We start from the raw sequence: 115,343 nt of genomic DNA, 5'->3' as shown, positions 1-115,343 counted from the left end.
TGGAAGGGCGCATCTTCGCGCTGCAACTGTTCCTGCTCGCTGCGTTGGGCATCGCGCTGCCGATCAGCGTCACCCAGTCATTGCGCAACCGCCTCGTCGGGCTGCTGCGCGAGGGTGAGCGCCGCTACCGGATCCTGGCGGAGAACGCGACTGACATCGTCATGAGCATGTCGCTCGATGGCCGTCTCACCTATGTTTCGCCACGCGCGAAGGCCGTCATGAAATGGGCGCCCGACGATCTCGTAGGCGTGTATTACCCGGACCTTGTCTTGCCCGAGGATCGCGAGGCGCTGGCCGCCACCATCGGCCGGCTGGCACGTGACGCGACGGAGGCCTCCCAGGTGAGCCGCTTCCCGCGCCCGGATGGCCGGATTCTGTGGATGGAAACCTATCTTCGACCTGTGATCGATCCGTTTTCCGGCGAGCCCGAAGCACTGACAGCGACGGCCCACGACATCACCGAGCGCAAGGTGGCGGATCAGCGCCTTGCGGAAGAACGCAGCGAGCTGCAGGGACTCGCGTTCCGCGACGGCCTGACGGGGCTTTTCAACCGGCGCCACTTCGACCGTGAGCTGGGGTTCCAATGGCAGCAGCAGGCACGCACGGAAAGCGAACGCTCGCTGGCCGTGATCATGGTCGATGTCGACGCTTACAAGAGCTATAACGACCACTATGGACACCAGGGCGGCGACGATTGCCTGCGCACCATCGCGCAGGCAATCGCCAACCTGGCAAGACGGCCCGCCGATGTGATGGCCCGTTATGGCGGCGAAGAATTCGCACTGGTTCTGAAGGAAACCGGCCAGCAGGACGCGTTGCTGGTAGCCGAACGCATCCGGCAGGGCATCGAGGCGCTGCAGCTTCCCCATGCGGCGAGCGGCGCAGGCATCGTCACGATCAGCGTGGGTGTGGCGGCGCGGCGGCCGTGCGAGGGTGGAACCGCAAGCGAACTGGTGGCGGCTGCGGACCGGGCGCTGTATGCGGCAAAGAAACGCGGCCGCAACCGCACCTGTGTGGCGGACACGTATGACGTGGGCGATGTGACAGCGTGAAGGGGCTTCAGGCCGAACCGGATGGAACGGGTCGGGTAGGCGTCGGCAGTGGATATCCACGAGTCGTCTGCAATGGCGTGCAACCGGCCCGTTGTGCGTCAGCCGCACATTTCTCGATCCGGGGACGCCGCGATCTCTGGAATAATGATCCGCTCGTGACATGATGTCCGGATCGAAAGGAGAACCTCGCGATGTCCCTCGCTGAATCCAAAGTGCCCCGCGTGCTGTTGACGAACGACGACGGCATCGATGCGCCCGGTCTTGCGGTGCTCGAAGCCGTCGCGGCCGAGCTTGCAGACGAAGTCTGGGTTGTCGCGCCTGAGCACGATCAGAGCGGCACGTCGCATTCGATCAGTCTGCATTCGCCGCTGCGCGTGACCCAGCAGGGCGAACGGCGCTTCGGCGTCGTGGGTACGCCGGGCGATTGCGTCGTGATGGCCGTGCGTCATCTGATGGTCAATGCGCCGCCAACGGTCGTACTTTCAGGCATCAATCGCGGCGCCAATCTCGGCGTCGAGACGATGTTCTCCGGCACCGTCGGCGCGGCGATGACCGGGTTGCTGCTCGGCCTGCCCGCCATCGCATTGAGCCAGGCCTTCCGCGACCGCGAGAAGGTCCGCTGGGATACGGCGCGCGCGCTCGCGCCCGGCGTGATCCGCCAGTTGCTCGCGGTCTCGCACCATGCACCGACGTGTCTGAACGTGAATTTCCCCGACGTCGACGCCGCGGTTGCCGGGCCGCTCACGGTGACGAGGCAGGGCGTCGGTCTTGTCGAAGGGATCGACGTGGTGCCGCAGGTCGACCCGCGCGGCTTTGCCTATCACTGGCTGCGCTTTCAGCGCGGGCCGCGCGAGAACGCGCCCGATAGCGAAACGGCCGTGGTGGCCTCAGGCCGCGTGTCGGTCACTCCGCTCAACTTCGATCGTACCGACGAACAGACCTTTGCCACGCTGGCAGCCGCATTGCAGAGCGCGGAATGAACTGGTCAGGCCCAGCGCAGGGTGATCGCCGGCGGACCGCGCCGGCTCAGGTCGCAAGAGCCTGACGAATCGCGCCGGCGAGTTCGGCTGCCGCAAACTTCGGGACATAGCCGTTCGCGCCAGCGTTCTTCACGTGCGCTTCATTCGCGGCGCCCGTCAGCGACGAGTGGATGAGGACCGGAATGTCACGCGTGCGCTCGTCGCCCTTGATCTTGCGTGTCAGCATGAAGCCGTCCATTTCCGGCATCTCCAGGTCCGTCAGGACAAGGGCGATGGTGTCCCGTACCCGCCTTCCCTGCGCCTGGGCCTTGTCGGCTAGATTCTGTAGCCTGTTCCAGGCCTCCTCGCCCGTCTTCGCCATCTCGTAGTCTGCCCCGATCGCGCTCAGCGCCTGCTCGATCAGCTTGCGCGCAAAGCCGGAGTCGTCGGCCGCGAGAATCTTCGTGCCGCTCAAGAGGCCGAGCGCCTCGCCGACCGATGTCGGGTCCACGGCCGGATGCTGGGAGGGAAACACATCGCGCAGCACCTGCTCGACGTCGATGACCTGGGCGAGGCGCGAATCGCCCGTGTTGCCGTCGATGCGCGCGATGCTGGTGACGAGATTCCCGCCCGCCGCGCCTTCGGCGGACAGCACCTGGTTCCATTCGAGCCGGACAATGTCGTCGACTTCCTCGACGGCGAACGCCTGCGTCGAGCGGGCAAACTCGGTGACGAGCAGAATGTTCAGACCTCGCGACGGCTCGCAACCCATTAGCCGAGGCAGGTCGATCACCGGAATGATCTGCCCGCGAATGTCCACCGCACCCATCACGTAGGGCGACGAACCGGCGATCGGCGTGACGGGCGGCATCGTGGAGATTTCACGTACCTTGAACACGTTGATCCCGTATAGCTCGTGCGCGTCGCTGCCTGGCACTGAGCCAAGCCGGTACAACAGTAGCTCGAACTTATTGGAACTCGTCAGGCTGCTGCGCTCGTGATTCGGATGTTGATCGGCTGACATGGGAAGGGCTCCGGGTTTCGATGCGAGCGTTGCGCCTTGACCCTGTGCGATCCGGCGTGAACCTCGTGCGTCTATTTGTTATCGGCCCCGTGGGCGGAAAGTTCAGTCGTCCATTCGTCATGGTCGGACGGCAAAGTTCTGGCCGCCGGCGGCGGTGGGCGGCGTTTGTCGCGATTGTGATGTAAACGCAAACAGTGATTTCGAATCTTAGGTATTTACCCCAAGTCTCCATGCTCCTAGACTCTCTTCAACGGGTTCAGACAAGCAGTTTGCCCGACTTTGGAAAACAATCTCTGGAGGTACTGATCATGAAATCGCTCATCAATGCTGTTGCTCTTGCTGCTCTTATCGCCGTTCCGGTCGCTTCGTTCGCGCAATCGAACCAGCCTGTGACCCGCGCTCAGGTGCGTGCCGAACTGGTACAACTCGAGAAGGCCGGCTACAACCCGGGTCTTTCCGATGACACCACGTATCCGGCGAACATTCAGGCTGCCGAAGCTCGCGTCGCTGCTCAAAACAGCGGCTACGGTTCGTCCACGAGCGGTTCGTCGCAGGCAGGCGCTCGTGCAGAGTCTACGGTGAGCAGCTATTCGCCGCGGGTGTACGTCGCTCACTAAGTTGCATCCAGGCCGCAACTGATTTGAGGCGGCTGCAATAACAAACGCGGTCCGCCGCAAACGAACAGGCTCGCCTCTGAACGATCGGGGCGGGCCTGTTTCGCTTTATCGGACGGAGTCGAATGAGCCGGCCCTCCGGCGGCATATCCGGTGCTTTCTACGAAGGCATGAACATCGCCACTGCCGCCGCGCCCATCACCGCGGCCGCGATCCATCCGCGGACGATCAGCGGCCGGCTCGCCGTGAATGTGCCCATCACCGATTTCTTCGACACCAGGATGATGATGACGACCAGCAGCGGCACTGCGACGATCCCGTTGATCACGGCGCTCCAGAACAACGCCTTCATGGGACTGACCGGCGAATACTGGATACCGAGTCCGGCGAGCACGCTGACGGCGATGATGCCGTAGAACCCGCGCGCATCGCTGACCTTCCGCTCGAGTCCTTCCTTCCATCCCATCGCTTCGGAAAGGGCATAGGCGCCGGAACCCGCCAGCACGGGTACGCCGATCAGGCCGACGCCGAGAATGCCAAGCGCGAATAGCAGATAAGCGAAATTGCCGGCAAGGGGCCGTAGTGCGCTGGCTGCCTGCGCCGCCGTGCTGATGTCCGTCACGCCGGCGACGTGAAGGGTGACAGCGGTTGCCAGAATAATGAACCAGGCGGTGATATCGGAGTAGAGCATGCCGCTCCATGTGTCCCACCGGATGCGTCGCAGTTCCGTACGTGCGGCGCGCGGGTCGCGTACGAGCGGCGCACCACCGCGTTGCGCCTGCATGTCTTCGACTTCTTCGGAAGCCTGCCAGAAAAACAGATACGGGCTGATGGTCGTGCCGAAGACGCCGACCACGACCGCGGCGGCCGTGGCGTCTGGCGTGAATCTCGGCCAGACCGTGCGCAGCGCGACCTGCCCCCAGGGAACATGAACCGTAAACAGCACAGCCGCGTAGGCAAGCAGCGATACGGTGAGCCACTTCAAAAAGAACACGTACCGATGATACGGGACGAACATCTGCAGCAACAGCGTCGCGAATACGAAGAACGCCGTCATCAGGTGGCGATTGATACCGGAGACGAGTTCCGCCACTTCCCCCATGGCGGCGACGTCGGCGGCAATGTTGAGGGTGTTGGCGACGAGCAGTAGCAGCACGACGACCTGAAGCACGACCGGCGGGAATGCGCTCTTGATGTTCGCCGCGAGCCCTTTTCCGGTCACCCTGCCGAGGTTTGCACACATCGATTGAACGGCGGCCATCAAGGGGAAGGCCAGCGGCATCGTCCAAAGCATGTTCAGGCCGAATTGTGCGCCCGCCTGCGAGTAGGTGGCGATGCCGCTCGGATCGTCGTCCGCTACGCCGGTGATAAGCCCTGGTCCGATCCGCGCCAGCGGATGTTCTTTCAGACGCTCCCAAAGCACCCTGAAGGCGCTCGCGCGAGCCGTTCCATCAACGTCCATTGATTCACCTCGCGATGGCGAAACCAGCACGGGTTTCGACGACAGAAGAAGGGAGCCGTCTTGCAGACCGTTTCTCCACTCAGGATGAGGGCGGAGGCTTCGTCTGTCTGGCAGCGGGTATCACTGTGCGTAGCGAGCGATCTCGCTTCGCATATTGAACGTGGCGCGTGATCGGTACGCGTTGATGTAGATCAAGGTCTCGCACGACTACAACGTTGCGGACGCTGCAAACAGCCCGTCTTTTTACGGCATTTTTTCTTGCGAGGCGCACACGACGAACCCTAAACTTCAGGCAGCTTGATGAGAGTCGAGGTTGTCATTGTGAAGCAACGTACTGCACTGAAGAAGCCCGTCAAGGTCGCGTATGTTCATCGAGGTATGCCGGGCGTCATCATCCGGCGCTTCGATCCCGGGTGCGATTCGTTCGATGAACTGACTTCGGTGCTGCATCGTGCGTTCGCCCGGCTTGGCGGCATGGGGCTCAATTGCACGTGCGTGGATCAACCGGTCTCTGTCACAAAGACGCGCGCAACGCGCGGCGATTGCTACGTTGCAGTGTGTGACGGCCGTCTTGTTGGGACGATGACGCTCTATGCCCAGGATCACGATTCGCCGTGTGCGCTGTATCGGCATCAGGACATCGCCAGCGTGCGTCAGTTCGGCGTCGATCCGGCGTGGCAGAACAGAGGTGTCGGATGGCTCTTGCTGGCTCTGGCCGAACACCTGGCCGCGACGCGTGGTTATGCCGAGCTCGCGCTCGACACGCCTCAGCCCGCCGCGCATCTGATCGCTTTCTATCGCCGGCAAGGCTTTCGTATCGCAGATTTCGTGAGGTTCGACGGCAAGCGCTACGACAGTGCGATCCTCATAAAATCCGCGACGGCTGCCCGCACCCCTGCGGCATGGTCAGGCCGGCTTGAATTGCCGGGGCGCACCATGGCCCGTGCCGCATGACGTGCCGCGCAGAAGCTTGACGGACAATTCACACACATAGAAGGACATGAAATTCCGATGGTGCGTTTCAGACCAGCCACGATTTTGAGAGGGATGGGCAAGGTCATTGCCATCGCCTTCGTGACCAACCAGATACTAACGAGCGGCTTCACATACGTTGCCCAGCAGATCGACGCTACGCTGCCGCATGAAACGATATGGATGTTCAGTTGCGTGACTTGCGGGCTGGTGACGCTTTGGCTTCAGTCCGATGCACGGCGCGCATTTGGCTTCGCGCGCGAGAACGGCTACATCAAGCCAGCCGACGACACGAAACAGAATGTGCAGGTTGCACAGGATTGTCCGAAACGATGGCTTGTGATTCTGCACATGGAGTTGAATCCGGGGGTGAGCGGCGTAGATTGATTCGTTGTTGCCGCGTCATTGAGCGGCGGCGGGATAGAGATAGAGCAAGCGCACGACCTAGTGCAGCATCGTCACAGGCGTAGAAGTCCGGTGCCACAAACCGGCGAGCATGGCCAGCCTGCGAAAGAACCCAAGATGACTCGCGTCGATCACCACCACATCCGACTGAGTCCTGTCCGCATACGCGGCAATGGCTTTCGTGCCGTGTCCGAATACCCGCTTCCATTTGTACGGAACGCCGGCCTCATCGAGGATCGTGCGGGTTCGAACCAGCGCGCTCAGCATCATCTCCTTCTCGTGGCGACGGAGTGCGCCCCGCGAATGGAAGGCTGCGGCACGCCCTTCGTCGACAGGCTCCAGTACTTCAAGCAACTCGACTTCGGACACGCAATTCTCCAGAAACAGGAACGCAGCGTAGCGCGCGGCCTGCAAGGCGCCTTTTTGATCCACTACGGGTATGAGCAACCGTAACATCGTGCACTCCGAATTCAAACCAGCAAGCCATCCTGATGCTTCCATTTCAGCAAATACGGTGTCAATGCGCCGCAAAACTGCGTACAGGAAGCGTAAAAATCCTGTAGTGAACCCCTTCGTTTTTTCCGCGACCCTGTGCAACGCCACCCGCGAACCCCTGCTCGACTGACGAGCCGGACAGCGGAATCGCGCGGTCAGAGGCGTTACCGAACCTGTCGATTTGATGATAGATCGTGGCGGTCGGCGTGAAGGTCGCGCTATGTGCGATGACGCTCAGATCGCACGAAATGCCGGCGCGTCCCCGTTCGTCGGCTAGCGCGCCCGCCCGATCGCGTCTTGCAGACAGTCGAGCATGAGCGATGCCGCCGGCGTGAGCGGACTGTTCCGACGCGTCACAACGCCAATTGCGATGGGCGGCATCGGATCGACGATCGGCAGCACCGCAAGGCCTTCTCCGACCCACGGATAGTCGAGCAGCGGCGCGGGCAGCGAAGCAATCGCATCCGACTCGCGCAGCAACGCATGCGCGATCACGAAGCTCGGACATTCGACCACTCGCCGGGGCACCGCCAGCCCACGCTCGGAGAAAAAGTCGAGCAGTCTGCGTGTCGAGCTTTCCGGTGATGGATTCAGCAGCCATTCGGCATCGACCAGTTCGGCAAGCGTCGTGCATTGCGCGAGCGGATGACCTTTGCGCGCGACGATCGCCGAGTGGCTCTGGTACAGCTCGAAGTAGTCGAACTCGGGCGCGAGTTGCTCCGCGACCACCACGGCCACCACGAAATCGAGCGAGCCGTCGCGCAGACGCGGCAGCGCGACGCCCGGAAATCCTTCGATCAAGCTCACCTGCGCGTGCGGCATCTGCTTGCGAAATGCCCTGTATGCCTGTGGCAGGAACGACATGGCGGTGGTCGGCGTGATGGCGGCCGCCACGCTTCCCGTGCCGGCGTCCTTCATGTGGGCGATGTCGTCTTCGGCGCGGCGCATTTCGCTCACCACCATCCGCGCGCGAATCTTCAACCGCTGACCGTACTCCGTCAACTGGACACCACGGGCCGTCCGCAATACAAGCGACACGCCGAGATCCTGCTCCAGTTCTTTCAACGACTTGGTCAGCGCAGCCTGCGAAAGATGCAGGCTGCGCGCGGCGGCACGAATGCTGCCTTGCTCCGCCACCGTCAGAAACGCTTTCAACTGATGAAATTTCACGATCGTGATTCGGGTTTATACCGACAACCTGGGGTGGTCATCGCTGGAAATTACTGTCTTTTGGTTTTCTATTTGACTTTATATCCTTGATCGAACGCAGTCAGGTACGAATTCGATAAGGAGTGTATTCATGTTGTCCGTCGACCCCGTCATTCCCGGCATCGCCGCTATTGCCCCGGAGATGATCGCCATCCGGCGTCAGATTCACTCGCATCCGGAACTCGCCTTCCAGGAGGTCGCGACGAGCGACATCGTGGCTGGCCTGCTCACGCAATGGGGCTACGGGGTATCGCGCGGACTCGGCAAGACGGGTGTCGTGGGGGTATTGAAAGAGGGCCGCGGCAGCCGGCGTATCGGTCTGCGTGCCGACATGGACGCACTGCCCATCGAGGAGGCCACCAGCCTGCCGTATGCGAGCACCGTGCCGCAAACCATGCACGCATGCGGCCACGACGGCCACACCGCGATGCTGCTTTGCGCGGCGCGCTATCTCGCCGAGAGCCGGCAGTTTTCCGGCACGCTCAACGTCATTTTCCAGCCCGCGGAAGAAAGCTACGGCGGCGCGCGCGCCATGATCAACGACGGCCTGTTCGAGCAGTTTCCGTGCGATGCGATCTTCGGCCTGCACAACATGCCCGGCTACAAGACCGGCGACATGAATTTCCGTTCCGGACCCGCGATGGCATCCGCCGACCGCGTGACCATCGTGCTGCGCGGCGCGGGCGGACACGGCGCTTTGCCGCATCTGGCGCGCGATCCGATGCCGGCGGTCGGCGCGATCATCCTTGGCCTGCAAAGCATCGTCGGCCGTGAAGTGGATGCGCAGAAGTCGGCGGTAATTTCGGTTGGCAGCGTCAAGGCTGGCGAGACCTTCAACGTGATTCCGCAAACCGCTGAAATGAAGCTGTCGGTGCGGGCCCTGGATCCGACGGTGCGCGCGTTGCTGCATGAACGGATCAAGACGATGATCCATGCCCAGGCGAGCGCCTTCGGCGTCGAGGCCGACATCGACTATGAACTGGGTTATCCGGTGCTGGTGAATTCTGACGAAACAACGGCGTTCGCCACCGAAGTTGCGCAGGCGATGCTGGGCGCGCAGCGTGTCGATGGCGACGCGCGGCCGCTGATGGGCAGCGAGGATTTTGCGTACATGCTGCAAGTCGTGCCGGGCACGTATGCATGGATCGGCAATGGTATCGAGGGCAAGGGGAGCTGCATGGTGCACAACCCGGGCTACGATTTCAACGACGACATTCTTGCTATCGGCGCGAGCTACTGGGTTCGGTTGACCGAGGCCTTTCTCGTCGATTGAGTAGCTGTCAGGTGGCTCGTCAGTGACAACTGCATGGCCACCGACTTATCGGGTTTCATCTGTCATCACATTGCCGTCGCTGGGAACAACCATGGAAACGTCCACACTCTCGTCTGCTGACGCCGCACGCGCTGCGGTTGATCCGGGCAAACGAAACCGCACGAAGCTGGTGATGGCGGCGGCAGTCGGCAATGCGCTCGAGTTCTATGACTTCACCGTCTATGGTTTCTTTGCGCTCCTGATCGGCAAGCTTTTCTTTCCGGTACATGATCCGGTGGGGCAACTGCTGCTGGCGGTCGCGAGCTTCGGCGTTGGTTTCTTTACGCGGCCTGTCGGCGGGCTGGTGATCGGTATATATGCGGATCGCGCAGGCCGCAAGAAGGCGATGTTGCTGACCCTCGCGCTGATGGCGCTTGGTACGGCGATGATCGCGGTGGCGCCCACCTATGGACAGGTCGGCCTCGCCGCACCGCTGATACTCATGGTGGCACGTCTGATTCAGGGGTTTTCCGCGGGTGGCGAAGTGGGCGCGTCCACCACGCTGCTGCTCGAACAGGCGCCGCAAAACCGGCGCGGCCTGTACGCATCGTGGCAGTTCTCGAGCCAGGGGCTCGCGGCGCTTGCGGGTGCGTTGACGGGTGTGGCGCTGACCTCGACGTTGTCCGCTGCGCAACTCGAAAGCTGGGGATGGCGCGTGCCTTTCGTGATCGGCACATTGATCGTTCCGGTCGGCTGGTGGCTGCGTCGTACGCTCGACGAAGAAGTGCCTGCGCGGGCAACTCAACCCAAGGCACCGAAGCTGCCGCTGATCGACGTGCTGCGCGATCACCGGCGCGCATTGCTCATCGGTCTCGGGTTGACGATTGCCGGCACGTCCGCGCATTTCATCATCGTGTTCTACCTGTCGATCTATGCGGTCAGAACGCTTGGGCTGCCGCAGGGTACGGCCATGCTGTCCGGTTGTGTGTCCGGCGCGATTCTCTTTGCGCTCGTGCCCATCGGCGGCTACCTGACCGATCGCTTTGGACGCAACAAACTGGCGCAAGCCACGCGCATCGTGTTGATGCTCGCGATCTATCCCGCGTTCGTCGCGTTGAACCGCTGGCCCACGCCTGCCGTGCTGCTGACCATCGTGAGCCTGCTGTCGGGTGTGCATGCGATCAATATCGGTGGCGTCGGCGCGATGCTGGGGGAACTGTTCCCGCGTCGTGTACGGGCGACCGGTGGCGCGGTGGTCTATAGCGTCGGCGTGGCGATTTTCGGCGGCTTCGCGCAGTTTTTTGTGACGTCGCTGATCGTGACGACCGGTAGCGTGCTGGCGCCGGCCTGGTATGTGATCGGTTGTGGCGTGCTTGGACTGATTGCTGTCGCGTTCATGGACGAGCGGTCTCACCAGACCCTGGACTGAGCGGGACAGCTACGGCTCGAAAGTAGCGGTGCAACGCCGCTCGACCTTTCTTCGTTTTGTCAGACGAAGGCAGCCAGAATTGTCATGAGCCTGCTCTATCATTGATATCAATACGGTAGCAGCCTTGCTTGCGCGTCCATCGAGGCCGCCGATCACATCATGCTCGTCCATTCGTGACGGGTAAGACGAAGTCGCAGGCAGTCACGCCGCGAATGATCGATTTTAGTGAGGCCACGCGTTCGCCGGGCTTGCTTCTACGCTCGATAACTTCATAGTTTCCCCCGCTTTTGCTTATCGAATCCTTAAGGTCGAGACGTCACAAAACCGTCACACGTTGTCCTTAAGGTGCAGCCCACCGAAGCTCACTCGATACACCACAAGGAGTCTGGATATGAAGACCAAGCAATTTGCGATCGCCTTGTTCGCCCTGTGTGCCACTGTTGCGCACGCCGCGGATATCACCGGCGCGGGCAGCACCTTCGCGGCACCGATCTATACGAAATGGGCAGACGCCTATCAGAAGACGGGCGGCGGCAAGGTTAACTACCAGGGTATCGGTTCGTCGGGCGGCATCAAGCAGATCCTCGCGAAGACGGTCGATTTCGCGGGCTCCGATGCGCCGCTGAAAGACGACGACCTTGCCAAGGATGGACTGTTCCAGTTTCCGACGGTTGTGGGCGGTGTTGTGCCGGCTATCAACGTGCCGGGGGTTAAGCCGGGCGAACTGGCGCTGTCGGGTGAAGTGCTCGGCGACATCTACCTGGGCAAGATCAAGAAGTGGAATGACCCGGCAATCGCCGCGCTGAACCCGAAGCTCAAGCTGCCGGATACAGACATCGCCGTGGTGCGCCGTGCAGACGGCTCGGGCACGAGCTTTATCTGGACGAACTATCTGTCGAAGGTGAACCCGGAATGGAAGTCGAAGGTTGGCGAAGGCACGACGGTGAACTGGCCGACGGGTACGGGCGGCAAGGGGAACGATGGCGTCGCGGCGTTCGTGCAGCGTCTGCCGGGCGCAATCGGCTACGTCGAGTGGGCGTACGCGAAGCAGAACCATATGACGTATGCCGCGCTGAAGAATGCATCGGGCGAGGTGGTCCAGCCATCCACGGAAACGTTCAAGGCAGCCGCAGCAGGCGCCGACTGGAAGAAATCGTTCTACCAGATCCTGACGAACGAGCCGGGCAAGGACGCATGGCCGGTAGTCGGCGCGACCTTCGTACTGCTGCACACAGCACAGGAAAAGCCCGAGCAAGGCAAGGAAACCTTGAAGTTCTTCGACTGGGCGTTCAAGAACGGCGGTCAGGCTGCTAACGATCTCGACTACATTTCGCTGCCGGAATCGGTCGTGTCGGAAATCCGCACGCAGTGGAAAGAGAAGGTGAAAGACGCGTCGGGCAAGCCGGTCGCGCAATAAGGGGGAATCCACCAGGCGCGCGCGATGCGTGCGCCTTTTTCTTCGTCGGCACTTCGATATCAACCGGCCTGGCGGCGAGTGTCGGGCTGCATCGCCTTAGCTCGCCGATGTTGGCAACATGTCTGTGCCGGATCAGAGATCCTCGGCCGACAGCGTGATCCGTTCGCCTGTGCCCGGGAGTGCCTTTTTCTCGACCGCCTGGAGAAGTCGTCGCTTGCCGAGTTCGAACGCAAGCATCAACTGCTTCGAGGTCTCGTTCGCGGCGCCGAGCTGTTCGCAAACCACTTCAGAATCCAGTGAGAAGGCGCAATATCCCCAACCGAAGCCGTATGCGGAAAACCATATGGCTGAATCGGCAGAAAGAAATGGCGCAGTGAGGCTGGTACCAGGCTGATCCATGGCGATCACCGTTCCGTGCTGTAGAGGCGAGTATCGATTCTCGCACAGTGACCTGACGAAGACGGGTTCGGGAGCAAATCTATAAAACGAAGCTAACATACTGCCAATCCCCGATATATCGCCAACACTGTGACAGCCACACTCGAACAACTGCGCGCCGGACAACTGGCGGGAATTCAGCGACTGAAACTGTCTTGCCGCCTGACTGAATTTCCGCGAGAGATTTTCGATCTTGCCGATACGCTGGAGATCCTCGATCTTTCGTGCAACGCCCTGTCCTCGCTGCCCGAAGCGCTGCCTCGACTGACCAGGCTGCGTATTCTTTTCTGCTCCGACAACCAGTTCACGGAACTACCGGAAGTGCTGGGGCAATGTCCGCAGCTAAGCATGATTGGCTTCAAGGCAAACCGCATCCGCAAGGTTTCGGGCAGGTCGCTGCCTGCGCAACTTCGCTGGCTGATCCTGACCGACAATCAGATTGACGCGCTTCCTTCGGAAATCGGCAACTGCTCGCAGCTTCAAAAGCTGATGCTGGCCGGCAATCAGTTGCGAACGCTTCCAGCGGAACTGGCCGCATGTTCCCGCCTCGAACTGTTGCGTCTCTCGGCCAACCAGCTAGGCGGGCTGCCTGCATGGCTGCTCTTTCTCCCTCGACTCTCGTGGCTGGCCTATGCGGGCAATCCGTTCAGCGAAGAACTGGAAAACGTCGCGTTGGCAAACGCGCCGATTAGCGGCATTGGCTGGGAGGCGCTGGATGTTCAGCATCGGTTAGGCGAGGGCGCGTCCGGCGTGATTCATTGCGCGGAGCATCGAACCGCGGACGACGATCCCAAACCCGTCGCGGTCAAGTTGTTCAAGGGTGCAGTGACCAGCGATGGCTTGCCTCATTGCGAAATGGCCGCCTGCATCAGTGCCGGCCGACATCCGAATCTGATTCCGGTGCTTGGCAAGGTGAAGGACCATCCAGCCGGCGCCGACGGTCTCGTCATGGAGCTGATTGATCCGCAGTTCGCCAATCTTGCCGGACCTCCGAGTCTGGAGTCCTGCACTCGCGATACTTACCGTTCCGACATCCGCTTCGACGTGAAGTCTGCGCTACGCATTGCACACGGTATCGCTTCGGCAGCCGGTCATTTGCATCGGCAAGGCATCATGCATGGTGACCTGTACGCACACAATATTCTGCATTGTGGCGAGGGGCGGGCGTTGCTCGGCGATTTCGGTGCGGCGTCGTTCTATGCGGCCGATGATCCCGATTTTGCTCACGGGGTGCAGCGCGTCGAAGTCAGGGCGTTTGGCTGCCTGCTGGAAGAGTTGACCGATCGATGTGACGCCCGGGGGTTGGAGCAGGATACCGTGGCGGCGCTCGGGGACCTGAAGGAACGCTGCCTGAGCGAAGATAGTATCGACAGACCTCTGTTCGAAGAGATCGTGCGCGTGCTGTCTGCGCTCACGGGTCCCGATTGGGCTGGAGCAACCGCGCGCCTCATCTGATTCTGGTGTCTGCGCAGCAGAGATGATCTCCTTGCCTCGGGAACGGCGATCCGCCGTCCCCTGCATTGTCATCCATTGCTTCGATAGAGACGCGCCGCGCTTTTCAGGGCGCCTCGGATCAGGGGCGCAACCAGCCGAAGCCGATAGGCCACGCCAGCAGCTTGCGATAAACCACGATCACAGAGCGTGTCACGGGAGCGCCGCCGAGTCGCCAGAGCGGTGTGATCAGCGCGCAGGCTACGCATGCGACGACGACTGCGCCGAGCATGTCGAGCGGGAAATGCACGCCGAGAAACACACGCGCCCACGCTACGGCCGCTCCAATCAGCAGCGTCGATCCGCCAGTCCATAGCAGGCCCTCGAACAGCAGTGTCAGCGCGACACTGGCGAATACGGTGCCGTGATCGCTCGGGAACGACGAGTCCGCCGAATGCGACAGAAACGTATGGCCGAGCCCGATCATGGACGGCCGGGGATGTGGCCATATGAGGCCGATAAGCTGATTGATGCCGAGCGCGAGCAGCGCGACGAAGCATGCCCGGACCGCAGCGCTGCGCTGTTTCTCATCGCCGGAGAGCCATATGCCTGTCAGCAACAGCGGAATCAGGTAGATCAGGTCGTTGCCGATCAGCACCGCTACATCGATCAGCCAGACTGGCGTCGAGGTCGTGCCGTTGATGGTGAGAAAGAGCGCCTGGTTGAACGCTTCGAGGTTATTCATTGCAATGGGGGCGTTGAGCATTACAGGTCGGGGCGGCGCGCTGATCGATGCAGTACAGATCAGGTGACCACCCAGATTGCTACAGAAGGGACAAAGACGTGCGTCCGTCACGATCGGCAGTCTTCACCGTCGATCCGCGCATAAGATGGAACACGCGTGAGCGTTGCGAGGCAATTTTAAGCCCTGGAACCTTATGGGATGCTGAGGCAGGCGTCTGGTGACGCAGCAATTGCGGGTTACAGGCCGTGCCACAGCGATGCTGGCCGACGACATACGGCGAGTTTGATCTGGGAGGTGAGGCAAGTGGACGCGAGAGTATCCCCGGCATTCCCCGCCCTCGTGCAAATCAGGCCGGCGAGCGGCGACAGGAGAGGCCCGCGTGGCAGCGCCACCGGCACGGTCGATGAAGCCGTCCCGACCGTGAAAGGCGCACACGCCTTTGCATTCAGCGAAGACGGCGAGCACTTCCTGCTCGACGGGGAGCCTTTCCAGATCCGCAGTGGGGAGATGCATCCCGCCCGCATTCCGGCCGAATACTGGCAGCATCGCATCCGGATGGCAAAGGCGATGGGGATGAACACTATCTCGCTCTACATCATGTGGAATTACCATGAGACAAGGCGAGGGGTTTTCGATTTCCACACTGAAAACCGCGACATCGAAGCGTTCATCCGGCTGTGCCAGCGCGAGGGAATGTGGGTGATTCTGCGACCTAGCCCATATATCTGCGGTGAATGGGACCTGGGTGGCCTTCCTTCCTACCTGCTGAGTCATCCGGACATCCAGCTTCGGACCGACTCGGCCAACGACCCTCGCTACATGTCGGCGGTCGCCCGCTACATCAGGGAACTGATTCCACGAATCAAGCCGCTGCTGGTCAGCAATGGCGGGCCGATCCTGATGATTCAGATAGAAAATGAATTCGGCTCCTACGCGAGCAACCCTGCTTACATCGAAGAAATCCGGCAGCTTTGGCTCGAGGGCGGGATACAGGGGCCGTTCTATACCGAAGATGGCCTCGCGCAACTGCAACAGAATCTCACGAACGTCGCCGGCGGCGCGATCGCATTGAGCAACGGCGATGCGGCACAGATCGCTGTTGCGCGGCAGGCGTATCCGCAAGTGCCGGTTATGGCCGGCGAAGTGTATCCCGGCTGGCTGACCCATTGGGGCGATACGAATTTGCAGGGTACCGCTGTCGATATCTCCGGCACGCTGGACGCGCTCATGCGGCTCAGGCTTTCGTTCAACCTCTATGTGATTCATGGTGGCACCAGCTTCGGGTTCTATGCGGGCGCTAACGTGGACATCGATTCAGGCGCATACCAACCCGACATTACCAGCTACGACTATGCGGCGCCCATTAGCGAGCAGGGTGTGGCGACATCGAAATACGTGAAGTATCGGGACGTGATTGGTCGCCACTTGTCGACGCCCTTGCCGAGCGTGCCTGAACGGATCGCCACGATCAGGCGCACTGGCAGCGAGGCGTTGATGCCGGTCCTGTATGCGTCCATCTGGGACAACCTGCCCGCTGCGCTCCCAACCGCACAGACCGCCAACCCGCAGCCCTTCGAAATGTATGGCCAGGCATTCGGCTTTGCGCTTTATCGCAAGAATCTGCAGGGTTACCGTGGCGGCGTTCTGGATATCAAGGATGTCCACGATTACGCGACCGTTTTCGTTGACGGGCAATATGCAGGAGGCGTCTCGAGGGCGTTCATGCCAGCGCACTGCGCACACCCGCTGAATGTCACGCATGGCGCTCCACTCGCGCTTTCGTCTGCGCGGCCTGACGGCTCAGCATCGCTGGAGATCCTTGTCGAAGGCATGGGGCGCGTCAACTATGGTCACGCGATGATCGACCGCAAGGGCATTCTCGAATCTGTCACGCTGTGGCATGCAGGAGATTCAGGCACTACGCTCACCGGCTGGGAAGTCTTCCTGCTGCCAATGGATGGGGCGTTTATCGCGAACCTGCGGCCCGTCTGCGCGAATCCGCGCAGGGCTGGCCTGTTTTTCAAGGCGAGCCTGTCGCTGGATACCGTCGGCGATACGTACGTCGACATGCGTCACTGGACCAAAGGAGTAGTCTGGGTCAACGGGCACAACCTTGGGCGTTACTGGAATATTGGCCCGCAAAGGCGCCTGTATTGTCCCGCTCCATCGCTCAGGCAGGGTGCGAACGAGGTCGTCATTTTTGATCTGCACCAGGTCGAAGCGAAGCCCGTCGAACTAAGGCGCACGCTATCCTGAACAAAGCATTCGAAGCAGCACCTGGAGCTTGACGCTCACCTCGATTACCCATCGATACTGGCCGGTAAAAGCTCTAGACCGAACTTTGAGCATGCGGCGCGCGCAGGTCCTTGAATTGCCGCGGTTACGCGTGTCGGGGGGAGTCGGTTACTGGGTACAGACAGGGCTGATGTTCAGCAGGCGGAAGGCCTTTTCCTGAACGGGTGTGGGCCGCGTGATCATCACGATCTTTGCGTCCGGGTTCAGAGATGTGTGGCAGACGTTGTAGGCGAGCGTGGCCAGATCATCGAGCAGCGTGCGGAAGCTATGGACGGGCAAGCCGTCCTCGCCAAGCCGCGTGGCATCCTTTGCTTTTGCCTGGTCCGAACGTCGTGCCTTGGCCACGGGCGAGGGCCGGGTTGCGCGTGCGAGCTCGATGTATTCATCGTCAAACAGCATCGGCTTCAAGGTCTCGCGCATGTGCCATTCGACGTAGTAGGCGAGCATGCACAGGAAGACGTGCGCCCGTACACGCTCGGCGTTCCAGTGGAATATGGGGCGCACGTTCAGATCGACTGTCTTGAGCGACCGGAAGGCACGCTCCACGACCGCCAGGCCCTTGTACGCCGAGACAGCCGCTTCGGCCGGCAGGTCCTGTTCGGGCACGCTGGTGCGCACCACATACAGGCCGTCGAGCGCCGCTTCCTGCCGGATCTGACCGGCCTTGCGCGTCCAGGTGAAGCCCTCGTCGGTGAAGCTCAGCTCGAAGTGCTTGGCCATCTTGTAGTGGTCGATGACGCGGCCCACGCGCAGGGCAATGGCATCGGCGCCCTTGAGGCGGTTGCGGGCACGCGTGGTCGCCTCGGCGATCTTCGTCAGCTCGGCTTCAGTGGCCTGCAGCAAGTCCTCGCGTTTGCGGGTCCGCTGCTCGGCCAGCAGCGGATTGCGGCACACGATGAGCCGCTCACCGGGGAACGCCTCACTGGTCAGCTCCAGCAGGTTGCGCTCGTCAAACAGCGAGGGCTGGAAAGGCCCCTTCTCCTGGGCAAGCGCGCTCACCTGCGGCGCGCGCAGGCTGCTCACCCAGTCCAGCCCCGCCGGGCGCAATACCGTGTCGATGCGCGCCTGCGTGAGCATGCCCCGGTCGCCCACCCAGGCGATCTTGCCGATGCCATAGCGGTCCCGCAGTTTCTCCACCTGCGAGGCCACGGTAGCCGGATCGGCGGTGTTGCCGGCAAACACCTCGACGGCCACCGGACAGCCTTCAGGAGTGCAAACCAGCCCGAACACGATCTGCGGATCGTCGCGCTTGCCATCGCGGCTGTAGCCGCGCGCGGCAAGCTCGCAGCAGTCTCCGGTCACCCACGTGGACGTGAGGTCATAGAGCACCAGCATGCTGCCGGCCAGATGCTTGCGCGCCAGCCGCTTCTCGATGTCTTCCTGGGCCTCGCCCAGCCAGTCGAGCGCGGTATAGACCTGTCCGAGGTCAACCTCGCCCAGCTTCAGCAGCCGCGACAGCGAGTGGGTCGCGGTCTCGTCGCGCAACATGCGATGGGTGGCCAGCTTCGAAGCGGGAGACACCACCCGCGCCACCAGCAGCGCCATGAGCATCGCGCGCAGCGCGGCCGGTGCAGCCGCAAACCACTGCTCGGCGCCGCAGGCACGCGCCGCGCCCAGCACCGCGGCCACATGTCCGTGCGGCAGGCTGCGCTCGATCACGAAGGCCTCTTCAGCCGAGGGCACTGCGACGCCACCGCGCAGCAGCACCTTCAGTCCTTCGATGACCTCGGCGGGCAGCGATGAGAGGTTGGCCAGGGTGCGCTTCTTCACCTTGTTGCCGTCGCGGAAGGACTCGCGCAACAGGATGGCGGGCGGTGAGTTGCGGTTGGGGACGTGTTCGATATACATGAACACTGATTAAAGCAAATAATCACCGAAAGTCAATATAAAAATACTAACTTACATGGCTACATGATAGTCCCAGAAAATAGCCGAAACCCTGCACTGATGCGGATTCCGGCTATTTGAGAAGTCAAAGCTCGGTCTAGAGTGAACACTTCGAATGGCGAGAGCCGGATCGCCTGCAGCCTGTCCGCGTTCATGACCTTAGGCGTATGCGAAGCACGGCCGTGCCACGGGCTGCGCGTGCTGAACCGTGCTGCCGCGGCGGACGGCAGTTCAAGTTGCAGCCGCAGGTCGAGCATGAAGCTCTGCGCCTGGCTGTCGGGATTGCGCAGCGTGACGATCGCCTTCGCCGGCGACCAGGCCGCCCAGCCATACACTTCCAGCTGGTCCGGCGCACCACCGATCCAGTGGCTGTCACGTAGCACACCGGCGTTTGCGCGTGCCCATTTCGCAGACTCGGCGAGGACGTCCCAGTCGCTGTCGCTCAGGAGCGATGGCGTGATGTACATCTCCTGCAACTGGGTGCCGCTGCCGAAGTACGAACGGACTTCGTTGGCAAACGCCTCGCCTCCGTCAGCGTTGAGCCGTGCGTTACCCTGCCCGTAGATGATGCCGTGAAGCATCAGCGAGTTGAGCGGAAAGAGCGGGCTGCCGGTTACGACATTGTGATACGTCTGTGCATCGCGGTAGGTGATCCAGCGCTCGCGATTGCTGCCCACACCGGCCAGGTTGTCATCCTCGCCGCCCCGCCAGATCGAGTCGGCATAGCGCAGCCAGAACGGCGAAGGAAGGGTGCCCGTGGTGAGATTGATGAAGGTATCGGGCCTCGCGTGACGGATGTCCTCGATCAACTGGATCGCCGCGTCCCAGTCGCTGTTGAAGAGGCTACCCGGGAACACCTTGTCTGCGTTGCCTGTACCGTCGAATTTGAACTGATTGATGCCGTGCTGACAAAGCAGTTCGAGGACCACATCATGGAAGCGTTGGTAGTATTTCGGCCCGGACAGAGCGAATCGGCCATCGATGATTTCGTAGCCGGCAGCACGGCCGCGCGTCACGCGTTCCTGCCGGGTCAGGCCGTAGCCTCCCCACGGTGCCAGCCAGATGCCGGGTGCAGCGCCGTAGCGTGCGGCGGCGTCGCGCAACGGCGCGAAACCGCGCGGAAGATCCTGGCCGATACGCCAGCTGCCACTGAGATCGTCCCAGCCGTCATCGAACAGGAACGAATCGAGTTGCACGCCACGCTTTTCGTGCAACTCGCGGCCGATGGTGTCGATGCGTTCGACCGCTTCCTCTTCTGTGTACGGCATGGAGCAGCCAAGATCGTTCCATGAGTTGTAGTGCAGGAACGGGCGGTACGGATGGGCTCGCTCGCGTTCCAGACAGGCTGCGAAATCGCGGCGCAACTGACCGTCGCGAACTACCCCGGCCACCGCCGAATAGACAATGGTCTTGCCTTGTTCCAGCGGCAACGCCCGCGACAGAATGAACCTCACGCAGTTGTCGAGTACCTGACTCTCCGACAAGGGAAGCTCGAAGCCAAGGTAGACGTTGCCTGCTACGACAGGCGCTCCCTTGAACTCGCCGCTTGCGCGGGCGCCCGCCACCTGCGTCTCCAGCAGTGACACCGTGGCGATATCCTCGTTCTGGCTGATCGCGGTAATCGCCACCCGTTCTCGCAGATAGAGCGAGCCATCGCGTTGCTCCACGCTCCATTCCACCCGCAGGCGACCCTGCTCGTCACCGAGGAGGGCACTGATGCGTGTGCCCGCAATCCGTTCGGCCAGTCGAGACGCCTCGCCATCTGCCGTTAGGGCCTCTTCACACAGTGGAGCAAGCAGTTTCAGGCTGGCAATGCCCAGTGTGCGACCGTCGGCCAGCGACAGCGCGAAGGGCGCGCTTACCGATAGCGTGCGTGCATGCGCGCGGTCGGTCAGTGCAAACCCGGCCAGGTGCTGGTTCCTGATGGTCCAGCTCAGGACGATCGCCGCGTTACCGAAGGAATGCCGGGCAGCGCTCGTCTGAAACACGGGCATGCCTGGATGCATGAGCGCAGCTTCTTTCGCTTCTTTGGCGTGCATGGAAGACGACCAGTGCGCATCAGGGTGACCCATAGGGTACCGACAACCGCGGGTCGCGTTCAAGCCACTCCAAACCCGAACAGCCTGCGCGGGGTGTTCCACAGCACGCGTCGACGCGCGTCGGAATCTGGAACCAGCTGTCCGAAGAGCATCAGCAGCGGCCCATAGTCCAGCCGCACGGGCGAGCGCAGAAACGGCCAGTCCGAACCCCATACACACTGGTCGGGTCCGAAAAAGCGGAGGATTTCTCGCGCGAAGATCTGTGCGTCCTCGTAGGGATGATCCAGTCGGGAGAATTTCTGCATCCCGGAAATCTTGACGACGGTGCGACCGGTTTCGGCGAGGCGCAGCAGTGCCCGGAAACCGGGCTGGTTCATGCCAGCCGCGACATCGGGCCGGCCGCAGTGGTCGATGAGTATTTGCGTGACGGTCCGCTCGATCAGCGGCTCCAGCGCAACCAGCTGATCGCCCGTGACCTGGATCTGCGCGAACATGTCGAGGTCGGTCAGCGTGTTGAAGAGCGCGTCGGCATCGCTCATCGCTTCGACGCCCTCCATCGCCGGATTGAAGGCGACGCCGACGACGCCCGCACCTTTCATCTCCGCCAGTTCTGCACGGCTGACGTCGTTGTCCACCACCGCGATTCCCCTGAAACGACCGCCACCTCCCGCGATGGCGTCGAGCATGCAGCGATTGTCGGTGCGATAGCCGCTCGTCGGACCGACGAGCAGCGCATGCCGCACGCCGTACGCGTCCATTACGCGGGCAAACTGCGCAGCCGTGCCGATCTCCTGCATCGATGGCCGGTACGCGGTATCCGCACGATAGGGAAAGCGCGCAGGGTCGAAAATATGGTTGTGACAGTCGATCTTTTCTTCGTCGAAGATGTTCATTGGCGGGTTTCTCCGGCAGGTTCGCGGTTCCGGCACACCCCTTCGACAAGACCGCATGCGCTACGGCAGGCAAGTTCGAGCCGGTCTTCCGCGGGCAGCGATGGCAACGGCATTTCCACGCCCATTACAGTATCGGCAGGCAGCGCGTCCAGCAACTCGCGAAGCGGCAATACACCCGCGCCCGGCGGCCAGCGGCCCGCGCGCTTCGGCCCCACACCCGCGAAGCGTCGTCATGAATGTCCCAGCGATGGAAGTAAAGGCAGGGGCTGACCTGGGGTTGTGTGCTGAACGTTTGTTAGGTGACAGATCAAGATATGGCAGCCCCCACCCCGTCGACGTGTAAACTGCTGACTTTTTGACTCTGGTTCTCTGGTTGTATGTTGCAAGTACCACAGCGCACAGCTTTCAGCGGCCCGGCGCTCATTCGCTTGCTTGCTCGCCTGACGGACGTGGATGTTCCCGAATCCCGGCAATCGCTCTCTGACCGGCTGAGCCAATGGCTCGAGTGGACCGACGCCATCGCGCTGTCCACGGCGCTGAGCGGCAATCCGCCTTCCGTAGCCTCCGGCGCGCGAGCCTTCGGCAGCGCTGAAGAGAACGAGTGCGCCCGTGTGCGCACCTCGTTGGCGAATGCCATCGTCGGCGATAGCGCGTTCGCCGCCGCGAGGCGGCGCGGGCCTGCACAAGCGTCCTCCCGGGAAGTCCCGAAGGATGCGCCGGTCGATTACCCGGTATTTCGTCAGCGCTATCTCGCCATGCAGCAGGCGATGGAGACAGGGATCGGCAATCTACGCGGCCGTCTGCGGGGAATGCTGGCCGCCAGGACACCCGACATGACCCGGCTCGCGGTGGTGGATGCCGTCATGGAGCGAGCGCTGGGCTCGTGCGAACGGACTCTGCTGGCCACCGTGCCTGAGTTGCTCGGCAGGCACTTCGAGCGCTTGCGCCAGGCCGGGCAGGAGACGCTGGCCAACGCCCAGGCCTCGGAAGACGCCGCAGCGGTCACGTCCGGCGCGTGGCTGGATGTGTTCCGCAAGGATATGCAGAGCGTGTTGCTCGCCGAACTGGATGTTCGTTTACAACCGGTCGAGGGGTTGCTCGCTGCCCTTCGCACCAGCTGACTGGGACACTATGTCCAGATATCGTATTGATCTCGTTGTTTTTCTGGCAGGTCTGGCCGCTGTGTGCTGGATCGGCGCCGGCTACCTCGGCTCGAACCCGCTGGCACTGGCTGTCACGATGTTGGTGGGCGCCTGCTACCTCACGGGCGCCTTCGAACTGCAACGCTACAGCCAGGCCACTTTCACCCTGACGCGTGCCGTCGCGGGCCTGTTCGAACCACCGCCAGGCCTGAGTGCCTGGCTTGACCAATTGCATCCCAGCCTGCGCAGTACGGTGCGCCTGCGCATCGAGGGTGAGCGCGTTGCCTTGCCGGGGCCGGCGCTGACACCGTATCTGGTCGGTTTGCTGGTGTTGCTGGGCATGCTGGGCACGCTCCTTGGCATGGTCGCGACCCTGAAGGGAACCGGCATGGCGCTGGAGAGCGCGACGGACTTGCAGGCTATCCGGACTTCGCTGGCAGCACCGGTCAAGGGGCTGGGGTTTGCGTTCGGCACCTCGATTGCGGGCGTGGCCACGTCCGCCATGCTGGGGCTGCTTTCCGCGTTGTGCCGTCGCGAGCGGATTCAGGCGGCGCAGCTTCTCGACGTGAAGATCGCGACGACGTTGCGCATCTACTCGCAGACCCATCAGCGCGAGGAGACCTTCAAGCTCCTGCAGCGGCAGGCGGAGGTGATGCCCACCCTGGTCGATCGGCTGCAGATGATGATGGCGACCATAGAGCAACAGAGCCAGGCATTGAATGAGCGGCAGATCGCCAGCCAGGACGCTTTCCACGGCAAGGCCGAGGCCGCCTATACGCGCCTCGCTGGCTCCGTGGAGCAGTCGTTGAAGGAGAGCGTCGCCGAAAGCGCCCGCGTTGCCGGTGCGGCGCTGCAGCCGGTCATGGAGGCCACGATGGCGGGTCTCGCGCGCGAGACGGCCTCGCTGCACGACACCGTCACGCATGCCGTGCAACGGCATCTGGACGGGTTGTCGAGCGGTTTCGAGGCGACCACCACGACCGTGGCGGACATCTGGAACCAGGCACTGGCGGGGCACCAACGATCGAGCGAGGCGCTTGCCGGGCACCTGCGCACCTCGCTGGATCGATTCACCGAAACCTTCGAACAACGCTCTGCCGGCCTGCTGGACGGCGTCTCCGCGCGGCTGGAAGCCACGGCGGGCAGTGTGTCAGATGCGTGGAACCATGCGCTGTCGCAGCAAGAACATGTCAACGAAAAACTGGCCGACCGCAACCAGCACGCCCTGGCGGCGGCCGCAGCCACCTTCGAACAGCACTCGGCGTCGCTGCTGCGCACCGTAGGCCAGTCGCATGCGGACTTGCAGACGGGACTGGCATCACAGGACCAGCAACGGCTGGCGGCCTGGACCGAGACGCTCGGTTCGATGGCCGCTACGCTCCGCAAGGAGTGGGAAGCGACGAGCGTGCACGCCGCGAGCCGGCAGCAGGAGATTTGCGACACGCTGGCGCGGACCGCGCGCGATATATCGGTCCAGACGCAGGCACACGCCAGCGACACGATTGCGGAGATCTCCCGGCTCGTGCAGGCCGCATCGGAAGCCCCGAGGGCCGCGGCCGAAATCGTCGGCGAACTGCGCCAGAAGCTCTCCGACAGCATGGCCCGCGACACCGCGATGCTGGAGGAGCGTAGTCGCCTGCTGGAAACGCTGGAAACCCTGCTCGATGCAGTGAACCATGCCTCCACCGAGCAGCGCTCAGCCGTCGACGCGCTCGTGGCCACGTCGGCGGATCTGCTGGATCGTGTCGGCACCCGTTTCACCGACAAGGTCGAGGCCGAAACCGGGAAGCTGGGCGCCGTTGCCGCACAGGTCACCGGCAGCGCGATCGAGGTGGCGAGCCTGGGTGAAGCATTCGGGCTATCCGTGCAGTTGTTCGGCGAGTCGAACACCAATCTGGTGGCCCACCTGCAGCGTATCGAAGCCGCGCTGGACAAGTCCCTCGCGCGCAGTGACGAGCAGCTTGCCTATTACGTGGCGCAGGCGAGAGAAGTCATCGACCTGAGCATGATGTCGCAGAAGCAGATCGTCGAAGACCTGCAACAGCTCGCCGGCCAGCGGGCGTCCGCCGGAGCCGAAACGGCATGAGCGAGGAAATCGACGGCGGCGTGGAGCCGACGGCACCGATATGGGCCGTTTTCGGCGACTTGATGTCCGTGCTGGTCGGCGCCTTCGTGCTGATCCTGGTGAGCGTCATCGGCGTGCAGCTGGAACTCTCGACCAGGCTGGAGCAGGAGGTCAAGCAGCGGCAGATGGAAACGCAGCGCCGCAAGACCCTGGAGCAGGCGCTGGCAGGGCCGCTGGCGGCGGGCCGGGTGACGCTGATCAACGGGCGCATCGGCATCAACGGTAGCGTGCTGTTCGCGCCGAACTCCGATCAATTGCAGCCCGACGGCCGGGCAGTATTGAAGAGCCTGGCCGGGCCGTTGTCCGCTTACCTTCAGGCCAATGACGAGATCCTGATGGTGAGCGGCTTCACCGATGACCGACTGCTGCGCGAGGGTAACCGGCGCTTTGCCGACAACTTGGAGCTGTCGGCCCAGCGCGCGTTGACGGTGACGCGTGCGTTGATCGGTGACGGCATCCCCGCGTCCTCGGTATTTGCGGCCGCGTTCGGCTCCGGGCAGCCCGTGAGCTCGAATGCCGACGACGAGGGGCGGGCCAGAAACCGGCGTGTGGAAATAGCCCCTGTCCCGAGGCCGTCGACCGCAACGGTGAAGCCCCATGAGTAGTGGCGGGACACCCGCCCGGACGATGCTCGACGCGTGGCGCGAGCGCGGCGCCGATCGCCTGGATCCCGTCCGCTTTCATTTCATCGAGGCGCTGGATCGGCGGGCGGCCGGCCACAGCGGCGAGACGCGCCGTATCCTGGACGACCGGCTGTCCAGACTGCTTGAGACTTACGCTGGCGATCTCGAGCGCGCCGCAAGCAAGGCTGCCGATGCCGGCAGCGCGGCATCGCCATGCAAGCCTGCGCGCGGAGCGCTCGCTGGACTGATCGATTACATTGCCAGCCATGCATCGGCGGATGGCGACGGTGCCGCGGCGGGTAACCGCGTGACCCGGCCACCCTCCTGGCCAGAACTGGAGGTGCTCGATTACTTCAGGGAGACCTGGTCCAAGGTCAGCACCGAGAGACAGTTGCGGCAGTCGCTCGAACAAGTGCCTGGGAATGCCGGTCCGCTCAACTCGAGTAGCCTCGTGCATCGGTCGCTCTCGCTAATGCGCGAGCTTTCGCCGGGTTATCTCCAGCAGTTCCTGTCGTACGTCGACACCTTGTCGTGGATGGAACAGATGAACGGCGGCGGCGCCTTGGCAGGTAAAGATGCGCCTCGCGCCGGGAGTGCCAGGAAGAGTGTTCGGGGCAAATCACGCTAGTCATAATGGTCGCCGTGGACCCCGCGGGGGGCCCTCGCGCGTATCGTGGGTTGCGCACCGAAGTGTGCCGAGCGCTCACCGGTCATGACTTCCTGAAGCCGATCACACTCTCATGGTTGGCCGTTCAGTGCCGGGTGGGAATACGCACCACGATCCGTCATTGTGTCTGAAGAAAAAAATCGCCAGCAGGCCGGTCGAATGTAACGCTTCGACGCACACATAGCGTCTCTGACTCGTACCCGTGCGACTGAACCGTGTGACGTGAACTGGCATCGCCGCAGTGGGCGCCAGCCACTTTTCGACCAGCAAGCGCAGGGACCTCTGACCAGTGTTCATCGTCTTCTCCTTCGACCTCTTTCCTGTCGCACAATCGTGAGCGCTTTTCTGCTACGAGACCGAGCGCGGAAACAATCTTGCGGCTCGCCTTCGCCCAGTTAAACGCATGGGTCATGCCAGCATCGCCGTTGTGATATCAAGTCGTTGATTTGATGAATATTTTTGTATGCTTTATGGCGCTTGGACGGGTGCCAGTTGCGCAAAGCGTTCGATTTTCGGACGGTGCTGTATTTCGGGCATAGAATTCAGACGGGGCGAACCCTCTGATCGGGTGAGGTACTCGTGCTCACACGGAGACAGCATGAAAGAGACAGGCACGCCGATGGACTGGTTTTCCAGTCCCGACCGGGACGCCAGCGTCATGGCGGCGTGGGAGCGTTTGATTCAAGGTGACAAGCCGCCCTCTGGTGCCCTGCGTGGGGTCGTTGACGATTCCTGGCAGCGCTGCCTCGATGGCCGGGTGGCGCCCGATGCGGCAGGCGCCCCACTACCGCTGGAAGAAGGGGCTCTGTTCGACCTGCGCGTCAGGAACGACCGCCTGATGCATGCCAGCGTGCCGCTTATCCAGCAGACACGCGAGTTTCTTTCGCAGACGGGGACCATTCTGCTGCTCGCGGATCCGGACGGCATGATTCTCGAAATGGCCGGCGACACGCGCATCGTTGAACCCGCCGGCGAGGTCCGGTTGATACCTGGTTGTAACTGGACCGAACTCAGTTGTGGCACCAACGCGATCGGCACCGCCCTCGCTTTGCAGCAACCGGTCCAGATCCATGGTTCGGAACATTTCTGCGCGGGTATCAAGCAGTGGACATGCTCTGCTACGGTGATCCGCGATCCGCTCGACGGCACCGTACTCGGCGTACTCGATGTCTCGGGGCTGGCGCAAACCTACAGCCAGCATAGCCTGGCGTTTATCGTCTCGATGGCCGGGCGTATCGAGAGCCGGCTCGGGAAGTTCGCAATGGAGCGCCGTCTGCGCTTGATGGAGCGTTGCATGGCTTACTGCTCCGGTCGTACGGACGGCGTCGTCGTGGTGGACGAGTCCGGACGTCTCGTCAGAGCCAACCCGCAGGCGTCAGCCGCCTTTGCGCGGCTTGGCGTATCAGGCGCACTGGACAACGCTTTTCCGATCCCGGACATCGCCAGGATTGCCGGTGGCTCCATGTCGCCGCAATCACCGGCATGGTTGCGCCTCGCGCGAATTGAACGCGTCACAGAAGGCGTCGACACGCTCGGCTTCATGCTGATTGCGCCGGCTGCCAGTCGGCGCGCCGCTTCGTTGTCTGACGCGATGCCGGTCGCCGGGCCCACGCCTGCCGCGGCGTTCTCTCGCATTGTCGGCACGAGCCCTGCACTGCGGACGGCTATCCAGAAGGCGCAGCAACTGGCCAAAGCCTCGGTCCCGGTACTGCTCCTCGGCGAAACCGGCGTTGGCAAGGAGTTGTTCGCGCAAGGCATTCACCAGGCCAGCTCGAGGGCAGACGGTCCCTTCGTCGCGCTGAACTGCGGTGGCTTGTCCCGCGATCTGTTGAGCAGTGAGCTGTTTGGTTATGCCGAAGGCGCGTTTACCGGCGCACGCAGGTCAGGCATGACAGGGAAAATCGAAGCGGCGAATCACGGTACGCTGTTCCTCGACGAGATCGGCGAAATGCCACTCGACATCCAGCCGCATTTGCTGCGCGTGCTGGAAGAAGAGGAGATCTACCGGTTGGGCGAGAATGCGCCTCGCAAGGTCAGCTTGCGCCTGATCGCCGCTACGCATCGCGACCTGCGTGCGGACGTCGCTGACGGCAAATTCCGCATGGATCTGTATTACCGGCTGGCCGTCACGAACATCTCGATACCGCCACTGCGCGAACGCAAGACGGATTTGCCCGAGATGATCGAGCACTGGCTGCGTGTCTCGCGCGACCGGTATGGCGTAAGCCATGCCGTCTTCGACGACGTGGCGTATGAATGCCTGCTGAACTACACCTGGCCCGGTAACGTCCGCGAGATGCGAAATGCGATCGAGGGCGCGGTACTCATGGCCCGCGACGGAATCATTACAGTCGCCGAGCTGCCGCCAGAAATCGGCGCCCTGGCCGTTTCCCCCGGGGGCGTTCGAGATACGGCGTCCTCTGGGCTGTCCGCACTGGCGCGCCAAAAGGTCCGGTCGCTGGAAATGGCAGAAGCAGAGTCCATTCGTTTTGCGATCCAGCAAAGTCAGGGCAACCTGACCCAGGCGGCTGCGCAGCTTGGCATAGCGAAAAGCACGCTCTATCAGAAGATCAGGAAGTACGCGCTTGCGCACGACCTTGGGATCACCCGGCGTGTCAGCTAGCAACGTTGAACCTGGTCGATTTCCCGCACGTCACGCCCCCCGCCAGACCTGCGTTCGAATTCCGCTCTCCAAACGGCTGACCGTTCGGGAACCGGTCGTTGCGCGAACCTCCCGTTCACTGTGAGCGCGCCGGTAGTTTCCCGAAAAGCCAATCCATTCAGTAGTTTGCCGGTAAGCCGCCGATTCGGCACTCAGTGGCATATCCCTTGCCTTTAGTTCTTCCGAAGCGAATCGCAACATTCGCTTCGCATCGCGCCTCCCCGTTGAGGCGATGTTCAATCAAGGAGAGCTGGAGACACTAATGGAACAGCAACTTTCACACGTCCAGGTACTGGGCATCGATGCCGGCGGCACGATGACCGATACCTTTTTCGTGCGCTCGGATGGCCGGTTCGTGGTTGGTAAAGCCCAAAGCAATCCCGCAGACGAGTCGTTGGCGATCCTGGAGTCGTCCAAAGATGCGCTGACGCAGTGGGCGCGCGAAGTGGACGAGGTCTATCCGGAACTGGTGACCTGCGTCTATTCCGGAACGGCGATGCTCAATCGCGTCGTTCAGCGCAAGGGCCTGGAGGTGGGACTGATCTGCAATCGAGGCTTCGAACAGATTCACTCGATGGGGCGGGCCATCCAGAGTTATCTCGGCTACGCGCTGGAAGAACGCATCCACCTCAACACCCACCGCTACGACGAACCGCTGGTCCCGCTTTCGCGCACCCGCGGCGTGACGGAACGCACCGATGTTCAGGGTGAGATTGTCATCCCCCTGCGCGAAGATGAAGTGCGCAAGGCAACACGGGAACTCGTGACCGCCGGATCGAAGGCGATTGCCATTTGTCTGCTGCAGTCGCACAAGAATGAGTCGAGTGAAAAACGCGCTCGCGATGTCTGTCGTGACGAACTAAAGAAAATCGGCTCGGACATCCCGGTCTTTGCATCAGTCGACTACTACCCGTCGCGCAAGGAAAGCCATCGCACGAATACGACCATTCTCGAAGCGTACGCGGCTGAACCGTCACGGCAGACGCTGCGGAAGGTCAGCGACCGCTTCAGGAAGCACGGTGCCAGGTTTGATCTGCGGGTGATGGCCACGCACGGTGGGACGATCAGCTGGAAGGCCAAGGAACTCGCACGCACGATTGTCTCCGGTCCGATCGGGGGCGTCATCGGCTCGCGGCTGCTCGGCGAAAGACTAGGCTACGAGAACATCGCATGCAGCGATATTGGCGGCACCAGTTTCGACATGGCGCTGATCACCAAGGGCAACTTTGCGATCGCGTCCGATCCGGACATGGCCCGGCTCGTGCTGTCGCTGCCACTGGTGGCGATGGATTCGGTAGGCGCGGGTGCTGGCAGTTTTGTACGGCTCGATCCCTATAGCGGTTCCATCAAGCTCGGGCCGGACAGCGCGGGCTATCGCGTCGGCACGTGCTGGCCCGAAAGCGGGCTTGATACGGTGTCGGTGTCCGATTGCCATGTGGTGCTGGGTTATCTCAACCCCCACAACTTTCTCGGCGGCGCCATCAAGCTCGACGTCGAACGCGCACGGCAACACATCAAGGCCCAGATCGCCGATCCGCTTGGCCTCTCCGTGGAAGACGCCGCGGCGGGCGTGATCGAACTGCTCGATCTCAGTCTGCACGAGTACCTGCGCGCCAACATCAGTGCGAAGGGCTACAACCCCACAGACTTTGTGTGCTTCTCGTACGGCGGCGCAGGGCCGGTGCATACCTACGGATATACGGAAGGTCTCGGCTTCAAGGACGTGATCGTCCCGGCATGGGCAGCCGGATTTTCCGCGTTCGGTTGCGCCTGCGCCGACTTCGAGTACCGCTACGACAAGAGCGTGGATATCGCGGTCGCACCGGACGCGCCCGACGAACAGAAAGCGGCGGCTTGCTCGGTCATCCAGGAAGCGTGGAAGGAACTGGCCGACAAGGTCGTCGATGAGTTCGTCATCAACGGCTTCAAGCTGGAAGACATCACCCTGCTGCCCGGTTACCGGATGCAGTACATGGGACAACTGAACGACCTCGAGATCACCTCGCCGATCAGCTCCGCGACCACCCCCGCGGACTGGAAAAAGATCACCGACGCGTTCGAGGAAACCTACTCGAGGGTGTATGCGAGTTCTGCCCGCTCACCGGAGCTGGGCTTCAGCGCTACCGGCGCCATCATGCGCGGCCTTGTCGCCACACAGAAGCCGGTGCTGCCGGAGGATCCGGAGGCTGGGGAAACACCTCCCAAATCTGCGTATCTGGGCAAGCGCCCGTTCTATCGGCACAAGACGTGGGTCGAAGCCGACATCTGGCAGATGGAGTCGCTCATGGCGGGTAACCACATCGTGGGGCCGGCCATCATCGAGTCTGCATCCACCACCTTCGTCGTGCCCGATGGCTTCGAAACCACGCTCGACAAGCACCGTCTGTTCCATCTGCAAGAAGTGAAGTAAGGAGACGAAAATGAACCTCATGTCATCCAGGGAAGTGGGGCAGGCCGATCTGCTTGCCGACGGCAAGACCCTGAAAGCGTTCCGCGCCGAGATCATGGAGCGCACCAGCAAAACGGGTCATTACAACGGGCTCGCCCGGCTCGAGTTGCGCGAGAAGGATCCGATCGGCTACGAGAAGCTGTTCTCCAAGATCCGCGGCGGTCTGGTGCACGCTCGCGAAACCGCGAAGAAGATTGCGGCGTCGCCTATCGTCGAGCAGGAAGGGGAACTGTGCTTCACGCTGTATAACGCGGTCGGCGACTGCGTGCTGACCTCGACCGGCATCATCATTCACGTCGGCACGATGGGCGCCGCGATCAAGTACATGATCGAGAACAATTGGGAGGACAATCCGGGCATCAATCCGGGGGACATGTTCACCAATAACGACTGCTCGATCGGCAATGTCCATCCTTGCGACATTGCGACGATCGTGCCGATCTTCTGGGCCGGCAAGCTCATCGGCTGGGTGGGCGGCGTGACGCACGTGATCGACACCGGCGCGGTGACGCCGGGCTCCATGTCGACGGGCCAGGTCCAGCGCTTCGGCGACGGCTACCAGATCACCTGCCGCAAGACTGGCGTGAACGACCAGCCGCTGCGCGACTGGCTGCATGAAAGCCAGCGCTCGGTGCGCACGCCGAAGTACTGGATCCTGGACGAGCGCACGCGGATCGCGGGTTGCCACATGATCCGCGACATGGTGGAAGAGATCATCGCCACCGAGGGCTTTGAAGCCTACGAGAAGTTCAGCTACGAGGTCATCGAAGAGGGCCGTCGCGGGTTGCAAAGCCGCATCAAGGCGATGACGCTGCCCGGCAAGTACCGCAAGGTCGCCTTTGTCGATGTGCCCTATGCGCACGAGGATATCCAGACGCCCTCGGCCTTTGCAAAGATCGACACCATCATGCACTCGCCGGTGGAAATGACGATCCGGCCCGACGCTACATGGCGACTGGATTTCGAAGGCGCGAGCCGCTGGGGATGGCACACCTATAACGCCCACCACGTCGCCTTTACGAGCGGCATCTGGGTCATGATGACCCAGACCCTGGTGCCGACCCAGCGCATCAACGACGGCGCCTACTTCGGCACGGAGTTCCGCTTGCCCAAGGGCACATGGATGAATCCGGACGATCGCCGAACCGGGCACGCCTATGCATGGCACTTTCTGGTATCGGGGTGGAGCGCCATGTGGCGGGGGCTGGGCCAGGCGTACTTCAGCCGCGGCTATCTGGAAGAAGTCAACGCGGGCAATGCCAATACATCGAACTGGTTGCAAGGCGGGGGCATCAACCAGGACGGCGAGGTGCACGCGGTCAACAGCTTCGAGGCCTCGTCCTGCGGCACGGGCGCCGGTGCCATCAAGGACGGTCTCAATCACGCCGCGGCGATCTGGAACCCGGAAGGCGACATGGGCGACATTGAGATCTGGGAGATGGCAGAACCGTTGCTCTATCTCGGGCGCAACGTCAAAGCCAATTCCGGTGGCTATGGCAAGTACCGCGGCGGGTGTGGTTTCGAAACGCTGCGCATGGTCTGGAAGGCCCAGGACTGGACCATGTTCTTCATGGGCAATGGTTACATGAACAGCGACTGGGGGTTCATGGGCGGCTATCCGTCTGCCACCGGCTACCGGTTCGAAGCGCACAAAACGGGCCTGAAAGAGCGCATCGCGCAGGGGCTCTCGCTGCCGCTCGGCGGCGACACGAATCCTGACGCGCCGGACTACGAGCGGCACATCGATGCGACTTCCAGGGTCAAGCGCGACAAGCAATGCATGACGACGGAGGATTGCTACGAAAACCATGACCTGTACCTCAATTACCTGCGCGGAGGTCCGGGCTTTGGTGATCCGCTCGATCGGGAAACAGAAGCCATTGCAAAGGATCTCAACCACGGGTTTCTGCTCCCGGAGTTCGCCGAGAAGGTATATGGCGCGGTGTTGGCGCAGGACACAACGGGGATCTGGACGGTCGATGCGCAACAGACCCTGAAGCGCCGTGGCGAAATCCGCAAGGAGCGGCTTGCCCGCTCATTGCCGACGCGGGAATGGATGAAGGAAGAGCGTGAACGCGTCCTCACCAAACATGCGTCGCGCCCGGTGCGTCACATGTTCGCGACCAGCTTCGGGTTGTCGCAGAAATTCCTCAACGACTTCCGGAAGTTCTGGGATCTGCCTGCCGACTGGAACATGACCGAGGCAGAACTGGACGTGCCGTCCTATGGCTCGAAGTACAGGATGGATCTTTCGTTGCTGCCCGACGTGACCACCGTGGTTCAGGTCGAAGAGTAATCCGTCCCGATATCGATATCGAAGCGAATCAAGGAGTAGCGAAATGTCTGCTTACACGAAAGAACAGGTCGGCAATCTGGTCGATGGACGACTCGACTGGGATACGACCGTACGCATGTTGTCCATGCCGAAGGATCATGAGCGCTTTAGCCAGTATCTCGAAGTGTTGCAAGGGAAAGTCTCGTGGCCCGACAGGATTGTCTTGCCGCTTGGACCGCACCTGCATATCGTGCAGGCCGCGAAAAGCAAACACTGGCTGGTCAAATGCGACTGCGGCCATGAGTTCTGCGACTACCGCGAAAACTGGAAACTGTATGCCAACGTCTATGTGCGCGACACGGAGGAGGCCATGCTCGAGGTCTATCCGAAGCTCATGGCGCCCGACACCCAGTGGCAGGTCTACCGCGAGTATTACTGTCCGAGTTGCGCAACCATGCACGACGTCGAAGCACCGACGCCGTGGTATCCGGTGATTCACGATTTCGAGCCGGACATCGAGGCGTTCTACAAGGACTGGCTGCAGTTGCCGGTTCCCGAGCGCGCTGACTAGCGCATGGCTCAGGGCGCAGTTGTCTCGCGCCCGGTTCTCCCCGCGGGCGGCGCTAATCCATCGATTGACGCCGCCCCAGTGCGGCTTTGTCACAGCCCTGCACGTCGTTTGATGCGCCGCAACGAGCGGGCTGTCCGCGCCGGCGAGCCGTTCATTTGAACCGTTCGAAAATCGAACGCAGCCCGTGCGGCCATCGTCCGAAAATCAAACGTTCGATGGTGCGCTGAGCTTCCTCCTGAGGCGTTCTCGCGGTGGCATCGATCTTGCCCCTCTTCTCCCACGAGCCAGCTGCATCCGCCATGTTGCGGTGCGGTATAAGGCGGCAAGAAGGAGACAGGTAATGGATATGCCGGATGCCACGCAGATGTTCTCGAACCCTGGCGACGAAGCGTTCGTCATGGCTGCCTGGGAACGGTTCCTGACCGGCGGAGAAGCGCCGCACAGTGTCGTGCGGCACCTCGTTGACACATCGTGGCAGCGCTGCCTCGATTGGCAGGTGGATCCCACGCTGGGCCACGCGCCACCGCCGCTGGATGAGCATCTTCTGTATTCGTTGCAACGCAGTCACCGCGATCTGATCGAGGCGAGTGCTCCGGTGATGGCGCATGCACGCGACTTTCTTGCGCAAACCGAAACGGTCATGGCGCTTGCCGAGCCGGCCGGCACCATCCTGAATCTCGAAGGCGATCCCGCTACCATTGCTTCCGCGCACGGGATTCAGCTCCTGCCCGGCGCGTCCTGGAACGAGATGATCTGTGGCACCAATGCGATCGGCACGGCGATCGAGGTCGGCCAGCCCGTGCAGATCCATTCTGCCGAACACTTCTGCGCCGGCATCAAGCGCTGGACCTGCTCGGCCAATGCGATCCGCGACCCGCGCGACGGTACGATTATCGGCGTCATCGACGTGTCCGGCCTGTCCGAATCCTACAATCGACACAGCCTGGCGCTGGTCGTCACGGCAGCCAGCCGGATCGAGAGCCGTCTTGCTGCGCGGACTATGGAGCTTCGCTATCGGCTGCTGGATCGCTGCATGACGCGCCTCGCGATGCTTGCGTCCGACGGCGCCGTGGTGTTCGACCATGGCGGCTATCCGATCAAGGTCAATGAGCATGCCGAAGCCGCGATCGCGGCAGCCGGCGGTGATCTTTCGCTTGCACGGCCTCGTCGGATCCCGGCGCTCGCCACCGATTCTGCGCTCACCAGTGTGACACCTACGGATCTCCCCCACTGGATCCAGCCTGAATGGATCGAGCCGGTGATCGACGATGGCAGGCCCATCGGTAGCTTGCTGATCGTGCCGTTCGCGCAACGTCACAGCTCTGCGCGCAGGGTCAGCAATGCATCTGGTTGCGTCGCCGAAGGTGGATCGACGGCCGGCTTCGAACGCATCCAGGGCGAAGCGCCGGCGTTGCTCGATGCCGTGGACAAGGCCCGGCAGATCGCACGTTCACGTGCGCCAGTTGTGTTGCTCGGCGAGACTGGCGTGGGTAAAGAATTGTTTGCCAAGGGAATCCACCACGCGAGCCAGGCGAAGGAGGGGCCTTTTATTGCGCTCAACTGCGGCGGCCTGTCACGCGAACTACTCGCCAGCGAACTATTCGGCTATGGTGATGGCGCCTTCACCGGTGCACGCCGAGGGGGCGCGCTTGGCAAGATCGAAGCAGCCAATGGCGGGACCTTGTTTCTCGACGAGATCGGCGAAATGCCTGTAGATCTGCAGCCGCATTTCCTGCGCGTGCTGGAACAGGGGGAGATCTATCGGCTCGGCGAAAACGTCCCGAGGAAGGTGACCTTTCGTCTCGTTGCGGCGACCAATCGCGACTTGAGAAAGGAGGTCTCAGAAGGGCGCTTTCGAATGGACTTCTTCTATCGCGTCGCTGTGACCAGTATCCGTATCCCGCCGCTGCGCGACCGGCCGGGGGACATTCGCCGCCTCACGGAATATCTGGTCCAGAAGTTTGCAACGGAGCTTGGCAGGGCAAGCCCGGCGGTGGATGACGAAGTGGTGGCGGCGCTCTGCGCGTATTCATGGCCGGGGAACGTCCGGGAGCTTCATAACGTGGTGGAAAGTATGCTTCTTACGGCAGGCTCAGAGGTCCTTACGCTCGCTGATCTACCACCGGAGTTGCGCGCGGGCGACGAGCCGATTCCCGCCGGATGCGACGATCCTTTTTCCCGCGACGGCCGGGGCATGATGGAAGCGTCGGAGCAGGGAGCGATTCGCAGCGCGATCGCCATCTCTCGCGGGAACCTGACCTCGGCGGCAAGGCACCTGGGTATTGCGAAGAGCACGCTGTACCAGAAGCTCAGGAAATATGGCCTGGATCGAACGCTGGTTGAAATCCGGGACCAGGGACGTTAGGAGGTCCGGCCATTGAACCTGACTATTGGGAGATGTGCGTCTGCTTCCTGGCTTCGTCAACCACGCACACAACGAAACCCCGCATACACATATTGATATCGCGGCTGAAACCAGTTGCGGAACGTCGGCCGCAACATGCATGCCGCAGTACGCGCCGAACCGCCCTTGAGCACGTAATGTTGTCCATCGAAGAAGTTGGCCGAGTAGCCCAGATAAAACGGAAACGCTTCGAAGCCTGGCAGCGCGTCGAACAGGGTTGACGTCCATTCCCAGCCATTGCCGAACTGACCTTCGACGCCGAACGCGCTCACGTTGTCCGGATGACAATCCACAGCCTGTGGATCCCAGCGGCGGAAATCGAAATTGCCTGAACTCGCGTGCGGCGCGCCGTGCGAAGCGCGTTGCCACTGCGCTTCAGTCGGCAGCGACTTGCCTACCCAGCGCGCGTACGCGCTGGCTTCAGCGTGGCTCACATATACCGGCCAGTTGGCTGGCAACGGGATCTCGTCGAACATCGTGCGTAGCATCCACACGCCATCCCGCTGTGACCAACCCGCAGGATGTTCGATGTGTTCGGCTTCCTTCCACGCCCAGTCCTTGTCCGTCCAGAACGAGCGCTCGCGATAGCCGCCCGCGTCGATGAACGCCCGGTACGCGCCGTTGCTCACCATATGCCGGTCGATTTCGAACGCGGGCACGTCCACGCGCTCCTCGCCAAACTCGTTGTCCCAGCCAAACTCGCCATCTTCCCTTGGCATACCGAGCATCGTCGAACCGGCCGGCACATGGACCATCGAGTCGGCGATCACGTGAACCGGATCGGTCGTCGCGTCTGAAATTTCCGGCGCGATTTTCTGTGCAAGCGGCAGTTGATGCAGCATGTACGCAAGCGTCTCCGCATGCATCAGGCGGTGCTCGATTGCGACATGCAGCAGTTGCTCTGCAGACCCTGTCCGCATGCCCTCATGCGCGAGTTCGAATGAAGCGAGGTGTTGATCGATCTGCGCGCGGGCGCGAGCGGCGTAGTCGCGGACGGCGTCGAGCGATGGCCAGTCGCCGGGCTCGTCAGTAGGGAAGCCACCGTCGACAGGATCGATGCCGAATGCAAACAGCTGATCGAGTGGCGGACTGAAGGCGGGCAGATCGAACAACCGCTGATCCAGAAGATTGCGGTCAAAGGCTTCGAGATGTCCGATGTAGAACACGATGCGGTGACGCTCGCGGATCGGCCGTTCGTAGAGGAATTCGGGTTTGACGACGGCGAAGAGTGCATCGCTGACGCGGCGCGCTTCGATAAGGCGATGGACAAGCGGATGCTGGACGGCGGGTTCGCGATTCATTGCGCCGGGTCTCCTTGAGGAGGTCAGTCTGAAACTGTACCTGCGCGCAGAACACATGCCAAGGCGAATCGAGACTCCCTGCGCCGCGGCGAAGCGGCAACGAAGCGGCAACGAAGCGGCAACGAAGCGGCAACGAAGCGGCGCCGGAGCCGACTTACAGGTGCTGAAGACCTTCGAAATCGACGATGCGGATGAACTTGCCCTGGGTGCCGATCAGGCCGCGCTTTTGAAATCTCGACAGCGTCCGGCTGACCGTTTCGAGGGTCAAGCCGAGGTAGCTGCCCATGTCTTCGCGCGTCATCCGCAGGTTGAATTCGTTTGACGAATATCCGCGCTGCGCATTGCGTCCGGACACATCGAGCAGAAACGCGGCGACGCGTTCGTCAGCGCTGAGCGATCCCAGGACCATCATCTGCCCCGCCTCGCGGACGATCTGTTCGCCCATCAGCTTGTGAAACCGGTCCTGCATCGAGCCGATTTCCCGACACATACGCTTGAGCGCACCGTAAGGCACGATGCACACCGAGCTATCCTCCAGCGCAACCGCGCTGCACGCGTGCACCCCTTCGCCGATGCCGTCGAGGCCGAGCGCTTCGCCCGCGATGCGCAGGCCCGTCACCTGTTCGCGCCCGTCCCGATGTGCCATCGACGTCTTCAGCGACCCGGAGCGCACCGCGTAGAGGTTGTCGAACGGATCGCCGCCGCGATAGAGCGCTTCGCCGCGGCGGATCGTGCGCGCCGTGCAGATCAGCGCTTCGAGCTTCGGCACGTCGCTCGCCTCGATGCCCTGCGGCATGCAGAGGTGCCGCATTGCACAGGTCGAACAGTGAGCAGCATCGCGTGCCGCGCGAACCGGACGGGCGGCGCGGCGAGGCCGGTTCGCGGTGGGCGGCGGAAAGGTTGCAGTGAGCATGATCGGAACCGGTCGAGTGATGGTGCCCCTGATTGTCCCACCCGCCCGGCGCGGCCCTTCGCGACAAAACGACGCGTCGATACGCAGCGCGCGACGTTGAGCGGCGTCATGGTTTTCCGCACCCCGCGGGGGTGCATCCCTGGGCGAGGGTGTACGACCGTCTCGCCGTGCAACGCCGGGCCACTGCGGCGGCGGGGCAGGCTAGACGCCGCCGATTTTCTCCGCGGGCCGCTCCCGGCCGGCTGCCGAAGGCACGAGCAGCACCGGCAAGGTCGCCTGCCGTACGACGCGCTCGGCGACACTGCCAAGAATCAGACGCTGGAAGCCACGCCGGCCGTGTGTGCCCATCACGAGCAGATCGGCCTTGAATGCGTCCGCAGCGTTCAGAACCAGAACTGAAACGTCGTCGAGTGAAGAGGCTTCGCCGGTTACCAGATCGCCCTCTATGCCCTTCTCGCGCATCGCCTGGGCCAGCTCGGCGCCCAGTTCCTTGCCCTGCTCGACCAGTCGGTTACGCAGGATCGACGGATCGTAGCCCGGCGCCTCGAAGTACATCGGTGTGTTTTCCACGGCGTAAAACGCCTCCAGCACCGCGCCATTCGACACGGCGAGGTCGAGTGCGGCATTGAAGGCGCGGCGCGACGTTTCGCTGCCGTCGACTGCTACCAGAATACGTGTGTACATGAGACCTCCGCAGCGGATGAACCAGATGGCGCGCGCAGTCCTTCGGGGAAGACAAGACGTCCCGGAGGACCAGTGCGGGATAGATGCATGTGCAGCGCAAGCTTAAATGATCCGTGAAAAGGACGCACTTTCCCATGATGTAAGTCAAGTGGTTAGCCGGCGCGGGGCGTGCCGCCGGGTCCGCCAACTCCCTGTCATATGGGCTTCACAGCCTGTCGGTCGCCTTGCTGGTCAAATATTTCGGTCAGGATCGAGGCCAGTTTGCCTTACAATCATGCTCAATTCAGACAAGCTGCTGCCATCGACGATGAACGAGCGCAAATCATCCGGGTTGCCCGACAGGATCTACGGGGACATCCTGAACCGTATTCTCGAAGGCGAGTACAAGGAAGGTGAGCGGTTGCCTACCGAGCACGCTCTCGCCGAGCGTTTCGAGACGTCGCGCCCGACGGTTCGCGAAGCGCTCGCCCGGCTGCGCGCGGACGGCATCATCATCACCCGGCACGGTTCGGGCACCACGGTCGCGCGTCGGCCCGATCCGGACGTGCGCCGCTTTGCGCCGCTCGAGACACTTTCCGATATTCGCCGTTGCTACGAATTCCGCATCGTGACCGAGGCCGGCGCGGCCGCGCTCGCCGCGCAACAGGCCGAGGCCGACGATATCGCCGCGATCCAGCTGGCCTGGGACGAACTGGAGCGGGTCATTGAAACGCAGGGCATCGGCGCGAAAGATGATTTCGCGTTTCACCTGGCTGTGGCGCGCGCGTCGAAGAACCAGTTTTTCATCACCGTGATGTCGTTTATCGAAGAGCAGATCGTCTTCAGCATGAATCTGTCGCGCAATCTGTCGCTCGTGAAAACGGTCGAACGGCAGCGCCTCGTGCAGGCCGAACATCTGGCCGTGCTCGAAGCGATTCGGCGCAAGGATTCCGCCGCCGCCGGGCAGGCGATGCGCGCTCACCTCGAAAACGCCCTCAACCGCATGTTCGGTTCGTAATTTCCGCTGTTTTCCTGCTCTCTTGCTGGCTGCGCCGGTCGCAGCCAGTTGCCTTTTGATTGCCGTTTTGTCTTTTGCGCGCCGCGAGGCGCCGTTCCGAAGTGAATCGTTCCAGGCCCCTGCCTTTCCGTGACGCGTTGCTGGCCATGCTCGGCATCGCGCTCGTCAACATGCTGGTCGCGCTCGACCAGACCGTCGTGAGTACCGCGCTGCCATCTATCGTGTCCGAGTTGCGCGGCTTCGAGTTCTACGCGTGGATCGCAAGCGCCTATCTGCTGGCCTCGGTGGTGACCGTGCCAGTGTTCGGCCGCCTCGGCGACTACTTCGGGCGCAAGCGCTTCGTGCTTGCCGCTGTGATCGTCTTCACCGTGGCGTCCGCGCTGTGCGGCCTTGCCACGAGCATGCCGTTTCTGGTCGCCGCGCGCGGCTTGCAGGGCGTGGGCGGCGGCATGATGGTGGGCACCGCGTTCGCTTCGATTCCCGATCTGTTTCCCGATCCGCGTGCGCGCGTGCGCTGGCAGGTCATCATGGCCGCGGCGTACGGGATCGGCACGGCGGCGGGGCCGTCGCTCGGCGGCTGGCTGAGCCAGCATTTCGGCTGGCGCTCGACGTTTCTCGTCAATCTGCCGGTTGGTGTCCTCGCGCTGTACTTCATCTGGGCCCACCTGCCGAACTACCGCCGCGAGACGACCGGCGAAGTGCGCATCGACTGGACCGGCGCGGTGCTCGTCGCGCTGGTGCTCGGCGGTTTTCAGATGTTCATCGAGGCGGTGCCGAAAGAAGGGCTGACAGGCGGCAACCTCCTGCTGGGCGGGCTGGTGATGATCGGCGCGGCGGCGCTCCTCGTCTGCGAGCGGCGCGCCACGCACCCGATCGTGCCGCTCGACCTCTTCAAGGACGCACGACTGGTCACGCTCTTCACCCTGTCGACGCTGTCCGGTTTCGTGATGTTTTCGCTGATCTTTTTCGCACCGCTGCTGTTGCAGGGCGGTTTTGGCCTGTCGCCGCAGCAGGCCGGCCTGCTGGCGACGCCGATCGCCGCGTGCATCGCGCTCGGCAGCGTGATCAATACGCGCATCGTGATTCACATGCCGAAACCGACGCTCATCCTGTCGATTGGTTTCTCTCTGCTGGTCGCCGCCTCGGTGGGGCTTGCGCTGGCCACGCCGGTCACGCCGCACGTCTATCTGGAGTTCGCGATGGCCGCGGTCGGTATTGGCCTCGGTTTCATCCTGAACAATCTGAACGTATTCGGGCAGGAGATCGCCGGCCGTGAGCGGTTCGGCATCACGACGGCACTGCTGCAGTCGACCCGAATGGTCGGCGGGATGCTCGGCACCAGCATCGTCGCGACGATCGTCAACCGGCGCTACCTCGCCGGCGTCGAGGATTCGTTGCGGGTGCTGGGCGAGCCGGCGGCTTCGACCTGGCTGCCGCATCTGTCCGATCCGCGGATCCTGATCGATGAGACCTTGCGCGACTCGCTGCTCGCACAGCTTGCCAAGGCAGGGCTGAACGGTGCGGGTCTCGTCGACGCCGCGCGGCATGTGCTGGTGCAGTCGATTCACATCGGCGTGATGCTGACGGGCGGGGCAGCGCTGGTGGCCGCATTCGTGGTGCGCCGGATTGCGCACATCACTTTCCGGCGCAGTGGCAGCTAGCGTCGCCCGGTCCGGGGATCTGTCAACGCCGCGCCATGTTGTAGCGGCCGCTAACAGACCACCGCCGGTCAAGCGTCAGGCTGCAGCTGCCATCGGTCCGAATAGCGCCGTGCGGGTCTGCGGACTCACGGCAATATCCAGTGCGACCGCGTTTTCAACGCCGATTCGCAGCGGCGGCCCAAGACGTTTGAGTTCGATTCCCGTCTTGCGCAGCAGGCGCTCGATTGGCGTCGTGGTGACCGTCACGTAGCGCGTGATGCCCATCCGGTCGGCGAACGTGACGAGTTCGTGGATCGCGTGCATCGTCAGGTCCGCGAAGCCGAATGCCTGCTCTTCACCGTTGGTGTCGACCACAAAACGACTCAATTCCCAGATGTGGCGGCCGATCGGCGCGGCCTCGCCGTGCAGTAGTTGCGGGAACGTATCCTTCAGCATGTTGGGACCTTCTGTTGGCATCAGTCGCCAACATCCGCGAACCTCGCCGCTCTTGTTCTGGATCAGCATGTAGTGCGGGCCGAGCGCGTCGTACCCGTCGATTTCCATTCCGGCGATGGTCGGAATGTCCCATCCGAGCCGGCCGTGAAAGACGCGGGCTCGCAGTCGGTACATTTCGTTGATGTGGTTGTTGTCGAAGTCTTGCCTCAAACCAATCCGGATAGCTGCTTGCATTTCGTTCTCCCATGCGAGTGGTCAACCCAATACGCATGAAAACTTATGCATTCTGGATGGAATTACTACCTACCTACCTGGATAGGTGTAGGGCGCGCACCAGTTCGGGAGAATCGTTGTGGGCAGCGGCAAACAACGGACGGACATCATGGAACAACTCGAAAATTACTGGCAGGCGAGTCATCACACGGACACCCACACCCGTACGCCGGATGTGCTGTCCGCTGTCGATCGCGTTTCGATCATCGCGTACCGGAAAAAGAAGAAGGAAAGCCAGCGGCGGTTCTGGGCACGGTTCGGTGTGACGCAGTCGCGTGGCAGCCGTTTCGAATCCGGTGCGGAAATTCCGGCGCCCGTGTCAATCCTGCTCGGGCTCTATTTCACGAAGACAATTTCCGACGGTGACCTGGGCCGCGCAGAGCGCATCCTGCACGACAGCGGCACCCGGGAACTGGTCAGTCTGGCTCAATGACGCCTAGCTGCGTGGCGATCACCGCCGCCGCGCGTCGCGAGTTCACGCCGAACTTGGTCCGGATGTTCTTCATGTGGAAGTTCACCACGGCTTCCGAGCAGTTCAGGATGTGAGAAATCTCCCAGGTGGACTTGCCTCGCGCGGTCCACCTCAAACATTCGAGCTCACGCGGCGTGAGTTTCGGAATGAACTCTTCCGCGTGTGCGTTCACATGGCGCTGGCTTGTGTCGATCACGACATCGCGCAACAGGACGAGATTCGGCAGGGCTGCATCGACGTGTCGCCAGAAATCCTCAGTCGGCTGGCTATCGTTGACGAAGCACAGCATGCCGGCTTCTTGCCTCGGCCCGTGAATAGGCAGCGACACCCCCGCGCGAAGTCCGTAGGCGCGAGCCTCCTCATACATTGATTGCTGCGGCTCGGTCGTGAAGATTTCGGGCGACCAGACGAGCGGCGAAGCGCGCGTCGCACAATGCGCGACCGTCGGATCGATGTGCATGAGCCCCTGTTCGTCGTAGGTTCTTCGCCAGGAGGGTGAGTAGGTGCTGCGCACGAAAGCGTCCTCCAGCCGGATGCCCGGGCGCGGCAGCATCGCGAGGAGAATCTGGTTGAAGCCCCAGTGATTGGCAAGGCGAGCTAGCGCCTCGAACCACGTCGCTTCATCGCTGGCGTTGAGCAGCGGCGACATCTGCTCAATGAAATTTAACGGCACAAACGGCTCTCCTCAGATCGCGGCCGGCCAGGCTGCCGACATTGCAAAGCGGATTGGTGGCCCGCTGCAATCTACACGTAAATTTATCATCATTTGTATTTGGTAATTAACCCGATTCGTATCGGGTTGAGCGGCTACGTATCCGGCGCTCCGCAAGCCTCTATCCATAACACTCCCACGCGATGGGGCTCATTTCCCGCTTGCCCTGCGTATATCGCTGAATTCCCGAAAAATAGCGAATAAATGTAAGGATTCGAGATGGCTTATTAGAGTGGGTTAAGCATAAATAGATAATCGGGTTGTCACATTGTTTTGAAAGCCCGAATATCAACGGTTTGACAAATCAGGGAGACACTCTCGACAGGTCCGCGATTCTCCGTAGATTCCCTATTGGTTGTCATACGAAATTGTTCTTCGGAGTGGCGAAGTTCTGCCCGCCAGAATCCCATGTTTGCTCTCAAGTCGTTGAAATGGTGATGTTTGTATTGTTATCAGGCGGGCTGCTGGCTATCTGAGGCTGCATCCACGCGACTATATTTGTTTGACAACATTAAACACGCGATGCTACCTTGGGGAACATCCTGACCCCATTCGTCCCTGAGGTGCCATGAACGTTTCACCCATTCTCGAACACGAGTTTGCCGCCAGCGTCATGGCTGTGCCTCCGCTTGCCCGCCGTGCTGACTATTTACTCGATGCTACCGAGAACCTCAAGCTGATCCGGCACATCGAAGCAGGCGGCGTGCGGACGCTGCTGTACGCGGGCAATGCAAATCTCTATCACGTCGCCGTCAGCGAATACCGCGAACTGCTCGATCTGCTCGCCGAAAGTGCGGGCCCGCAAACGCGCGTGATTCCGGCCATCGGTCCGGACTACGGCAAGATGCTCGACCAGGCGCGCATCCTCGCACAGACGAACTACCGTACCGCGATGGTGTTGCCACTTGGGGGATTTACGACTTCCGAAGGCGTCGAAGCCGGTCTTACCCGTATCGTCGATGCAGCCGGCGTGCCGCTCACGCTCTATATCAAGAGCGAGAACTATGTGGATGTCGATACGCTTGCGCGGCTCGTCGACCGGGGCACGCTCATCGCTGTCAAATACGCCATCGTGCGCGATAACCCGGCGGACGATCCCTACCTGCGGCGTCTGCTCGAGAACGTGAGTCCGTCGAAAGTCGTCTCGGGCATGGGCGAGCGGCCCGCGCTCGTGCATCTTCGCGATTTCGGTCTGGCCGCGTGGACGACGGGGTCCGGCTGTATCGCCTCGCACTCGGTGATGGCGCTCCTGCGAGCCGCGAAAGAAAACCGCGCGGCAGAGGCGCAGCGCATTTACGACGCATTCATGCCGCTCGAAACGCTGCGCGACGAAATCTCGCTGATTCGCGTCCTGCATGATGCGGTGACCTTCTCGAAGATCGCCGATATGGGTGCGATCACGCCGCTGCTCAGTTCGACGCCGCAGGAGCATCATGCGAAGATCGACGCCGCGACGCAGGCGCTGCTTGCGTTCGAGCGCGAACTTGCGGAGCGTCCGTGAAAAACTGAGGACGTAGTCCCGCTATCTGGCTTATCCGCTGCCGGGCCGCACGCAAGTCGCGGCCCGTTCGGCGTTTCACAGGAGTTGCAAAATGCAGATTACCGGAAACATGCTGATCGGCGCCTCCGCGGTGCGCGGGACCGAGGGCACGCTGCGCGCGTTCGACCCGGTGCGTAACGCCGACATCGAACCGACCTTCGGCGGCGGCAGTGCAGCCGATGTCGAACGGGCGTGTCAACTGGCCACCCGCGCGTTCGATCCGTACCGCCTGGCACCGCTTGAAACGCGCGCGCGTTTTCTCGAAGCGATTGCGGACAATATCGTCGCGCTTGGCAACGCGTTGATCGACCGCGCACATATCGAATCGGCGCTGCCGAAAGGGCGCATCGAGGGCGAACGTGGCCGCACGGTCGGTCAGTTGAGGCTGTTTGCGTCGTTGGTGCGCGATGGCCGCTGGCTCACCGCAACACTTGATCCGGCGTTGCCGGATCGCAAGCCGTTGCCGCGTTCCGATCTGCGCCTGCAGAAGATACCCGTCGGCCCGGTTGCGGTGTTTGGCGCGAGCAATTTTCCGCTGGCGTTTTCAGTTGCCGGTGGCGATACGGCATCGGCGCTTGCGGCGGGTTGCCCGGTCGTCGTGAAGGCGCATCCGGCGCACCTGGGCACGTCGGAACTCGTCGGTCGGGCCATCCAGAAGGCCGTCGCAGACTGCGGTCTGCCGGAAGGCGTGTTCTCGCTCGTCCTGGGTGCGGGCAATGCGATCGGCGAGGCGCTGGTTGCACATCCCGCGATCAGGTCGGTGGGCTTCACGGGTTCGCGGCGCGGTGGACTTGCGCTCGTCGACATTGCATCGAGGCGTCGCGAGCCGATACCCGTGTTCGCCGAGATGAGCAGCATCAATCCGTTCTTCCTGTTGCCCGGCGCGCTGGCACAGCGCGTCGACGCGATTGCGTCCGGCTTTGTCGATTCAGTGACGCTTGGCGTCGGCCAGTTCTGCACGAACCCGGGTCTCGTGATCGTGCTCGACAGCCCGCATACGCAGCGTTTCATCGATGCCGCCGCGCAGGCGTTCGCGAAGAAAGAAGCGCAGACCATGCTGACCGCCGGCATTGCCAGTACCTACCAGGCAGCCATCGAACGGCGCGCTGAAGCGGACGGCGTGCGCAGCGTCGCACAGGGCGCGCCGACGGACGCGTCGTGCGCCGCATTGCCTGCGCTCTTTACGACGACGGCCGCGCAGTTCCTGGTATCCGCCGAACTCGAGGAAGAAATCTTCGGACCGACTTCGCTGGTCGTGACCTGTAGCGATGTCGACGAGATGATCCGCGTGGCGGAGCGCCTCGAAGGTCAGCTGACCGCGACGCTTCAGCTCGAACCCGACGACTACGAACTCGCTCGACAACTGCTGCCGACGCTCGAACGCAAGGCGGGTCGCATTCTCGCGAACGGCTTTCCTACCGGCGTCGAGGTATCGTATGCGATGGTCCACGGCGGACCGTTTCCGGCGACCTCCGATGCACGCGCGACGTCGGTCGGCGCGACGGCGATCGAGCGCTTCCTGCGCCCGGTCTGCTATCAGGACCTGCCTGCGGCGCTGCTGCCTGAGGCGCTCCTCGACGACAATCCGCTGAAGCTGTGGCGTCTACGGGATGGCAAGCTTGTCCAGGGTTGATCGCAGGATGATCGTTTGAAACAGCTCGCCTCTGCCTGATTTCGGATAGCGGGAGGCCGCCAGGCAGGCGAGCGTTTGCGCTGGGCGTCGCAGGCTTGCAGGAGTCGACGCCAGGCTACGTACACAAGGAACACCATGACAGACAGCAGCCGTCGTTATCCTGATCCCGCCGTTCGCGTTCTCGATCCTCGTTTCGCGGCGCTGCGTCTCGCGTCGGCCTCGGTCGAATGCCTGTATCAGGGGGCGCGCTGGTCCGAAGGGCCGGTGTGGTTCGGCGATGGGCGCTATCTGCTCTGGAGCGACATTCCAAACAACCGCATCCTGCGCTGGGACGAAGAGAGTGGCGTGGTCACGCCGTTTCGCCAGCCGTCGAACAACGCCAATGGCCACACGCGTGACCGCGAAGGACGACTCGTCAGTTGCGAGCATCTGACACGGCGTATCACGCGTACCGAGTACGACGGCTCGATCACCGTCCTCGCCGATCGCTATCACGGCAAGCGCTTCAACTCTCCGAACGACCTGATCGTGAAGTCCGATGGTTCGATCTGGTTCAGTGATCCGACCTTCGGCATCGACGGGTTTTACGAAGGCGAGCAGCTGGAGTCAGAACTGCCGGCGTGTGTCTATCGCGTCGATGGCCAGTCGGGCGAGGTGACGGTCGTCGCGGACGACATCACGGGCCCGAACGGACTGGCGTTTTCGCCGGATGAGTCGTTGCTCTACGTCGTAGCGTCGCGCGAGTCGCCCCGCAAGATCCGCGTGTTCGATGCTCGCGGCGACGGACGCACGCTCGAAAACAACCGGGTGCTGATCGATGCAGGCGAGGGAACGCCGGACGGCTTTCGCGTCGACATCCACGGCAATCTGTGGTGCGGCTGGGGGATGGGCACCGACGAACTCGACGGTGTCCGCGTGTTCACGCCGCAGGGTGAGCCGATCGGCCATATCGCGCTGCCAGAGCGCTGCGCGAACGTCTGCTTCGGCGGCCGCCATCGTAACCGCCTGTTCATGGCGGCGAGTCATGGGTTGTACTCGCTGTATGTGAATACGCAGGGCGTAAAGGGCGGTTGAGACTCGTGCGCAGGCCGGCGTGCGTGACAAGTTGCCAAACAAGTATTGGGGGAAATCCGGGTGGCACCTCCGGCCGCAAACATTGATTTGCAATCAAGCCATTGTAAATAAAGAGATTTAAGTCAATATCATCAAATGGTGTCATATCGTCCGTATCTTGCAATTTGCTTGACATCAGCAACCCTGGTTAGCTATGTTCCACTAAGCGAGACATGTACCGCCAACTACTCAAGATGACCGGCGGACTTCCATACCAAGAAGCGAGGAGATGCAATGACTTTTACTGGCAAGGTGTCAGTCAAGTTGGCGGCTGTGTGTGTAGCGGTCGGGGCCGCGTTTGCGCCGGTGGCGCGTGCTGCCGATCCGGTCACGTTGAACATCGTCGACGTCGCGGGCGATCTGCAACTAACGCAAAAGGGCTTTGAGGCATTCAAGGCGAAATACCCCAATCTCGTTTCGAACATCACGTACACCAACGCGCCCGCGCCGCAATTGCCGGGCAAGATCAAGGCCATGCAGGCGGCAGGCCGGTCGGACATCGATCTGGTCCTGACGGGCACCGACGCGCTCGCCGCCGGCATCGAGCAGAATCTGTGGCAGAAGCTGCTGCCGGATAACGCAGCCGCCTTCCCTGGAGTACTCGACAAGTACGCGCCGGGTCCGCGCAAGATGCAGGACCTGGCCCAAGGCTACGGCCTTGAGGTGGGCTATATGCCTGCAGGTCCGCTGCTCGAATACAACCCCGCCAAGGTCAGCGATCCGCCGAAGACCCCTGACCAACTGCTGCAATGGTGCAAGGCGCATCCGAACAAGCTGATCTACGCGCGCCCCGCCAATTCCGGCCCGGGCCGCACCTTCCTGATGGGTCTGCCTTACGTGCTGGGCGACAAGGATCCTCACGATCCGATTAACGGCTGGGACAAGACCTGGGCATTTCTCAAACAGCTGAACGACTGCATTCCGTACTACCCGGGCGGCACGTCGGCGGTGATGAAGGAACTCGGCGAGGGCACGCGCGACATGACCGTTACCGTGACCGGCTGGGACATCAATCCGCGCGCACTCGGCATCGTGCCGGCGGAATTCCGCGTGCAGGCATTTGACAACATGACGTGGGTGAACGATGCCCACTACATGGTGATCCCGAAGGGCGTGCCGAAGGAAAAGGTCGACGTGCTCTACAAGCTGATCAACTTCATGCTTGAACCGGCACAGCAGGCGTTGACCTATGACGACGGCTACTTCTATCCGGGGCCGGCCATCAAGGGTATGACCGAAGCGCAGGCGCCTGAACACAGCCAGGAAGTGCTGAAGAAATTCGGCCGCCCGGAATACGCGAAGCTGCTGGCCGATCGTCCGCACGCCCTGCCACTGGACGCCGCTGCGATGGTCGCCGCATTCCAGAAGTGGGACCGCGAAGTCGGCGCGGCGAAGGCGAAGTAAGGGAGTACCCGTACCCAACGCACGTAACAGCACGTTCACACGATCCGCGCGGCGGCATTGCAGGTCACTTGCAATGCCGCAGCCAGCGTCAGGAAACCGCCATGAAGCATCACTTTGAGCAGCTACGTCTCGACTCGGTCTCCCGCAGCTTCACGAATGCGGAAGGCCACGCAGTTGCGGCCTTGCAGGGTCTTGATCTCAACATCCAGCGCGGCGAATTTATCGCGTTGCTGGGGCCTTCAGGGTGCGGCAAGTCGACCGCGCTCAATTGCATCGCCGGTCTGCAGCCGCTCACGGGCGGCGGCATCTGGCTCGACGACAAGCGCATCGACGTGCTGCCGCCGGAAAAGCGCGGCTTCGGTATGGTGTTCCAGAACTACGCGCTGTTTCCTCATATGTCGGTGCTCGATAACGTCGGCTTCGGGCTCAAGATGCGCGGTGTGGCAAAAAGCGAAGCGGCCCGGCGCGCGCGCGAAGCGCTGCAGCTCGTGCAGCTCGTTGGCCATGAGCGCAAGCTGCCGGGGCAACTGTCGGGTGGACAGCAGCAACGCGTCGCGATTGCGCGGGCGATTGTGATCGAACCGCCGCTCGTGCTGATGGATGAGCCGTTATCCAATCTGGACACGAAACTGCGTATCGAAATGCGCGCGGAGATCCGCCGCATCCATAGCCAGCTCGAACGCGCGACGATTTACGTCACGCACGATCAGGACGAAGCGCTGTCGATGGCCGACCGCATCGTCGTGATGAAGGAAGGCGTCGTGCAACAGGTTGCCGCGCCAAAGGAAGTCTACGGCCGGCCGAAGAACCTGCATGTCGCGCGCTTCATGGGCTATCGCAACGTCGTGGCGTTCACGCTCGAAGGGATGCAAGGCGAAGGCGTGGCGGTAACGGCGAACGGCGTGCGCCTCGTCGGCACGCCGATGGAAGGTTTCAACAGCAAGCGCGTGAGCGTCGCGCTGCGTCCGGAGGATATGGAACTGGCCGCTCCCGGCATGGAGAACGCATTCGACGCAGACGTCACAACCGTCGAATACGGCGGCCGCGATTCGCTGATTCGCGTGAAGACGGAATTCGGCGAGCTGTGGGCAAGGCTTGCCGGCGAATTCGCCGAAGGCGAGCGTGTCAGCCTGCGCGTGCCGTCGTCGCGCACGCTGGTGTATGACGGAGAAGCGTCATGAGCGCCGCGCTGCTTGCGCCGCGTGCGCCGCGCGATACCAAGGCGTGGCTCGTCTCGCCCGCACTGATCTTCATTCTCGCGCTGTTCATCTACCCGTTCCTCTACGGTCTCGCGCTGTCGTTCCAGCCGACGAATGGCGGCAGCATCTGGGGCAACTACACGACGTTCTTCACGGACACGTCGATGTGGCCGACGATCATCGTCACACTGAAGCTTGCTGTGCCCGCGACGCTGATAAACGTCGGCGTGTCGATTCCAGTGGCGTTTGCGTTGCGCCGCAATTCGCCGTACCAGAAGCTGGTCACGACGCTGCTGGTGATTCCCGTCACGCTCGGCACAGTGCTGATCGCCGACGGCATGCTGACGTACTTCGGCCCGAATGGCTGGTTTCCGCAGGCGTTGCAGGGGCTGCATCTGTACACGGATGAAGTGCGGCTGACGCATAACTACTGGGGCGTGCTGATCTCGCTGATCGTGTCGGGCTTCCCGTTCGCGTTCCTGTTGACGCTGTCGTATGTGACTGGCATCGATCCGACGCTCGCGAGCGCCGCGGCCACACTCGGGGCGGGCTCCTGGCAGCAGTTCCGGCAGATCTATCTGCCGCTTCTCGTGCCCGGTTTGACGATGGCCGCCTGTCTGTCATTCGTGCAGGCGTTTTCGGTGTTTCCGTCCGCGGTGCTGCTTGGCGCGCCCGCCGGGCCGACGCGCGTGATGTCGATTGCCGCGGCGGAAGCGGCATTCGAAAACTATGATTATTCGCTCGCCTCGGCCATTGCGATGGTGATGGGCTTTGTGCAACTGCTGGTCGTCGCGGCAATGCTCGGCGCGCGCCGGTTCTTTTATAGCGGACCGGTTACTGGAGGGAAGGGCTGATGGCATCCGATCACCACGCCGCGCATCCGTGGCCGGCGTCCACGCCGAAGGCCAACGGAAACCGCGAAGGGCGCAACGACGGCGCACAGCCGTCGCGGGCCGAAAGGCAGCGCACGAGTCTGCCCGATCGTTTGTGGAAAGCGCTCGTCTGGGGCGCAATGGGCTTCTTCCTGCTCAACGTCGTGTTGCTGATTGCGACGGTCGCGGTCAATTCGGTCGCGACACGCTGGTTCGGGACGTTGCTGCCGCAGGGATTCACGCTGCACTGGTACGCCCAGGCCTGGAGCGACTTCCAGCTTGCCAGCGTGCTGTGGGTCACCGTCGAAGTAGTGGGCGCCGTCGTGCTGCTGTCGGTTGTGCTTGGGGTGCCGGCCGCCTATGCGCTCGCCCGCGTGCAGTTTCCCGGCAAGCGCTTCGTGATGCTCATATTCCTGTTGCCGTTGATGGTGCCGCCTGTCACTTACGGCATTCCGATGGCCACCGTGATGTACAAGGTCGGTCTGGCCGGGACGCTGCCCGGCGTGATCCTCGCGAACCTCGTGCCGGCGCTGCCGTTCGTAATTCTCGTGATGACGCCTTTCATCGAGCAGATCGATCCGAATCTCGAATCGGCGGCGCGCATTTTCGGCGCGAACACGTTCCGCTATTTTCGCTACGTGTTGCTGCCGTTGCTGGTGCCTGGCATGCTGGCAGCGGGGTTGCTCGTGCTCGTCCGCACGATCGGCATGTTCGAGCTGACGTTCTTCACAGCCGGGCCGGCGACGCAGACGCTGGTCGTCGCGCTGTACTACGCCGTATTTTCAACGGGTGTGCGCGCGCCGCAATCGATCGATGCGATGGCGATGATCTACATGGCGATCACGTTGATCTGGGTGCTGATCGCACTGCAGTTCGTGAGCCCGACGCAGATCGTGTCGCGCGTGAAGCAACAGAAGTCGTGATGTATGCATGTGCATGTGTCGCGTTGCTCTAATCAGACGTAGCTGGAGATAGCGTGACGAAACGAAAGACCCCCGAAGAATTGCGCAGCCATCGCTGGTACGGCGTCAACGATCTGCGTTCGTTCGGCCATCGTTCGCGCACTGCACAGATGGGCTACAGCCGCGAAGAATATGCCGGCAAGCCGGTGATTGCGATCCTGAATACGTGGAGCGAGATGAATCCTTGCCACACGCATTTCAAACAGCGTGTCGAGGAAGTGAACCGCGGCATCTGGCAGGCCGGGGGTTTTCCGATCGAGTTGCCTGTGCAGACGTTGTCGGAGCCGTTCCAGAAGCCGACCACGATGCATCGAAAGCGCGAAAATCTTCAATGACGACGTGATTCGCCGTCGCACTGCGCCGCTGATGCCGGGCAACGGTCTTGCGGTCCTGCGCGGCAATATCGCCCCGGATGGCGCCGTGATGAAGCCAGGCGCTGCAGATCCGAAGCTGCACGTCCATACAGGTCGCGCGGTCGTATTCCGCGACTACAACGACATGGCGGCACGCATCGACGACGACGGGCTCGAGGTCGACGAAAGCAGCGTAATCGTGCTGCAACACGCGGGGCCAGTCGGTGCGCCGGGCATGCCGGAATGGGGCCAACCGCCGATTCCGAAGAAGCTTCTGCAAAAAGGCGTCCGCGACATGCCTCGTATTTCCGACGCGCGCATGAGCGGCACAAGCTATGGCGCGTGCGTGCTGCATATTGCGCCGGAGTCGTTCATCGGTGGGCCGTTCGCGCTGGTGCGGGATGGCGATCTGATCGAACTCGATGTACCACGGCGCAAGCTGAACGTGCTCGTATCGGACGGGGAACTGGCGCGTCGCAAGGCGATGTGGGTTCAGCCGGCGCCGCGTTTCGAACGCGGCTACGGCGCCATGCATCAGGCCCACGTGTTGCAGGCCGACAAGGGCTGCGATTTCGACTTCCTGCAACGCGATGGTGCGAAGACCGAAGGGGAGCCAGAGATCCACTGAGCTTGACGCATCGAATACAGACGGCCGTCGTCCTCCTTTTTGGGAGGACACCCGCCGTTGGACAGGGCTTACGCTGAATTTATCTCAATAATCGGATTTTGCTGATACCCGTGACTACCCGTGGTCCGTACAGTAAGGGCTCCTCTTACTGGGTTGTGTAGCGCGAAAAGGTAACCCTCAGTCCATTGGGTTCCCGGTCCAACTGGTGTCCGCCCGCTGCCGTGCGTTTCAAGCAATGTCATTCTTGCCCGCAGCCCTTTGTTCCGACTGCGAGGTCTTGAAATGATGCTGTTGCCCTATCTACGTCATGTCTGCGCCAACGCTCAGGCCATTGCCCAAAAAGTGGCTCATTCGGTGCATTCCCGATTTCAATCTCCAGCGCGTGCCGTATTGCTGTGCGGCATGGTTGCGATCGCGGGCGCGTCGGCTTGGGTGACGGTATCGGAAATAGTCAGTCGCGTGAACGCATCCTGCGCAACCCAGGCGACCCTTGAGGCGACTGTGCCGGCTGCGCAACGCATTGAATGGGTCGGACAGGTTTCCGGAGGTTCGGCCGGCATTGCCGCTGCGCCGCCCGTCATGCCGCAGACCGGCAGTGGTTCATACGCAGGGCGGATCGAAGGCACGTTGCGCGATACCCTGGTGCGTGCCAGCGTGCCGGTCGAAATACAGAAGCAGATCGCACGTATCTTTGCCGCCCGGCTCGACCTCGCTGCGCCCGCGCAGGAGGGCGACACTTATCATGTTCTCTACGAGCGCGACGACGCAACCACACAGCGCAAGCGTGTAACGGCCGTCGAACTCCGGTCAGGCGGTGGGGTGTACCAGGCTGTGTGGTTTATCGCGCCGGGGCGAGCCGACGGAGCCTACTATTCATTCGACGGACAGCGGCTTGCCGCTGAGCCATTTTCGATGCCGCTCGATCACGTTCGGGTCAGTTCGCCATTCGGTTACCGAATCCATCCGGTCAAGGGCAAGCCTCACATGCACACAGGCGTGGACTTTGCCGCGCCGAAGGGGGCGCCCGTTGGCGCGGCCGCCTCAGGAGCCGTGCAGTTCGTTGGCACCAAATCCGGGTACGGTAATACCGTCGTGCTCAGTCATCCGCAAGGCTATACGACGCACTACGCGCACCTGTCGGCCTTTGCCCGCGATTTGCGCGTCGGCGCGCCGGTGACTGAAGGACAACCGCTCGGCGCGGTAGGCAGCACCGGCACGGCCACGGGGCCCCATCTGCATTTCGAGGTGCGACTGAATAATCGACCGGTCGATCCGCTCACGTTGACGAGCCGAGCCGGCGCGCCGCCGCTTACGACCAGTCAGCGCGTCGCGTTCGACAGGGTGACAGGCGCCATGCGCGAACAACTCGCAGCGCTTCCCGTCGATACTCCAACGGCCAAAATGGCGTCGAATGCTGAAGAAACACTGAATCGCCCTGCAAACCCTGAGGGCTCGTTGGTTTGAGGCTCGAGGCCATGCGTGCCTTGATGAGCCGGTCGTTTCGTGCCCGGTGAGTTTCGAGGCTCTGGCGCAAACAGGTGGTGCGGCCGAGATTTTTCTGGTCAACACTCCAGACGGAGAGCGCTGTGGTGTCCTGTTCAATCGATAAGGTATCCATATCTATAAGAAAAATTTCAGCCACGCCACCTCGCCGAAGCCAGGCGCATCATCGTCAGCCAGCATTGCCGCAAACGAGCTCTCCGTTTGCAGCCCATCAATGATCAGTATCCGACGCGGTACACACGCCCGGTCTGTGCGCCTTCCACGCTGCGGCTATACGCCAGCGCAGCACGCGCTGCGCTGACGGGCTCAAAGCCGCGGAAATACGGCGCGTAAGCTTCCATCGATTCTTCCAGCACGGTGGGGCTGACGAGGTTGATCCGGATGCCGCGCGGCAGTTCGATAGCCGCACCGCGCACGAAACCTTCCAGTGCCAGATTCACACTCGTCGCGCTTGCGCCTTCGCGGATCGGCTCGTCGGCCAGGATCCCGCTCGTCAGCGTAAACGAGCCCCCGTCATTCAGGTAGCGCTGCGCGAGCAGCACCACATTGATCTGCCCCATCAGCTTGTCGCGCAGGCCGACCCAGAACTGGTCGACGGTCATGTCCGGCAACGGGCCGAAGTGAACCTTACCGATTGTGGTCACGATCGCGTCAACTTTGCCGGTTTGGGGAAAGAGCTTCTCGATGCTGGCGGGGTTCGTGCTGTCGACCTGGTATGCACCCCGCGTTGCGCCGACTTCGATCACCTCATGCCGCGTTTTCAATTCTGCAACGACTGCACGTCCGAGCGTACCCGTAGCACCGATCACGACTACCTTTTTCATTTGATACTCCAGATGAGGAATGGCCAAGGGATTGTCACCCGATCGCGCGGAAGGAAAAAGAGGTATCGATGAGCAGGTCCTGCAACCTGCGGTTTCGAATCTGACGCAAACGTTAGCGCGATATCGTTAAATGCACCCCGCAAAACGGAACCGCGTGCCACGAGGGGCACGCGGAAAAATCAAACGCCCGGGCGAAATGCGCGACCGGTACACCGGACCGCGCGCTACGTGGCGCGCTGGAGTTCGATTACGCGCGTTGGCCGCTGATGGTTCAAGGCATAGTGCATCCGGCCGCGATCATGCCGGTTGCCGTAATAGCGGGCTTCATTGAGTTGCTCTTCGATACGCGGCGGTTCTTCGGGCGCGACCATGCCCTTGTCGATCACGCTGTAGCCTGGCTCCAGCGCCAGCAGCAGATGATTGCCGCCCACCCGACTGTCGAAACCCGCGAAGCCGTCACGCGACTCGGGCACGCTGTTGTCGAGCGTCGCGTCGGAGGTGGTCACTTCGTCCGGGCCGATTGGGCTGTGTCCGGCAAGACGTGCCGCTTCGCGATTCTTGCCGTCGGTGTCGACGGTGCTGTCGTGCGTGCGGTCGTTGTGAAGCTCTGCACTAAGCGGACTTTTGGCGACTGGCGTCGCTGCGTCCCTTTGCGGTTTTCTCTCGTTAGCGGTGTCCATTGCGATACCTCCGTTGACCAACGACAAGGTGGAAAGCTCACCTCATCCACCAGCATAAGCTGTACCCAGGTACGCCCGCTCGGGGCTCGCCGGGGCACCGTTTAGCCCATACTCACCTTCCCGAATATTTTGCTTTTTTCCGTGCAACGCTCATTTTCTACAGAGTATGATCTTAGTCCGACGGGTTGGCGCGCATTAATGACGGTCGCTGTCAGTGACCGCTGACGGCTCTGCTGCAACAAGGCACCGCGCCTCTCACACCTTCATACGAGGCAGTCAGGGCGGGTGACTCATGCACTTCGAAGCTGCATTCACACATCGCGGCTACTTGCTGAACTGTGCACCGGCGCGAGCGGGCGACGGCACGTATCAACCCTATGTCGTGATCTCGCGTTCAAGCGACGGCGAACTTGTCGCCAACCGTTTTTTTCCGACCGACCTCCGTTTTTCTGACGAAGCCGCCGCTATCGCGCATGCGCGCGACTGGGCGGTGCGCTGGATCGACGCGAGCAGCGTCACTATCTGACGGCCATCGCTCTCCCGGCTTCGTCCGCAGGCACGGCGCGCGGCCTGCCGCAAAACGCGGTAATCTTTGGGACACTTCACTCTGAGCCGCGCCTCGCGCGCGGCTGCGGTCCTCATCATGTCAAACGTGTCTTCCCACAACTGGGGTCTCGAACAGATCGTCGCCGAGTTGCGTGCGTCGCGTGAACAACTCCATCGCACGCGACATCCGCGTGGCATCCGCGAATTGCCATCGCGGGAAGGCGTGGTCAACATCGTCGCCGGGCTGCGCGCTGCGCTTTTTCCGACTCATTACGGCGCGCCGGATCTGACCGACGAAAGCGTCGACTACTACGTGGGGCATACGCTTGAAAGCACGCTGCGCCTGCTCGCGGAGCAGATTCGCCGGGCGCTGCGCTTCCTGCCCGAACACGCCGACACGCCGGACACCGAACTCAGCGTACGCGCGTTCGATGTCGCGCGCGAATTCGGCAGGCAGTTGCCGGGCATTCGCGCGCTGCTGGTGAGCGATATTCAGGCCGCATTTGCGGGCGATCCCGCCGCGCAACACATTACCGAAATTCTGCTGTGCTATCCCGGTGTATGGGCGATGACCCATCATCGGCTTGCGCACGCGCTCCACCGGCTGGGTGTGCCGCTCCTCGCGCGCTTTATTAACGAGATTGCACATTCGGCGACTGGCATCGACATTCACCCGGGCGCGCAGATCGGGTCGAGCTTCTTCATCGACCACGGCACGGGTGTCGTGATCGGCGAGACGGCGATCATCGGCGAGCGCGTGCGCCTCTATCAGGCCGTGACGCTCGGCGCGAAGAGCTTTGCAGCGGACGTCGACGGCACGCTGGTAAAGGGGAACGCGCGCCATCCGATCGTCGAGGACGACGTCGTGATCTACGCAGGCGCGACGATCCTCGGGCGCGTGACCATCGGGCGCGGTTCGGTGATCGGCGGCAACGTGTGGCTCACGCATAGTGTGCCGCCGGGCAGCAGCGTGTCACAGGGCAAGATTCGCGAAGGCGAGCGCAACGACGAGGGAAAGCGCTAATGGCTGCAAGCCCGCTTTCAGCTTTGAGCGACTGAGGCGGCGATGCAACGCGGCCGCGTGCAGATGCCTCGCTGCGCGATCGACGGAGTCGAAGCGACGATCGCGGAAACCGCGCATGCGTTTCCGCGGCATTCGCATGACGGCTTCGGCATCGGCGTGATTGTGCGTGGCGGGCAGCGCTCGGCGAGCGGGCGCGGGCCGGTGGAAGCACGCGTCGATGACGTCATTACCTGCAATCCCGGCGAAGTGCATGACGGCAGTCCGCTCGACGAGCGAGGCCGTGCGTGGCGGATGCTGTATTTCGCGCCGTCGCTGATGTTCGATGCCGCGGGTGAGCTCACGCTGACGGCGCCACGCGCCGTCGAACTGACGCGGCCTGTCGCGCACGATCCGGTATTGAAGTTGCTGTTCGAGCGGCTGTTCGCTGCTGCCGTGGACGAAGCCGCGCAGGTCGACGATCTGGCACGCGAGGAAGCGCTGCTTGCGTTGCTGGCCCACGTCGGCGCGCGGCATACGACGATGAGGCTGCTTCGTCAGATGACTGCGCCGATTGCACACGCCAGGGCGCGCATCGACGACGATCCTGCCTCGGCGCTCACGCTTGCCGATCTTGCCGCTGAGGCTGGCATGAGCCGCTTCCAGTTGCTGCGCAGCTTCGCGCATGAACTTGGATTGCCGCCGCATGCGTACCGGATGCAGCGGCGCGTTGTGCTGGCGCGCCGGTTGATCGCACACGGCGCGGCACTTGCCGATGCCGCAGCGGCTGCCGGATTCGCAGATCAGAGCCATATGACGCGGGCGTTCGTGCGTCTCCTTGGCGTCACGCCTGCGAGCTACGCGATGGCGATGCGTCGGCGCTAAGCGGCGCCGAGCGATACCACGCGGTGGCGAGCGAGAACGAAACACGCCATCGCCGCGCAGTTAAAAGCCCGGGCTAAACGCCGCTGCAATTTCGTTCAAGACCTTCCTTTCCTGCACGTTCTACGCTGCGTCTTTGTTCCCCAAGCAAAAGGACGCAGCATGAACTCGCGCACGACCGGTTATCTTTTTTGTGGCCTCGCGATGGTGGGTGTCGGCAGCACGGTGGTGGTCAGCAAGATGATCGCGGCGGGGTTGCCACCGTTCACGGCCACCGCGTTGCGGTTCGCCATCGCGTTTCCGGTGTTTGTCGCGGTCATGCGTGTGCGGCGCGCGCGCTGGCCGAGGCTCGATGCGCACGACAGGTGGCTCGTCATCGCGCAAGCCGGCGCAGGAAGTGTTGGCTACACGGTGCTTTTGATCAGCGGCATGAGACTCGCGTCGGCGGCCGACGCCGGTGTCATCACCGGCACGTTGCCCGCGGTGTCAGCGCTCGTCGCGATGATCGCGCTTGGCGAACGCCCCGGTCCTGCGTTGCTCGGTGCAATCGCGCTCGCGACGACTGGCGTGCTCGTCTGTACGGTGCGCCTTGACGAGGTCACCGGATCGAGATCGGCAAGCGCGTTGGTCGGCGGCGCGCTGGTATTCGCGGCGGTCTTTTGTGAGGCGCTGTTCATCCTGTTGAACCGGAAATTGCGGCAGCCTGTACCGGCACTGCAACTGTCGGCGTTGATGACCGGGATCGGCTTCATCGTCGCCCTTGGCCCTGCGCTTTGCTTCGAAAAGCCATGGGCGGGACACGTGAATGCGAGCGCTGTCGCGGGCGTCGTCTACTACGCGCTGGTGCCGACGGTGGGCGGCTTTGTGCTCTGGTATGCGGGCGCCGCGCGGGTGAGCGGCGCGGAAGCGGGCCTGATGACGGCGCTGGTCCCGGTTTCCGCGGTCGCGCTTGCCGCTGGGGTGCTGCGAGAGCCGATCAGCGCAGCGCAACTGGCCGGCATGGCATGCGTGCTTGGGGCTGTGCTGCTCGCGAGCCTGGAGGGCGTCGTTCGCGCGCGCCGCGCAAACGCTTGATCCGGCCCGTCCGGGCTCAGGTATTCGGCACGCTGACCGCGGAGGGGCTCGCGACGATCGCCAGAAACTCGCGCCGGGTCGACGGGTCCGTGCGGAACGAGCCGAGCATCCGCGACGTGACCATCGCGACCCCCGCCTTGTGCACACCGCGCGTCGACATGCATTGATGCGACGCTTCGAGAATCACGCCGACTCCCTTCGGTTGCAGCACTTCGTTTAGCGTATCGGCGATCTGCACCGTCATCTTTTCCTGAATCTGCAGGCGCTTGGCGAACGCGTCGACGAGCCGCGCGAGCTTCGATATGCCTACCACGCGATGCTCCGGCAGATACGCCACATGCGCGCGCCCGATGATCGGCACCATGTGGTGCTCGCAGTAGCTTTCGAAGCGGATGTCCTTCAGCACGATCATCTCGTCGTAGCCGTCGACCTCAGAAAACGTGCGCGCGAGAATCTCGCGCGGATCGACCGAATAGCCTACGAAGAACTCTTCATAGGAACGCACGACGCGCGACGGCGTATCGATCAGGCCTTCGCGCTCGGGATCGTCGCCGGCCCAGCGCAATAGCACCCGAACGGCTGCTTCGGCTTCGGCACGCGTCGGGCGCGCGGGCGGATTGTTGCTCGTGCTCTTCTTCGTTTTTTTAGTAGCGGCGGCCATCCAGTGCTCCTGTCAGGTGACGGTTTTCCGGCCATTGTTCCATGTTTTGGCGCGCTTCGTTACTTGGGCCATTCGTCCATCGCGTCGTTGAACAACTCAGAGACGACACTGCGCAGCCAGCTCCCGCGCGGGTCGTTATGAAACTTGCGATGCCAGTGTTGCCGAAGATCGAAGCGTGGCAGCGGCAAAGGCGGCTCGACGATCGTGATCGACGCGTGTTCGGCGACGTAGGCGAAGCCGATCGCGTGCGGCACGGTGGCGATCAGATCCGTACGCGCGAGGATGAACGGCAGGCTCATGAAGTGCGGCGTCTCCAGCACGGCGCGACGGCGGATGCGTTTTTTCTCCAGAAACTGTTCGAGCACTTCCTGGCTGCGCCCTTCGGCACGGACGACGGCATGTCCGCTATCGATGAACTGCTGCACCGTGAGCGGCGCGCGGGCGAGCGGATGCCCGCTGCGAAGCAGGCAGATGAAGCGATGCGTGAAGAGCCGCTGCTGAAAGAAGTTGTTGCCCGAGAGGTCGGGAAAGTAACCGACTGCCAGGTCCACATCGCCTGACTCGAGCCCGCGTTCGACATGCGCCGGCGGCAACGACACCGATCGCAGATTCGCATGCGGCGCGCGTTCGGCGAAGAGCTGTAGCAGACGCGGCAGGAACACGATCTCGCCGACGTCGGATAGCGCGAGCGAGAACGTATGCGTCGAGGTTGCCGGATCGAAATCCTGCGACTCCAGCATGCCTTTCTCGATGCGTCCGAGCGCCTCGCGCGCGGCCGGGATGAGCGCCAGCGCGCGGGGCGTGGGCTCCATGCCGCGCGACGTGCGGACGAACAGCGGATCGCCGAAATACTCGCGCAGCCGGCCCAGCGCAGTGCTCACGCGCGGCTGGCTGACGCCGAGGCGCTCCGCAGCGCGGCTCACGTTGCGCGTGTCCTCCATCGCGACGAGGTAGGGGATCAGGTTCAGGTCGAGTTCAGGCATGACTGCGGCGGATGACTATCTCAAAGACGGATACAGAATATCCTCAAAATCGCATTGCCGCATATTGAGGGATGCGCCGAGAATCGTTTTCATTATTCGAATCAATGATCAGGAGACGAACATGCGCACCCAGGTCGCCATCGTCGGCGCAGGGCCGGCGGGACTTCTGCTTTCTCATTTGCTGCGGCTTCAGGGCATCGATTCGGTGCTGATCGAAACCCGCTCGCGCGAGCACTGCGAGAACCGCATCCGGGCAGGCGTGCTGGAGCAGGGCACGGTCGATACGCTCAATGAGGCTGGCCTTGGCGAGCGTATGAAGCGCGAAGGTCTGGTGCATCACGGCATCGAACTGCTGTTCGACGGACAGCGCCATCGCATCGACCTCGCTTCACTCACGGGCGGCCGGGCGATCACGGTGTACGGGCAACACGAGGTCGTGTGCGATCTGATCGCGGCTGCGTCGATGAACGGCCAGAAGCTGTATTTCGACGTTGGCGACGTGTCGCTGCATGACGTCGCGAGCGGTTCGCCACAGGTGCACTTCACGCATGGCGGCACCGCGCAGCGAATCGAATGCGATTACGTCGCCGGCTGCGACGGCTTTCACGGCATTTCGCGCACTGCGATTCCCGCGGATGTCCTGCGCACCTATGAGCGCGTTTACCCTTATGCGTGGCTCGGCATTCTCGCCGACGCCCCTCCCACCCTCGATGAACTCGTCTACGCACATCACGAGCGCGGCTTTGCGCTTTTCAGCATGCGCTCGCCGACGGTGACGCGCCTCTATCTGCAATGCCGTCCCGACGAAGACCTCGCGCAATGGTCCGATGAGCGCGTCTGGTCCGAACTCCACACGCGCTTTGCCTGCGAAGATGGCTGGACACCCGGCGAAGGCCCGATCACGCAGAAGAGCGTGACGCCGATGCGCAGCTTCGTGACCGAGCCTATGCAATACGGGCGCCTGTTCCTGGCGGGCGACGCAGCGCACATCGTGCCGCCGACGGGCGCCAAGGGCATGAATCTTGCCGTCGCCGATGTGCGCGTGCTGGCAAAAGCGTTCGCTGAGTGCTATCAGCACGGCCGCCACGATCTGCTGGACGCCTATTCATCGACATGCCTCGGGCGGGTCTGGCGCGCCGAGCACTTTTCGTACTTCATGACGAACTTGCTGCATCCGTCTTTCGACGACGACGCGCCGTTCGCCAACCGTCTGAAGATGTCCGAGCTGAAATACGTGACGACTTCTGAGGCGGCTGCGCGCTCGCTTGCGGAGAACTATGTTGGCTTGCCTTTTGCCGCGTAATGCGGATCATGGGGAAGTCCCCGCCTTGACAAGCCGTTCTGGCACCTTCCATAATGCGCCGGAAACGTTCGCTAAACGAATCTGTGTTCGTATGCAGAACAAATTGCAAGCTGGCCAGGCAGGCGACAAGTAATAGTCAACAGCCATTAGCCGCTAGCGGGCAGATCGCGCGTATCCCGGAACCCGGCGACGCGCAGTCATCACGACGCGGAGACGGTGTCGCGCGGCCTTCCTGGGCGGCGCGGCGCAAGGCGTCCAACTGGGAACTGGCATGATCAACAAGATATTCGATTCTCTTCAGTCGGCGGTGGCCGATATCAATGACGGCGCGACGATCATGATCGGAGGCTTCGGTACGGCGGGCATGCCTTCCGAACTGATCGACGCACTGATCGAGCAGGGCTCGCGCGACCTCACTATCGTGAACAACAACGCCGGCAACGGCGATATCGGCCTCGCGGCGCTGCTGAAAGCGAAGCGCGTGCGCAAGATCATCTGTTCGTTTCCGCGCCAGACCGATTCGTACGTGTTCGACGCGCTGTACCGCGCCGGCGAAATCGAGCTGGAACTCGTGCCGCAGGGCAATCTCGCCGAGCGTATTCGCGCAGCGGGCGCGGGCATCGGCGGCTTTTTCACGCCGACCGGCTATGGCACGAAACTCGCCGAGGGCAAGGAAACGCGCCTCATCGACGGCAAGCATTACGTGCTCGAATCACCGCTTCACGCAGACTTCGCGCTGATCAAGGCGCTCAAGGGTGACCGCTGGGGCAATCTGATCTATCGCAAGACCGCGCGTAACTTTGGCCCGATCATGGCGAGCGCGGCAAAGACCGCGATTGCACAGGTATCGGAAGTGGTGCCGCTCGGTGCACTCGATCCTGAAGTGATCGTGACCCCCGGCATCTTTGTGCAACGCGTGATCGAAGTACCGCAGGCAGCGCATCAAAACGCTGCGGCCTGAAAGGAGACCTGACATGAAACGACTGACCCGCGATGAAATGGCCAAGCGCGTCGCACAGGACATCCCTGAAGGCGCGTATGTCAACCTCGGCATTGGCGTGCCGACGCTGGTGGCGAACCACCTCGATGCAAGCAAGGAAATCTTCCTGCACAGCGAAAACGGTCTCCTGGGCATGGGCCCCGCGCCCGCCAAAGGCGAGGAAGACGACGAACTGATCAACGCCGGCAAGCAGCACGTCACGCTGCTCACGGGCGGCGCCTATTTCCATCACGCGGATTCGTTTGCGATGATGCGCGGCGGCCATCTGGACTTTTGCGTGCTCGGCGCGTTCCAGGTCTCGGCCAAGGGGGACCTCGCGAACTGGCATACGGGTGCGCCCGATGCGATTCCGGCCGTTGGCGGCGCGATGGATCTGGCGATCGGCGCGAAGCAGGTGTACGTGATGATGGAGCATCTGACGAAGCAGGGCGAAAGCAAGATCGCCGCGGAATGCTCGTATCCGGTGACGGGTGTGAACTGCGTCGACCGGATCTACACGGACCTCGCCATGATCGACGTGACGGCTGACGGTCTCGTCGTGCGCGAGATTTTCTCCGATATCGACTTCACCGAATTGCAGAAGCTGACCGGCATTCCGCTCATCGACGCCACGCAGCCTGCCGCAAGCGCAGCGTAGTCCGGCATGACCGTCGCGCGGCGTTCGGCGACAATACCGTCCGGTGCCGCGCTCAACACGTTGCCGGCACATGCGGCCGACATCCCTTCCTTCGATTGTTGACGTCATCATGCTCGAAGCCAGTGCCCGTCTGACGGGCCTCATCTGCGGCACGCAGCCGATGAACGACCTCTGGTCACCCCGCTCGACGCTGCAACGGATGCTCGACGTCGAAGCCGCGCTAGCGCGTGCTTCGGCGGCTCACGGCGTGATTCCGCAAACGGCTGTTGCCGCGATCGAAGCCACCTGCCACGCCGACCAGCTGGACGCCGACGCGCTCGCACGCGATGCCGCGCTCGGCGGCAATCTGGCGATTCCGCTAGTCAAGCAGCTGACTGCCTGCGTGAAAGCCGTGGACGCGGAGGCTTCCAAATACGTCCATTGGGGCGCGACAAGCCAGGACATCATCGATACGGCGACCGTCCTGCAACTGCGCGACACGTTTGATCTGCTCGACACCCAGTTAAAAGGGACCTGCGCAGCGATAGCGGCGCTCGCGCGCACGCATCGCGCGACGCCGATGATCGGTCGCACGTGGCTGCAACAGGCGCTGCCCATTACGCTCGGGCTGAAATTCGCGCAATGGCTCGACGCGCTGCTACGGCATCGCGACCGGCTCGACGCGCTGCGCGCACGTGTGCTGGTGCTGCAGTTCGGCGGCGCGGCGGGCACGCTTGCGAGCCTGCGCGACGCCGCGCCCGCGGTGACACAGGCCCTCGCCAAAGAACTCGAACTCGCCGTTCCCACGCTGCCGTGGCACACGCAACGCGACCGGATCGCGGAGACCGCATCTGTGCTTGGCATGCTGATCGGCACGCTCGGCAAGATCGCGCGCGATATTTCCCTGCAGATGCAGACCGAACTCGGCGAAGTGGCCGAGCCAGCGGCAGCGGGCAAGGGCGGCTCGTCGACGATGCCGCACAAGCGCAACCCGGTCGCCTGCGCGGCGGTCCTGACGGCCGCGACCCGTGCGCCGGGGCTCGTCGCCACGGTGCTGGCCGGCATGGTCCAGGAGCACGAACGTGCGCTCGGCGGCTGGCAGGCTGAGTGGGACGCGCTGCCGGACCTCGCGCGCCTTGCAGGCGGCGCGCTGGCGAATATCGAACAGATTGCCTCCGGTCTCGACGTGAACGTCGAGCGCCTCACCGCCAATCTCGAAGTGACGCACGGTCTGATTCTCGGCGAATCCGTGATGCTTGCGCTTGGCGACAGCATCGGTCGGCTCGACGCACATCATCTCGTCGAACAGGCGTCGAAGTCGGCGGTCCAGACGGGGCGGTCGCTCTTCGAAGTGCTCGCCGCTGATGCGAACGTCACGCAACATCTTCCGGTCGAGCAGTTGAAGCGCCTGCTCGACCCTGCGCAGTATGTCGGCCAGGCTCACGCTTACGTGGACGCCGCGCTGGCCCTTTACACCGCGCGCGAAAACCGCGCTAAAGATCAGGAGTAACGGCAATGACCTACGCCGCAGTGAACGGCACCGATATTCATTATCGGGTGGACGGTGAACAGGACGGCAACGCGCCGTGGATCGTGCTGTCGAATTCGCTTGGCAGCGATCTGTCGATGTGGACGCCGCAGGTGGCCGCGTTTTCGAAGCACTTCCGTGTGCTGCGTTACGACACGCGCGGTCATGGTCACTCGGCAGCGCCGAAAGGACCGTACACGATCGACCAGTTGACGGGCGACGTGCTCGGCCTGATGGATTCGCTCAAGATCGAGCGCGCGCATTTTTGCGGCGTGTCGATGGGCGGCCTGACCGGCGTTGCGCTGGCTGCGCGTCATGCAAACCGTCTGAATCGTGTCGTGCTGTGCAATACGGCGGCGCGCATCGGTTCGCCTGAAGTGTGGGTGCCGCGTGCGGCGCGGGCTCGTACGGAAGGGATGCTGACGCTGTCCGATGCGGTGTTGCCGCGCTGGTTCACCGCAGGCTTCTTCGAACGCGAGCCGCTCGTGCTGGCGCAGATCCGCGACGTGTTCGTGCATACCGATGCCGAAGGCTACGCGTTGAACTGCGAGGCCATCGATGCAACCGATCTGCGTCCGGAAGCACCTGGCATCAACGTGCCCGCGCTTGTGATCAGCGGCACGCACGATCTCGCTGCGACGCCGGCACAAGGTCAGGAACTCGCCGCCGCGATTCCGGGTGCGCGCTATGTCGAACTGGATGCATCGCATATTTCCAACATCGAGATGGCCGACGTATTCACGAAGACCGTACTCGACTTCCTGACGGAGCAGCAATGACCGACGACGAACGCTATGAAGCCGGCATGAACGTGCGCCGTGCAGTGCTGGGCGATGCACACGTCGATCGGTCGCTCGTGAACCGCACTGAACTGACGGAAGAATTCCAGAACCTGATCACCCGTTATGCGTGGGGCGAGATCTGGACGCGTGAGGGCTTGCCGCGTCACACGCGCAGCCTACTGACCATCGCGATGATGGTCGCACTCAATCGCAGTGAAGAGCTGGCGCTACATCTGCGCGCAGCGAAAAACAACGGCGTGACGCGCGAGCAGATCAAGGAAGTGCTGATACAGACGGCGATCTATTGCGGCGTACCGGCAGCGAACTCGGCATTTCATCTGGCCGACAAGCTGTTCCGCGAGGACGATGCCGCGAAGGCGTAACGCGGTAACCTGACCAGGCTTTCAGCGAACCGGCGGCGGCACGGCAGGCGTGTCGCCGTCGACCGGCACGTGCAGCAGCACCGCCCGCAAGACCGTTTCCTTGATGACTTCACACCAGTGCGTGAGCTTCGCCTTGTCCATCAGCGGCTCACCGAGGAAGGCGCCAAGCGTGTACTGGTTGGCGTTATAGAAGTACCCGAGCGACGCGATCATGATGTACACATCACGCGCCTGCACACGCTTGCGAAACACGCCCTTCTCTTTGCCCGCGTCGAGCACTTTTTCGACGACCGAAATCGCATAGCCCGAGATCTCACGCAGCTTCGATGATTTCTTCGAGTGCTTGCCCTGGTGCAGGTTCTCGCTCGACAGCAGCGTGACGAATTCCGGATGGTCGAGGTAGTACTGCCAGACGAATTCGACCATCTGCGCGAGGCCATGCGCCGGGTCGTCAAGATCCAGATCGAGCTTGCTCTCGGCTTCGTTGAACTGCGAGTAGATCGTTTCCAGCACTTCGATGAACAACTGCTCCTTGCTGCCGAAGTAGTAATAGATCATCCTGTCGTGCGACTTCGCGGCCTTCGAAATACTCTCGACGCGCCCGCTCGCATAGCCCTGTTTCGCGAAGACCCGGATAGCGGCTCGCAGGATCTTCGCGCGCGTGTCCTGCGCCTGTTTCGCGCGGATGCCGGGGGTGCCTGGTTTGCGGGCAGCAGTCGTACTCATGGGCAGCCTCGATACGGAGTGTTGATGTGGCATCGCATGGTACACGCTCGCGTATCACGCGATGCCGCCCTGCCGGCCGATGTCAGTCGAACACCGGCGACTCGACGCCGAGTACCTTGTGCAGCTTCGAGCTCGTCGTCGTGTACTGCATGTGAATCTTGCGGTCCGGGAAGATATACGGCGCTGCGCCGAATGCGGCCAGCGCCGCTTCATGAAAGCCCGACAGGATCAGCTTCTTCTTCCCCGGGTACGTGTTGATGTCGCCGACTGCGAAAATGCCGGGCACATTCGTCTCGAACTTCTCTGTATCGACAGAAACCTGCTTGCGTGCAATGTCGAGGCCCCACTGTGCAATCGGGCCAAGTTGCGGCGAGAGTCCGAAGAACACCAGCAGATGATCGAGTTCAAGTGTGCGCGTGACGCCGTCGCCGCCTGCCACCTTGATACGCCGCAGCGCTTCGTGATGGTCCTCGAAGCCGTTGATCTGGCCAATCAGGCATTGCATTCGCATGTCGTCGCACAGCGCGTGCATTTTCGCAACCGATGCCGGAGCGGCGCGGAACTCGTCGCGCCGATGGACGAGCACGACGCTTTGCGCAATGTCAACGAGGTTGAGCGCCCAGTCGAGCGCGGAGTCCCCACCGCCGCAGACAACGATGTCCTTGTCGCGGAACAGTTCAGGATCGCGTATACGGTAGAAGAGTTGACGACCGTGATGTTTGTCGATGCCGCTTACTTTCAGCGTGCGCGGCTGGAACGAACCGACGCCCGCTGCGATGAAAATCGTCTTCGTAAAGAATTCGGTGCCCTTACTCGTGCGCACGAAGAAGCGGCCATCTGTCAGGCGCTCGATGATCTGCACCTCCTGGCCAAGGTGAAATGTCGCGCCGAACGGCTCGATCTGCCTGAGCAGGTTATCGGCGAGTTCCTGTCCGGTACAGATCGGCACTGCCGGAATGTCGTAGATCGGTTTGTCCGGATAAAGCTCGACGCACTGACCACCGACAACGGGCAGCGAATCGATGACATGCGCCTTGATTTCAAGCAGCCCCAGTTCGAACACCTGGAAGAGGCCGACCGGCCCGGCACCGACGATCAATGCGTCGGTTTCGATGGGCGATGGCGGTTCGGCGTGCGTGCGATGCTCGACTGGATGGTCGACAACCTCGTTCATGGGTTTCTCCTGCAATCGGTAGAGTGCGGAACAACGACGGAACGACGTGCAGCGCGCGTCCGCGGCGCGCAACTGCCAGAAAAGGGCGAAGTCGACACAAGCGGCGGCTTAGCGCTCGAGCAGATGCAGCTTGTCCGTGACGTCCTTCCACGTTTCGGCATCGGCGAGCGGCGGTTCGGCTTTCGTGGTCACGGGAAATGCGCCTGCAAGCTCCGCGTTCAGCGCAATGAAAGCTTGCTGCGCAACGGGCACATCCTCTTCGGCGTAAATTGCATTGATCGGGCACTCGGCAACGCAGACCGCACAGTCGATGCATTCATCCGGATCAATCACCAGCATGTTTGGCCCTGCATGAAAGCAGTCGACCGGATAGACCTCGACACAATCGGTATAGCGGCAGCGGATGCACGCTTCTGTCACGACATGAGTCACGGCGAAACTCCTTCTGCACGAGAGTGCGCGGCGAATATTGGCGCGCCGCAGCATGACGGCCGATGGGGAAAAGACGTTGCGCAGTCTATTTTGATCGAGTAGATTTCAATCAAGTTTGGTGTAGCGGATACTACACGAACGGTTAGTGACCGCAACATTTTTCAAAATGAAAAGCGTCGCGTGTCACACGAAAGTGCCTTGAAAAAGGGGCTATTTCGTTAGCCGGGCAGGACCGAATGTAATGTCGTTGCATGGAAACACCACCATGACTGAACATACGAAGGTCGATTTCGGTGCGGAGCGGGTTGATGGCGAAGTGGCCTCGACGCCTGGTCCCACCGTGCTCGAAAAATCGGCGCCGCGCAGCGAGCGGATGGCGTCGAACAAGATCGAATGCAATGCCTGTCCGGTGTTGTGTCAGATATCGGAAGGCCGCACCGGCGCGTGCGACCGCTATGCGAACGCAGGTGGCCGGCTGATTCGCGTCGATCCCGTGGTGTTCGTATCGCGCGCGGTTTCGGCAACGGAAGGGCCCGCGGTCGAATTCGGTGCAGCGGCCGGCGCGCAGGATCCTGTCAAGGAACAGGCACTCTTTGTCACTGGCGTGGGCGCATCGTCCACCTATCCTGACTACAAGCCCGCGCCTTTCATCGTGTCGTCGAAGCTCGACGACGTCGATATGGTCACGGTCGTCACGGAAGGCATCTTTAGCTACTGCAGCTTCAAGGTAAAGATCGACACGGATCGTTTTCTCGGGCCGGAGCAGTCGAACGTGCGTTGTCAGGGCGAAATTGTCGGCCACGTCACGACGGCCGAATATGGTTCGCAGATGCTGAGCCTCGGCGGCGTGCATCATCTGACAGGCGGCAGCAAGAAGGAAGGCCGCGTGACCTGCGACATGATGCAGGCACTTGGGAACAAGGAAGCGGTCGAATTCACCATCGACGGCGGCGCGAGTCTCGTCATTCGCGCGGGCGCGGCGCCCGTCGTGGACGGAGTCGAAGAAAAGCGGATGCGCGTCGGTTGCGGGTCGGCCACGATTGGTATCTTCGCGAAACAATGGTTTGGTCACGTCGATGAAGTCGTGGTGGTCGACGATCACATTACCGGTGTGCTGACCGAGCACCAGGCGGGACGTTGCCTTGGCATGACACGTTCCGGTCTGAAGATTCGCGGACGCAAGTCGACGCCGGGCCGCTATTTTCAGGTGGCCAATCCCGGCATCGGCTGGGGCGGCACGGATATCCAGGACCCGCTTGCGATCATCGAAGGTTTCGATCCTTCAGTTGCGCGCCCCGGCATGCGTCTGTTGATGGTGTCGACAACCGGCGAGCACGCGCAGTGGTATGAACTCGACCAGAATCTCGTACCGCAGCTGGCTTCGATGCCGGACGTGGTGCAAAGAACGGTAGAGCGCATCGGCGAGAACTGCGAGCCGTCGCTTGCCACGGTGCTGTTTATCGGCGGCGCGGGCGGTAGCCTGCGCGCCGGCGCAACCGAAAACCCCGTGCTGCTGACACGCGCGATCAAGCAGCGTCTGGTGAACGTGACATGCGGCGGAGCGCCAGCCTATGTGTGGCCAGGCGGGGGCATTACCGTGATGGTCGACGTGACGCGCATGCCCGACCGTTCGTTCGGCACGGTCCCCACGCCGGCGATCGTCGCGCCGATCGAATTTTCGATGACCGTCGACGCGTATCGCGATCTGGGCGGTCATATGGAAGCGGTCCGCTCGCTGGAAAGCGTGCTGGCGAACGGGCCGGATCACCTGGAAGGCGCACCGCTTGCTCGCCGCACGCTCGCCCGGCATACGGACAACCCATGGCCGCTCGGCGTACCGCCGATGCTCGGATAAGCGCAATGAACGCGACCCGCATGCAACTCCACGACCGGCGCTGGCATTGGCAACACGGTCCGATCGACCTGATCGTCGCGGCGGACGGCGATGCAGCCGCCGTCCGTGCAGCGCATGAAGCAGGCTGGCAGCGGTTTACGACGGTACTCGCGGAGCTGGTGTCGGAACTGCCGCTATTGAAACGCGCGATCGCAGGCGATGCAGCGCAAGCCGACAATCCTTGCCAGGGGGCCGTCGCGCGCAGAATGTGGCGGGCGTGTCATGCACATCGAGCGCACTACATCACACCGATGGCAGCGGTCGCAGGCAGCGTGGCGGACGAACTGATCGAAGCGTTCCAGCGAATTGGCGTGCGGCGTGCGTTCATTAATAACGGCGGCGACATCGCACTTCATCTGGGGCAGAACGAGTCCTACCGCGTCGGTGTGTTCAGCGATCTCGCCGCCTTCGGTGGCACGCCACTCGACGCCGTCGATGCACTGGATGCGAACATCACGCTAGACTACGCCACGCCGGTGCGCGGCGTTGCGACAAGCGGCTGGCGCGGCCGCAGCTTCAGTCTTGGCATCGCTGATAGCGTAACCGTGCTGGCGCCCACGGCGGCGCAGGCCGACGCAGCCGCCACCATGATTGCGAATGCCGTCGATGTCGATCATGCGGGTATCGTGCGACGTCCGGCTTCGTCGCTGAAGGATGAAAGCGATTTGGGCGATATCCCTGTCACTGTCGACGTCCCGGTGCTACGCCAACCGTTGATCGATATCGCGCTCGAGCGCGGCGCGGAGGAAGCGGCGCGTCTCTTCGATCTCGGGTTGATCGAAGGCGCAGCACTGTTTCTGCAACGGCGCACACGCGTCGTCGGCACGACGCACCCAGGCGACACGTTGCGCGCAGCGGGCGCAGGCGGCACGCGTCGGATCAATCAACAGACGGAGGCTCCGTGTTCGAAATACGCCGCGTGCTGACGCACGTCGAAGACATTTTTCACGAGTTCGGGCCCGCGCCCGCGCAACCGCTGCGGCGCGGTGCGATTGCCGCGGTGATGACCAACCCGTTCGCCGGTCGCTACGAACCGGAGATCCAGCATGCCATGGAAGCGCTCAAGCCGATCGGCGTCGATCTCGCGCAACGGCTACTCGCGGCGATGAACGTGCCGCACGCGGCGATCGAAGGCTACGGCAAAGGAGCCATCGTCGGCTCGGCGGGAGAGCTGGAACACGGCGCGCTGTGGCACGTGCCCGGCGGCTATGCGATGCGTGAACTGCTGGAAAAGAATGGGGTACCGACCAACGCGATCGTGCCGTCGACCAAGAAGGTCGGCCCGCCATCCGGCGCGCTCGATGTGCCGCTGACGCATGTCAACGCAAGCTACGTGCGCAGCCATTTCGACGCAATCGAAGTGCGCGTGCCCGGATCTCCGACAGCGAATGAAGTGGTGTATATCCTCGCGATGAGTACGGGGCAGCGCGTGCATGCGCGCGTCGGTGGGCTCGCAAAGGAAGCGATCGTCGGCAAGGACGGTCTGCGTTAAGCGGGCCGGGCGGCTTTGGCGATTCAGACGCACATCGGGACAAATGTGGTGATGACGGAGAGAGAGATGACAGTCAAGCTTCGCAAGCTGGTTGTGCAGGTCGATGAAACGCGCATTGAAATGGGTCAGACAATCGAACCGCCGGTCCGGCGTGCAGTAGCGATTGCCGTGATCGAGAATCCCTATGCGGGACGCTATGAGGCGAAACTCGACGCGCTGATCGAAGCCGGCGAAGAACTCGGCGGCCTCCTTGGCACTAAGTGCGTCGAAGCGCTTGGCATTGCGCCGGGCGATGCCCAGAGTTATGGCAAGGCGGCGATTGTCGGCGAAGCGGGCGAACTCGAGCATGCCGCCGCCATCCTTCATCCGAAGCTCGGCGCGCCGCTGCGGGTCGCCGTCGAAAAGGGCGCGGCGTTGGTGCCGTCAGCGAAAAAGATCGGCACGCTTGGCACCGCAATCGACGTGCCGCTTGGCCACAAGGACGCCGCCTATGTGCGCAGCCATTTCGACGCGATCGAAGCACGCGTCTCCGATGCGCCGCGTGCGAATGAGATCGTCGTGGCCGTTGCGGTCACGGCGTCGGGCCGGCCGCTGCCGCGTATCGGCGGATTGCAGGCCAGCGAGATCAAGGGCGAAGACGGTTTGCGCTGAATTAATTCGCTGATAGCGTGTGAGGGGGCGCAGCTTTTTCGATGCGCCGGATCGCAAGCCGCTGAGGGCAACGATGCTTTCGAATCTGCTGGTACAACTCGTCAACGGACTGGCCGATGCGTCAGCGCTCTTTCTCGTCGCGGCCGGGCTGTCGCTGATTTTCGGTGTGACGCGCATCGTCAACTTCGCGCATGGCTCGCTCTACATGATCGGCACTTACGTTGCGTACAGCATCGCCAGCCGCTTTGGGGCGACGGCGGGGGGCTTCTGGTTTTCCGTGCTTGCGGCCGCGCTGGTAGTGGCGGTGCTGGGCGCCCTTGTCGAGATGATCGTGCTAAGGCGCATCTATCAGGCACCGGAGTTGTTCAATCTCCTCGCGACGTTCGCGCTCGTGCTGATCTTTCGCGACGCGGCGCTATGGATCTGGGGGCCGCAGGATCTGTTCGGCCCGCGCGCGCCGCATCTCGCCGGCGCGGTCGATCTGCTCGGCCATCCACTGCCCACCTACGACATCGTGCTGATGGTCATCGGACCGCTCGTGCTGCTGGTCCTCTGGTATGCGTTGACGCGCACGCGCTGGGGCACGCTCGTGCGCGCCGCCACCCAGGATCGCGAGATACTCGGCGCGCTCGGTATCAATCAGGCGTGGCTGTTCACCGGCGTCTTTTTTGTCGGCGCGTTTCTGGCCGGACTGGGTGGCGCGCTGCAGGTGCCGCGCATGTCGGCGAACCTGTCGCTGGATCTGGAGACGATCGGCAATGCGTTCGTGGTCGTGGTGGTCGGCGGGATGGGTTCGATCCCTGGCGCGTTTGTCGCCGCGTTGCTGATCGCTGAAATCAAGGCGCTTTGTATCGGCATCGGCAACGTGTCGATTGGCGGCATCGATCTTTCGTTGAGCAAGTTCACGCTGGTTGCCGAATTCGTCGTGATGGCCGTGGTGCTCGTCGTGCGGCCCTGGGGACTGCTGGGTCGCGCCACTGCCGCGGTACGCGCGATGGCCGCACCGGAAGCTCCGCTGCGGCCAGCAGGCAAGCGCTTGCGGGTGCTGGCGGTTGTTGCGCTGCTCGTGCTTGCACTTGCACCGCTCGCCGCGAACGCGTTTCCGTATATGCCCGTGCTGCTTGTCGAAATCCTGATCGCGGTGCTGTTTGCGACGAGCCTGCATTTCATCATGGGGCCGGGCGGCATGCATTCGTTCGGGCATGCCGCGTACTTTGGGCTCGGCGCGTATGGCGCTGCGCTCTTTCTTAAGGTCCTTGATCTGCCGATGGAAGCCGCATTGCTGCTCGGACCGCTGCTTGCGGTGGTCGGCGCGCTCGTGTTCGGCTGGTTTTGCGTGCGGCTCTCCGGCGTCTATCTCGCGATGCTGACGCTCGCGTTCGCGCAGATCGTGTGGTCCGTCGTGTTCCAGTGGGATGACGTCACCGGCGGCAGTAACGGCATTCTTGGACTATGGCCATCGACCTGGCTTTCGTCGCCCGTTGCGTATTACTACCTGACGCTGGTGTGTGCTGTGATCGGCGTGTGGCTACTGCGCAAAATGCTGTTCTCGCCGCTGGGTTATGCGATGCGCGCGTCGCGCGATTCGGTGCTGCGGGCCGAGGCGATCGGTATCGACGTCAAGCGGGTGCAATGGGCGGCATTTGTCATTGCCTCGCTGTTTTGCGGGCTCGCTGGCTCGCTGTACGCGTTTTCGAAAGGCACGATTTCGCCTGAGGTGATCAGTGTGAGCCGCTCTGTCGATGGTCTCGTGATGGTGTTGCTCGGCGGTCTGCAGACGCTGACCGGCCCGATTGTCGGCGCTGCGGTGTTCACTTGGCTGCAGGATACGGTCGCGCGTCAGACCGACTACTGGCAGGCGCTGCTCGGCCTGGCGATCCTGCTGCTCGTCATCGCGTTTCCGCAAGGCATCGTCGGGTTTATCCGCGACCGCTTCGGCGATGACGACGTCACCACCAAAAATGGCGATGCCAGCACCCGCGCGCCGGGCGCCGCGGTGAAGGAGGGCCTATGAGCCTGTTGCGCGTGTCCGGGCTGTCGAAGTCGTTTGGCGGCCTCAAGGCCGTCGACGGCGTGTCGTTCGATCTCGAAGCCGGTCAGCTGCTCGCCTTGCTTGGGCCGAACGGCGCGGGCAAGTCGACCTGCTTCAACATGGTCAACGGGCAGTTGCGCCCGTCGTCGGGTTCGATCGTATTCGACGGGCACGAACTCGTCGGACGTCGTCCGCGCGATATCTGGCGGTTGGGCGTTGGCCGCACGTTCCAGATTGCCGCGACGTTCAATTCGATGACCGTGCTGGAAAACGTGCAGATGGCGCTGGTTTCGCGCGAGCGCAAGCTGTTTGGTCTCTGGAAAGCGACCTCGTCCTGGTATGCGGACGAGGCGATGAGTCTGCTCGAACAGGTCGGCATGGCCGCTGACGCGCACCGCGCGTGTGGCGTGCTGGCGTATGGCGACGTCAAACGCATCGAGCTGGCGATTGCGCTGGCCAACCGTCCGAAGCTGCTGCTGATGGATGAGCCGACTGCAGGCATGGCGCCGAAGGAGCGTCACGACCTGATGGCGCTCACCAGACGTCTCGTCACCGAACGGCAGATTGGCGTGCTTTTCACGGAACACAGCATGGATGTCGTATTCGCTTACGCCGACCGCATGATCGTGCTCGCACGCGGCAAGCTGATCGCCGAAGGCAGTGGGGAAGCGATCCGCAACGATGCACGCGTGCAGGAAGTGTATTTCGGCACCGGCAAGACGTTCCAGCCTCGCGCGCCGCTTGCCGGTACGGATTCACAGGGAGCGCTGCAATGAGCGAGCCGATGCTCAAGGTGTCCGGCCTCAACGCGTTCTATGGCCGCGCCCACATCCTGTTCGATGTCGGGCTTGAAGTCGGCCGAGGCGAAGTGGTTGCGCTGATGGGGCGCAACGGCGCGGGCAAGTCGACGACGATGAAAGCCGTCATGGGCCTCTTGCCGCGCAAACAGGGCGAGGTGTGCTTTCGCGGCACGGACATCACTGCGTTACCGCCATACCGTATCGCGCGGATGGGCATGGGCTTCGTGCCGGAAGACCGGCGCGTGTTCGCCGATCTCACCGTGATGGAAAACCTCGATGCCGGTCGCCAGCCGCCGCGCGAGGGTGCGCCGCAATGGACCCCTGACAAGCTGTTCCGCCTCTTTCCCAATCTCGGCGAAATGCCGAAGCGTCCGGGTGGGCAGATGAGCGGCGGCGAGCAGCAGATGTTGACCGTATCGCGCACGTTGATGGGCAATCCACATCTCGTGCTACTCGATGAACCGTCGGAGGGCGTCGCGCCGGTGATCGTCGAACAGATGGCGAACATGATTCTCGAACTGAAGCGCGAGGGGCTGTCGATCCTGCTGTCGGAACAGAACCTGCACTTTGCCGAACTGGTTAGCGATCGTGCGTATGTTCTTGAAAAAGGGCAGATCCGCTTTAGCGGCACGATCGGCGAACTCGCGAAGAACGAAACAGTCAGGCGCGCGTATCTGAGCGTTTGATGCCTGCGGAGCGGAAACTGGCGCACCGCACTGTCATAGCGAACGTGGCGAAAGGAGAAGCAGATGGCAGCAGAGACGTTGACGGGCACTTCGGGGAAGGTCGTGGTCAAGAACATCGGCCTGCTGTTATCGGGCGATATCGACAAGCCGATTCTCGATGCAGACACGATCGTGATCGACGATGGCGTGATCGTCGCGGTGGGCAGGGAGAAGGACTGCGACCCTGAAGGCGCGCGCACGACGATCGATTGCAAGGGCACGACGGTCGCGCCTGGGCTCATCGATTCCCACGTGCATCCCGTATTCGGCGACTGGACGCCGCGTCAGAATCAGATGGGCTGGATTGAATCGAATCTGAACGGCGGCGTGACGACGATGATCTCCGCCGGCGAAGTGCATCTGCCGGGCCGCCCGAAAGACGTGATCGGCGTGAAGGCGCTTGCGATCACCGCACAGCGTTCGTTCGAAGGAATGCGTGGTGCGGGCGTTGGTGGCGGCGTGAAGGTGCTGGCCGGCGCACCGGTGATCGAGAAAGGCATGGTCGAGTCCGACTTCAAGGAACTGGCCGACGCTGGCGTCAAACTGCTGGGCGAAGTCGGGCTGGGAAGCGTGAAAGCTGGCGAGGAAGCTGGCCAGATGGTCGCCTGGGCGCGCAAGTACGGCATCCAGAGCACGATACACACAGGCGGCCCGTCGATCCCCGGTTCAGGATTGATCGACAAGGACGTTGTGCTCGCCGCCGATGCCGATGTCATCGGCCATATCAACGGCGGCCATACATCGCTGCCGTACAAACATGTCTGCGATTTGTGCGAGCAGTCCACCCGCGCGCTCGAAATCGTCCACAACGGCAATGAGCGCATTGCGCTCTTGACCGCGCGTCACGCGATCGAACTCAAATGTCCGCATCGGATCATCCTCGGCACAGATAGCCCGGCTGGCTCCGGTGTGCAGCCGCTTGGCATTCTGCGGATGATCGCGTTGATCTCGAGCCTTGCCGACGTGCCCGCTGAAATCGCCTTCTGCTTCGCGACGGGGAATACGGCGCGTCAACGCAATCTGCGCCAGGGGTTGATCGAAACGGGGCGTCCCGCTGATCTGGTATTCATGGACCGCGCGCAGCACACAGCGGGCAGTACGCTGCTGGAAAGCGTGCAACTGGGCGACGTGCCCGGCATCGGCATGGTGATGATCGACGGCCTGATTCGCTGCCGACGCAGCCGCAATACGCCGCCGGCCACTGAAGTGCCGGTGGTGGTCTGAGCGTCCGCACGCACGTTCACGCGATGAACCGCCTGATGCCACTGACGCTCAACGTGAACGGCGCAACGCACCGCGTTGACGCTGACGTCGACACGCCTCTGCTCTACCTGTTGCGTAACGATCTGGAGTTGAATGGCCCGAAGTTCGGCTGCGGCCTGGGCGAATGCGGTGCCTGCACCGTTTTGCTGGACGGCATGCCGACGCGTGCCTGCGTGACCACCGCCAGGGTCGCGCAGGGCCGCGAGATCACGACGCTCGAAGGTCTGGGCACACGCCATGCGCTGCATCCGGTTCAGCAGGCCTTCATCGAAGAACAGGCCGCGCAATGCGGCTACTGTCTGAACGGCATGATCATGACCGCAAAGGCGTTGCTCGACCGCGATCCGCATCCGAACGTCGACGTGATCCGGCGGGAGCTGTCGCGCAATCTTTGTCGCTGCGGCACGCACGTCGAGATCGTGCGTGCCGTGCAGCGCGCGGCCGAACTGCTTGCCGCGCGGCATGAAAGCGCCGGAGGCCACGCATGACCGGGCCGGACTTCAGCGTCGATCGCCGTCGCGAGCCTGTATCGCGCCAGATGTTGTTCGACAGCACGAACGTGCTGATCGTCACGCGGCCGCCGCAGGCGCCTGCCAGGCCTGCGAGCGGGCAACCGGGTTCGAGGTCGTCACACGTGCCGACCGAACCCGATCTGTTCCTCGCGGTACGCGGTGACGGCAGCGTGGTCGCGTTCAACGGGCACGTCGATCTAGGCACGGGGATCGACACCGCGCTTGCGCAGATCGTCGCGGAAGAACTCGATGTGCCGCTGACGCGAGTTGGCATGGTGCTGGGGCACACCGTTGATGCGCCGAACCAGGGGCCGACGATCGCAAGCGCGACGATCCAGATTTCGGCGGTTCCGCTGCGTCAGGCTGCGGCTCAGGCGCGGCAGTTTCTCGTCCGAGAGGCGGCGCAACGCTGGAATGTGAGCGCGGAATCGCTCGATGTGCGCGATGGCATCGTGCACCGCCTGGGCGGCGATATCGCAGAAGGCATTGGCTACGCTGAACTCATCGCAGGGCGGCGTATCGAGTTGAAGCTCTCGCCGGAGACGCCGGTGAAGTCGCCGGACGAATACCGCATCGTCGGCAGAAGTACACCGCGTGTCGACATTCCGGCTAAAGCCACGGGCGAGCTGACCTTCGTTCACGACGTGCGCGTGCCGGGCATGCTGCATGGGCGTGTGGTGCGCCCGCCGTATGCGGGCATCGCACAGGGCGATTTCATCGGCAATAGCCTCGTGCATGTCGATGAAGCGTCCGTGAGCGATATGCCAGGTATCGCGAAGGTTGTTGTGATTCGGGATTTCGTCGGTATCGTGGCAGAGCGCGAAGAGGTCGCGCAGAATGCGGCGAAGCGACTCGATGTGCGATGGAAACCTGTAGAAGGCATCCCCGCACTCGATAGCAGCGAAGAAGTCGAAGCCGCGTTGCGAGGGAATCCGGCGAAGCGTCGCGATCTGCTGATCGAGGGCGACGTCGATGCGGCGCTCGCGAACGAAGCCAAAATGCTGGAACGCACCTACGTATGGCCGTTTCAGATGCATGCATCGATCGGGCCGTCCTGTGCGGTCGCCGACTATCGTGATGGGACGCTCAAGGTCTGGTCGGGCACGCAGAATCCCCATTCACTGAGGGCGGACCTTGCGCTGCTCCTCTCGCTCGATGAAACGCAGATCGAGGTCGTCAGAATGGAAGCGGCGGGCTGCTACGGCCGCAACTGCGCCGACGACGTTGCCGCCGACGCAGCGCTTCTGTCGCGTGCAGTGGGCAAGCCGGTGCGTGTGCAACTGTCGCGGGAAGACGAACACGCATGGGAGCCAAAAGGCGCGGCGCAATTGATGGATGTGCGCGGCGCGGTCGATGCAAACGGCGTGCTGACGGGCTATGACTTCGCGACCCGTTACCCATCGAACGACGCGCCCACGCTCGCATTGCTGTTGACTGGCGCGATTCCCCCGCAGCCGCAGGTATTTGAAATGGGCGACCGTACGGCGGTGCCGCCGTACGACTATCAGTCGATGCGTGTGGTCTGCGACGACACGCCGCCGATCGTGCGAGCCTCATGGCTGCGTGGCGTGTCTGCGTTGCCGAATACGTTCGCGCACGAATCGTTCATCGACGAACTTGCTGCTGAAGCAGGCATCGACCCTGTTGAATTTCGTTTGCAGCACCTGACCGATCCGCGTGCGATCGATCTTGTGAAGGCCACTGCGGAAAAAGCCGGGTGGGCGCCGCGCGCCATGACGCTCAAGCGGGACGAAGACATGGGCGATGAGCAGAACGACATCGCACATGGACGCGGGTTCGCGTACGCCCGCTACGTGCACAGCAAGTTTCCGGGCTTCGGTGCGGCATGGGCAGCCTGGGTCGCCGATATCGAGGTCAACAGGAAGAGTGGCGAGATGGCTGTGAAGCGCGTCGTCGTCGGGCAGGACACGGGGACGATGGTGAATCCCGACGGCGTGCGCCATCAGATCCACGGCAACGTGATTCAGGCGACCAGCCGTGCGTTGAAGGAGCGCGTGACGTTCGGCGGCACGGCGGTCACGAGTCAGGAGTGGGGCGCCTATCCGATCCTGACGTTCCGCGAAGTGCCCGTGATCGATGTGCTGATGATGCCGCGTCACGGCGAGCCGCCGATGGGCACCGGCGAATCCGCGTCGTTGCCTGGTGCGGCTGCCATCGCGAATGCGTTGTTCGACGCGACCGGCGTGCGCTTTCGCCGGCCGCCCTTTACGCCGGATGTGATCCGCGCCGCACTGGCCGATGCGCAGGCGGAAGAGAAAGCGGCCCGCCGCAAGAAACGCTGGCGCTTCGGTTTGCCCGGCCTGCTCGGCGCGCTGGCAGCAGGCGCAGCGGGCCTGCTCGGTGCGATGTCGCTTGCGCCACAGCCCCTCGCACCCATCACACCGCCGCTTGCAAGCGCGTTCGCCCCGGACCTGGTCGCACGCGGAAAGGTGCTCGCCGCCGCAGGCGATTGCGCCGTTTGCCACACTGCGCACAATGGCGTGCCGAATGCGGGGGGCCTGCCGCTCGAGACGCCGTTCGGCACCGTGTACAGCACGAACATCACGCCGGACGCGCAGACGGGCATCGGCAACTGGTCCCTCGATGCGTTCACGCGTGCCATGCGTCAGGGCATCCATCGCGATGGCCGGCACCTGTATCCCGCGTTTCCGTACACGTCGTTCAAGAACGTCTCCGACGACGACCTGAAAGCGCTTTACGCTTACCTGATGTCGCAGACCCCGGTCCGCTCGCGGCCTCCCGAAACGAATCTCGCCTTCCCGTTCAACGTGCGGCCGTTGATGGCTGTCTGGAACGGCCTGTTTCTCGGCCGGAACACGGTTGCCCACGATCCCGAGCAGACTGCGCAGTGGAATCGCGGCGCGTATCTCGTCAACGGACTCGGCCATTGCAGCGCCTGTCATACGCCGCGCAACGCGCTAGGCGCAGAGAAGACCGGCGCGGCGTTTCTGTCGGGCGGTACCGCCGACGGCTGGCAGGCGCCAGCGCTCACGACAAGCTCAGACGTGCCGGTGCCCTGGACTGAAGACGAGCTGTTCAGCTACCTGCGCTTCGGTCACGCGAAGCTGCACGGTGTGGCGGCGGGCCCGATGGCGGCCGTGGTCAGCGAACTGTCGGCGTTGCCCGACGCCGACGTTCGCGCGATGGCAACCTACCTCGCGTCGCTCAATCCCACCGAACCGAACGCGGATCCGCAGGCACTCGCCCGCGAGTACGAGAAGGCCAGCTCCGCAACCGCTATGGAGTCCGCCTCCAGCCTCGGTGCGAAGCTCTTCGACGGCGCCTGCGCCGCGTGTCACCACATGGGCAGCGGGCCGCAACTTTTTGGCGCGCATCCGTCGCTTGCGCTCAACACGAACCTGCACAGCGCAACGCCGGACAACCTGATACGCGTGATTCTCGATGGGATTGGCTCGCCTGCGCAACCGGATCTCGGTACGATGCCGGCTTACCGCGACAGCTTCAACGATGCCCAGGTCGCCGAACTCGTGGCGCACCTGCGGCAGCAGTTCGCGGGCGGCAAGCCCGCATGGCAGAACGTCGAGGCTGCGGTCGCGCGGATTCGGGCCGATTCGCGGACTGATGCGCAGGCCAATTAGCATGTCGGTTCACGCGGCGGCTCGCGCGGCGCATCGCTTGACCAGCCTGGCCCGCCTTCTGCTGGACCTTGCACTGAGCACTGAACCTGGCCGGACCCGAACTCGCAGCATTCCCGCAATCCCCCTGATAACGGAGAAAAGCATGACCACGCGCGCAGGATGGATCTCTCGCTTGACTGTCTCGTTGACGCTATCGCTGACGGCGCTCGGCGCCACGGCGCAGCAGACGATCAAGATCGGTGAAATCAATAGCTACAAGGCACAACCGGCCTTTCTGGGCCCGTACAAGAACGGCTGGAACCTCGCGCTCGAGCAGATCAACGCGGGGGGCGGCGTGCTCGGCAAGCAGCTGGAAGTGATCTCTCGCGACGATAACGGCAACCCGGGCGATACCATTCGCGTCGCCCAGGAACTGATCGCAAACGAACAGGTGCAGTTGCTGTTTGGCGGCTTCCTGTCGAACACGGGCCTGGCGCTGTCCGACTTCGCGAAGCAGAAGAAGATCTTTTTCCTTGCCGCCGAACCGCTCACTGACAAGATCGTCTGGGCCGACGGCAACAAATACACGTACCGTCTGCGCCCGTCGACGTATATGCAGGTCGCGATGCTGGTGCCCGAGGCGGTGAAGCTCAACAGGAAGCGCTGGGCACTCGTCTATCCGAACTATGAGTATGGGCAATCGGCGGTCGCCACGTTCAAGAAGCTGATGAAGGCCGCGCAACCGGACGTCGAATTCGTCACCGAACAGGCGACGCCGCTCGGCAAGCTCGATGCCGGTGCAGTGACGCAGGCGCTGGCCGACGCGAAACCCGATGCGATTTTCAACGTGCTGTTTGGCGCCGACCTCGGCAAGTTCGTGCGTGAAGGCAATACACGTGGTCTCTTCAAGGACCGCAGCGTCGTATCGCTGCTGACCGGCGAGCCGGACTATCTCGATCCGCTGGGCGCCGAAGCGCCGACAGGCTGGATCGTGACGGGCTACCCCTGGTATTCGATCGATACCGCGGCGAACAGGAAGTTCGTCGATGCGTATCAGGCGAAGTACCACGACTATCCGCGGCTGGGATCGGTGGTGGGCTATTCGGCCTTGATGTCGATTGCGGCCGGACTGAAGAAAGCCGGTTCGACCGATCCAGACAAGCTGGCTGCCGCGTTCAAGGGGCTCGGTGTCGACACGCCGTTCGGGCCGATCACGTATCGCACGCAGGACAATCAGTCGACGATGGGCGCCTATGTGGGCGTGACCGGCGTGAAGGACGGCAAGGGCGTGATGACGACGTATCGCTACATCGACGGCGCGAGCGTGCAACCGTCAGACGCCGAAGTGAAGAAGCTGCGCACGGCAGAGTAAGCGTTGCGTGGCCGTCGCGCGGGGGCGTCGATGATCGCTGCCGCGCGCGGTTGGCGCGCAGCGCGTGCTATTGCTCGTGATCGTGCTCGGCGACGAAGTGGCGAAGATAAGCGAGAACGGCGGCTTCAGCGGCCCGGTGATCACGGCTGCTTTTCGAACCGGCGTTCTCTTCGTCGCCAAAGAGCGCCGACGGCGCGTCGTGAACATCGACTTCCTGCCCTTCGCGATATAAGCGGATTTCATGGGCCGCTTCGATATATTCGGCGATCCAGTGAACGCCTTCGATGTGGGTGCCCGCGCGTATCGATGGTGGTTTCATGGTGGCGTCTCCCGACAGACCGGGCATACGGAGCCGGTCCCTGCTCTAACAATAGGCGCTACAAGCATCGAGCGCACCCTTTGTTGAAGTCGGGCCTGGCCTCGTCACGTGCCCGCGCGGATAAATGCGCGGACAAGGCGCCGGGCATACAGGCAGCCTCGACGAAGGGCGCCGCCGGCCGTTCGGCAGCCGCAAAAAAAAGCGGCCCATACCAGGACCGCCCGCGCTCATCACTGAGCGTGCGTGGCGCTGCCGCGTGCGTTATTGCACGCTGGCCAGCGCTTCGCGAACCGTGCTGAAAATGCGCTCGATCTGCGCTTCCTCGATGATCAGCGGCGGCGAAAACGCGAGGATATCGCCCGTGAAGCGGATCAGGACGCCTGCCTCGAAGCATTTGAGGAAGGCTTCATAGGCGCGTGCGCCCGGTGCGCCCGCGCGTGACTCCAGTTCAACGCCCGCCACGAGGCCGAGATTGCGGATGTCCTTCACGTACGGCGCGTCGCGCAGCGCGTGGACAGCGCTTTCGAACTTCGGCGCCATCGCATGGGCGCGCGCGAAGAGATCTTCGCGGCGATACAGATCGAGTGTCGCGATCGCTGCGGCCGCTGCTGCCGGATGTGCAGAATACGTGTAGCCGTGCGCGAGTTCGATCGCGCCAGGCGCACCGCTGTTGACGATCGTGTCGTGGATCGTGCGGCTCGCCGCGACCGCGCCCATCGGAATGGCCGCGTTATTCATCGCCTTTGCCATGGTCAGCAGATCCGGCGTTACGCCGAAATATTCGCTGGCCGTCGCCTTGCCGAGGCGACCAAAACCGGTGATCACCTCGTCGAAAATTAGCAGAATGCCGTGTTTCGTGCAGATTTCGCGCAGCTTCTGCAAATAGCCCTGCGGCGGGATCAGCACGCCCGTCGAACCCGCGACCGGCTCGACGATGACTGCGGCGATCGTCGACGCGTCGTGCAGCGTGACGAGGCGTTCGAGTTCTTCGGCAAGATGTGCGCCCCAAGCCGGTTGTCCCTTCGAAAACGCGTTGTGTTCGAGGTTGTGCGTGTGCGGCAGATGATCGACCGAAGGCAGAAGCGCGCCCGAAAACGTCTTGCGGTTAGGCGAAATGCCGCCCACTGAAATGCCGCCGAAGCCCACGCCATGGTAGCCGCGCTCACGGCCGATCAGCCGCGTGCGTTGCCCTTCGCCACGGGCGCGGTAGTACGCAAGCGCGATTTTCAGCGCGGTATCGACCGATTCGGAGCCCGAATTCGTGAAGAAAATCCGGTCCAGGCCTTCGGGCATCAGTTCGGCGACTTTCGATGCCGCTTCGAACGCGAGCGGATGACCCATCTGGAAGGTCGGCGCGAAGTCGAGCGTCGAAATCTGCTTCGTGATGGCCTCGACGATCTCAGCGCGGCTGTGCCCCGCGTTCACGCACCAGAGGCCGGCGCAGCCGTCCAGCACCTCGCGTCCGTCGGTCGTGCGGTAGTACATGCCTTTCGCCGATTCCAGCAGGCGCGGCGCGGCCTTGAACTGGCGGTTGGCGGTAAACGGCATCCAGAATGACGACAGGTCATCGATGACGGGGCGCGAAGTCATAGGTTTTCTCCTCGAAGTGGTAGCGAAACTGTAGCGTCCGCGGTTAAATGGCGGACATAAACAGTTGATTTACTGCGCTGATAACTGTGCTGGTAAATTGGCCTTAACTGTAGTGGTTATCGACGCCCCCTTCGCCATGATCGAACTACCTCTGGAACGCGACCGCCGCAGCGCGCCAACGCTTGTCGAGCAGCTGGTACAAGGCTTTGCCGAAGCCATCGAGGCGCAGTCGCTGCGTTCCGGCGCGCTGTTGCCGTCGGTCCGACAGCTCGCGCAGACGCATCAGCTAAGCACCTTCACTGTGATGGAGGCGTACAACCGCCTTGTTTCGATGGGGCTCGTGACCGCGCGGCGCGGCTCCGGCTATCGCGTGGCGACTGCGGGCGCGCCGGCGACGCGCGCCAGTGCGTCCGACTGGCAGCCTCCCAGCCTCACGGCGACCTGGCTGCTGTCCGACGTGTTCGTCGATCATTCGGTGCCGATCAAGGCCGGTTGCGGCTGGTTGCCGAACGAATGGGTGAACGGCTCCGGGCTGCATCATGCGTTGCGTGCGATGAGCCGCGTGCCGGCCGGGCGGTTCGCCGACTACGGCCATCCGTATGGATTTGCGCCGCTGCGCGAGCGCATCGCCGAGCAACTGGACCGGCGCGGCCTGCCGGTCGACGTCTCCAATGTGCTGCTTACCCAGGGCGCAACCCAGGCGCTCGACCTGATCGTGCGCACGCTGCTGCGCCCGGGCGACACGGTACTGGTCGAAGATCCTGGTTACTGCAACCTGCTGCAGATTCTCAAGCTGGCGGGACTCGTCGTGCACGGCGTGCCGCGCACGCCGGCAGGCCTCGACACCGAGATGCTCGAAACGCTTGTCACCGCTCACCGGCCGAAGGCGATTTTCGTCAACACGACGCTGCAGAACCCGACCGGCGCGACGCTCAGCATGGCGTCAGCGTTTCGTCTGTTGCAGATCGCCGAGCGGCAGCGCATGTGGGTGATCGAGGACGATGTCAGCCGCGAACTTGCGCCGCCCGGTGCGCCGCTACTTGCCGCGATGGAAGGGCTGCAACGGGTGCTCTACGTCAGCGGCTTTTCGAAGACCGTTACGCCGGGGTTGCGCTGCGGCTATGTCGTCGCCGAACGCGACGTGTTGCGCGAGCTGGCGCGCACCAAGATGGCAGTTGGCCTGACCTCGTCGGAGGCGATCGAGCGGATCGTCGACAAGGTCCTGCTCGAAGGCCGTCATGCACGCCATGTCGAGACCGTGAACGAGCGGCTGAAGGCTGCGCACGCGCTGTTCGAGGAGCGCATCGATGCGGCCGGACTCGAGCTGTTTCACCGGCCACGCGCAGGGCTTTTCGTATGGGCACGTCTGCCGGTCGAGCCGGAGCGCGCTGGTGAAATCGCAACGGCCGCGTTGCGTGACGGCATCTGGCTCGCCCCCGGCTCGTATTTCCGACCGGACGACACGCCAAGCGCGTGGTTCCGTTTCAATGTGCCGTATTCGGCCGATGATGCGTTGTGGCGCTTCATCGATAAGGTTCGGAGCCGCGAGGTGTCGCTATGAATGGCGAGAAGGCGTTCTGAAGCGTTTGGCCACGTCAACGGCGATCCCGACGCGCACCGTGCCTGCCTGGCGCGGCATCGCTGATTTCCCGTACCAAGCCATTCAATACGGTACGCTTATCAAGTTGATTAGTATCACTATTAGCTTGATTAAAAATTGAACGAAAACATGCCACCTGGGCGACGCGTGTCGGAAGTTCGTCTTTCACGCGGCAAGTCCACGACGCTTGTATCGCTTTGATGACGTACAGCCCTCTACGCGATGGCACCGCTGCTTGACCTACCCTCATAGCCGGCCGGTTCAGCCGAGCATGTGCAGGATGACGGGATACATCGACAGCACCAGGAGCAGTGCCATCACGATGTTGAAGGTACGCAGCCTGACGGGATTCGACAGGAAGCCGCGCAGGCCCGTGCCGAACGCGGCCCATAAGCAGATGCACGGCAGGCCGATCACATAAAACAGCACCGCCATCAAGAGCGCATTGAAGCCGAAGTCGGCGCTCAGATGAATCGTCGTCGCGGCGGTGAGCACCATCATCCACGCCTTTGGATTGACCCACTGGAACGCGATCGCTTCATGGAAACGCATCGGGCGGCGCTCGCCTTTGCGAACCTGCACTTCCCCCGACGTGCCGATTTTCCAGGCGAGATACAACAGATATGCGACGCTTGCAGTCTCCAGCACGGTGTACAGCATCGGCAGACGGCGGAATGCCTCGCCGAGCCCAAAGCCCACCGACAGCATCAACAGCGCGACACCCGCACTGATACCCAGAACATGCGGCACGGTACGGCGAAAACCGAAGTTGACGCCCGACGCGAGAAGCATCGTGTTGTTCGGTCCGGGCGTGATGGTGGTGACAAGCGCGAACAGAACGCCGGCGGGCAGGGCGCTCAGGCTGATCAAGGTGTCGAACGGCATGAAAGGCTCCGGCATCGATGGATTTTCATGCAGTTTATCCATTGAGGCCGGTACAGTACCGATACAGATAGGCAGATGCTCTCCGGTACGGATTCCCGTTCGCTACGGTGCCGGTGCCGCCGGTTGGCGGGGAAGGCTTGGTGTGCCGCCGGGCCCGGCAGGATCGGGGTTACCGAATCGTGGGATGCCCCCGTTCGTGCGGGCACGGTCCAGTTCCGCTCGTACCTGCGCGCGTGTTTTCGGTCCGGCATCCGGCGCGGTAGGCATCGAGGCAGGCTGGACGGTCTGTACGGCCTGTCGGGCTTCGGCGTCTGGCTGCATTGGACCAATCGGCTGGGACACTGCCGGCGCGCCGGACACAGCGGATGCTGCCTGCCGCGCGGCCGACTCCACCTCTACGGCTTCGGGGGCGGGACTTGTCGCCTGAATGTCGGCGCTGGTGTTCGGGGCGATCTTGACTTGCTGGGTGGTCCCGGCCTGTACATGACGTGAAGCACTCGCTGCGTGTTCGCGCATGGCCAGGGTGCCGCCGCGCAGGCGATCGGCTTTTGCCCGCGACCGGGGGCCAGGCCGCGGTGATTCCACCGTTTCAGGCGCCTTCTCGGGGTGCGCAACCGGGGATGCCTGCTCCGCCATGTCCTCGCGCGCCCGCAGATCTCTCTCAAGCGCCTGCACCTCTTCATCGTCCTGATGAAGCGATCGCATCGAGTCTAGCAGGACCCTGGCCGAAACAAGATCGTTGCGTCGCAAGCTGTCCCGAGCCGCCTCAAGTGTTTGCGCCATGCCGGCGTTTGAACTGCTGTCGGCGAAAGCCGGCGCTAACCTCACCGACCCGCTCGCCATATCGTCTCTCCCCCGCGAAGCGGAGGCGTCATTGCGCTCGAAGCTGGATTGATCTCCCGCAAGGTGCTGGTTTGAGCGCGATACATAGGCAGTGATCGCCAGTGCACTAATCACCAGGCCCGCAAGAAATATTTTCCTTGATTCGCGAATCATGACGTCTGCCCCTCGAATCACGAACATGCGCAGCCGAAGGCATGAAATGGCGACCCGAATCCATCGAATCGTTCGCGGCCAATGGCAAATACACATGGACCGCAAGCGCCGCGGTTTCCGTCACGTATGAAGTCAAACCCGAACTCGATGCGCGGATTTCTATTTAATATGCTCCGAAATGAGACTTTCGTCGCTTTTCGGGCGCGGCGCCTGACAGACGGATGAGCGTGCGATGAAGCTGGGCGGCCGGCGCATGCGCTCCATGCGGCCCGGCCGTAGGCGGAATCCTTAGAACGCCGAGAAAAATGCCCGTGCGGCGACCATGCAGAACGGCGCGACGAGTTCGCCATGGTAGGCCTGAAGCACTGCGGAAGCGCCCCCATCCTTGGCGCCCGCGGCAACAGCCTGTGCTGCGAGTGTCGCTTTCGCGAGCGCGAAACCTTGCTTGATGCCCGCATAGATGTCATTTGGCCCAGAGACCGGAGAGTCGACATCCAGCACCGTGGTGAGCCGGGCTGGCACCCCGGCGTTTTGCCAGTAGGCCTGTTCAATGAGCGTATTGAAGAAGAACACCGTCGGATCCGACTGCCCTCCGCAGAGCTGAACGGGCGCGCGGGGCATCCAGTTTCGCAAATCGTTTCGCTTGAATGCCTGGCGCAGGGGGGCAGTCGGATTCGCGGCAGGCGCCATTGCTGCCGTTGAGCTGGGGAAGGCGCCGTCGGGATAGCGAGCCGCGTCTTCAAGAAGGCTCAGGCGATAAGCGTTGCGCACGAGGTTTGCGCTGCCAAAACCTGTCGCAAACAGCGGCGTTAGCCCGGGCGGCACGAGCGGCGGGGACTTCGGCGGGGTGAGCGACGCGAACTGTGGCGCAGGAGGGATGTTGCTGAAGAGTTGCGTCGCAGGCAGTTTCCCCTGTGCGATTAGCGTGCCGATGGGTGTCACGTTTGGCAGGAGGGTCTCGATGCCAGGCGCGTACGCGGCTTCGTAGAGGTCGAAAGGCGTGCCATAGATGTTGTGGTAAGCATGCTGGTAGCTCGTCGCGACCAGGACCGTGAACACGGTGGAGCCAAGGTCCACTTCGCCCGCAAGCAGCGCGTCACCCATGGCGGCAAGCGCGTAAGGACCCGATCCCGGGGCGGCCGCCGTCACGGTGACGCCCGCCGCTTGCAGCGCGCGATGCGTGGCCATGGCCACATGGCCGCCCTGCGAATACCCGGTGATGAAGAGCTTGCCGTTTTCGCGGGTCCTTCTTCCGGAGCGCCTGTCGTCCATGACCGCACGCGCTGCCCGCAACGAGTCGATCATGTCGGCCGATTGCTGGTCTGCGTTAAGGTAGGGGTGGTAGCTCAGATCGGAGCCTGCGTAGCCGGCGTAGTTGCTCGCCACCACGATATAGCCCTGAGCCGCGTACATGGCCGCAATGCTGATGCCCTCGGATGCGCCGTCGCCGTTGGCAGGATCTGCCTGCGTGACGTCGGCGATATTGTAGTTGCGATACGTCGTGGTCCCGTGCGCATACATCAAGGTCGGGCGTGGCCCGCTGCATGCCCGGCTGCCGCCCGGAATCATCAGCGCGGCGCTGGAGGTCGTGTGTTCCCCCGCACCGCCGATTGTCCGGTAGCGGAAATACACGATCTCGATGTCGCAAGCCGGGGTGCCCGCGATTTGCAGGAGCTGCCTACCCGAAGCGCTCGACGCAAGCAATGTCGAAAGCGTGCTGGCGCCGAGGCGCAACGTGGTCTGCTGACCGAGGATTCGACCACGGGCGTTGCATGCCCCATCGCATTCCGGGCTGGCTTGCACGTAGACACTCGTGCCCAGCATGAACGATGTCAGCAGTGCCAGGCCCGTATTGCGTATCGTCTTCGACATGTCAGGCTCCGTCTTGTTGGAATTCGTTTATTGGGGCTGCTTCGCATGGTTGGATGAGTATAGGTAAACGGACTGACGGATCGCCAGCCTTGTCTTGATCTCACTGTGTAAAGTGAATGCTCCACACGGCGTGATGGGCGCAGGCGAGCCGACGTGGTGCGGCATTCCCTGTAAAAAGGCAGGAAGCCGGGTTCGTGGGAGTGCTGCGGTGAAGCAAACGCCGATGCAATCGCGTGCAGTGCTTGAAGAAGGCGGATTCTTCCGCATTAGCCCGACGATGGCCGGTCGCAACGGCGGTCGCTCTTTTTGGAATGCCCCGTACCCGCCGAAGATTGTCGCTGAGCGGGTTTTCGTCGCGTGCGATTGCGCAGAAGCTGGCGACTTCGTTCGAGACCGTGCGCTCCCGTAAGAAGCATCTCTACGCCAACCTCGGCGCCGGTTCGCAATCGGAGCTGTTTGCGATGTTCTACGAGCCAGGCCGCACCAAGTCCGATGGATGACGGCCTGACCTTGTGGTCGTGCCCCACTCAAGGCGCACGCTAAAGACGTTGCGCGTTGAGAGGGCACGCGGTCTGATCCGCGCGAATCAGCGCGTACCGCCGCCTGCCAGGAGTTGCTCGCCGGTGAGCCAACGGGCGTCATCCGACGCGAGGAAGGTGACGATGGAGGCGATATCGTCCGGCTTGCCGATGCGTCCAAGCGGCGTCTGACTGATGGCCCACGTCTCGAAGTCCGAGCCCATAAAGCCGGCGCTGTGCGTGCCTTCGGTCTCGATCATGCCAGGGTTTACCGTGTTGACCCGAATCTTCTTCGGACCGAGTTCGCGCGCGAGCACGCCGGTGATGGCGTCGACCGCACCCTTCGTACCCGTGTATACCGCGCTCCCCGGAGGCGTGATGCGGGTGACCACTGAGCCGATGTTGATGATGCTGGCCCCTTCGACGAGATGCTTTACGGCTGCCTGCGTGACGAGCAGGAGACCGAGCACGTTGACGTTGAAGTGCTTGTGGAAGTGCTCTTCGGTGATGGTGTCGATGGGCGAGAATTCGTACACCCCCGAGTTGTTCACGAGAATGTCGAGGCGGCCATAAGTTTCAATGGCCGCCTCGATGATGCCTTGGGCGTCGGCTGCCCTGGACACGTCGCCCGCCACAGAGACAGCCTTGCCGCCGGCTGCGCTAATGGCGCTGACGACTGCGTCCGCGCCGGTCTTGCTGGACGCATAGTTAACGACCACCGATGCGCCTTCCGCGGCTAGCGATCTGGCGATTGCGGCCCCGATACCCTTCGATGCGCCCGTGACAACCGCTACCTTTCCTGTCAGTTTGCTCATGATCTTTCCTATCGATGTATTTTGCGTCGGGGTGAAGGATTCACCGTGGTGGAAGTGCAGCGACGCCGTGACAGGTGCCAATCTAGGCAACCAGCGAGACCGGATCAAGCCGCTGGAGCCGAATAGATACGGCGGGATATCCGAACAATCGAAACGGGACGTGTCGCCCACGGCACGACAGGAAGTTCTGTCAGCACTTACAACGCACGGCTCGTTTGCCGCGAGAGATTACCGCGCGGCCTTGCCTTTGTAGGCATAGTCGTCGTTCAGTGTGGACAGAAACGCAGCTACATCGTCGATGTCCTGCTCGGTCCAGGCGGGACGCCCGCCTGGCTTGCGCGTGAGTGGCTCGTCGATGGTGTCGACATTGCCGCGCATCGCGACGGGCAGGTCATTGAACTTGTCGATCTTGCCGTGGCGATCGACCGGATACCACTTCGCCGGGTTGGTATCGCGTTGCACGTAAAAGCGCAATGCATCTTTCAACGTATGGAAGCGGCCATTGTGAAAGAACACCTGACGGGTTGCCGTGTTGCGCAATGACGGTGTCTTGAACAGCCCGCAATTGCTTGTGTCGCCTGACTGATCGGTGCGCAGAGGTCCGCACAGGCCCATGTCGAAATAGCGTGAATCCGCATTCACATGCAACTCCGGATTGCGCGGCACGCCGAGCGCTTCGAAGTTGTAGTCGGTGAAAAGCGGGTGCGAGCCATCCGCACCTCGCTGATCGATGTGGCACGACGCGCAGTTGCCGCCCGCCGGATCGTCGAACAGCTTCTTCCCGCGCAGTTCGCGCGCCGTCAGCTTTACCTTGCCGTCGAGGTAGTAGTCGAACTTGCTGTTGTATGGATGAAAATCCGGGTCTTCAAGTTCGAAGCGCTCGATTGCGTACATCGCCTGGGTGAACGCTCTGGACGGGTCCGCAAAGATGTTCTGGCCGAAAACCTCCTTGAACCGTGCGGCATACGGCGCCCGTTCGAGCTTCGACAAAACCGCAACGCGATCCGTATTGGCCATCTCGTTCGGGTTGAAAAGCGGAAAGACGGCCTGGTGATGCAGATAGTTGAAGCGGCCGTCCCATCCGAAGCCGCCGGACGGCGCGTTATCGGTATCCTGGATGCGTTCGGCAACGGTCGCGGCCTGTGCATGACTCCAGACCGGCGTCCGGTTTAGCACGTAGCGCAGACTCGGCACCGCTCGCGTGCCTTGCGAACGCAGGTCGGGACCGCCCAGCTGCGCAGGCAGCCCGTTGGGCGGACCATATGCGTGCGACGGGCTATGACAGCTTGCACACGACATCTTCCCCGAGGCCGACAACGACTGATCGAAAAACATCAGTTTGCCCAGCGCGGCGGCGTCGCTGTACGTGGGCGTCGCATCAAGCGTTGCCGCAACTGCCGCCATCGGCAGCAGCGCGGCGCTCATCAGCACGGCGAGCGCCGCTTGTCGCGTTTTCAGAACGGCCATCGGCTTAGAGATTGGTGAAGATGTCCGGACCGAAGCTCACGAGGCCGGCCTGTGCGGCATAGCCGAGGTAGTTGAGCCCGAAGATGTCTTCAAGGCTCCTGAGCAGCGAATAGTGGTTGTACGGCACGGTCGACACCGTGCCCGGCTTGATGAACTTCGAGATCATCACTGCGCCTGTCTGGTCGCCGCCATAGCTCTGCTTGGTCAGGTTGATCGTAAGCCCCTTGTACGTGAGCGACGAAGTCTGCGGGAACACGCCCAGGTTCGGACCAGGTTGCTGGCTGCAGCAGGTCGTGCCGGCGAACGTGAGGTCTTGTCCGCTGGCTGATGTGGTCACCGTCGCGTAACTGCTTTCGTCGAAGTTGATGATCAACAGGCCGTCCTGCTGGAATGCTGGCGATGCGGTAATGATTGGCACCCACTTCTGCAGGAATGCGTCGGCGCTCGTCAGGCCGCCCGGCTGGCCGTTCACGCATGGCGCATCGTGGCCGTCGTCACAGAGGTTCGGGGTGATCAGATTGAAGTTGGCGGTGGTTGAGATCGACTGCAGATCGGTCGTCAGGTTGTTCAGGTTCACGACGTGCTGCCCGCAATCCGGCGAATCGATGATCGAGTGGAAGTACATGAATGGGTTATGCCGCGTCGCGTACTGGTCGCCGAGCGGTACTGCCGCGCTCGGTGCCTCTGCGGACTGCGTCAGATCGGTCGTATTGAGCGTCGGATGACCACAGGTGGCCGCTTCACGAGCCGGGTCGTTGCCCATGTCGCCTTCATAGCCCTTCCAGGTGTAGCCTGCCGCCGTCAACTGATCGGGCAGTGTCTTCACGCTCGCCGGATACACGCAGCCCGTGCCGATTGCCTGGCCGTCGGACGTCATGCCCGTCAGGTTGAAATCCTGATAGGTCATGCAGTCGTTGGCAGTGTCGATCGTGGCCGACTGTCCGCTAATCATCGAAATGTAGTTGTCGAGACTCACGTGCCCCGTGCCGTAATACTGGTGGACCATTGCACCTTGTGAGGCGAGCGTCTGGGCGAGATACGGCGCCTTGGTGTTCGCGCCAAAGGTGGTCGCGTAGTTTTCGTTTTCGAGGGTAATGACGAAGACGTGCTTGATCTTCTGCAGTCCTTGCGGATATGACGACGAACTGCATGCCGCTATGGCGGCTCCAATGATGGCGGCCAAAACGATAGCGAAAAGCGCGCGCATCCAAGTGTGTTGATACATGTTTTCCCCACGGTTGAATTCATTTGAAGGTCGCAACTATGGGGGGCAGATATGACGATATCGTTAAAGATAGGCATGCTTATTATCTCAATAATGTCAATAATGAGACCGCACAGAAGCGCCCGCCTGGGCCAGGCGACATGCAAATGGCGCGGAAGGAGAGACGGGGAGGTTGCGGGGTCTTTTGATACCGCGTCTCTGCTCAGTGCAAAGGGCGGGGTGCATTGAAGCGGCCGCGCGGATCTAACCGGCCGGCTAGACGGGCGTCAGGGGGCGTGAACTCGACTGGCGCGATCCGCATGAGACGTTTGAGCATGAACTTGCGGCGATGGGGCATTAAACAAGTCACGTCTTCTGCCTACACTGCCTTCCATGCCATACGACATGGCTAGCAGATGAACCTTAACACTCAAGGAGTCGTTCATGTCCCGTCTTACCGCTATCAACCCCAACGAAGCTACCGGCAAAGCCGCTGAACTGTTCGCGGCGATCAAGAAGGCCGCGGGCAAGGTGCCGAACGCGTACGTCACGATCGGTACGCACAGCCCCGAAGCACTCGGCGCCATGCTTTCCGTCGATGGTGTCGTGTCGCACAGCAGCCTGGCCAAAGCCGACATCGAAGTCATCAAGCTAGCCGTCAGCGAAGTTGGGGGTTGTGACTACTGTGTCGCCGCACATACGCTGATGGGCAAGCTCGCCGGCCTGTCGCCAGAAGCGATGAAGCAGATCCGCGCCGGCTCCGCCACCGGCGATGCGAAGCGCGATGCGCTGGTGCGGTTTGTCCGCACGCTCGTCGATACGCGCGGCACGGTGCCGGCGGCCGAAGTTGACGCGGTGCGCGAAGCGGGTTACAGCGAGCGTCAGCTGATCGAAATCGCGCTGGCCGTGACGTCCATCACGTTCACCAATCTGGTCAACCGCGTGAACGACACGACGCTGGATTTCCCGGCAGTCGAGTAACACCCGGAAGCGGCGAGGGCCCGCAGGCTAGGGCCTTATCGCCAGCCTGACCGGCATCGAACTGGGCACCATCGTAAAGGCTGAAACTTCCTTGATGGTGCCCGGATCGACCGCCAGTTCCACGGTGAAGTTCGCCATCAGCATCGACAGCACGAGGCGCATTTCCACGCTGGCCAGATGCCGCCCAGGACAGACCCGCGGGCCGCCGCCGAACTGCAGGTAAGCGCGCGTTTCGTGCGCGCCGCGCGACGGGTCGCGCTGGTGCAGCCAGCGGTCCGGGTCGTAGCTGAGCGGCTCGACGAAATTGCGGGCATCGAGCATCGCGGGACGGTTCAGGAAGAACATCTTCGTGCCGGCCGGCAGCATGACATCCTGCAGACACACATCTTCCAGCGGTTCGAACGACTGGATGGCCGCCACGGGTCGTAGCCGGCCCGTTTCAGTGCAGAGCGCCTCGAACAGATCCAGCTCTTTCAGCGTGGCGTAGTCCGGGCACACCGGCGACGCGCCCAGCGCACTTCGCGCCTGTTCGGCGAGGCGCTGTTGCAGCGGCTGGTCGGTGGCGAGATACAGCAGCGTCCACGCGATTGAATTGGCGGTCGTGTCCTCGCCGGCCAGCAGCAGCGTCAGCACATTGGCGGCCACCTGGTCGTCGGTGATGCCGGAATCGGGCGCGTCGCGCATGGCCAGCATGGCTTCGAGCAGATGGCGCGGCGTCTCCGACGGATCGTCGCGCATGCGTTGCCGGGCACGCTCCATCATCTGACGCACATAACGGTGCACTTCGGTGAGCGCGCGATCGAAGCGCCGGTCGCGCGGCAACCTGACGTAGCGCCAGTAAGGGAAAGGCGTGTTGATGCGCGTCATCACCATCGGCAGGATCGCCGCCAGCTGTTCCTGGATGACGCCGCTGTCCTTGTCCAGCGTACGGGGATCTTCCCCGAATGCGAGTGCGCTCGTGACGTCGACGGTATAGCGCTTGAGTTCTTCCGTCATTTGCATGACCTTGCCCTGCGCGGCGGCGCGCGACCAGCGCGCATGCAGCCGCTCGGTGATCACGCTCAACGCCGGGTAGAACGCCTTGATATGCGGAATCGACAGCGCCTGCATGACCAGCCGGCGTTGCGGTTCCCAGACCGCGCCCTCGGCGGAAAAGAGACCGTTTGCGCCGATCTCTTCCAGCACCGATTCCAGCGTCGAATAGCGGCGATAGCGGTGCGGCCGCTCGCGCATGATGCTCTGGACGAGTTCGGTATCCGTCCAGACGATCACCGGCGAGCCGGCGAACTGGAACCGATAGGGCGTGCCCAGTTCTTCGGCCCATTTTTCCAGGATCAAATGAAGTCTTTCCGGCACTAGCTGATGCAGGTTGCCGAGAAACGGTAATCCTTTCGGACTCGGCAGGTCGGCGATCGTCCGCCGGGCGGTGGTTGCCCTATTCGTCGCTGCTTCCATCGATGAGGCCCTCTGTGCGGCGCCGCTGATGCGTTTTGCATCCGGCGCATCGGTTATACCGGTTGGGGCAACCGGCTTTCTCGTAGAGAGGATAGTGCATTGCGTCACGGATGCGTCGCTCAACCCGGTCGGCAGATCGCCCCTGCGTGGGCATCGCTGGCTGGCGCAATGCGGACAGAAAGCGCATGATCCAGGAACGCGCCGCCGGGATTCAGCAAGCGCTGTGTCTAAACGAGCAGGGCGGGCAGTGTGGCGCCACCAGGGTTGGCCGACGCGCAAAGAAGGACCAGACAGCCTTTCCACGCGCACGGCTGTGTGTTCGCAATCTCGGGAGGATCTAGCATGGAAAAACCTGACGCCGCCAATCCGTTTGGCGATTTCACCAAAATGCTCGAGCAGTTCAAGCTGCCCGGCTTCGACGTGCCCGCCATCATGGAAGCGCGGCGCAAGGACGTCGAAGCGCTGGTCGCGGCGAACCAGACCGCCTTCCAGGGCATGCAGTCGCTCGCGCAGAAGCAGGCCGAGATGTTGCGCACGACGCTGGGCGAACTGCAGGCGCTTGCCAGCCAGATGTCGAGTTCAGGCGGTGTGGCGTCCCCACAGGCTGCCGAGCTTGTTCAGCAGACGTTGCATAAGGCGCTCGCCAACATGCAGCAGCTTGCGCAGGCCGCCTATCAGTCGCAGGCCGAGTCGTACGCGGTCATCCAGAAACGCGTCGAGGAAAATGTCGAAGAGTTGAGGGCGCTTCTGCAACAGAAGAAATAGCCGCGCCCGTTCATGCCGGCCAGGGCCGCTCCAGTCAGATGGAAGCGGCCTTTTCTTTGGGCGCCGCTTGTTTCGCCGCCGATGCCGCGATGACGCGGTGCACGAAGCGCAGCTTGTCGATGACGGGCGTCGCCAGCGCGAACGGATAACCATCGGCCACGCCGACGCTGCGGTTCAGGCTGTTCAGCACGTTGGTCAGCGGAAACCAGCGCTTCATCAGGTTATCGAAGCTCGTTTCCTCGACGGGCGTGAGGTCGGTCAGCCTGGGTTGGTCCGGGCTGTCGGGCAGCAACGCGAGGTTGTACGACGCGGCGGTGTCGAGCGCGTCGATGATCAGCAGGTAGTGCGCCCAGGTTTCCGCCCAGTCTTCCCAGGGATGCATCGTGGCGTACGCACTGATCGACCGTTCCGCCCAGTCGGCGGGTGGACCGTCGCGGTAATAGGCGTCGAGCGACTCGGCATAGTCCGCCCGTTCGTCGCCGAACTGCTTGCGAAACAGCTTGACCCAACGGGTGTCGGCCACCAGACGGTCGAAAAAGTAATGACCGCTCTCGTGCCGGAAATGGCCGAGCAGCGTCCGGTACGGTTCGCCCATCGAAGTGCGCACGCGCTCGCGGTACGCGTCGTCGGCTTCGGCGATGTTCAGGGTGATGAGGCCGTTGTCATGGCCGGTCATGACCTTTGCGCCATCGCCGCCGTCTTCCAGAAACTCGAATTCCAGACCATGCTCCGGATCGGTTTGCCGCGATTCGACTGTCAGCCCGAGCGCAGCGAGCGTATAGAGCAGGCGCCGCTTGGCCGTTTCGAGGCGATACCAGTACAGCCGGTTCTCGGGCGCGCTCAGGTTGGGGATCCTGCAGGTCAGCTGGCAGGCGGCGCACAGCGTGTCGGGCGAGTCTGCCGGGATCATCCAGTTGCAGACTTCCTCCACTTCGAAGTTGTGGCACTGCCGGTACAACGCGCCATCGGCGCGTGGATGCAGGCTGCGCCACTGGCCATCACCCGCGTCTTCGAAGGCGCTGATTTCAGCGAGTTCCGGCACATAGCCGAGCAGCGCGTCGCAGCGTTCGCACAGCACGTTCTCGAAGAACACGAACTGCGCGCACCGGTTGCAATGGAAAGTTTTCATCGTTTTCGCTGAGGAGGTGAAGAGGCTGCACCACGCGCGGGCGACAGGGTGGATGTCACGGTCTGCGCGCCGGGTGCCGGAGCGCTTCAGCAATCTCCATGCCGCAGTTGTCGCCGGACATTTCTTTCTCACGCATTATGTGCATGATGGGGCATGAGCGCTGCGCCGGTTTGGTGCGTGGGACGCAAAAGCGCCGGCCGCATCGCTCGAATCTGGTCTGGTTCGCCGGACCGCCTTGACTGGCGGGGCGGCGAGGTCTCGAAACAAACGGCATGAAGCTTGCTTTTTGGCGGCTGCCATCCTTTGCGCAGGAGTCCGGTGTGTCCATACGTGCCGCGTTGACCCATGTCACACATTACCGCTACGACCGTCCGGTCGGGCTGTCCCCCCAGGTGGTTCGCCTGCGGCCCGCACCGCATTGCCGCACGCCGATTCTGTCGTATTCGATGCGTGTCGAGCCGACGGAGCACTTCATCAACTGGCAGCAGGACGCGTTCGCCAATTATCAGGCGCGGCTCGTGTTTCCCGAGAAAACGCGCGAGTTCAAGGTAACGGTCGATCTTGTCGCGGAGATGGCGGTCTACAACCCGTTCGATTTTTTCCTCGAGCCGTCCGCCGAGAAATTCCCGTTCGAGTATGCGCCGGGTCTCGCGCGCGAACTCGCGCCGTACCTGGTGAAGCCCGAGCTGACGCCGCGTTTTGCGGAGTTTGTGGCGAGCATCGACCGGACGCCGCGCATCACGGCCGATTTCCTCGTCGACCTGAACCAGCGTCTGCAGCGCGAGATCCGCTATCTGATCCGGATGGAGCCGGGCGTGCAGACCCCGGAGGAAACGCTCGTCAACGCTTCCGGTTCCTGTCGTGATTCGGGCTGGCTGCTGGTGGAGACGCTGCGCCAGCTGGGTCTGGCGGCGCGTTTCGTGTCCGGTTACCTGCTGCAGCTCGCGCCCGACACCAAATCGCTCGACGGCCCGAGCGGCACGGAAGTCGATTTCACCGACCTGCACGCGTGGTGCGAGGTCTACCTGCCGGGCGCGGGCTGGATCGGCTTCGATCCGACCTCCGGCCTGCTGGCCGGCGAAGGCCATATTCCGGTCGCCTGCACGCCGGAGCCAGGCAGCGCGGCGCCGATTTCGGGCGCCGTCGACGAATCCGAGGTCGAATTCGAGCACACGATGACGATCCAGCGCGTGCTTGAAACGCCGCGCGTGACGAAGCCCTACACGGAGGAAGTCTGGTCCGAGGTCGTGGAGATGGGTGAGCGGGTCGACCAGCATCTGGCCGACATGGACGTGCGCCTGACGATGGGCGGCGAGCCGACCTTCGTTGCCGTGCGGGACCGTGACGCCGCCGAATGGAACACCGACGCGCTCGGGCCGACCAAGCGCGGCTATGCGGTCGCGCTGATGGACAAGCTGCGCACGCGCTACGGCGCGAACGGCTTTATGCACATCGGGCAGGGCAAGTGGTACCCGGGCGAGCAGTTGCCGCGCTGGGCGATGTCGCTTTACTGGCGGGCGGACGGCGAGCCGTGCTGGCACGACCCGTCGCTTTTCGCCGACGAGCGCGACCCCGGCCGCTATACCGCCGAAGATGCGCAGCGCTTCATCCAGCATCTGGCTGGCAAGCTGGCGCTCGATACCAGAACCATCCAGCCCGGCTACGAGGACACGTTCTACTACTTGTGGCGCGAACGCCGCCTGCCGGTGAACGTCGATCCGTTCGAATCGAAGCTCGACGACGAACTGGAGCGCGCGCGTTTGCGTCGCGTGTTCGATGCGGGCCTCGCGAGCGTCACGGGTTATGTGTTGCCGCTGTCGCGCTCGGACCGCACGCCGTTGCAGGGGCCAAAGTGGGTGAGCGGCGCGTGGTTCTTTCGCGACGAGCGCATGTTCCTGATACCCGGCGATTCGCCGATGGGCTACCGGCTGCCGCTCGAATCGCTGCCGTGGGTGTCGAAGACCGACTATCCGTGGCAGCACGCCCACGATCCGTTTGCGCCGCCTGCGCCGTTGCGCTCGGCGGCGCAGTTGCGGATGCAGTACGACGCGGGCGGTGCGGCTTCGAAAGCCGCGTTTCGTGAAGAGGGCGGGGTGACAGGTACCGGCGGCGGAATGGCCGGCGATCGCGCCGGCCGTGGCGACCCGGGCGCAGCCTGGGCGAGCGCGGCGGAACGCATGCCCGAACGCGGCGAATCGGCAAGCTGGATCACACGCACAGCGCTGTGCGTCGAAGCCCGCGACCCGGCGCGCGCGGCTGGCCCGAAGGTGGAGACCAAAAACTTTGGCAGCGGCCGCACGCTGCTTCATGTATTCATGCCGCCTTTGACCGAGCTGGACGACTATCTCGACCTGGTCGCCGCAGTCGAGGCGACGGCGGCCGAGCTGCAGATGAAGGTGATCATCGAAGGCTATCCGCCGCCGCGCGATCCACGCCTGAAGATGCTGCAGGTGACGCCCGACCCGGGCGTGATCGAAGTGAACATCCACCCGGCTTCCAACTGGGAGCAACTGGTCGATCACACCGAATATCTTTATCAGTCGGCGCACGAGTCGTATCTGTCGACCGAGAAGTTCATGCTCGACGGCCGCCACACCGGCACAGGCGGCGGCAATCACTTCGTGCTGGGGGGCGCCACGCCCGCCGACAGTCCGTTCCTGCGCCGGCCCGACCTGCTGGCGAGCCTGATCGCTTACTGGCACAACCATCCGTCGCTGTCGTACCTGTTCTCCGGTCTTTTTATCGGACCGACGAGCCAGGCGCCGCGCGTCGACGAAGCGCGCAACGATCAGGTCTATGAACTGGAACTGGCTTTCCTCGAACTGCAACGTCAGATCGACCGGCTCGGCGGACGCAATGGCGGGCAGTTGCCGTCGTGGCTGGTCGACCGGACGCTGCGCAATATCCTGATCGACGTCACCGGCAACACGCACCGCGCCGAGTTCTGCATCGACAAGCTGTATTCGCCCGACGGTCCAACCGGCCGCCTTGGCCTGCTGGAGCTGCGCGGCTTCGAAATGCCGCCGCATGCGCGCATGAGTCTCGTGCAGCAACTGCTGCTGCGGGCGCTCGTCGCGAGTTTCTGGAAAACGCCGTACACGACGCGTCTCACGCGCTGGGGCCCGGAACTGCACGACCGTTTCCTGCTCGGCAGCTTCGTGCAGATGGATTTCGACGACGTGCTCGCCGATCTCGCCGAAGCAGGCTACGCGTTCGATCGGGCGTGGTTCGCGCCGCACTACGAATTCCGTTTCCCGCTGGTCGGCGAGATCACAACGAACGGCATTGCGCTGACGATACGCAGCGCGCTCGAACCGTGGCACGTGATGGGCGAAGAGGGCGCGCCCGGCGGGACAGTGCGCTACGTGGATTCGTCGGTGGAGCGGGTCGAGGTGCGGGCGCTCGGTCTGAACGATAACCGCCATGTGGTGACGGTCAACGGGGTCCCGCTGCCGATGCAGCCGACCGGCCGGACCAGCGAACACGTTGCGGGTGTGCGGTTCCGCGCATGGTCGCAGCCGTCGGCGCTGCACCCTACCATAGGCGTGGATGCGCCGCTGACTTTCGACCTCGTCGATACATGGACGGGCCGTTCGATCGCCGGATGCCAGTATCATGTCGCTCATCCGGGTGGACGCAGCTACCAGACGTTCCCGGTGAACGCGTACGAAGCCGAGAGCCGGCGGCGCTCGCGCTTCTTCACGATCGGCCATACACCTGGGCCGCTCGCCGTCGAAGTGCCGCAACGCAGCCTGGAGTTTCCGTTCACGCTGGATCTGCGTTACTGGTGAATCGAACAGTTAACTTCATACGACCTTGGCCTTTCAATCGACTTTTCCCTTCGAGCCCACCGCAGGCCTCGCCGACGCGCTAGCGGTGCTGCGCGCCCTGCCTGCACGCGAGGGCCACTGGGACGAGTTGCGCGACGCGGACGGCGCGTTGCGCGAGCCATGGCGGCGGTTTTTCGAACTGCTGGGCGAAGACGGCATTGCGGGTCTCGATCTCGACGTGGCGTCGGTCGCGCAGCAGATCCGCGATAACGACATCAGCTACAACGTCTACGCAGACAAGGGCGAATCGCGCGCGTGGGCGCTCGATCTGCTGCCGTTCCTGATCGACGAGGACGAGTGGGCGGAAATCGAGCGTGGTGTGACGCAGCGCGCGCATCTGCTGAACGCGATCGTCGCCGATATCTACGGCCCGCAGACGTTGCTGAAACGAGGCCTGTTGCCGCCGGCGCTGGTGTTCGGCCATCCCGGCTATCTGCGTCCGGTGAAGGGCTACACGCCGCCTGGCGGCCAGTATCTGCAGTTCGTGGCAATCGATCTGGCACGGGCCGCGAATGGCAGCTGGACGGTGATGTCGCATCGCACCGAAGCACCGTCGGGACTCGGCTACGCGCTGGAAAACCGTGTCATCGTGTCGGGCCTGTTCCCCGAGCCATTCCGCGAGATGCGCGTGTCCCGCCTCGCGCCGTCGTTTTCGCAACTGGTCGGAACGCTTGCGAATCTGGCCCGCGACACGATGCACGAAGGTGAAGACGGGTCGCCGCATATCGCGTTGCTGACGCCGGGACCGTACAGCGAAACCTATTTCGAGCACACCTTTCTCGCGCGCTATCTGGGCGTGACGCTGGTCGAAGGCAAGGACCTGACGGTGCGCAACGACATGCTGTATCTGAAGACGCTCGGCGGACTCGAGCGTGTGCATGTCGTACTGCGCCGGCTCGACGATGCGTTCTGCGATCCGGTCGAACTGCGGGCCGACTCTACGATTGGCATTCCGGGGCTGCTACAGGTGATGCGGGCAGGCAACGTGGTGGTGTCGAACGTGCCGGGTTCCGGTTTCGCTGAATCGCCTGCGTTGCATGGCTTCATGCCGGGCATCGCCGATGCGCTGCTGAACGAAGAACTGGTGTTGCCCGACGTGCCGACGTGGTGGTGCGGCGAAGATGCCGCGCGCGCCCATGCGTTCGCGCAACAGGACAGCGCTTTTCTGATTCCCACGTGGCCCGACGCACAGCGCGAAGGGGTGCCCGGTGTAGCGATCGGACCGCAACGGCTCGACGCGTGGCGCGAGCGCATCGAAACGACACCCGACGCGTTCACGATCCAGCAGCCGCTTCCGTACTCCTGCACACCGCGCTACGAAGAGGGCAGGATCGGCGGGCGCCCGTCGGTGCTGCGGGTGTTCGCGATTGCCGACTTCAACGGCGCGTGGCATGTGATGCCCGGCGGTTTCACGCGCCTTGCCGCCGAGCGGCAGTCCACCGTGTCGATGCAGTTCGGCGGCAGCAGCGTCGATACCTGGGTGTTGTCGAGCCAGCCGTTCTCGACCTTCTCGTTGCTGCCTTCGCCGATCAAACCCGGCGATCTTGCCCGCAAACATCGGACGGTATCGAGCCGCGCTGCGGAAAACCTGTTCTGGTCGGGGCGCTACGGCGAACGCGCAGAAAACAATGTGCGGCTTTTGCGCCTGATACTCGGTTCGCTGGAAAACAACGATGCCGATGTGATGTTTTCGACGCTTGTCGAACTGGCGCTGCAAAGCGGCCTCGTTCCGGCGGTCGACATGCTGCCCGAACGCTCGCCGCAGGCTTTCGAACGCACCCTCGTGGCGAACCTCAACGAGCATACCGGCGCGGCCAGTATCGGCCAGAATCTTGCCGCGCAGGCGCGTGCGAGCGGCGAGATTCGTGGCCGGCTGTCGAGCGATCACTGGCGCACCATCGTGGCGGCGCGCAACGATTTCCGCGACGCGCTGACCACGTTGACGCCTTCTCCTGCGTTCACCTCCTTGCAGGAGGGGCGCCGGGACCGCTACGACCGCGTGACGCTGATGAACGCGCTCGAACATCTGTCGACGCAGCTTTCGGCGATCAGCGGCGCACAGGGTGACCGGATGACGCGCGACGAGGCTTGGCGACTGCTCTTCGTCGGGCGACACATCGAGCGTATCTCGGCGATGACGACGACCTTGCGCATCGTCGCCGAGGGCAGGCAACTGGCGACGCCCGAGGGCTTCGATCTGCTGCTGCAACTTTTCGACAGCACGCTGACATACCGCTCGCTTTATCCGGGGCGCTTTGAGTTGCCTGCGCTGCTCGACCTGCTGGTGGTCGAGCCGACCAATCCTCGCGGCTTGTACGGCGTATACGAACGCCTGTGCAAGAAGCTCGACGAGATCACGGTTGCGGCCGGCAACTCGCGGCACAAGACGTTCGTCGCGTTGATGCGGCCGGTTGATACGCTGCCGACGCTCGAGCGGCTATGCTCGGCGGACGCGGACGGCGACTATCTCGAACTGATCGACCTGTGCAACGACCTCAATACGTTCGTGGCGGTCGCGGCCAACGAGATCAGCGCCCGTTATTTCAGCCACGCGAATACGCTGGCATCGCGGGTGTCGTCATGACGGCTGGGCATACCGTGTTGTCGGTGCTGCACCGGACGACCTATCACTATTCGACCTTCGTCGAAACCGCGCAGCATCTGGCGACGATCCGGCCTCTTGCGTGCGAGTGGCAGCGGGTGGTGAACCACGCCGAGCGGATCGAGCCGACGCCATCGTACCTGCATAGCCGCATCGATGCCTTCGGCAACGACGTGCTGTATTTCGCGCTCGACACGCCGCACGAACGCCTGCAACTGGTCAGCGAAACGACCGTGCAGCTGACGCCGCGCTGGACCTCGCTCGATCCGGAATCGACGCCCGCATGGGATGTCGTGGCCGACGAACTGCGCTTTAGCGTCGGCGGTCAGTTTCGGCCGGAGACGGAGTTCTGCTTCGCGTCGCCGAATATCGTTCTGCTGCCCGGATTGCGCGCCTATGCGCTGCCGAGTTTTCCGCCGGGCACGCCGATCGCGGTCGGTGCGGTCGATCTGATGCATCGCGTTCACGCGGACTTCGATTACAGGCCGTCGGCCACGATGTTCGATACGCCGGCCGAGCGCGCGTTCGAGTTGAAGGGCGGCGTCTGCCAGGACTTTGCGCAGGTGATGATCGCCTGCCTGCGCTCGCTCGGGCTGCCGGCGCGCTATGTGAGCGGCTATCTGCGCAACGATCCGCCGCCGGGGCAGCCGCGTCTGATCGGCGCAGATGCGTCGCATGCGTGGGTGTCGGTGTATTGCCCGGGTAGCGGTTGGATCGACCTCGACCCGACCAACGACGTCCTCGCCGATATCGACCACATCACGCTCGCCACCGGGCGCGACTACAGCGACGTGTCGCTGCTGCGCGGGATGATTCTCGGCGGCGGCGCGCATCGCGTAGAGGTCGGCGTCAGCGTGATCCCGCTCTAGCGTGTTGACGCGGATCCGGCATCGGCGCCGGTAGGATACCCGTCGGGAGGGATGATCGCGCGTGGATGGAGTACTTGACAGTGTGCGTATGCACACATATACTGCCTTTCATGAATCGACCCATCTCCTACGACGAATGCAACTGTTTCGCGCTGCGGCAGGCGGCGCGTCACGTGACGCAGATCTACGAGCGCCACCTAGGGCAGGTCGGCCTGACGGCGGCGCAGTTTACGATTCTGGCCAAACTGGCCCGTACGCCGAAGCTGACGATGCTGGACCTCGCCGACGCCATGGTCATGGATCGCACCACGCTGGTCCGCGCAATGAAGCCGCTGCAACGCGACGGGCTCGTCGAGACCGAATCGGCGGAGCATGACGGACGGACCTTTGAGTTCAGTCTGTCGAAAAGCGGCGAAAAAACCTTCGATCGGGCTGCCGTCGCGTGGCGCGCGGCGCAGGACGAGTTCGAAGAGAAATTCGGACGGGCACGCGCCAAGGCGCTGCGTTCAGAACTGTTTGATATCACCGAATAGCGAGCCGGGTGCAAAGCACTTCGGCGAGTTTGCGACGTTTTGATGTGTGCATACTCACTTATAAACCGGCTAACGAACATGCCCTTTGCTCCTGAAGACGATTGTTTTGCGATCCGCCAGGCTGCGCGCCACGTATCGCAGCTTTACGATCGGCATCTCGCGAACGTAGGCCTGACGATCACGCAGTTTTCGATCATGGGACGAATCAGGCGTGCGGGCCGCCTGACGATGAAGCAACTGGCCGACGAGATGGTGTTGCAGCGCACGTCGCTGGTTAGGGCGATCCAGCCGTTGCGGCGCGACGGGCTGGTATTCACCGACTCGCTCGAACCGGAGCAGCGCGCCCTGGTTCTGGGTCTGACGAAAGACGGCGAAGAACGGATTCTCGCGGCACGGCAGCATTGGTCTGCAGCGCAGGATGAATTCGAGCAGCGCTTCGGTCTCGCGCGCGCAGCAGCGCTGCGCCGGGAGCTGCTTGCGTTGACACAGGAATAGATTCGAGGCTCGCACGAAGCAGGAAATGGCCGGCGCAGATCAGTGCGCCATTTTTTGAAGCAATGGAGTGCATACGCACAGATCAACATGTCCACTACCCCGTCGACTCTCGCCCCCGCCAGCGCACCCGCCGGCACCGTTGGCAGCGCGCGTGCAGCGCGCCGCATCCCGTGGATGCTGCTTGCTGTCATCGCTGTGCTCGTGGCGCTCGTCGCCGCGGGATCGTACTGGTTCATCGTTGGCCGCTTCGTGGAGACGACCGATGACGCGTACATCGGTGGGGACGTCACCGTCATGGCGCCGAGGGTGAGCGGCTTCGTGACGGACGTGCTGGTGAAAGACAACGAGCACGTGCACGTCAATCAGGTTCTGATCCGGCTGGATGCGCGCGACTACGATGCGCGTCTCGCTCAGGCCAATGCCGAAGTGGCAGGCGCGAAGGCGGCAGTCACCGAGTTGCAGGCGAAGAAATCGCTGCAACTGGCAACGATCAACGAGCAGTCCGCTGAAGTTCGCGCGTCGGGTGCGGAACTGACGCGCAGCGCCTCGGACGAGGCACGCTATCGAGAACTGGTGAAGGACGACGCCGTGTCGAACCAGGTCGTCGAACGCGCGGACGCCGACCTGCTCAAGGCACGTGCCGCAGTGGATCGCAGCAACGCAGCCTTCACCGCGGCGCAGCGGCAACTGGTCGTGCTCGACGCGCAGATTGGCGATGCCGAGGCCCGCGTGGCGACGGCCGAGGCGGCACAGCGCGTGGCCGCACTGAACGTCGAGTACACGACCATCCGTTCGCCCATCGACGGCTACGTCGGCAACCGCACGGCACGCGTCGGCCTGCTGGCGAACGTAGGCGTCTCGCTGCTGACGGTCGTGCCGTCGAGCGGCCTGTGGATCGATGCCAACTTCAAGGAAGACCAGTTAAAGAAGATGCGCGTAGGCGATACGGTCGATGTTGATCTCGACGCCTCCAGCGGCAGGATCCACGGCGTGGTTGAAAGCCTGGCGCCCGCAACAGGTGCGACCTTCAGCGTCCTGCCGGCAGAAAACGCAACCGGCAACTTCACGAAGATCGTGCAGCGCGTGCCGGTGCGCGTCCACCTGAATGTGTCGAAGGAAATGGAACGCGTGCTGCGGCCCGGCCTGTCGGCGACGGTGAGGGTGCACCTCGCCGGTCAGGCTTGATGAGCGAGCAGGCGACACGATCATGAACCGCACAAACGCCTTCTCCATGAACTCCGGTCCTGCCGCTCTCCCGGCCAATCCCGCCGACCAGCCGACGCGCACCAAAGTCTTCGCATTCGCGCTGATGTGCCTCGGCTTCTTCATGGCGACGCTCGACATCCAGATCGTTGCGTCGTCACTGAGGGACATCGGCGGCGGTCTGTCGGCCAGCCAGGACGAGTTGTCCTGGGTACAGACTTCATATCTGATCGCCGAGATTCTGGTGATCCCGATGTCTGGCTGGCTCACGCGTGTGTTTTCGACGCGCTGGCTCTTCACCGCCTCCGCGTTCGGCTTCACGGTGACGAGCATGCTGTGCGGCCTGGCGTGGGATATCAACTCGATGATCGTGTTTCGCGGCCTGCAGGGCGCGCTCGGCGCGGCGATGATCCCCACCGTCTTTACGACCGCGTTCGTGCTGTTCCCCGGCAAGCAGCGGCTGATCGCTTCCACGACGATCGGCGCTCTAGCATCGCTCGCACCGACGATCGGCCCGGTGATCGGCGGCTGGATCACCTCGCAATGGTCGTGGCACTGGCTGTTCTATCTGAACGTCGTGCCCGGCATCTTCGTCACCGTGCTCGTGCCGAAGTTCGTGCACATCGATGAAGTCGATCTCTCGCTGCTTAAAAAGGGCGACTACCTGGGCATTTTGCTGATGTCCGGCTTTCTCGGTTGCCTCGAATATGTGCTCGAAGAAGGCCCCCGCAAGAACTGGTTCGGTGATGACGTCATTGTTCTGTGCACGTGGATTTCCGCGATCTGCGGCTTTCTGTTCATCGTGCACGCCTTCACGGCGAAGGAACCGATTGTCGATCTCCGGGCGCTGGCGATCCGCAACTTCGGCATTGGCAGCCTGTTGTCGTTCATTACGGGCGTCGGCATTTTCTGCGCGGTGTTTCTGACCCCGGTGTTTCTCGCGCGTGTGCGTGGCTTCGACTCGTTGCAGATTGGTCTTGCGTTGCTCTCGGTGGGTTGCTTCCAGTTGATTGCACTCGTCGCGTATTCGCTGCTGGCGCGCGTGATCGATATGCGCCTGCTGATGATATTCGGCCTCGTGTGCTTTGGTGTCGGTCTCTACCTGTACGTGCCGTTGACGAGCCAGTGGGGCTGGCGTGAACTGCTGATTCCGCAGGCGCTGCGCGGTATCGGGCAACAGTTCTGCATTCCGCCGATCGTCACGATGGCGCTCGGGTCGCTGCCGCCTTCGCGGCTTCGCTCGGCGAGCGGGCTCTTCAACCTGATGCGGAATCTCGGCGGCGCGATTGGCATTGCCGTTGCCAGCACGATGCTCAACGACCGCCTGAACCTGCACTTCGAGCGCCTCGACGAACACGTCACGGCGGGGCGGCCCGTCGTCGAATCGCTGCTTCATCAGCAGGCCGCGCACCTGGCCGCAATCGGCGGCGACGCGCTCGACTCGGCGAGCGCCGGCCTCGACGTGCTGCATTCGCTCCTGATGCGCGAAGCGCTCGTGCTGACCTTCTCCGATGCCTTTCTCGCAGTGGCGCTCTGCTTTGTCGTCGGCCTGGCAAGCGTGGCTTTCTCGCGCCCGTTTGGCAACACCGCACCGCCTCCTGACGCTCACTGAGAGACCCGACATGAAATCAACCTTTGCAAAGATCCTGGCAGGCATCGCGGCGCTGAGTCTCGCCGCCTGCGCGGTGCAGCCTGCAACCCACGCGGACCTTCACGAGACCGTGCAAACCGTCGCGCCAAACGCGTGGAGCGTCGCGGCTCCCGAGGCGCCGGTGGCCGCCGACGCGTGGTGGAAGGACTTCGGTGACCCGGTGATGCATCAGCTCGTGACATCGGTGCTGGACGACAACCTCGACGTAGCGGCCGCGGCTGAGCGCGTCAAGCAGGCGCAGGACGTGGCAAAGCAGCGTCACGCAGATCTGCTGCCGGAACTGAATGCGACCGCGACAGCGTCCAACACGCGGCAGAACACCCCGCCGCCGCTCGGCTACGTGCGGCAGGCCGGCATTGGCCTCGCGGCAAGCTGGACGCCCGACGTGTTCGGCGGCGAGCGGCTGGCGTTGCTTGCGGCGCAGGCCCAGGTAAGCGGCAGCAAGCAAGCATTGAACGAACTGCGGCTCGCGCTCGCCGCCAATACGGCGGCCGCGTATATCGATCTGCGCTGGGCGCAGTCGCAGATGCAGATCGTCAAGGACAACGAGCAGATCCGCGCGCGTGCGCTGCGCCTGACCCAGGAGCGCCTGCACTACGGGCTCTCGACGCAGCTTGACGTCGCCCGGGCGCAAAACCAGCTGTCCGATCTGCAGGCGCAGATTCCGCGCGTGCAGTCGACGATCCAGCATCAGTTGAGCCTGATTGCGGTGTATTCGGGCCGCACGCCGGAGAGCGTCGATTCTCTGCTGCTGGCCGACGCACGCGACATTCCGGTGCCCGCGCAAAGCGTGCCGCAGACCGTGCCGTCGGAGGCGTTGCTGCGCCGGCCCGACGTTCGCACCGCCTATGCCGGCGTCGAACAGCGCGCCGCGGAAGTGGGCGAAGCGAAGGCGCAGCGTTACCCGCAGTTCCGCCTGAACCTGACGACCGGGCTGCTTGCATCGTCGTACCTCGGCCTGCCGACCCTGACCGACAACCTCTTTAGCGCGGCGCTGAACGCGACGAGTCCGATCTTCAACGCGGGCCGTATCACCGCAGGCATCGACAAGAGCGAGAGCCAGATGCGCGAATCGCAACTCGGTCTGCATCAAACGATGCTGCAGGCGCTCAAGGAAATCGAGGATACGCGCAGCGATCTGGTGACAAGCGGCGAGCAGGTCGACCGGCTCGGCGGCGCGCTCGATGCATCGAGCCAGGCGCTGCGGCTCTCCAGCGAGCTGTACAAGGGCGGCGCATCGAGCTTCCTGGATGTCCTCGCGGCGCAGGAGGCCTATCTGCAGGACGCGGAATCGCTGAACCAGGCGAAGCGCGAACGCGCGCTCGCGGCGGTTGCGCTGTATCGCTCGCTCGGCGGCGGGTGGGATGCGCAGGATACGTCGACGGTGGCGAGCGTGCCGGCGGCGCCTGCGCCCGCAAAGGCGAACTGAGCCCACCGGAACATGAAAGCCAGCCTCGGGCAAGCGAGGCATCAGCCAGTGCGTTTTACCTCAATCAAAGAGAGATGACGATGAATACCCGAGATGTAGTGATCTGTAACCCCGTGAGAACGCCGATCGGCGCCTTTGGCGGGTCGCTCAAGGATGTTCCCGCAACGGATCTTGGCGCCGCGGCGGTGCGGGAGACGTTGCAGCGCAGCGGTCTCGACGCGAAGGAACTGGCGTCGGTCGTGATGGGCAACGTGGTTCAGGCGGGCAACCGGATGAACCCGGCACGCCAGGCTGCGATCGGCGGCGGCGTGCCGGTGGCGGTGCCCGCGCTGACCGTCAACCGCGTGTGCGGGTCCGGCGCGCAGGCCATCGCTTCCGCAGCGCAGGAGATCTGGCTCGGGTTGGGCAACGCGGCCATTGCAGGCGGCATGGAAAGCATGGAGCGTGCGCCCTATCTGCTTCCGGGCGGCCGCTGGGGCTACCGGATGGGCAACGCCGAGGTGTACGACAGCATGCTGCGCGACGGGCTCGTCGATGCGTTCTCGAATGAGCATTCGGGCTGGCACACGGAAGACCTGGTCACGCAGTTGTCCATCACGCGCGAGGCGCAGGATCGCTGGGCTGCGCGTTCGCAGCAGCGCTTTGCCGCGGCACAGGAGCGTGGTTTCTTCGACGCGGAACTGGTCGCCGTCGAAGTCACGGGACGCAAGGAGCCGGTGCGCTTCGGCCGGGACGAGCAGCCGCGCGCCGATACCACGGTCGAAACGCTCGCCAAACTCCGCCCGGCCTTTCGCCGCGACGGCACCATCACGGCGGGCAATGCGCCGGGCCTGAACAGCGGCGCGGCAGCCATGATCGTTGCGGAGCGCGGCTTTGCCGAGGACCGTGGCATCGAGCCGTTCGCCCGGCTGGTGGCGTTCGGCGTCGCGGCGGTCGAGCCGGGCATGTTCGGTCTCGGGCCGGTGCCCGCCGTCCACATGGCGCTTGAACGCGCAGGCTGGACGCTCGCGCATGTCGAACGGGTTGAAATCAACGAAGCGTTCGCCGCGGTGCCGATTGCCGTCGCACAGAAGCTCGGGCTCGCGGACGACATCATCAACGTGGAAGGCGGCGCGATTGCGCACGGTCATCCGATCGGTGCGACAGGCGCTGTATTGACCACGCGGCTCATCCACTCGATGCGACGCGACGGACTGCGGCGCGGTATCGTCACGCTGTGCATCGGCGGCGGCCAGGGCATCGCGCTGGCGCTCGAGACTGTCTGACCGAAGGCGAACGCGTTGCGCTTCTGCGGCCGGGTTCGAAAGGATCCGGCCGCGGATGCATATGAAGAATCTTTGCTACATTCCGCGTAGACAGGGATGAACGCAGCACCGCGTCCGCGCGCGGCGAGTCTCAATTGATTATCGACGGAGATACGATGCGAATTCTGGTGGTGGGGGCAGGTGCGGTAGGCGGATACTTCGGCGGACGTCTTGCCGCAGCTGGCCGTGACGTGACCTTTCTCGTGCGTGCGCAACGCGCGGAAGAACTGAAGCGTGCGGGTCTCGTGATCAGGAGCCCGCGTGGCGACCTGCTGCTGCGCGACGTAAAAACCGTGCAGGCCGGCGACGCCAGTCAACCGTTCGACCTCGTGATCCTGAGTTGCAAGGCCTACAGCCTCGACGATGCGATCGAATCATTCGCCCCGTTCATTGGGCCGTCGACTGCCATCCTGCCGCTCCTGAACGGCATGCGGCACATCGACGTGCTGACGGAGAAGTTCGGCGCGTCGTGCGTCCTCGGCGGTCTATGCGTGATTGCGGCAACGCTGAATCGCGAGCGCGAAATCGTGCATTTGAACGACTCGCATGCGTTGACCTTCGGCGAACTGGCAGGAAGATTGACTGACCGCGCGCGGGCGGTCGACGAAGTCATGCAAGGCGCCGGCTTCGACGTCACAGCCAGCGACAACGTTCTTCAGCAGATGTGGGCGAAGTGGGTGTTCCTCGCAACGCTGGCGGCCAGCACATGCCTTTGTCGCGCATCCGTCGGCGATATTCTTGCGGCGCCGGACGGCAAGCGCGTGATCGAAGGCTTGCTTTCCGAATGCCGCGCGGTCGCGGCGCACAACGGCTATGCGCTGGGCGAGGATTTTGTTGCGCGGGTGAGCGGGACGCTGTTCGCTACGGGCTCGACGTTGACCGCGTCGATGCTGCGCGACGTCGAGAACCGCTCGCGTACCGAAGCGGATCATATTCTCGGCGATCTAATCCAGCGCGCAAGCGAAGCGCAGCCTGACGACAGGCAGCCTTCGCTGCTGCGCATCGCTTACAGCCATTTGAAAGCCTATGAGGCCCGGCAGGCGCGGGAAGCTTAGACCTGAACGGCGGGCATCGATTGACGCACGCCGTTGGGCCAGTCAATCGATGCAGCGCAGCGGACCGTACACTGAGCGCTTATTTCTCGATCTGCCGGTTCCACCGCGCATCCCACTGGGCGCGGTGCTCGTTGATCGTGTCCCAGTCGACCACGTTCAACTTGTGTACCAGATCATCGACGTTGCCGAGGCTTTGCTGCATCGGTGCCGGCATCTTCGCGAGACGGTTGGTCGGAATCTGCTTGCCGGCT

99 protein-coding genes and 2 pseudogenes (2 of these 101 cut by a window edge) are annotated in these 115,343 nt (G+C 62.8%); 67 read left to right on the top strand and 34 right to left on the bottom strand.

Annotated features, from left to right (window positions below):
- Positions 1–1,052 carry the 3' portion of a diguanylate cyclase gene (locus B0G77_RS29775; protein WP_166656305.1) on the top strand. Its footprint begins 781 nt before the window's first position, so only the last 1,052 of its 1,833 coding nucleotides appear in the window; its start codon lies off the left edge, out of view; its stop codon occupies positions 1,050–1,052.
- A 191-nt stretch (positions 1,053–1,243) separates the two neighbouring features.
- Complete coding sequence (gene surE / locus B0G77_RS29770; protein WP_133665479.1) at positions 1,244–2,032, top strand: 5'/3'-nucleotidase SurE; 789 nt, start codon at positions 1,244–1,246, stop codon at positions 2,030–2,032.
- 46 nt (positions 2,033–2,078) lie between these two features.
- Here surE and B0G77_RS29765 read toward each other — a convergent pair whose 3' ends face one another.
- Positions 2,079–3,035, bottom strand: a complete 957-nt coding sequence (locus B0G77_RS29765; protein WP_133665478.1) for a chemotaxis protein — start codon at positions 3,033–3,035, stop codon at positions 2,079–2,081.
- 308 nt (positions 3,036–3,343) lie between these two features.
- Here B0G77_RS29765 and B0G77_RS29760 point away from each other — a divergent pair, with 308 nt between their 5' ends.
- Positions 3,344–3,652 carry a DUF4148 domain-containing protein gene (locus B0G77_RS29760; RefSeq protein WP_133665477.1) on the top strand — a complete coding sequence of 103 codons (309 nt, stop codon included), beginning with the start codon at positions 3,344–3,346 and terminating at the stop codon, positions 3,650–3,652.
- A gap of 157 nt (positions 3,653–3,809) precedes the next feature.
- On the opposite strand, the gene B0G77_RS29755 is transcribed toward B0G77_RS29760, so the two are convergent.
- A complete protein-coding gene (locus B0G77_RS29755; RefSeq protein WP_133665476.1) occupies positions 3,810–5,111 on the bottom strand; it encodes a divalent metal cation transporter in 1,302 nt (433 codons plus the stop codon).
- 378 nt (positions 5,112–5,489) lie between these two features.
- On the opposite strand from B0G77_RS29755, the gene B0G77_RS29750 reads away from it, so the two are divergent.
- Both B0G77_RS29750 and B0G77_RS29745 read left to right on the top strand, forming a co-directional pair.
- Complete coding sequence (locus B0G77_RS29750; RefSeq protein ID WP_243751407.1) at positions 5,490–6,065, top strand: GNAT family N-acetyltransferase; 576 nt, start codon at positions 5,490–5,492, stop codon at positions 6,063–6,065.
- Between the two features lie 93 nt (positions 6,066–6,158).
- The gene (locus tag B0G77_RS29745; RefSeq protein WP_243751268.1) at positions 6,159–6,470 is read left to right on the top strand and encodes a hypothetical protein; all 312 of its coding nucleotides are present in this window, start codon (positions 6,159–6,161) and stop codon (positions 6,468–6,470) included.
- Positions 6,471–6,527: 57 nt separating this feature from the next.
- Here B0G77_RS29745 and B0G77_RS29740 read toward each other — a convergent pair whose 3' ends face one another.
- Positions 6,528–6,944 carry a universal stress protein gene (locus tag B0G77_RS29740; protein WP_133665473.1) on the bottom strand — a complete coding sequence of 139 codons (417 nt, stop codon included), beginning with the start codon at positions 6,942–6,944 and terminating at the stop codon, positions 6,528–6,530.
- A gap of 312 nt (positions 6,945–7,256) precedes the next feature.
- Positions 7,257–8,153 carry a LysR substrate-binding domain-containing protein gene (locus B0G77_RS29735; RefSeq protein WP_133665472.1) on the bottom strand — a complete coding sequence of 299 codons (897 nt, stop codon included), beginning with the start codon at positions 8,151–8,153 and terminating at the stop codon, positions 7,257–7,259.
- A gap of 130 nt (positions 8,154–8,283) precedes the next feature.
- On the opposite strand from B0G77_RS29735, the gene B0G77_RS29730 reads away from it, so the two are divergent.
- From B0G77_RS29730 to pstS, 3 genes are all read left to right on the top strand, one after another.
- Entirely contained in the window at positions 8,284–9,465 is a 1,182-nt protein-coding gene (locus tag B0G77_RS29730; protein WP_133665471.1) for a M20 aminoacylase family protein, read from the top strand.
- 91 nt (positions 9,466–9,556) lie between these two features.
- On the top strand, positions 9,557–10,873 hold the full coding sequence (locus B0G77_RS29725; protein WP_133665470.1) for an MFS transporter: 1,317 nt from the start codon (positions 9,557–9,559) through the stop codon (positions 10,871–10,873).
- Positions 10,874–11,264: 391 nt separating this feature from the next.
- Positions 11,265–12,290 carry a phosphate ABC transporter substrate-binding protein PstS gene (gene pstS / locus B0G77_RS29720; protein WP_133665469.1) on the top strand — a complete coding sequence of 342 codons (1,026 nt, stop codon included), beginning with the start codon at positions 11,265–11,267 and terminating at the stop codon, positions 12,288–12,290.
- Positions 12,291–12,422: 132 nt separating this feature from the next.
- On the opposite strand, the gene B0G77_RS29715 is transcribed toward pstS, so the two are convergent.
- Positions 12,423–12,689, bottom strand: a complete 267-nt coding sequence (locus B0G77_RS29715; protein WP_133665468.1) for a hypothetical protein — start codon at positions 12,687–12,689, stop codon at positions 12,423–12,425.
- 129 nt (positions 12,690–12,818) lie between these two features.
- Here B0G77_RS29715 and B0G77_RS29710 point away from each other — a divergent pair, with 129 nt between their 5' ends.
- Entirely contained in the window at positions 12,819–14,183 is a 1,365-nt protein-coding gene (locus tag B0G77_RS29710) for a leucine-rich repeat-containing protein kinase family protein (RefSeq protein WP_133665467.1), read from the top strand.
- A gap of 118 nt (positions 14,184–14,301) precedes the next feature.
- Here the strand turns inward: B0G77_RS29710 and B0G77_RS29705 are convergent, their stop codons facing one another.
- Positions 14,302–14,904 (bottom strand): phosphatase PAP2 family protein, encoded by a 603-nt coding sequence (locus tag B0G77_RS29705; protein WP_133666935.1) that lies wholly within the window; start codon positions 14,902–14,904, stop codon positions 14,302–14,304.
- A 420-nt stretch (positions 14,905–15,324) separates the two neighbouring features.
- On the opposite strand from B0G77_RS29705, the gene B0G77_RS29700 reads away from it, so the two are divergent.
- Entirely contained in the window at positions 15,325–17,160 is a 1,836-nt protein-coding gene (locus B0G77_RS29700; protein ID WP_243751406.1) for a beta-galactosidase, read from the top strand.
- Between the two features lie 147 nt (positions 17,161–17,307).
- On the opposite strand, the gene B0G77_RS29695 is transcribed toward B0G77_RS29700, so the two are convergent.
- From B0G77_RS29695 to B0G77_RS29685, 3 genes are read right to left on the bottom strand one after another with little or no spacing between them, the layout of a single operon-like run.
- Positions 17,308–19,047, bottom strand: coding sequence for an IS1634 family transposase (locus B0G77_RS29695; protein WP_133660463.1), 1,740 nt, complete (start codon positions 19,045–19,047; stop codon positions 17,308–17,310).
- A gap of 59 nt (positions 19,048–19,106) precedes the next feature.
- Positions 19,107–21,125, bottom strand: coding sequence for an enterotoxin (locus B0G77_RS29690; protein WP_243751267.1), 2,019 nt, complete (start codon positions 21,123–21,125; stop codon positions 19,107–19,109).
- A 59-nt stretch (positions 21,126–21,184) separates the two neighbouring features.
- On the bottom strand, positions 21,185–22,018 hold the full coding sequence (locus B0G77_RS29685; protein WP_133665465.1) for an amidohydrolase family protein: 834 nt from the start codon (positions 22,016–22,018) through the stop codon (positions 21,185–21,187).
- Between the two features lie 377 nt (positions 22,019–22,395).
- On the opposite strand from B0G77_RS29685, the gene B0G77_RS29680 reads away from it, so the two are divergent.
- Genes B0G77_RS29680 through B0G77_RS29665 form a run of 4 tightly spaced genes read left to right on the top strand, consistent with a single transcriptional unit; the run spans position 22,396 to position 26,536 of the window.
- Complete coding sequence (locus tag B0G77_RS29680; protein WP_133665464.1) at positions 22,396–23,139, top strand: DUF3348 domain-containing protein; 744 nt, start codon at positions 22,396–22,398, stop codon at positions 23,137–23,139.
- Between the two features lie 10 nt (positions 23,140–23,149).
- Complete coding sequence (locus tag B0G77_RS29675; RefSeq protein WP_133666933.1) at positions 23,150–25,246, top strand: DUF802 domain-containing protein; 2,097 nt, start codon at positions 23,150–23,152, stop codon at positions 25,244–25,246.
- Positions 25,243–25,890, top strand: a complete 648-nt coding sequence (locus B0G77_RS29670) for an OmpA family protein (protein ID WP_133665463.1) — start codon at positions 25,243–25,245, stop codon at positions 25,888–25,890. The genes B0G77_RS29675 and B0G77_RS29670 overlap by 4 nt, the downstream gene beginning before the upstream one ends.
- Positions 25,883–26,536, top strand: coding sequence for a DUF2894 domain-containing protein (locus tag B0G77_RS29665; RefSeq protein ID WP_133665462.1), 654 nt, complete (start codon positions 25,883–25,885; stop codon positions 26,534–26,536). The genes B0G77_RS29670 and B0G77_RS29665 overlap by 8 nt, the downstream gene beginning before the upstream one ends.
- Before the next feature lie 102 nt (positions 26,537–26,638).
- On the opposite strand, the gene B0G77_RS44710 is transcribed toward B0G77_RS29665, so the two are convergent.
- Entirely contained in the window at positions 26,639–26,872 is a 234-nt protein-coding gene (locus B0G77_RS44710) for a hypothetical protein (RefSeq protein ID WP_133665461.1), read from the bottom strand.
- Positions 26,873–27,173: 301 nt separating this feature from the next.
- Between B0G77_RS44710 and B0G77_RS29655 the strand changes: the two genes are divergently transcribed.
- From B0G77_RS29655 to B0G77_RS29635, 5 genes are all read left to right on the top strand, one after another.
- The gene (locus B0G77_RS29655; RefSeq protein ID WP_243751266.1) at positions 27,174–29,198 is read left to right on the top strand and encodes a sigma-54-dependent Fis family transcriptional regulator; all 2,025 of its coding nucleotides are present in this window, start codon (positions 27,174–27,176) and stop codon (positions 29,196–29,198) included.
- A 301-nt stretch (positions 29,199–29,499) separates the two neighbouring features.
- Positions 29,500–31,647 carry a hydantoinase/oxoprolinase family protein gene (locus B0G77_RS29650; protein WP_133665460.1) on the top strand — a complete coding sequence of 716 codons (2,148 nt, stop codon included), beginning with the start codon at positions 29,500–29,502 and terminating at the stop codon, positions 31,645–31,647.
- A 10-nt stretch (positions 31,648–31,657) separates the two neighbouring features.
- Positions 31,658–33,982 (top strand): hydantoinase B/oxoprolinase family protein, encoded by a 2,325-nt coding sequence (locus B0G77_RS29645; protein ID WP_133665459.1) that lies wholly within the window; start codon positions 31,658–31,660, stop codon positions 33,980–33,982.
- A 43-nt stretch (positions 33,983–34,025) separates the two neighbouring features.
- Complete coding sequence (locus B0G77_RS29640; RefSeq protein WP_133665458.1) at positions 34,026–34,532, top strand: acetone carboxylase subunit gamma; 507 nt, start codon at positions 34,026–34,028, stop codon at positions 34,530–34,532.
- A gap of 397 nt (positions 34,533–34,929) precedes the next feature.
- A complete protein-coding gene (locus B0G77_RS29635; RefSeq protein ID WP_208116522.1) occupies positions 34,930–36,897 on the top strand; it encodes a sigma-54-dependent Fis family transcriptional regulator in 1,968 nt (655 codons plus the stop codon).
- 56 nt (positions 36,898–36,953) lie between these two features.
- Here B0G77_RS29635 and B0G77_RS29630 read toward each other — a convergent pair whose 3' ends face one another.
- The 3 genes from B0G77_RS29630 to B0G77_RS29620 form a co-directional block, all read right to left on the bottom strand.
- Positions 36,954–38,237 (bottom strand): SUMF1/EgtB/PvdO family nonheme iron enzyme, encoded by a 1,284-nt coding sequence (locus B0G77_RS29630; RefSeq protein WP_133665457.1) that lies wholly within the window; start codon positions 38,235–38,237, stop codon positions 36,954–36,956.
- Positions 38,238–38,391: 154 nt separating this feature from the next.
- Positions 38,392–39,048, bottom strand: coding sequence for a helix-turn-helix domain-containing protein (locus B0G77_RS29625; RefSeq protein ID WP_243751405.1), 657 nt, complete (start codon positions 39,046–39,048; stop codon positions 38,392–38,394).
- Between the two features lie 303 nt (positions 39,049–39,351).
- Positions 39,352–39,834: a universal stress protein gene (locus tag B0G77_RS29620; protein WP_133665455.1), complete on the bottom strand. Its 483-nt coding sequence runs from the start codon at positions 39,832–39,834 to the stop codon at positions 39,352–39,354.
- A 307-nt stretch (positions 39,835–40,141) separates the two neighbouring features.
- On the opposite strand from B0G77_RS29620, the gene B0G77_RS29615 reads away from it, so the two are divergent.
- Both B0G77_RS29615 and B0G77_RS29610 read left to right on the top strand, forming a co-directional pair.
- Entirely contained in the window at positions 40,142–40,831 is a 690-nt protein-coding gene (locus B0G77_RS29615) for a FadR/GntR family transcriptional regulator (protein WP_133666930.1), read from the top strand.
- A gap of 146 nt (positions 40,832–40,977) precedes the next feature.
- Positions 40,978–42,492, top strand: a complete 1,515-nt coding sequence (locus B0G77_RS29610) for an MFS transporter (RefSeq protein ID WP_133666929.1) — start codon at positions 40,978–40,980, stop codon at positions 42,490–42,492.
- 75 nt (positions 42,493–42,567) lie between these two features.
- Here the strand turns inward: B0G77_RS29610 and B0G77_RS29605 are convergent, their stop codons facing one another.
- A complete protein-coding gene (locus tag B0G77_RS29605) occupies positions 42,568–43,161 on the bottom strand; it encodes an acyl-homoserine-lactone synthase (protein WP_133665454.1) in 594 nt (197 codons plus the stop codon).
- A gap of 148 nt (positions 43,162–43,309) precedes the next feature.
- On the opposite strand from B0G77_RS29605, the gene B0G77_RS29600 reads away from it, so the two are divergent.
- Complete coding sequence (locus B0G77_RS29600) at positions 43,310–43,633, top strand: XRE family transcriptional regulator (protein WP_133665453.1); 324 nt, start codon at positions 43,310–43,312, stop codon at positions 43,631–43,633.
- Here B0G77_RS29600 and B0G77_RS29595 read toward each other — a convergent pair.
- Positions 43,617–44,321 (bottom strand): LuxR family transcriptional regulator, encoded by a 705-nt coding sequence (locus B0G77_RS29595; RefSeq protein ID WP_133666928.1) that lies wholly within the window; start codon positions 44,319–44,321, stop codon positions 43,617–43,619. The two genes, B0G77_RS29600 and B0G77_RS29595, sit on opposite strands and share 17 nt — an antisense overlap.
- Positions 44,322–44,952: 631 nt before the next feature.
- Between B0G77_RS29595 and B0G77_RS29590 the strand changes: the two genes are divergently transcribed.
- From B0G77_RS29590 to B0G77_RS29550, 9 genes and pseudogenes are all read left to right on the top strand, one after another.
- A complete protein-coding gene (locus B0G77_RS29590) occupies positions 44,953–45,885 on the top strand; it encodes a dihydrodipicolinate synthase family protein (protein WP_133665452.1) in 933 nt (310 codons plus the stop codon).
- 91 nt (positions 45,886–45,976) lie between these two features.
- A complete protein-coding gene (locus B0G77_RS29585) occupies positions 45,977–47,557 on the top strand; it encodes an aldehyde dehydrogenase (NADP(+)) (protein ID WP_133665451.1) in 1,581 nt (526 codons plus the stop codon).
- A 135-nt stretch (positions 47,558–47,692) separates the two neighbouring features.
- Positions 47,693–48,631, top strand: coding sequence for an SMP-30/gluconolactonase/LRE family protein (locus B0G77_RS29580; protein WP_133665450.1), 939 nt, complete (start codon positions 47,693–47,695; stop codon positions 48,629–48,631).
- Positions 48,632–48,904: 273 nt separating this feature from the next.
- Positions 48,905–50,074: an extracellular solute-binding protein gene (locus B0G77_RS29575; protein ID WP_133665449.1), complete on the top strand. Its 1,170-nt coding sequence runs from the start codon at positions 48,905–48,907 to the stop codon at positions 50,072–50,074.
- Between the two features lie 101 nt (positions 50,075–50,175).
- Complete coding sequence (locus B0G77_RS29570; RefSeq protein WP_133665448.1) at positions 50,176–51,255, top strand: ABC transporter ATP-binding protein; 1,080 nt, start codon at positions 50,176–50,178, stop codon at positions 51,253–51,255.
- Entirely contained in the window at positions 51,252–52,127 is an 876-nt protein-coding gene (locus tag B0G77_RS29565; RefSeq protein WP_133665447.1) for a sugar ABC transporter permease, read from the top strand. The genes B0G77_RS29570 and B0G77_RS29565 overlap by 4 nt, the downstream gene beginning before the upstream one ends.
- The gene (locus B0G77_RS29560; RefSeq protein ID WP_133665446.1) at positions 52,127–53,068 is read left to right on the top strand and encodes an ABC transporter permease; all 942 of its coding nucleotides are present in this window, start codon (positions 52,127–52,129) and stop codon (positions 53,066–53,068) included. Before B0G77_RS29565 ends, B0G77_RS29560 begins: the two co-directional genes overlap by 1 nt.
- Positions 53,069–53,121: 53 nt before the next feature.
- Positions 53,122–54,088, top strand: a pseudogene (locus B0G77_RS29555) (dihydroxy-acid dehydratase).
- 459 nt (positions 54,089–54,547) lie between these two features.
- Positions 54,548–55,552 (top strand): M23 family metallopeptidase, encoded by a 1,005-nt coding sequence (locus B0G77_RS29550; RefSeq protein ID WP_243751265.1) that lies wholly within the window; start codon positions 54,548–54,550, stop codon positions 55,550–55,552.
- Between the two features lie 257 nt (positions 55,553–55,809).
- Here the strand turns inward: B0G77_RS29550 and B0G77_RS29545 are convergent, their stop codons facing one another.
- Positions 55,810–56,415 (bottom strand): short chain dehydrogenase, encoded by a 606-nt coding sequence (locus B0G77_RS29545; RefSeq protein WP_133665444.1) that lies wholly within the window; start codon positions 56,413–56,415, stop codon positions 55,810–55,812.
- 224 nt (positions 56,416–56,639) lie between these two features.
- A complete protein-coding gene (locus B0G77_RS29540) occupies positions 56,640–57,095 on the bottom strand; it encodes a DUF3005 domain-containing protein (RefSeq protein ID WP_133665443.1) in 456 nt (151 codons plus the stop codon).
- Positions 57,096–57,387: 292 nt separating this feature from the next.
- Here B0G77_RS29540 and B0G77_RS29535 point away from each other — a divergent pair, with 292 nt between their 5' ends.
- The 4 genes from B0G77_RS29535 (at position 57,388) to B0G77_RS29520 (ending at position 60,597) form a co-directional block, all read left to right on the top strand.
- Positions 57,388–57,621, top strand: a complete 234-nt coding sequence (locus B0G77_RS29535) for a hypothetical protein (RefSeq protein WP_133665442.1) — start codon at positions 57,388–57,390, stop codon at positions 57,619–57,621.
- A gap of 117 nt (positions 57,622–57,738) precedes the next feature.
- Positions 57,739–58,665, top strand: a complete 927-nt coding sequence (gene epsC, locus B0G77_RS45345) for a serine O-acetyltransferase EpsC (protein ID WP_133665441.1) — start codon at positions 57,739–57,741, stop codon at positions 58,663–58,665.
- Positions 58,666–58,707: 42 nt separating this feature from the next.
- Positions 58,708–59,526, top strand: a complete 819-nt coding sequence (locus B0G77_RS29525; protein ID WP_133665440.1) for an AraC family transcriptional regulator — start codon at positions 58,708–58,710, stop codon at positions 59,524–59,526.
- A gap of 159 nt (positions 59,527–59,685) precedes the next feature.
- The gene (locus B0G77_RS29520) at positions 59,686–60,597 is read left to right on the top strand and encodes a DMT family transporter (protein ID WP_133665439.1); all 912 of its coding nucleotides are present in this window, start codon (positions 59,686–59,688) and stop codon (positions 60,595–60,597) included.
- Positions 60,598–60,613: 16 nt separating this feature from the next.
- Here B0G77_RS29520 and folE read toward each other — a convergent pair whose 3' ends face one another.
- Together folE and B0G77_RS29510 are read right to left on the bottom strand one after the other, a co-directional pair.
- Positions 60,614–61,258 carry a GTP cyclohydrolase I FolE gene (gene folE / locus B0G77_RS29515; RefSeq protein ID WP_133665438.1) on the bottom strand — a complete coding sequence of 215 codons (645 nt, stop codon included), beginning with the start codon at positions 61,256–61,258 and terminating at the stop codon, positions 60,614–60,616.
- A 59-nt stretch (positions 61,259–61,317) separates the two neighbouring features.
- On the bottom strand, positions 61,318–62,241 hold the full coding sequence (locus tag B0G77_RS29510) for a LysR family transcriptional regulator (RefSeq protein ID WP_133665437.1): 924 nt from the start codon (positions 62,239–62,241) through the stop codon (positions 61,318–61,320).
- A gap of 121 nt (positions 62,242–62,362) precedes the next feature.
- Between B0G77_RS29510 and pobA the strand changes: the two genes are divergently transcribed.
- From pobA to pcaC, 6 genes are all read left to right on the top strand, one after another.
- Positions 62,363–63,544: a 4-hydroxybenzoate 3-monooxygenase gene (pobA, locus tag B0G77_RS29505; protein ID WP_133665436.1), complete on the top strand. Its 1,182-nt coding sequence runs from the start codon at positions 62,363–62,365 to the stop codon at positions 63,542–63,544.
- Between the two features lie 271 nt (positions 63,545–63,815).
- Positions 63,816–64,505 carry a 3-oxoacid CoA-transferase subunit A gene (locus B0G77_RS29500; RefSeq protein WP_133665435.1) on the top strand — a complete coding sequence of 230 codons (690 nt, stop codon included), beginning with the start codon at positions 63,816–63,818 and terminating at the stop codon, positions 64,503–64,505.
- Between the two features lie 13 nt (positions 64,506–64,518).
- Positions 64,519–65,181: a 3-oxoacid CoA-transferase subunit B gene (locus tag B0G77_RS29495; protein WP_133665434.1), complete on the top strand. Its 663-nt coding sequence runs from the start codon at positions 64,519–64,521 to the stop codon at positions 65,179–65,181.
- Between the two features lie 109 nt (positions 65,182–65,290).
- Complete coding sequence (locus B0G77_RS29490) at positions 65,291–66,670, top strand: 3-carboxy-cis,cis-muconate cycloisomerase (RefSeq protein WP_133665433.1); 1,380 nt, start codon at positions 65,291–65,293, stop codon at positions 66,668–66,670.
- Positions 66,671–66,675: 5 nt separating this feature from the next.
- Positions 66,676–67,467 (top strand): 3-oxoadipate enol-lactonase, encoded by a 792-nt coding sequence (pcaD, locus tag B0G77_RS29485; protein ID WP_133665432.1) that lies wholly within the window; start codon positions 66,676–66,678, stop codon positions 67,465–67,467.
- Positions 67,464–67,853: a 4-carboxymuconolactone decarboxylase gene (pcaC, locus tag B0G77_RS29480; RefSeq protein ID WP_133665431.1), complete on the top strand. Its 390-nt coding sequence runs from the start codon at positions 67,464–67,466 to the stop codon at positions 67,851–67,853. The genes pcaD and pcaC overlap by 4 nt, the downstream gene beginning before the upstream one ends.
- A gap of 21 nt (positions 67,854–67,874) precedes the next feature.
- Here the strand turns inward: pcaC and B0G77_RS29475 are convergent, their stop codons facing one another.
- From B0G77_RS29475 to fdxA, 3 genes are all read right to left on the bottom strand, one after another.
- A complete protein-coding gene (locus tag B0G77_RS29475; protein ID WP_133665430.1) occupies positions 67,875–68,579 on the bottom strand; it encodes a TetR family transcriptional regulator in 705 nt (234 codons plus the stop codon).
- Between the two features lie 82 nt (positions 68,580–68,661).
- Positions 68,662–69,753: an NAD(P)/FAD-dependent oxidoreductase gene (locus tag B0G77_RS29470; RefSeq protein ID WP_133665429.1), complete on the bottom strand. Its 1,092-nt coding sequence runs from the start codon at positions 69,751–69,753 to the stop codon at positions 68,662–68,664.
- Between the two features lie 108 nt (positions 69,754–69,861).
- Positions 69,862–70,185 carry a ferredoxin FdxA gene (fdxA, locus tag B0G77_RS29465; protein ID WP_133665428.1) on the bottom strand — a complete coding sequence of 108 codons (324 nt, stop codon included), beginning with the start codon at positions 70,183–70,185 and terminating at the stop codon, positions 69,862–69,864.
- A 265-nt stretch (positions 70,186–70,450) separates the two neighbouring features.
- Between fdxA and B0G77_RS29460 the strand changes: the two genes are divergently transcribed.
- The 11 genes from B0G77_RS29460 (at position 70,451) to B0G77_RS29410 (ending at position 84,525) form a co-directional block, all read left to right on the top strand.
- Positions 70,451–72,040, top strand: coding sequence for a 6-hydroxynicotinate reductase (locus B0G77_RS29460; protein ID WP_133665427.1), 1,590 nt, complete (start codon positions 70,451–70,453; stop codon positions 72,038–72,040).
- A gap of 5 nt (positions 72,041–72,045) precedes the next feature.
- Entirely contained in the window at positions 72,046–73,005 is a 960-nt protein-coding gene (locus tag B0G77_RS29455) for a UPF0280 family protein (protein WP_133665426.1), read from the top strand.
- Positions 72,981–73,571, top strand: coding sequence for an amino acid synthesis family protein (locus B0G77_RS29450; RefSeq protein WP_133665425.1), 591 nt, complete (start codon positions 72,981–72,983; stop codon positions 73,569–73,571). Before B0G77_RS29455 ends, B0G77_RS29450 begins: the two co-directional genes overlap by 25 nt.
- Before the next feature lie 66 nt (positions 73,572–73,637).
- Positions 73,638–74,222, top strand: a complete 585-nt coding sequence (locus B0G77_RS29445; RefSeq protein WP_133665424.1) for an amino acid synthesis family protein — start codon at positions 73,638–73,640, stop codon at positions 74,220–74,222.
- A 73-nt stretch (positions 74,223–74,295) separates the two neighbouring features.
- Positions 74,296–76,236, top strand: coding sequence for an ABC transporter permease (locus tag B0G77_RS29440; protein WP_133665423.1), 1,941 nt, complete (start codon positions 74,296–74,298; stop codon positions 76,234–76,236).
- On the top strand, positions 76,233–77,030 hold the full coding sequence (locus tag B0G77_RS29435; protein WP_133665422.1) for an ABC transporter ATP-binding protein: 798 nt from the start codon (positions 76,233–76,235) through the stop codon (positions 77,028–77,030). Before B0G77_RS29440 ends, B0G77_RS29435 begins: the two co-directional genes overlap by 4 nt.
- Positions 77,027–77,740 carry an ABC transporter ATP-binding protein gene (locus B0G77_RS29430; protein ID WP_133665421.1) on the top strand — a complete coding sequence of 238 codons (714 nt, stop codon included), beginning with the start codon at positions 77,027–77,029 and terminating at the stop codon, positions 77,738–77,740. The genes B0G77_RS29435 and B0G77_RS29430 overlap by 4 nt, the downstream gene beginning before the upstream one ends.
- Positions 77,741–77,803: 63 nt before the next feature.
- Positions 77,804–79,003, top strand: a complete 1,200-nt coding sequence (locus B0G77_RS29425) for an amidohydrolase family protein (protein WP_133665420.1) — start codon at positions 77,804–77,806, stop codon at positions 79,001–79,003.
- Between the two features lie 23 nt (positions 79,004–79,026).
- Positions 79,027–79,530: a (2Fe-2S)-binding protein gene (locus B0G77_RS29420; protein WP_133665419.1), complete on the top strand. Its 504-nt coding sequence runs from the start codon at positions 79,027–79,029 to the stop codon at positions 79,528–79,530.
- On the top strand, positions 79,527–83,174 hold the full coding sequence (locus B0G77_RS29415) for a molybdopterin cofactor-binding domain-containing protein (protein WP_133665418.1): 3,648 nt from the start codon (positions 79,527–79,529) through the stop codon (positions 83,172–83,174). The genes B0G77_RS29420 and B0G77_RS29415 overlap by 4 nt, the downstream gene beginning before the upstream one ends.
- Before the next feature lie 142 nt (positions 83,175–83,316).
- Positions 83,317–84,525, top strand: a complete 1,209-nt coding sequence (locus tag B0G77_RS29410) for an ABC transporter substrate-binding protein (RefSeq protein WP_133665417.1) — start codon at positions 83,317–83,319, stop codon at positions 84,523–84,525.
- Positions 84,526–84,592: 67 nt separating this feature from the next.
- On the opposite strand, the gene B0G77_RS29405 is transcribed toward B0G77_RS29410, so the two are convergent.
- Positions 84,593–84,844, bottom strand: coding sequence for a hypothetical protein (locus B0G77_RS29405; RefSeq protein WP_133665416.1), 252 nt, complete (start codon positions 84,842–84,844; stop codon positions 84,593–84,595).
- A gap of 261 nt (positions 84,845–85,105) precedes the next feature.
- Positions 85,106–86,434: an aspartate aminotransferase family protein gene (locus B0G77_RS29400; protein ID WP_133665415.1), complete on the bottom strand. Its 1,329-nt coding sequence runs from the start codon at positions 86,432–86,434 to the stop codon at positions 85,106–85,108.
- Positions 86,435–86,570: 136 nt separating this feature from the next.
- On the opposite strand from B0G77_RS29400, the gene B0G77_RS29395 reads away from it, so the two are divergent.
- Positions 86,571–87,995 (top strand): PLP-dependent aminotransferase family protein, encoded by a 1,425-nt coding sequence (locus B0G77_RS29395; protein WP_133665414.1) that lies wholly within the window; start codon positions 86,571–86,573, stop codon positions 87,993–87,995.
- Between the two features lie 34 nt (positions 87,996–88,029).
- Here B0G77_RS29395 and B0G77_RS43515 read toward each other — a convergent pair whose 3' ends face one another.
- The 3 genes from B0G77_RS43515 to B0G77_RS29385 form a co-directional block, all read right to left on the bottom strand.
- Positions 88,030–88,203, bottom strand: coding sequence for a hypothetical protein (locus B0G77_RS43515; RefSeq protein ID WP_166656304.1), 174 nt, complete (start codon positions 88,201–88,203; stop codon positions 88,030–88,032).
- 92 nt (positions 88,204–88,295) lie between these two features.
- Positions 88,296–88,919 carry a LysE family translocator gene (locus tag B0G77_RS29390; protein WP_133665413.1) on the bottom strand — a complete coding sequence of 208 codons (624 nt, stop codon included), beginning with the start codon at positions 88,917–88,919 and terminating at the stop codon, positions 88,296–88,298.
- 102 nt (positions 88,920–89,021) lie between these two features.
- Positions 89,022–89,915 (bottom strand): DUF4148 domain-containing protein, encoded by an 894-nt coding sequence (locus B0G77_RS29385; RefSeq protein WP_166656303.1) that lies wholly within the window; start codon positions 89,913–89,915, stop codon positions 89,022–89,024.
- Between the two features lie 41 nt (positions 89,916–89,956).
- Between B0G77_RS29385 and B0G77_RS45340 the strand changes: the two genes are divergently transcribed.
- Positions 89,957–90,082: a hypothetical protein gene (locus B0G77_RS45340; RefSeq protein ID WP_279571357.1), complete on the top strand. Its 126-nt coding sequence runs from the start codon at positions 89,957–89,959 to the stop codon at positions 90,080–90,082.
- A gap of 121 nt (positions 90,083–90,203) precedes the next feature.
- Here B0G77_RS45340 and B0G77_RS29380 read toward each other — a convergent pair whose 3' ends face one another.
- Positions 90,204–91,787: a CocE/NonD family hydrolase gene (locus B0G77_RS29380; protein WP_133665411.1), complete on the bottom strand. Its 1,584-nt coding sequence runs from the start codon at positions 91,785–91,787 to the stop codon at positions 90,204–90,206.
- Positions 91,788–92,119: 332 nt separating this feature from the next.
- On the opposite strand from B0G77_RS29380, the pseudogene B0G77_RS29375 reads away from it, so the two are divergent.
- Positions 92,120–92,287, top strand: a pseudogene (locus B0G77_RS29375) (LuxR C-terminal-related transcriptional regulator); the annotation flags it as partial.
- 86 nt (positions 92,288–92,373) lie between these two features.
- Here B0G77_RS29375 and B0G77_RS29370 read toward each other — a convergent pair.
- The 3 genes from B0G77_RS29370 to B0G77_RS29360 form a co-directional block, all read right to left on the bottom strand.
- Positions 92,374–93,120, bottom strand: a complete 747-nt coding sequence (locus tag B0G77_RS29370; RefSeq protein ID WP_133665410.1) for a glucose 1-dehydrogenase — start codon at positions 93,118–93,120, stop codon at positions 92,374–92,376.
- A gap of 228 nt (positions 93,121–93,348) precedes the next feature.
- A complete protein-coding gene (locus B0G77_RS29365; protein WP_133666927.1) occupies positions 93,349–94,524 on the bottom strand; it encodes a cytochrome c peroxidase in 1,176 nt (391 codons plus the stop codon).
- A gap of 67 nt (positions 94,525–94,591) precedes the next feature.
- Entirely contained in the window at positions 94,592–95,812 is a 1,221-nt protein-coding gene (locus B0G77_RS29360; RefSeq protein ID WP_133665409.1) for an alkaline phosphatase family protein, read from the bottom strand.
- Between the two features lie 423 nt (positions 95,813–96,235).
- On the opposite strand from B0G77_RS29360, the gene B0G77_RS29355 reads away from it, so the two are divergent.
- Positions 96,236–96,772: a carboxymuconolactone decarboxylase family protein gene (locus B0G77_RS29355; protein ID WP_133665408.1), complete on the top strand. Its 537-nt coding sequence runs from the start codon at positions 96,236–96,238 to the stop codon at positions 96,770–96,772.
- A gap of 27 nt (positions 96,773–96,799) precedes the next feature.
- On the opposite strand, the gene B0G77_RS29350 is transcribed toward B0G77_RS29355, so the two are convergent.
- On the bottom strand, positions 96,800–98,227 hold the full coding sequence (locus tag B0G77_RS29350; RefSeq protein WP_133665407.1) for a cytochrome P450: 1,428 nt from the start codon (positions 98,225–98,227) through the stop codon (positions 96,800–96,802).
- Positions 98,228–98,569: 342 nt separating this feature from the next.
- Here B0G77_RS29350 and B0G77_RS29345 point away from each other — a divergent pair, with 342 nt between their 5' ends.
- Positions 98,570–98,992, top strand: a complete 423-nt coding sequence (locus B0G77_RS29345; RefSeq protein ID WP_133665406.1) for a phasin family protein — start codon at positions 98,570–98,572, stop codon at positions 98,990–98,992.
- Positions 98,993–99,026: 34 nt separating this feature from the next.
- Here B0G77_RS29345 and B0G77_RS29340 read toward each other — a convergent pair whose 3' ends face one another.
- On the bottom strand, positions 99,027–100,121 hold the full coding sequence (locus B0G77_RS29340; protein WP_133665405.1) for a putative zinc-binding metallopeptidase: 1,095 nt from the start codon (positions 100,119–100,121) through the stop codon (positions 99,027–99,029).
- 320 nt (positions 100,122–100,441) lie between these two features.
- On the opposite strand from B0G77_RS29340, the gene B0G77_RS29335 reads away from it, so the two are divergent.
- The 10 genes from B0G77_RS29335 (at position 100,442) to panE (ending at position 115,092) form a co-directional block, all read left to right on the top strand.
- Positions 100,442–103,912, top strand: coding sequence for a transglutaminase family protein (locus B0G77_RS29335; RefSeq protein ID WP_133665404.1), 3,471 nt, complete (start codon positions 100,442–100,444; stop codon positions 103,910–103,912).
- 25 nt (positions 103,913–103,937) lie between these two features.
- A complete protein-coding gene (locus B0G77_RS29330; RefSeq protein WP_133665403.1) occupies positions 103,938–106,535 on the top strand; it encodes a circularly permuted type 2 ATP-grasp protein in 2,598 nt (865 codons plus the stop codon).
- Positions 106,532–107,422, top strand: a complete 891-nt coding sequence (locus B0G77_RS29325; protein WP_133665402.1) for a transglutaminase family protein — start codon at positions 106,532–106,534, stop codon at positions 107,420–107,422. The genes B0G77_RS29330 and B0G77_RS29325 overlap by 4 nt, the downstream gene beginning before the upstream one ends.
- A gap of 110 nt (positions 107,423–107,532) precedes the next feature.
- The gene (locus B0G77_RS29320; protein ID WP_133665401.1) at positions 107,533–107,955 is read left to right on the top strand and encodes a MarR family winged helix-turn-helix transcriptional regulator; all 423 of its coding nucleotides are present in this window, start codon (positions 107,533–107,535) and stop codon (positions 107,953–107,955) included.
- Between the two features lie 78 nt (positions 107,956–108,033).
- Positions 108,034–108,450 carry a MarR family transcriptional regulator gene (locus B0G77_RS29315; protein WP_133665400.1) on the top strand — a complete coding sequence of 139 codons (417 nt, stop codon included), beginning with the start codon at positions 108,034–108,036 and terminating at the stop codon, positions 108,448–108,450.
- A gap of 87 nt (positions 108,451–108,537) precedes the next feature.
- The gene (locus B0G77_RS29310; protein ID WP_133665399.1) at positions 108,538–109,635 is read left to right on the top strand and encodes an HlyD family secretion protein; all 1,098 of its coding nucleotides are present in this window, start codon (positions 108,538–108,540) and stop codon (positions 109,633–109,635) included.
- 46 nt (positions 109,636–109,681) lie between these two features.
- Complete coding sequence (locus B0G77_RS29305; protein ID WP_133666926.1) at positions 109,682–111,265, top strand: DHA2 family efflux MFS transporter permease subunit; 1,584 nt, start codon at positions 109,682–109,684, stop codon at positions 111,263–111,265.
- A 10-nt stretch (positions 111,266–111,275) separates the two neighbouring features.
- The gene (locus B0G77_RS29300) at positions 111,276–112,733 is read left to right on the top strand and encodes an efflux transporter outer membrane subunit (RefSeq protein WP_133665398.1); all 1,458 of its coding nucleotides are present in this window, start codon (positions 111,276–111,278) and stop codon (positions 112,731–112,733) included.
- Between the two features lie 80 nt (positions 112,734–112,813).
- Positions 112,814–113,998 carry an acetyl-CoA C-acetyltransferase gene (locus B0G77_RS29295; RefSeq protein WP_133665397.1) on the top strand — a complete coding sequence of 395 codons (1,185 nt, stop codon included), beginning with the start codon at positions 112,814–112,816 and terminating at the stop codon, positions 113,996–113,998.
- Positions 113,999–114,153: 155 nt separating this feature from the next.
- Positions 114,154–115,092: a 2-dehydropantoate 2-reductase gene (gene panE, locus B0G77_RS29290; RefSeq protein ID WP_133665396.1), complete on the top strand. Its 939-nt coding sequence runs from the start codon at positions 114,154–114,156 to the stop codon at positions 115,090–115,092.
- Between the two features lie 79 nt (positions 115,093–115,171).
- Here the strand turns inward: panE and B0G77_RS29285 are convergent, their stop codons facing one another.
- A protein-coding gene (locus tag B0G77_RS29285) for an ABC transporter substrate-binding protein (protein ID WP_133665395.1) crosses the window boundary here: on the bottom strand, positions 115,172–115,343 show its final stretch. It continues 881 nt past the right edge of the window; the window shows 172 of its 1,053 coding nt (coding positions 882–1,053); its start codon lies beyond the right edge, outside the window; it ends in the stop codon at positions 115,172–115,174.

It is taken from the genome of Paraburkholderia sp. BL10I2N1 (assembly GCF_004361815.1).
Lineage (GTDB): Bacteria > Pseudomonadota > Gammaproteobacteria > Burkholderiales > Burkholderiaceae > Paraburkholderia.
The sequence above is the reverse complement of the archived record's forward strand: the minus strand, read 5'-3'. Positions and strand labels throughout refer to the sequence as shown.

Coding starts and splice junctions, on each gene's coding strand:
- B0G77_RS29600 (WP_133665453.1), top strand. CDS start 43,310: ATGGAACAACTCGAAAATTACTGGCAGGCGAGTCATCACACGGACACC.
- B0G77_RS29680 (WP_133665464.1), top strand. CDS start 22,396: ATGTTGCAAGTACCACAGCGCACAGCTTTCAGCGGCCCGGCGCTCATT.
- B0G77_RS29355 (WP_133665408.1), top strand. CDS start 96,236: ATGTCCCGTCTTACCGCTATCAACCCCAACGAAGCTACCGGCAAAGCC.
- B0G77_RS29470 (WP_133665429.1), bottom strand. CDS start 69,753: ATGAACGAGGTTGTCGACCATCCAGTCGAGCATCGCACGCACGCCGAA.
- B0G77_RS29395 (WP_133665414.1), top strand. CDS start 86,571: ATGATCGAACTACCTCTGGAACGCGACCGCCGCAGCGCGCCAACGCTT.
- B0G77_RS29655 (WP_243751266.1), top strand. CDS start 27,174: ATGAAAGAGACAGGCACGCCGATGGACTGGTTTTCCAGTCCCGACCGG.
- B0G77_RS29460 (WP_133665427.1), top strand. CDS start 70,451: ATGACTGAACATACGAAGGTCGATTTCGGTGCGGAGCGGGTTGATGGC.
- B0G77_RS29730 (WP_133665471.1), top strand. CDS start 8,284: ATGTTGTCCGTCGACCCCGTCATTCCCGGCATCGCCGCTATTGCCCCG.
- B0G77_RS29300 (WP_133665398.1), top strand. CDS start 111,276: ATGAAATCAACCTTTGCAAAGATCCTGGCAGGCATCGCGGCGCTGAGT.
- B0G77_RS29595 (WP_133666928.1), bottom strand. CDS start 44,321: ATGTCGCCGCTGCTCAACGCCAGCGATGAAGCGACGTGGTTCGAGGCG.
- B0G77_RS29305 (WP_133666926.1), top strand. CDS start 109,682: ATGAACTCCGGTCCTGCCGCTCTCCCGGCCAATCCCGCCGACCAGCCG.
- B0G77_RS29350 (WP_133665407.1), bottom strand. CDS start 98,227: ATGGAAGCAGCGACGAATAGGGCAACCACCGCCCGGCGGACGATCGCC.
- B0G77_RS29420 (WP_133665419.1), top strand. CDS start 79,027: ATGAACCGCCTGATGCCACTGACGCTCAACGTGAACGGCGCAACGCAC.
- B0G77_RS29695 (WP_133660463.1), bottom strand. CDS start 19,047: ATGTATATCGAACACGTCCCCAACCGCAACTCACCGCCCGCCATCCTG.
- B0G77_RS29540 (WP_133665443.1), bottom strand. CDS start 57,095: ATGGACACCGCTAACGAGAGAAAACCGCAAAGGGACGCAGCGACGCCA.
- B0G77_RS29415 (WP_133665418.1), top strand. CDS start 79,527: ATGACCGGGCCGGACTTCAGCGTCGATCGCCGTCGCGAGCCTGTATCG.
- B0G77_RS29625 (WP_243751405.1), bottom strand. CDS start 39,048: ATGCGGCACCTCTGCATGCCGCAGGGCATCGAGGCGAGCGACGTGCCG.
- B0G77_RS29545 (WP_133665444.1), bottom strand. CDS start 56,415: ATGAAAAAGGTAGTCGTGATCGGTGCTACGGGTACGCTCGGACGTGCA.
- B0G77_RS29610 (WP_133666929.1), top strand. CDS start 40,978: ATGCTCGGCATCGCGCTCGTCAACATGCTGGTCGCGCTCGACCAGACC.
- B0G77_RS29690 (WP_243751267.1), bottom strand. CDS start 21,125: ATGCACGCCAAAGAAGCGAAAGAAGCTGCGCTCATGCATCCAGGCATG.
- B0G77_RS29410 (WP_133665417.1), top strand. CDS start 83,317: ATGACCACGCGCGCAGGATGGATCTCTCGCTTGACTGTCTCGTTGACG.
- B0G77_RS29745 (WP_243751268.1), top strand. CDS start 6,159: ATGGGCAAGGTCATTGCCATCGCCTTCGTGACCAACCAGATACTAACG.
- pobA (WP_133665436.1), top strand. CDS start 62,363: ATGCGCACCCAGGTCGCCATCGTCGGCGCAGGGCCGGCGGGACTTCTG.
- B0G77_RS29310 (WP_133665399.1), top strand. CDS start 108,538: ATGTCCACTACCCCGTCGACTCTCGCCCCCGCCAGCGCACCCGCCGGC.
- B0G77_RS29650 (WP_133665460.1), top strand. CDS start 29,500: ATGGAACAGCAACTTTCACACGTCCAGGTACTGGGCATCGATGCCGGC.
- B0G77_RS29325 (WP_133665402.1), top strand. CDS start 106,532: ATGACGGCTGGGCATACCGTGTTGTCGGTGCTGCACCGGACGACCTAT.
- pcaD (WP_133665432.1), top strand. CDS start 66,676: ATGACCTACGCCGCAGTGAACGGCACCGATATTCATTATCGGGTGGAC.
- B0G77_RS29705 (WP_133666935.1), bottom strand. CDS start 14,904: ATGAATAACCTCGAAGCGTTCAACCAGGCGCTCTTTCTCACCATCAAC.
- B0G77_RS29590 (WP_133665452.1), top strand. CDS start 44,953: ATGAACGTTTCACCCATTCTCGAACACGAGTTTGCCGCCAGCGTCATG.
- B0G77_RS29685 (WP_133665465.1), bottom strand. CDS start 22,018: ATGAACATCTTCGACGAAGAAAAGATCGACTGTCACAACCATATTTTC.
- B0G77_RS29295 (WP_133665397.1), top strand. CDS start 112,814: ATGAATACCCGAGATGTAGTGATCTGTAACCCCGTGAGAACGCCGATC.
- B0G77_RS29535 (WP_133665442.1), top strand. CDS start 57,388: ATGCACTTCGAAGCTGCATTCACACATCGCGGCTACTTGCTGAACTGT.
- folE (WP_133665438.1), bottom strand. CDS start 61,258: ATGGCCGCCGCTACTAAAAAAACGAAGAAGAGCACGAGCAACAATCCG.
- panE (WP_133665396.1), top strand. CDS start 114,154: ATGCGAATTCTGGTGGTGGGGGCAGGTGCGGTAGGCGGATACTTCGGC.
- B0G77_RS44710 (WP_133665461.1), bottom strand. CDS start 26,872: ATGAACACTGGTCAGAGGTCCCTGCGCTTGCTGGTCGAAAAGTGGCTG.
- B0G77_RS29560 (WP_133665446.1), top strand. CDS start 52,127: ATGGCATCCGATCACCACGCCGCGCATCCGTGGCCGGCGTCCACGCCG.
- B0G77_RS29340 (WP_133665405.1), bottom strand. CDS start 100,121: ATGAAAACTTTCCATTGCAACCGGTGCGCGCAGTTCGTGTTCTTCGAG.
- B0G77_RS29725 (WP_133665470.1), top strand. CDS start 9,557: ATGGAAACGTCCACACTCTCGTCTGCTGACGCCGCACGCGCTGCGGTT.
- B0G77_RS29405 (WP_133665416.1), bottom strand. CDS start 84,844: ATGAAACCACCATCGATACGCGCGGGCACCCACATCGAAGGCGTTCAC.
- B0G77_RS29520 (WP_133665439.1), top strand. CDS start 59,686: ATGAACTCGCGCACGACCGGTTATCTTTTTTGTGGCCTCGCGATGGTG.
- B0G77_RS29670 (WP_133665463.1), top strand. CDS start 25,243: ATGAGCGAGGAAATCGACGGCGGCGTGGAGCCGACGGCACCGATATGG.
- B0G77_RS29565 (WP_133665447.1), top strand. CDS start 51,252: ATGAGCGCCGCGCTGCTTGCGCCGCGTGCGCCGCGCGATACCAAGGCG.
- B0G77_RS29760 (WP_133665477.1), top strand. CDS start 3,344: ATGAAATCGCTCATCAATGCTGTTGCTCTTGCTGCTCTTATCGCCGTT.
- pstS (WP_133665469.1), top strand. CDS start 11,265: ATGAAGACCAAGCAATTTGCGATCGCCTTGTTCGCCCTGTGTGCCACT.
- B0G77_RS29605 (WP_133665454.1), bottom strand. CDS start 43,161: ATGCAAGCAGCTATCCGGATTGGTTTGAGGCAAGACTTCGACAACAAC.
- pcaC (WP_133665431.1), top strand. CDS start 67,464: ATGACCGACGACGAACGCTATGAAGCCGGCATGAACGTGCGCCGTGCA.
- B0G77_RS29360 (WP_133665409.1), bottom strand. CDS start 95,812: ATGTATCAACACACTTGGATGCGCGCGCTTTTCGCTATCGTTTTGGCC.
- B0G77_RS29445 (WP_133665424.1), top strand. CDS start 73,638: ATGACAGTCAAGCTTCGCAAGCTGGTTGTGCAGGTCGATGAAACGCGC.
- B0G77_RS29630 (WP_133665457.1), bottom strand. CDS start 38,237: ATGAATCGCGAACCCGCCGTCCAGCATCCGCTTGTCCATCGCCTTATC.
- B0G77_RS29635 (WP_208116522.1), top strand. CDS start 34,930: ATGGCTGCCTGGGAACGGTTCCTGACCGGCGGAGAAGCGCCGCACAGT.
- B0G77_RS29525 (WP_133665440.1), top strand. CDS start 58,708: ATGCAACGCGGCCGCGTGCAGATGCCTCGCTGCGCGATCGACGGAGTC.
- B0G77_RS29455 (WP_133665426.1), top strand. CDS start 72,046: ATGAACGCGACCCGCATGCAACTCCACGACCGGCGCTGGCATTGGCAA.
- B0G77_RS29380 (WP_133665411.1), bottom strand. CDS start 91,787: ATGTCGAAGACGATACGCAATACGGGCCTGGCACTGCTGACATCGTTC.
- B0G77_RS29585 (WP_133665451.1), top strand. CDS start 45,977: ATGCAGATTACCGGAAACATGCTGATCGGCGCCTCCGCGGTGCGCGGG.
- B0G77_RS29430 (WP_133665421.1), top strand. CDS start 77,027: ATGAGCGAGCCGATGCTCAAGGTGTCCGGCCTCAACGCGTTCTATGGC.
- B0G77_RS29755 (WP_133665476.1), bottom strand. CDS start 5,111: ATGGACGTTGATGGAACGGCTCGCGCGAGCGCCTTCAGGGTGCTTTGG.
- B0G77_RS29765 (WP_133665478.1), bottom strand. CDS start 3,035: ATGTCAGCCGATCAACATCCGAATCACGAGCGCAGCAGCCTGACGAGT.
- B0G77_RS29400 (WP_133665415.1), bottom strand. CDS start 86,434: ATGACTTCGCGCCCCGTCATCGATGACCTGTCGTCATTCTGGATGCCG.
- B0G77_RS45340 (WP_279571357.1), top strand. CDS start 89,957: ATGAAATGGCGACCCGAATCCATCGAATCGTTCGCGGCCAATGGCAAA.
- B0G77_RS29715 (WP_133665468.1), bottom strand. CDS start 12,689: ATGGATCAGCCTGGTACCAGCCTCACTGCGCCATTTCTTTCTGCCGAT.
- B0G77_RS29440 (WP_133665423.1), top strand. CDS start 74,296: ATGCTTTCGAATCTGCTGGTACAACTCGTCAACGGACTGGCCGATGCG.
- B0G77_RS29435 (WP_133665422.1), top strand. CDS start 76,233: ATGAGCCTGTTGCGCGTGTCCGGGCTGTCGAAGTCGTTTGGCGGCCTC.
- B0G77_RS29750 (WP_243751407.1), top strand. CDS start 5,490: ATGCCGGGCGTCATCATCCGGCGCTTCGATCCCGGGTGCGATTCGTTC.
- surE (WP_133665479.1), top strand. CDS start 1,244: ATGTCCCTCGCTGAATCCAAAGTGCCCCGCGTGCTGTTGACGAACGAC.
- B0G77_RS29675 (WP_133666933.1), top strand. CDS start 23,150: ATGTCCAGATATCGTATTGATCTCGTTGTTTTTCTGGCAGGTCTGGCC.
- B0G77_RS29370 (WP_133665410.1), bottom strand. CDS start 93,120: ATGAGCAAACTGACAGGAAAGGTAGCGGTTGTCACGGGCGCATCGAAG.
- B0G77_RS29510 (WP_133665437.1), bottom strand. CDS start 62,241: ATGCCTGAACTCGACCTGAACCTGATCCCCTACCTCGTCGCGATGGAG.
- B0G77_RS29500 (WP_133665435.1), top strand. CDS start 63,816: ATGATCAACAAGATATTCGATTCTCTTCAGTCGGCGGTGGCCGATATC.
- B0G77_RS29640 (WP_133665458.1), top strand. CDS start 34,026: ATGTCTGCTTACACGAAAGAACAGGTCGGCAATCTGGTCGATGGACGA.
- B0G77_RS29580 (WP_133665450.1), top strand. CDS start 47,693: ATGACAGACAGCAGCCGTCGTTATCCTGATCCCGCCGTTCGCGTTCTC.
- B0G77_RS29740 (WP_133665473.1), bottom strand. CDS start 6,944: ATGTTACGGTTGCTCATACCCGTAGTGGATCAAAAAGGCGCCTTGCAG.
- epsC (WP_133665441.1), top strand. CDS start 57,739: ATGTCAAACGTGTCTTCCCACAACTGGGGTCTCGAACAGATCGTCGCC.
- B0G77_RS29615 (WP_133666930.1), top strand. CDS start 40,142: ATGAACGAGCGCAAATCATCCGGGTTGCCCGACAGGATCTACGGGGAC.
- B0G77_RS29645 (WP_133665459.1), top strand. CDS start 31,658: ATGAACCTCATGTCATCCAGGGAAGTGGGGCAGGCCGATCTGCTTGCC.
- B0G77_RS29620 (WP_133665455.1), bottom strand. CDS start 39,834: ATGTACACACGTATTCTGGTAGCAGTCGACGGCAGCGAAACGTCGCGC.
- B0G77_RS29390 (WP_133665413.1), bottom strand. CDS start 88,919: ATGCCGTTCGACACCTTGATCAGCCTGAGCGCCCTGCCCGCCGGCGTT.
- B0G77_RS29575 (WP_133665449.1), top strand. CDS start 48,905: ATGACTTTTACTGGCAAGGTGTCAGTCAAGTTGGCGGCTGTGTGTGTA.
- B0G77_RS29475 (WP_133665430.1), bottom strand. CDS start 68,579: ATGAGTACGACTGCTGCCCGCAAACCAGGCACCCCCGGCATCCGCGCG.
- B0G77_RS29315 (WP_133665400.1), top strand. CDS start 108,034: ATGCCCTTTGCTCCTGAAGACGATTGTTTTGCGATCCGCCAGGCTGCG.
- B0G77_RS29320 (WP_133665401.1), top strand. CDS start 107,533: ATGAATCGACCCATCTCCTACGACGAATGCAACTGTTTCGCGCTGCGG.
- B0G77_RS29345 (WP_133665406.1), top strand. CDS start 98,570: ATGGAAAAACCTGACGCCGCCAATCCGTTTGGCGATTTCACCAAAATG.
- B0G77_RS29570 (WP_133665448.1), top strand. CDS start 50,176: ATGAAGCATCACTTTGAGCAGCTACGTCTCGACTCGGTCTCCCGCAGC.
- B0G77_RS29425 (WP_133665420.1), top strand. CDS start 77,804: ATGGCAGCAGAGACGTTGACGGGCACTTCGGGGAAGGTCGTGGTCAAG.
- B0G77_RS29495 (WP_133665434.1), top strand. CDS start 64,519: ATGAAACGACTGACCCGCGATGAAATGGCCAAGCGCGTCGCACAGGAC.
- B0G77_RS29385 (WP_166656303.1), bottom strand. CDS start 89,915: ATGATTCGCGAATCAAGGAAAATATTTCTTGCGGGCCTGGTGATTAGT.
- B0G77_RS29665 (WP_133665462.1), top strand. CDS start 25,883: ATGAGTAGTGGCGGGACACCCGCCCGGACGATGCTCGACGCGTGGCGC.
- B0G77_RS29490 (WP_133665433.1), top strand. CDS start 65,291: ATGCTCGAAGCCAGTGCCCGTCTGACGGGCCTCATCTGCGGCACGCAG.
- B0G77_RS29365 (WP_133666927.1), bottom strand. CDS start 94,524: ATGGCGGCAGTTGCGGCAACGCTTGATGCGACGCCCACGTACAGCGAC.